Source organism: Acinetobacter sp. DMC2, from assembly GCF_056314305.1.
On record NZ_JBQUYP010000005.1, the window covers coordinates 1 to 115,343 of the forward strand.

The following is a 115,343-nucleotide window of genomic DNA, read 5'->3' on the forward strand; positions in this document are numbered from 1 at the left end:
TGGTGCGCTCAGAGAGATTCGAACTCCCGACCCCTTAGTTCGTAGCCAAGTGCTCTATCCAGCTGAGCTATGAGCGCATTAAGTAAATGGCGGTGAGAGAGGGATTCGAACCCTCGATACCAGTAATAGGTATGCTTCCTTAGCAGGGAAGTGATTTCAGCCACTCATCCACCTCACCGGAACGAGCCGCCATAATACAAACTAAAACCACATTGTTCAAGTCATCATACTGAAATTTTCTTGTTTTTTAGTTCAATGAATTATTTTTTAAGCAATTTCCTCATTATTTTCGTCTTTTTCGATCAAACGCTTGTTAAGATAGATATTATTTCTTCATCAAAATACTGTAGTGCATAACACATTATTGCAAACCTGAACGTGCAGTTCGGGTCTGCATAGCTTATGCTAAACTTATCTGCCAAGCGTGAAACAAAACGACATGACAAAAAACTGGGCTGACCCTGAAGCGAAAGCTGAAGCTGAACGTTATGACAATCCTATTCCAAGCCGTACTCTGATTTTAGATACGTTGGAACAGTTGCAAACACCACAATCTCATGCAGAGCTTGTCGATCATTTTAATATTCATGACCAAAAAAGTATCGAAGCATTAAGTCATCGTTTAAGTGCTATGGTTCGTGATGGTCAAATCATGAAAGACGGTTTTAAATTTCAGTTGGTGGCAGATCAACCAACATATGAAGCAACTGTTTATATTAATAGTAAAGGTTTAGGTACAGCACATATTGATGGTCAAACTGATCTTTTACTTCCTGAACGTGAATTACGTTTAGTATTTAATGGTGACCGAGTTAGAGTGCGCCAGACTTCAGTAGACCGTAAAGGTAAACCTTGGGGTTTTATCACAGAAGTTTTACAGCATCGTGTTAAACAATTAATTGGTAAATTGTCAGTTCATGAGGGTGAATATTTTATTCAACCCAACAATCCCAATCAGCATCAGCCTATTCCTTTAGAAAAAGAACTCGTAAAACATGCTGGGGCGAATGTTGGCGATATGCTACGTGTTGCAATTGATAGCTATCCGACCCGTGAAGAGTTTTCAACAGCACATATTATTCAGTCTATGGCCGATAAAGCTGATACAGAAATTATCATTCCACAAACCATTCTTGAGTTTGGTTTGCCATATGAATTTCCAGATCAGGTATTAAAAGAAGCGGAAAGTTTTAAAGAGCCATCTGCTCAAGACCGTGAAGGCCGTATTGATTTAAGAGATTTGGCATTAGTTACAATTGATGGTGAAGATGCCCGAGATTTTGACGATGCCGTTTATGCAGAAAAACGTCCGGGTGGCGGTTACCGTGTTGTAGTCGCAATTGCCGATGTCAGCCATTATGTACGCTTAGACTCAGCCCTCAACGAAGAAGCTGAGGAACGAGGCACTTCGGTATATTTCCCACACTTTGTATTACCAATGCTACCAGAGGCTTTGTCAAACGGCTTGTGTTCTCTGAATCCTCACGTAGACCGCTTATGTATGGTCTGTGACCTTAAGCTCTCTCGTTCAGGCCGTGTAACTGGTTACGATTTTTATCCGTCGGTTATGCACTCAAAAGCACGTTTGACCTATACACAGGTAGCGCAATACTTTGAAGGCGCAACAGATGCGATTCCAAAAGATCGTGATGTTCATAAATCTTTAAATACACTTTTCCAGCTTTATCAAATTTTGAAAAACTTGCGTGCTGACCGCCATGCAATGGAATTTGAAACCATTGAAACGTACATGACTTTTGATGAGTTGGGTGGAATTAAAGAAATTTTGCCACGTACACGTAATGAAGCACATAAGCTCATTGAAGAATGTATGTTGCTTGCTAACGTTGCTGCAGCTGAATATGCATTAGAGCATGATGTTCCGATGTTATATCGTGTGCATGAAGCTCCAGAGTTTTCACGTATTCAGAAAGTAAAAGACTTTGTGAAATTACTTGGTCTACCCTTCCCGGACCAGCCAACTCAAGCAGACTACCAAAGAGTAATTGAAGCAACCAAAGACCGCATAGATGCCCCAAGCATTCATGCCGTTTTATTACGCTCAATGATGCAAGCTTATTATGGTGCAAAAAATGCGGGGCACTATGGTTTGGCTTATGAAGCCTATACCCATTTCACTTCGCCAATCCGTCGTTACCCAGATTTATTATTGCACCGTGCTATTAAAGCACACTTGAAACAAAAGCCTTACCCACTCTCTGGTGCAGCGCTTGATGATGCTGGTGAACATTTTTCTCAAACTGAACGCCGTGCAGATGAAGCTTCTCGTAGCGTAACAACTTGGTTGAAGTGTCACTACATGCAACAGCATTTGGGTGATGAGTTTATTGGTATCGTAAGTGCAGTAACCGAATTTGGTTTATTCATTACGCTTAAAGATCTATATGTCGATGGCATGATTCATATTAGCCAACTCGGCGATGACTTCTTTATTTATGACCAAGCGAGCCAAAATCTGGTAGGTCAAAATCGTGGTCAAATCTTTGGTTTAGGCGATGAAGTTAAAATTCAGGTTGCTGGCGTAAATCTTGAAGAACGTAAAATTGACTTCCAGCTTCTTCAACAAGTCACGCATGCAGGAAGAGTCGTTCGTAGCCGAGCTCCACGCACAACTAAAACATCTTCACAGGCAACTGAAGAAGTTTTCAGTAAACCAAGTAGTGATGGCGAAAGACCTGTTCATAAAAAGAAAGAAAAAGCCAAGGCGAGTTCTTATACTAAAAAGTCTGGTAAAAAACCTTCTGTAAAAGCCGAAAGTAAACCAGAAAAAGTAAAGAAAAAGTCTAAGCCTAAAAAGAAAAAGGCCAATGCAAAATCAAAGGCTGAATAATTAAACACTAGATGTTGTCAGCCTAGAAATAAGTCCCGATTTGGGACTTATTTCTTTTTAGAAAGCTTATTTTGCACATTAAACTTGATTTCTGGCTTGAGAGGACCTACATCTAATAACATGTTTAAAAAATAATGTGGCTAACAGCAATGACTTTACAGCAAGCGACCTTACCAACCCCGCGTTTTGATGAAATTAAATTAGAAAATTTAAAACAAGACATCCAACAAGCGATTCAAGCAGGCCAAGAATTTTTAAATACACTTACCGCTGTACCTACTGATACCGCTCAACAACTTGCCGTACTTGAACAAGTCGATACACTTGAAAACAACCTTAGTGAATCATGGGGTGTTTTATCACATTTAAATGCGGTGATGAACAATGCTGAAACCAGAGAAGTCTATCAATCGTTATTACCAGCCTTGAGTGAATATTACACTCAACTTGGCCAACACACGGCGCTCTATCAAACTTATCAGCATATCCATGATGGTCATGGTTATACCTCTCTTAGTCCCGCCCAACAAAGTGCTATTCGCCTCGCTTTACGTGATTTTAAACTTTCTGGCGTAGCTTTAGAGGGTGAAGAGAAAAAACGCTATGCAGATATTTCTGCTCGCCTTTCACAGCTTTCTTCTGATTTTTCTAACCATGTACTTGATGCAACACAAGCGTACTTTAAACCGCTTACAGAAACTGAGCTAAAAGGTCTTCCAGAAAGTAATGTTGAGTTATTAAAACAATACGGTAAACAACGTGAACTCGATCAAGCTGTAGCAACTCTAGATTTCCCAGCTTATTTTGCAATCATGACGTATGCAGATGACCGCGCATTGCGTGAAGAGCTTTACAGAGCTTATGTCACTCGTGCATCTGATCAGTCTGAACAAACTGAGTTTGATAACAGCAAAATTATGGAGGAAATTTTAAGTCTTCGTCAAGAAATGGCGCAGCTACTTGGTTTCAATAACTACGCTGAATATTCTCTTGCAAGTAAAATGGCACCAGATGTAAAAACGGTACATGACTTTTTAGTTGATCTCGCTGAGCATGCTCGTGCCCCTGCTCTTCAAGAAGTTGCTGAACTTAAAGAGATTGCCAAACAAGATGGTGTTGACGAACTTAGACCTTGGGATAGTACTTACTATTCTGAAAAGCTCAAACAGCAACAATTCAACTTATCGCAAGAAGCATTAAAACCGTACTTCCCTGCACCTAAAGTCATTCAGGGTTTATTCCAGATCGTGCAGCGCTTATATGGTATTAGCATCATCGAAAGACAAGCACCAGTCTGGCATCCAGATGCACGTTATTTTGAATTAGAAGACCAAGGCCAAGTGATTGGTGGCTTCTTCTTTGACATCTATGCACGTACGGGTAAACGTGGCGGTGCGTGGATGAATGGTTTCCGCTCACGCATGCAAACTGTTCATGGTTTACAAAAACCAATTTGCTACATGGTGTGTAACTTCACGCCTCCAGTAGGTGATCAGCCAGCCTTACTGACTCATGATGAAGTCATTACCCTGTTCCACGAATTTGGACATGGTTTACATCACATGCTAACCGAAGTAGATAATATTTCAGTTGCAGGAACTCATGGTGTTGCTTGGGATGCAGTAGAGCTACCAAGCCAGTTCATGGAATTCTGGTCATGGGATAAAGAAAGCCTAGATGTATTAAGTGAACACATCGATAGTAAACAAACTTTGCCACAAGAATTACTCGATGCTTTATTAAATGCACGATTCTTCCAGTCTGGTATGCAAACTTTACGTCAGCTTGAATTTGCATTGTTTGATTTGACTATTCACACTAAAACACCTGCTTTGAATAGTGAGCAAATTCAGCAGACCTTAGATGACATTCGTAAGCAGTATGCAGTTGTTCCTGCTGTAGATTACAACCGCTTCCAGCATAGCTTCAGTCATATTTTTGCTGGTGGTTATGCGGCAGGTTATTATTCTTACAAATGGGCAGAAGTTTTAGCAAGTGATGCATTTGACCGTTTTGAACACGAAGGTATTTTCAACACTCAAACTGGCAAAGAATTCCGTCAGGCAATCTTAGCAGTGGGTGGTAAAGATACTGCACTTGAAGCATTTGTGAGTTTCCGTGGCCGTGAACCTAAAATTGATGCACTGTTACGTCATCAAGGTTGGACGAATGACAGTAAAACCGCTTAAACTATGGGCCTAAATTGATCGTGTGGTTAGGGTGATAAAGATGAAAAAACGTTTCATTGCTGGGGCTAAATGTCCAAAATGTGAAGCAACAGATCGGATTGTCATGCTAACCACCGCTGAAGACGAATGGATTGAATGTATCGAATGCGGTTATAGTGAAAATCGTCCGACTCATATTGATGAGCCTGAAGCGCCCGCTGTACCTGATGAAGTTGGAGTAATACAGTTCAAGCCTCGTCGTCCTGACTAAAGGTCTTAGAGATGCCACTACAAAGAAAACAAAACTCAAAACTATTGTGGATTTTAATTGGGGGCTTAAGCATTCTTGTAGTGCTTTTTTTAGCTGCACAATGGTTTTTCAAAAAAACCGAGTCATCCGCACCAATGGTTGATCCTCAACCTGTTTCGACGCCCGCTCCTGCTAAAACCGCTGATCCATCATCAAGTTCAGAACCTGTAGCAGAAGCTGCAAGTTCACAACAGCTTGTGAATGAAGATGTACTCAAACAGCCTGTACCGGCTCAAGAGTCTTTAGCAAAAGAAGAAGTGTCTAAACTCGATGATATCCATCGCCAGCTAAAAGATCAGGAAGCAACTTTAAAAGCTCAGCATGCTGATGCTGATCAATTAACAAAACTCAAAGAAGAACAAGTTAAGTTGCTTGAAGCTCAGCTCAAACAGCAATAGTTTTTCATTGGGAAATAAAAAAAAGCTAAAGATAGATAACTTTAGCTTTTTTTTATTTTAATTCATAACTCCAGCCATTCTTTTTTCCTAAATTTATTGAATCCTCTTAATACAAAAAAGCCCTCCATTTAGGAAGGCTTTTTTGTATAACCGATACTTTAATTTAAGTTAATGGTACCAACCGAATAACTTAAATACATATGGCACATAAGTAACCAATACTAGTGATGAGAACAAGACAATAATTGGTAGCAACCAGCGCTCATAACGGAAGTAGAAACTTGTATATTTCTCTTTCGCTTCAGCATCAGCAGCGTTCACTTCATCATCTCCGACGGACAACCGCGTGAGTAGATGGTTCAAGGCAACTGGTGGAGTTACATAACCAAATTCGAATGCAACCAACACAATCATCCAGAAGTGAATTGGATGAATACCATTTTCGTATGCTACAGGCGCAATGGTTGCAGCAACTAAAATTACAGCACCAAATGGATCTGTACACATACCAATAATAGCAAGTAACAGTGCAATACATGCCAGTGATATATAGATACTGCCTAAATGAGTCGGCAATAATTCAACCACTTCAGAACGTTCAATTAAACCACCAACACTTGCAGACAATGCCATCAGGATAATTAGTGCGCCAATATGGCCTACAGTTTCTGAAGTTGCAAAGCGAAGCGCTCCACCAAAACCAAGACGGAACTGAGAACTATGCGGATCATGTGCTCGAAGGAATGGTGATTTCTGTTCGTGTTCACGAACAATCGCCTCATGAATATTGATCGCAGGATCTTCTTTTGGCGCTACCAATTTGTCATACAAAATCATTGCGATCAGGACTAATGGCAAAATTACTGGAGCAGTAAATTCATTCATTCCTGTGTCTAACGCATATTTATAAATAGCAAGAACAACAGCAGTGATCAGAATGTATGGAATTACAGGTACAAAGGCGCGCATCATGCCTGGAATCGCAACTTTTGGCGAATTTACACGGAACTTCTCTTCAGCCAAGAGTAATGAAACACCTAAGAAAATAAATGCTGTTAACCAAAATACATAAACACCATGGCCAAACAACTCATCAGACGTTACATGACGGCTGTCCAGCATCGCAATTAAAACAACCAATAGACATGGGCGTACTACTACCCCTAAAGAACCTGACATTGCAGATACAGCCAATGCATATTGACGGCGAGCACCCGCATTCCAGACTTCTTTATAAATAATTGCACCTGCTGCAATAACGAAAATACCTGACGCGCCTGTATAAGCCGTCGGTACCGCAGCTGCAATTAGAATCAACCATGTTAAAGTTTCTGGTGCCAAATTCCATGGGCGAAGCACATTAAGGAACAAGTCCATAACGCGTGTTTGAGTTAAAAGCATACCTGCCCAAATAAACAAGGCAAGGTTTAAGAAAATACCTGAGAATTCAACCAATAAACCAAGGTAAATCCCTTGCCCCATTGGATAATCCATAAAGAATGTGAATACTATGCCCGTAATCAAAGCCATGTAAGCATATAAAGGCACACTTAGTAGAGCTAAGCCAATATTACCGCCTTCACGTTTTGGTGGAGGTGAAACAAATAATTGATAAAGACTAATCAAAGTCAGAACAACAAATAAAATCATCCATATCCAGTAAATAGTTACTGTTTCATAGGTAGGTGTCACCCCAGAATTGATAACTGAACGATACTGGCTAATTACAGAGAAACTGAGTAGAGCATTAGCAACCACCATAAAGATGGAATAGACTTTATAATCTATTTTTGTTGCCGGATTACGTAAGCCGATATGGTGAAATTTTAACGATGCGGTAATCGCAGAAATTAGAACCATAAAAATCAGTAAAATTGCTCGATTTTCTGTACCAAATTTAAAAATACCAAAGAAGCCTGTCTCGATGGCGCGATAAGTACGTACTCCTGGGTTAGCTTCGATATATTTAATTGTCTTGTCATACGCCTGATATTTCTCATCACATTGTTGCTGCGCTGCGAGAAGCGATGCACGGACATCACTTTCTGAAGCTGCACCAAAGAAACTCGAAAAATCATCAGATGCATTCGCTTTCATTTGTTCTTTGACTTGAGCATCGATATTTGGATGTCGATCACAAGTCGGTTTTTCAGGTTCAGCACGCAAAAATGAATATTGCATGCCTATCGCAGGATCACCATAAAGACGTTCCCCGATACGTAATAATTGCCCGTGGATCATCTCCCCGGTACCAATGATTAGTGTCATTAATAGTAGAATGAGGATGACGAATGTTGAGATCCATTCGTTCCAGATATAACCCAACAGACCTAATCCAGATCTTTTTTCTTGATGTTCTTGCATAAATATTCCAATTTTGTTCTCCCAAAAACCTGAAAAACAGGAGTTTGAGTCATGCAATTTTCTTGGTCAGGGGTTAATTCCTTCCCCCTTCTACCAATCCCTTTATTCAACGATCAAATTTGCATCAAACTTTATTAATAAAGAATGACTAAAATCACTTTTTTAACAGTTTGTATTGTCAATATTTCTTTTTTAATCTTTGAGCAAGCCAATAGCAGCCCCCAAAGATTGATCCACCAATTGCTCCATATAAGTGAGCTTCAGTTAAAACTGGGCTCCCTATTAACTGGGCAGTTCCTGTTTGCCCAAAAGTATTTTCCCATATCAGTTTTGCAATAATTAATCCTAAGACCAGAAAAGCAAAATTCCGTTCTTTACGATATTGCAAATAAACTAAGGCAACTGCTGTATAGAGCCCATGTAAAACACCTGACAAACCAGCATATGCCTCGATATAAGGTAAATAAAAATAGAAGACCAAGCTAATGAAAGGTGGCAACAGTAAAAGTAGACTTAAAAGATGCCACGCTTTGGTGTGCGGAAAAATAAACGGTAAACAGGCGAATGCCATCATGTTTAAAAGAAAATGAATCCATCCAACGTGTACCCAATGTGCAGTCCATAAACGCCAGAATTCACCAAGTAAACTTTCCCGCCAATAAATAAAAGTATCAGGAAATACTTGTAGACATGCAGATATGGAAATGCACACTGCGACCAAAAGCACTTTATTATTCAGTACATGATCTTTCATGGCACACTCCTTGAAATTAAACTTCTTACAATTATTGTAGAACTTAACAATAGACTCGCAAGAAGTTAGTCTTTCAAATATGTTTACTGTGCTGCTGGTGGAGCAGATGAATCCGCAGGAGCTTCAGATGCGGCTCCGCCATCAAATAACTCATCTAGCTCTGCTGCACCTTCGTTCTTATCATCCCAGAAATGTGACATGCCATCATCTCCAGTACGCACACCAGTATGCTCAGTCCAGTAGCGGTCAGAAATACCGCGTACAATCAGACCTGCCATACTATCGATTAACTTAAAGTTCGGATTAACAGGCTTATCATCAGCTTGAGAAGCGGCATATGATCTTAATGCATCACGGATTTTTGCATCATCACCACTTGCTTGAGCAGCTACTGCATATAAAGCATGAGATAAGCGAACACCTTTTTGCTCGCCAATCTGCATTGACTGTTTTAGAGTTTGGTATGGATCAGGTTTCCCTTCATCTGCCCCAGGTAATAAAGTCCAGATAACAGCACGCGTTGCGTTAGGCGCTCCCCAGAATTTTTCATTATCTAGACAAACCATGCCACGCTCTACAATAGCGGCGATATCCTTTGGAACATTGACTGCGCCACCAGAGTTAATATCATTGGTCACAGCCTGAAGGCCACTAATCATTCCAAGTAAATAAACTGTTTGATCAGTATCACTACGCATTGTTGGACAAGAATCACCTAAATGGTATTTATATTTAGATTCCCAACGATCAGCAAACAACTTATAGCCTGTATATTGACGCTCAGCAGCAATTGCTGCCCAACGCTTTTGTGCAATACGTGCATCTTGAGCTTCAGTTACTTGCCCTGCTTTTGATGCACGCAAATAACGTAATTCCTGTTCTAATGCTTGATTCTCAGCACATACACCTGAAGCCGCATACATTAATACCGCAACACGCGTTGGATCTGCACCCATACCTTTAGTAGACATGATTGCTGGTGTTAAAGCACTACCAGTATTACAAACCATTTCAGCATCTTGCATTGCCAGAATAGGCGGAACGACGTGCTTTTCCGTAAAACCTAAAGCAACATTTGCTCCGGTTTTCACGACGTATGAACAACCTGATAAAACTGAAGCTGCAAGAAAACTCATCGCCAAACCTTGGCTTATTTTTTGGACTTTAGACATCTTCCTGTCCTCTATGTAATTTGTTTTTTCCTTTTCAGATGTACATTAGCAGATGCATATCTTGAATAAAAGAGTAATTACTCTAATTGTAGCGCTTATACTTTGACACACTTCACAGCAGATAAAATTGACAGTTTTTCTGGGAAACAGAAATTTTAGGCAAAAAAAAGTAGCATTGCGACGGTTCAGCACATGCTACTTATTAACTGAGATAAGCTTTTAACGGCTTATATTATTTTTGTTCTATATAATCCTTAAGTAAAGTTCCTGCTCTTCCTACTACCACAGCCATAACTACTGCAATTAACAGAAACATCCACATTGAAATCTCCATGAGAGACCTCCTTACTACAATCGCACCCAGTTATAAACTGGACACTTGATGAAATTAATCGACTAACCAATTTAATAATTGACTGATCGACGACCTTGCATCCTCTGTCTCTTAACTTTGTTAAAATTAACTCTGTTAAGATGTTCCCTGAGTAAAGTTCCTGCTCTTCCTATCACCACTGCCAGAATGATGGCAATGACCAAGAACGACCATGTTGGCATCTCCATTTTGAGACCTCCGACACACTTTACGTTGGTGTTTGTACTTTAACCGATCAAATAGATACCCATAGGTGAAATTGTCAGACAATTGTATTTCCTTAGCTTTTTTCTATATTTTAATTAGACAATCCTGATCTCAAGCAAAAAAATAAAGATTAAATTATTGTTTTTTATAATTTTTAAATAAATATACAAATGTAAAATTGTCTAACAATTAATGAAGTTTCTGTAGGACTTTTAACCTTTTCCAATACTGTAAAGGAAGTTGATCAAACCAGATTATGGCTACTTTCGTAGGTTTTCCATCAAAATAAACAACCATAAATAGCTGATAATCAATTATTTTATTAATTTCTACACGGTGAATCACTTTTTTAGGAAGATAAACAATTGACCAAGATTTTTGATCTAAATATGCAATTTGAGAAATTCGTGATTGTTTTAAAAACAATAGGAAACTAATAGATAAAAGGATCAGACTAAATAGCCACCACATAGGTGGTAACAATTGATAAAATAGGATTGCTAAACACAAGCCAATAAAAAGCTGAAATATTATCGAGAAACGACTATATTTCAGCTCAAAATTCAATTCTTTTATCAAAACAGTTTAGCCATGTACGTACTGTTTTAATTTATAAATAAATTCACGTAACTCTGTGCGTGGAGGTTCAGAAACTTCCATGAACCAATCTAGTAAATCTGGATCTTCTTGTTCCACTAATTCTGCAAATAAAGCCTTCTCTGCCGGATCCGCAGTTAGATAATAGTTTTTTACATAAGGGTCAAAATAGACGTCAATTTCTTTCAAGCCGCGGCGTGCTCGATAAACTACTTTACGTTCTTCCAAGGTCATTTCGTCAGACATTTATTTCCCCATCTGCGTTGATAGTGCGCTTAGTTTACCTGATCACATTCCAAAGATCGCTAAAAATATTAAATTGACCAAATTTATCATCTTGTCCTCATAATTGAGCATTCATCACATTGTTCGCCATGAAATGCTTCCGTATGTTTAAGGAAATAACATCACACCTGAACCAAGGAAGAAATACAAATGCAATCTGGTGCCATCCGCCCTATTCCAAATATGTTACCGAGAAAACTATTTAACGAAGAGCATGAAGCTTTCCGCGAGACAGTACGTAAATTCTATGAAAAGGAAGTTGTTCCCAATATTGAAAAATATGAAAAACAGCAACATGTTGATCGAGATCTTTGGAATAAGGCTGGAGAATTAGGTCTTCTTTGCACCACAATGCCAGAGCAATATGGTGGGTCTGGAGTAGACCGCTTGTACAGTATGATCTTAATTGAAGAGCAAGCTTATGCTATGGATTCTAGTACGGGTTTTTCTTTACATTCAGATATTGTTGCGAATTACGTAAATAACTTTGGTAATGAAGAACAAAAACAAAAGTGGTTACCAAAAATGGCAACTGGAGAAGTAGTCACAGCTATTGCCATGACTGAGCCTGGTACTGGTTCTGATTTACAAGCAGTGAGAACCACAGCTGTAGTTGATGGTGATGATTATGTCATTAATGGTTCTAAAATTTTCATTACTAATGGCTACTTATGTGACATGGTCGTAGTCGTTTGTAAAACGGGTAATAACGACAAAGGTTCAGCGAACTTATCACTCATTATAGTTGAGGCAGACAGAGCTGGTTTTAGCAAAGGTAAGCCTCTTAATAAAATTGGAATGAAAGGCCAAGATACGTGCGAATTATTTTTTGATAACGTTCGTGTTCCTAAAGAAAATCTCTTAGGTATGGAAGGCATGGGCTTTATCATGCTCATGAAAGAATTGGCTTGGGAACGAATGCTAGTCGCTATTATTTGTCAGGCAGGCGCTGAAGCCGCATTTGCACATACTGTCCAATATACAAAAGACCGTAAAGCATTTGGCAAACCTGTTAGTGCATTTCAAAATACGCGTTTTAAACTTGCTGAACTGAGAACAGAAATAGATTTCTGCCGTACCTATCTAGATCGTTGTATGGAATTACAACTTGAAGAAAAATTGAGTGTGGAAGCTGCTGCAGCAGCTAAATATAAAATTTCAGATATGTTCTCAAAAGTTGTAGATGAATGTCTTCAATTACATGGTGGTTATGGTTACATGCTTGAATATCCAATTGCCCGTGCCTACATAGATCATCGAGCAAATCGAATTTATGCAGGTACCAATGAAATTATGAAAGAATTAATCTCTAGAACGCTTTAATAAATTCAATATAAAAGGGGCATTACGCCCCTTTTATTTATCTAATATCTATTAAGATACTAGTTTTGGCTTACGCTCATTCGTTTCTGAACGTTTATGAAAATGTAGAACACCATCTTCAAATTTTGAATTTTTTAGTGACTTTCTATCTTCTAAATAGTTATTAGTAACTTGCCATGGAGCATGCTTACCTTGTTTTGGAAGCTCATGTGCTGCACGACTGATATAACCTGAAGACAATTTACCCATTACAGTATCTTCTTGCATTTCAGTTTTATCACCAGACGGAACCACTTCATCATAACTATTTTTGTCCATATAGTTTAACAAGCGACAAATATATTCTGCAGCGATATCAACCTTAAGCGTCCATGATGCATTTACATAACCAATAATCATGGCCATATTTGGTACATCACTCAACATAACACCGTTGTAAAGCATATGTTCAGATGAATTAAGAGCTTTGCCATCGATAGTAGCCTGAACCCCACCCATAATTTGAACTTGTAAACCAGTTGCAGAAATTACAATATCCGCATCAAGATGCTTACCTGATTTAAGTAAAATACCTTTTTCAGTAAATTTCTCAACTTGATCTGTTTCTACACTCGCTTTACCTTCACGCAAAATCTTAAATAAGTCACCATCAGGTACAACACATAGACGTTGATCCCAAGGATTGTATGAAGGTGTAAAATGCTTCATATCAACTTTACCCTTTAACTGCACTTCAATTGCTTTTAAGAGTAAACGACGTACAGTCTTTGGATGCTTCTGAGACAATGCATAAATAGCGCGTTGCATACCAATATTACGTGCACGGGTAAATTTATACGCCGCTTCTTCAGACATAAATTTACGCGTTTTTTCATAAATGAAGTCGATAGAAGGCACACTAGCAATATACGTTGGTGAACGCTGCAACATCGTTACATGACCAGCCCCACCTTTCGCCATTGCCGGTACTAAAGTAATCGCTGTTGCGCCACTACCAATAATAACGACCTTTTTACCTGTGTAATCTAAATTTTCAGGCCAATGCTGCGGATGAATGAGTTGCCCTTTAAATGCTTCTTGATTTGGGAAAGAAGGCGCATATCCTTGATCATAGTTATAGTAACCAGTACACCCAACAACAAAATTAGCAATCCAAGTCTGTTGTTTTTTCTTGCCATCTTCAATTACAACCTGCCATTTCTTTGATTCAGAATCATAATTAGCAGAAAGTACACGATGACCAAAGTGAATTTTTTCTTTTAATTTATATTCATCAATAACTTCACCTAGATATCCTTTAATAGAAGCACCATCAGCTAATACATTCGCTTTACACCACGGCTTAAAATTAAAACCAAATGTGGACATATCTGAGTCTGAGCGAATACCAGGATAACGGAAAAGATCCCATGTTCCACCAAAAGATTCACGACGCTCTAAAATTTCAAATTGGCGTTGTGGAGAATTTTTTGATAAATGGGCAGCAACTCCAATTCCTGAGATACCTGCGCCAATGATTAAAATATCAACTTGCTTTTCCATTTTATTTTTATACCCATTGTTGAGAATATAAGTTTATTAAAGCACAATTTTGACAATACACAATGTCAAGTTTGACCGTTTATCCGTTTTTTTATGTCACTTGAGGACATTTTTATAATTTTATTAATTAATAAAAATAAAAAAGACCGGTATAAAACCGGTCTTTTTTGAATAAAATCAATTATTCAGCTGAAGTATTCACTTCACGATCTACTAGCTCAACGTAAGCCATCGGTGCTGCATCACCAGCACGGAAGCCCGCTTTAAGAACACGTAGATAACCGCCGTTACGTTCTTTGTAACGAGGGCCGAGTACGGTAAATAATTTACCTACAGTTGCAGCATTACGAGTACGAGCAAATGCTAAACGACGATTTGCTACAGTATCGTTTTTTGCTAGAGTGATTAAAGGCTCAGCAACACGACGTAATTCTTTAGCTTTAGGAACAGTTGTTTTGATCAACTCGTGTTCAAATAAAGAATTAGCCAAGTTTTGGAACATCGCTTTACGATGGCTGCTTGTACGGCCTAATTTCACACCACTATTACGATGACGCATGGTGATAGTCCTACTTAATTAACGGCTACGATAGGCAAAACGGTCGTCCATACGAAGACTAGCTGGTGGCCAGTTTTCAAGACGCATACCGAGTTGTAAGCCTTTCGATGCCAAAACATCTTTGATCTCTGTTAACGATTTTTTACCAAGGTTAGGAGTTTTTAACAACTCAACTTCAGTACGTTGAACAAGATCACCAATGTAGTAAATATTTTCTGCTTTCAAACAGTTAGCAGAACGAACAGTAAGCTCTAGATCATCTACTGGGCGAAGCAAGATTGGGTCAACTTCTTCACGAGGCTCTTGAGCAACTGGAGTTTGGTCTTTCTGAAGATCAACAAAAATTGCAATTTGTTGTTGCAAGATTGTTGCCGCTTTGCGGATTGCTTCTTCAGGATCAACCGTTCCATTTGTCTCGAGGTCGATTACCAGTTTATCTAAATCGGTACGTTGTTCTACACGCGCATTTTCAACGGTGTAAGAAACACGCTTAATCGGGCTATAAGAAGCATCTAATTGCAAACGACCAACAGGACGTGTTTCACCTTCAGGGAAACGAGAATCAGAAGTTTCATAACCACGACCTTGAGCAACCTTCAAGCGCATTTTTAATGAGCCTGAAGCACTCAAAGTACCGATCAAATGTTCTGGGTTAACCACTTCAACATTATGAGGTAAACGAAGGTCAGCAGCAGTAATTTCGCCAGGACCTTGTTTCTCTAATGTTAAATATGCTTCATTTTGATCGAACAGCTTAATAGACAATCCTTTTAGGTTCAGCAAGAGCTCGACGATGTCCTGCTGCAAGCCTTCTAAAGTACTGTACTCGTGCTCGACACCTTCTATCTCCACTTCAACCACAGCAGCGCCAGGTAAAGAAGACAATAGAATGCGACGTAAAGCATTACCTAGAGTATGGCCAAAACCACGCTCTAAAGGTTCTAGAATCACTTTTGCCGAGGTCCCGCTAACCGCTTCGACCTTGATCGCTTGCGGAGTTAGAAACTCGTTTGCAGTACGCGTCATTATTGCTACCTCAAGGATTATTTAGAATACAATTCTACAATCAAGCTTTCATTGATTTCAGCAGGTAAATCAGCACGATCTGGTGCAGCTTTAAACGTACCTTCAAGCTTAGAATGATCAACATCCATCCAAGCTGGAATACCACGTTGTGCAGCTAACTCAATCGCGTTTTTAATACGCAATTGTTGTTTAGCACCTTCGTGAACCGCAATTACATCACCAGCTTTAACTTGAATAGATGCGATGTTTACACGACGACCATTCAAAGTAATGCTACGGTGACTTACTAACTGACGAGCTTCTGCACGTGTAGAACCAAAACCCATGCGATAAACAACGTTATCAAGACGGCTTTCAAGCAATTTCAACAAGTTCTCACCTGTTGCGCCTTTAACACGAGCTGCTTCTTTATAGTAGTTACTAAATTGACGTTCTAACACACCGTAAATACGACGGACTTTTTGTTTTTCACGTAATTGTAGTGAATACTCAGATTGCTTACCACCGCGTGCCTGACCATGTTGACCAGGTGCTTTGTTAGCTTTTTTAGTTTTGACGTCAAAAGGTTTAACGCCAGATTTAAGTTGCAGGTCTGTCCCTTCGCGGCGAGAGAGTTTGCATTTTGGACCAATATAACGAGCCATGAATGTTTCTCCTTACACGCGACGTTTTTTAGGTGGACGGCAACCGTTGTGAGGAATTGGCGTCACATCGGTAATGCTGTTAATTTTATAACCCACTGCGCCTAATGCACGAACCGCAGACTCACGACCTGGACCAGGACCTTTTACAAGGACATCCAGATTTTTCAAACCGTAATCCAAAGCTGCTTTACCAGCAACTTCAGCAGCTACCTGAGCAGCAAACGGAGTTGATTTACGTGAACCACGGAAGCCTTGTCCACCAGAGGTGGCCCAAGCCAATGCATTACCTTGACGATCAGTAATCGTAACAATGGTGTTATTAAAAGACGCGTGAATGTGTGCAACACCTTCAGAGACGGTACGAGTGACCTTCTTGCGTGTGCGAGTATCTTTAGCCATCTTTTAGCTTCCAGAAATCTTACTTTTTAATCGGTTTGCGCGGACCTTTACGGGTACGTGCGTTAGTTTTGGTGCGTTGACCACGGACAGGCAAGCTGCGACGATGGCGAAGGCCGCGATAGCAACCCAAATCCATTAAACGTTTAATGTTCATGGAAATTTCGCGACGTAAGTCACCTTCGGTAGGAACCTTAGCAACTTCTGCACGAATCGCATCAAGCTGAGCATCGTCCAACTCACGGATCTTAGTAGTTTCAGTAATACCAACTGTAGCTAAGATATTCTTAGCAGTATGGCGACCGACACCAAAGATGTAAGTGAGGGAGATAACAGCATGCTTGTTATCCGGAATGTTTACACCGGCAATACGAGCCATTCACTTTCTCCAAAAAGGCAGTAGAGATAATCAACCGCCCCACAAAATCTTGAGGGGCGGATATTAACCCAATTCGCCTACTGAAATCAACAGGTCTTGATTAGATTAACCTTGACGCTGCTTATGACGAGGTTCTGCGCTACAAATTACGCGAATAACCCCATTACGACGGATAACTTTACAGCTACCACAAATTTTCTTTACAGAAGCTTGTACTTTCATGATGAAACCTCTAAGTGCGCTTATCCCTTAGGATGAGCAGTCGTTTTTCTCATTAATGTTTGATTATCATATTGATGAGATGTTAAGTGCGCTTGTAGCTGAGCCATAAAGTCCATAACAACGACAACTACGATTAGTAATGATGTACCACCCAAAGAGAATGGGATACCAAAAGAACTTTGTAGAATCATTGGCATTAAACAAATGACCGTAATATAAATCGCACCAATAAACGTCAAACGATTAAGAATATGATCTAAGTAACGAGCAGTTTGCTCACCTGGGCGAATACCAGGCACATAAGCTCCGCTGCGTTTTAGATTTTCTGATACTTCCTTAGGGCTAAATACTAAAGCCGTATAAAAGTAACAGAAAAAGATAATTAACGCACCAAAGAGCACCAAATACAAAGGCTGTCCAGGCGACAATACTAAAGCTAAATCTTGTAAGCTACGCTTAATTAATCCAGCATTTGCATCTGCACTTCCTACCCATTGACCAAGACTCGCTGGGAACAATAGTAAAGAACTTGCAAAAATCGCAGGAATCACACCAGCCATATTAATTTTTAATGGCAAATGTGTCTGCTGTGCTGTAAATATACGACGACCTTGTTGCTTTTGTGCATAATTCACTGGAATACGACGTTGTGCTTTTTCAATAAACACAATGGCAGCCAGCACACCTACAGACAAAAGACCAAAGATCACAAGACCAATTAAGCTTGTCTGACCATTATCTACTGATGAAACTGATTGCATAATTAATTTAGGCAAACCAGAAACAATACCAGCAAAAATAATCATTGAGATACCGTTACCAATACCTCTTTCAGTGATTTGTTCACCTAGCCACATTAAGAACATAGTTCCAGCGACAAGTGAAGTAACTGCTGGTATATAAAACTCAAGACCAACTGACAGAGTAATACCCTGACCAATCAAACCTGCGCACATACCAACTGCCTGAACCACTGCAAGCAACAACGTACCCTGACGCGTATATTGATTAATTTTACGCTTACCTTGCTCACCTTCCTTTTTCAAGGCTTCTAGTGAAGGAATTACCGTAGACATTAACTGCACAATAATTGATGCAGAAATGTAAGGCATAATTCCTAAAGCAAGAATAGACATTCGCTCTAAAGCACCGCCAGAAAACATATTGAATAGCCCAAGAATAGTTCCTTGGTTCGCATGAAATAAATTTTCTAACGCAGCATTATTAATGCCTGGTACTGGAATATGCGCTCCTAGTCGAAAGACCAGCAATGCACCGATTAGAAAACTCATCCGGCGAATAATTTCACGATATTTCACGTGAAATGGCTGACCTTTCATCATGTTGACATGACCTGAAGAACTAGGAGACATAGACACTCGAGATTACTCCTCGACTTTGCCGCCAGCTGCTTCAATTGCAGCTTTAGCGCCTTTAGTCAATGCAACACCTTGAATAGTGAATGCACGAGTGATTTCACCAGAAAGTACGATACGAGCACGAACTTGGTCACGACGAACAACATTCGCAGCTTTCAAAGTTTCTAGGCTAACGATGTCGCCTTCAACTTTGCTTAACTCAGATAAACGTACTTCAGCAGTTTTTAAAGCGATTTGGCTAGTGAAACCGAATTTAGGTAAACGACGATAAATCGCTGTTTGACCGCCTTCAAAGCCTGGACGAACGCCACCACTTTTACGTGATTTTTGACCTTTGACACCACGGCCACCAGTCTTACCAACGCCAGAACCGATACCACGGCCTAAACGACGGTTTTCACGTTTTGCACCTTCCGCAGGCGCAAGCTCATTTAAACGCAGAGTCATGGCTTATTCCTCTACACTAACCATATAGTAGACTTTGTTGATCATACCGCGGTTAGAAGGCGTATCTTGCACTTCTACAGTATGACCAATACGACGCAGACCTAAACCTTGTAAGCAAAGCTTGTGATTTTTCAAGCGATGTGAAGAAGATTTAGTCTGGGTAACTTTAATCGTTTTCATGATTGATTACCCTTGAATTTCTGCTACTGATTTACCACGTTTCGCAGCGACTTTCTCAGGAGAAGTCATATCACGCAAACCTTTGAAAGTTGCGTTTACTACGTTTGCAGCATTAGTAGAACCATAACATTTAGCAAGTACGTTATGCACGCCCGCAGCTTCTAGAACGGCACGCATTGCGCCACCAGCGATTACGCCAGTACCTTCAGAAGCAGGTTGCATGTATACACGGCTTGCGCCATGACGAGCATTCACAGGGTGTTGTAAAGTAGTACCTGCAAGGTCTACAGTAATCATGTTGCGACGTGCAGCTTCAAGTGCTTTAGAAATAGCAGCTGGAACTTCACGTGCTTTACCACGACCAAAACCAACACGACCATTACCATCACCCACAACAGTTAATGCTGTGAAAGAGAAGATACGACCGCCCTTAACAACTTTGGCTACACGATCAACGGCAACCAGCTTTTCAACAAGACCTTCGTTTTGTTCAACTTTAGCCATGATTAGAACTCCAAGCCGTTTTCACGAGCAGCATCAGCCAAGGCTTTGATACGACCATGATATTTAAAACCAGAACGGTCAAATGCAACTTTAGTTACACCAGCTGCTTTCGCGCGCTCTGCGATTAAAGCACCTACTTTAGTAGCAGCATCTACATTACCTGTAGTACCGCTACGTAAAGATGCATCCAAAGTTGAAGCTTGTGCTAAAACTTTGCCACCATCTGCTGAAATAACTTGAGCATAGATGTGACGCGGAGTGCGGTTTACACACAAACGAGTCGCACCCAATGCACGGATGTGCAAGCGTGTGCTTTTCGCACGACGCAAACGGGTTTGTTTCTTTTCGTTCATAAGAACCTCGCGCCTTATTTCTTCTTAGCTTCTTTACGAAGAATGACTTCATCCGAATAGCGAACACCTTTACCTTTATATGGTTCAGGAGCACGATACGCACGGATTTCTGCCGCTACTTGACCTAACAACTGCTTGTTTGCTGATTTCAAAATGATTTCAGTTGCAGTTGGAGTTTCCGCTGTTACACTTTCAGGTAAAGCGTAGTCAATTGGGTGTGAGTAACCAAGGTTAAGGTTTACAACAGTACCCTTAACCGCAGCTTTATAACCAACACCAACTAGCTGCAACTTACGTTCGAAGCCTTCACTAACCCCTTTTACAAGGTTATTCAATACAGCGCGAGCAGTACCAGCTTGCATCCAAGCATCTTTCGATTCTTTAACTGGAGCAAGTTGAAGTTTACCTTCTTCCTGTTTTAGCTCGACCAGCGCATGCAGGTTGAAAGACAACGTACCTTTGCTGCCTTTCACTTCGACCTGCCGGCCGTTCTGAGTAACTGTTACACCATTCGGTACAGTTACTGGGGCTTTAGCCACACGAGACATGAGGAATCACCTATTAAGAAACAAAAGCAATAACTTCACCACCAACGCCCGCAGCACGTGCAGCGCGATCAGTCATGATGCCTTTGCTTGTAGAAACAATTGCAATACCTAAACCTTGCTTAACGCTTGGAAGTTTATCTTTACCACGGTATTGGCGAAGACCTGGACGGCTTACGCGCTTAACCATTTCGATAACTGGTTTGCCTTCGAAATATTTTAAAGTAATTGTCAAAGTAGATTTTGTCTCTTCTTGAGCAACTTCTACATTTGAAACATAACCTTCTTGTTGAAGTACGTTTGCAATTGCAACTTTCAACTTAGAAGAAGGCATAGAAACAGTTTGTTTCTTAGCCATTTGTGCGTTACGAACACGTGTTAGCATGTCGGCAACGGTATCTTGCATACTCATTTAGTCGCTCCTTACCAGCTTGCCTTAACAACGCCTGGTACATCACCCTGCATTACTGTGTCACGTAATTTGTTACGGCTTAAACCGAACTTACGGAAGTAACCATGAGGACGACCAGTTAAACCACAACGGTTACGAAGACGTACCGGAGATGCATTACGTGGCAACGCTTGTAACTTTAACATCGCTTCGAAACGTTCTTCTTCACTTGCATTTACGTTTGCAATCGTAGCTTTTAATTCAGCACGTTTTGCAGCGTATTTAGCAACTGTTTTTTCGCGTTTCAATTCGCGATTAACCATACCTTTCTTAGCCATATCGACCTCTTATTTGAACGGGAAGCCGAATGCACGCATAAGCGCACGGCCTTCGTCATCGGTGCGAGCAGTCGTAGTAATAGTAATATCCATACCACGAATACGATCAATCTTATCGAAATCGATTTCAGGGAAAACGATTTGCTCTTTCAAACCCATTGAGTAGTTACCACGACCATCAAATGATTTCGAAGAGAAACCACGGAAGTCACGGATACGAGGGATTGCGATTGAGATCAAACGGTCCAAGAATTCGTACATTTGGTCGCCACGTAAAGTAACTTTACAACCAATCGGCCAACCGTCACGGATTTTAAAACCAGCGATAGATTTGCGAGCAAGTGTAATTACTGGTTTTTGACCAGCAATTAATTGCATGTCGACTACAGCGCCATCTAATAATTTCTTATCAGTTGCAGCTGCGCCTACACCCATGTTTAGGGTAATTTTTGTGATGCGTGGAATTTCCATCACGTTCTTAATGCTAAGTTCTTCTTTTAACTTTGCTTTAAGTTCATCATTGTAACGTGCTTTAAGTCTGGCCATTGCCTTTTCAACCTATTACTTCGCTACCGCCACTGATTCACCATTTGATTTATAAACGCGAGTTTTCACGCCATCAATCACTTGGTAACCAACACGGTCAGCCTTCTGGGTTGTAGCATTTAAAATTGCCACGTTTGAAATATGAAGCGAAGCTTCTTGAGTAACGATACCGCCTTCAGCGCCAGTTACACGATTCGGCTTTTGATGCTTCTTCACTAAGTTAAGGCCTTCAACCTTAACGCGGTCTTCAGAAACAGACAATACAGTACCCTGTTTGCCTTTTTCTTTACCTGCGATCACGATAACTTGATCGCCTTTTTTAATCTTAGCCATGATTGCCTCTTATAGAACTTCAGGAGCCAATGAAATGATTTTCATGAACTGTTCAGTACGAAGTTCACGAGTCACTGGTCCGAAGATACGAGTAGCAATCGGAGCTTTGTTGTTGTTCAGGATAACTGCAGCATTATCATCAAAACGGATCACAGAACCATCTGGACGACGAATGCCGAATTTAGTACGAACTACAACCGCATTCATCACGTCACCTTTTTTAACACGTGCGCGTGGGATTGCTTCTTTTACAGTAACTTTAATAATGTCGCCAACAGAAGCATAACGACGATGTGAACCACCAAGTACTTTAATACATTGTACGCGGCGAGCACCACTGTTGTCTGCTACGTCGAGCATAGTTTCGGTTTGAATCATTGCCCTACTCCAAAACCGAGCATCACCGGTCACAATTTCGAAAGGCTCAAAGAGTACTCGAAATTGACCGATGATGCAACAAGAACGTCGAATTACTCAGCAGCTGCTTCAACTACTTCCACTAAAGTCCAAGCTTTAGTTTTAGAAATTGGGCGGCTTTCTTTGATTGTCACAACATCACCAATTTTAGCGACATTGTTCTCATCATGAGCGTGTAACTTAGTTGAACGGCGAATTGACTTGCCATACAACGGGTGTTGAACGCGGCGTTCAATAAGAACAACAATAGATTTATCCATTTTGTCACTTACGACTTTGCCGGTTAACGTGCGGACTGTTTTTTCACTCATTGTCCGTTCCCCTGTTTTTCGGTAAGGAGTGTCTTAATACGAGCAATTGTCTTACGAGCAACTTGCACTTCGTGCGATTTACCCAACTGACCAGTTGCTTTCGCCATACGAAGACGGAATTGGTTAAGCTGTTGCTCATCAAGCAAAGCTTTCAACTCTTCTACCGACTTTTCACGTAAATCTTTAGTTTTCATTACATTACCGTCCGAGTCACGATAGTGGTTTTAAACGGAAGTTTAGCAGCAGCTAAAGCAAATGCTTCACGCGCTAATTCTTCGTTCACACCTTCAATTTCGTACAGGATCTTACCTGGTTGGATCTGGCAAACCCAGTATTCCACGCTACCCTTACCTTTACCCATACGCACTTCAAGAGGCTTTTGAGTAATTGGTTTATCCGGGAATACGCGAATAAAGATTTTACCACCACGCTTAATACGGCGGCTAATAGTACGACGTGCAGCTTCAATCTGACGCGCAGTCATACGACCACGTTCAGTTGCTTTGATTGCAATCGAACCAAATGATACTGTACTACCACGATGCGCTAGACCAGTATTACGGCCTTTGTGCACCTTACGGAATTTGGTACGTTTAGGTTGCAACATGGATTATTCTCCCTTGTCAGCAGCACGGTCACCGCGACGACCACGACGCTCTTGACCTTCACCACGACCACGACCACGTTTAGCTGGACGATCTTCAGCAGGAGCAGGGTTCATGACTTGTTTCATGCCACCTAAAATCTCGCCACGGAAAATCCAAACTTTAACACCAATCGTACCGTAAGTTGTTTCTGCACGCATAGTTGCATAGTCAATGTCTGCACGTAATGTATGCAAAGGTACACGACCTTCACGATACCATTCCGTACGAGCAATCTCTGCACCACCTAAACGGCCAGACACTTCAACTTTGATACCTTTAGCACCAGCACGCATAGTGTTTTGAACCGCACGCTTCATAGCACGACGGAACATTACACGCTTTTCTAATTGAGAAGCGATTGCTTCAGCAACTAAACGCGCATCTAAGTCTGGGCGATCAATTTCATTGATACTTACTTGCGCAGGAACACCCATAATGCTGGTAAGTTCGCGCTGTAATTTCTCAATATCTTCGCCTTTTTTACCGATTACGATACCAGGACGAGCTGTGCTAATTGTTACTTTAGCAGCGCCTGATGGACGTTCGATAAGAATGTTGCTGATCATCGCATTCTTAAGTTTTTTAGTTAAAAACTCACGAACTTGAAGATCTTTAAGCAAGTATTCAGCGTATTGTTTCGGACTCGCATACCAGTTAGCGTTATGACGTTTCACAACACCTAGGCGGATACCGATTGGATGAACCTTCTGACCCATATCAAACCCCTACCTTAACGGTGATGTGACAAGTACGCTTCGTAATACGATCTGCACGGCCTTTAGCACGTGGCATAATACGTTTAAGGCTAACACCTTCATCAACGTAAATCGTAGAAACTTTAAGATCGTCAACATCTAAACTGTTATTGTGTTCAGCGTTTGCAATCGCAGATTCCAATGCTTTTTTTACTAAAACAGCAGCTTTTTTATTGCTGAAGTTTAAGATATTCAAAGCATGCGCAACAGATTTGCCGCGAATAAGATCTGCAACCAAACGTGCCTTTTGTGCCGAGATAGCGGCACCGCGTAATTTAGCAGTTACTTCCATCATGACACCTATTAACGTTTAGACTTCTTGTCAACACCGTGACCACGATAGGTACGAGTTGGCGCGAATTCACCGAGTTTATGACCAACCATATGCTCAGTAACAATTACTGGAACGTGATTACGACCATTATGAACAGAAATTGTTAAACCAACAAAATCTGGAAGGATCATCGAACGACGAGACCAAGTTTTAATCGGCTTGCGAGAGTTACTAGCAACAGCCGCTTCAACCTTAGCGAACAAGTGCGCATCGACGAATGGGCCTTTTTTCAGAGAACGAGGCATTAGTCAGATTCCTTTACTTGACGCGACGGTCGCGAATAATCATCTTAGTCGTACGCTTATTGGTACGTGTCTTGTACCCTTTAGCTTTTTGACCCCATGGGCTTACAGGTTGAATACCTTTGTTACGCCCTTCACCACCACCGTGCGGGTGATCAACTGGGTTCATCGCCATACCACGTACGGTAGGACGAACACCACGCCAGCGCGCAGCACCAGCTTTACCCAATGAACGAAGGTTGTTTTCTTGGTTAGAAACTTCACCAATTACAGCGCGGCATTCAACATGAATTTTACGCATTTCGCCTGAACGAAGACGAACAATCGCGTAAGAACCATCACGACCCAATAACTGAACAGAAGCACCAGCAGAACGCGCTAATTGCGCACCCTTACCAATTTTAAGTTCAACGTTATGAAGTGTAGAACCGATAGGCATGTTACGAAGTGGCAAGCAGTTACCTGGACGAATTGGAGCATCGTTACCAGATTGTACTTTATCGCCAGCACGTAAGCCTTTAGGAGCAATGATATAACGACGCTCACCATCAGCATATTTCAACAAAGCAATATGTGCTGTACGGTTAGGATCGTATTCAATGCGCTCTACAACAGCTGGGATGCTGTCTTTATTACGCTTAAAGTCAACGATACGATAGTGTTGCTTATGACCACCACCAACGTGACGAGTTGTAATGTGACCGTTATTATTACGACCACCAGTACGTTTTTTTGCTTCAACCAACGGTGAGTAAGGCGCGCCTTTGTGAAGGTGGTCATGAACCACTTTCTCTACAAAGCGACGTCCTGGAGACGTTGGCTTACATTTTTGAATCGGCATAATTTTCGTCCTTATTCCGCTGCGCTTTCAGCGGTATCGCCCAAGTCAGCCATTTCAACATCTTGGCCAGCTTTCAGGGTGACGTATGCTTTTTTAACATCAGAACGACGTCCTAATGTTTTACCAAAGCGCTTAGTTTTACCTTTAGTAATAGTAGTGTTAACTTTAACAACTTCTACACCAAAAAGTTTTTCAACTGCTTTTTTAACTTCAAGTTTAGTAGCATTAATATCTACTTTAAATACTTGAACGCCAACAGTATCACCTAAAACTTGTGCCTTTTCTGAGAAGACTGGTCCTTTAAGGACTTGATAGATACGTTCGTTGTTCATCCGAGTTCTACCTCAATTTTCTTAGCAGCAGCTACAGACATCACAACTTTATCAAACGCGATCAAGCTTACAGGATCGATTGCAGTAGCATCCACCACATCTACATGCGGAAGGTTGCGTGCTGCAAGATATAAGTTCTCATCTACAGCTTCAGTAACGATCAATGCACGAGCGGCATTTAAATCGCCAAGCTTTGCAAGCAATTCTTTAGTTTTTGGAGCTGCAATAGCAAACTCTTCAACTAATACAAGACGATCTTGGCGAACAAGTTCAGCTAAGATACATTGCATTGCACCGCGATACATTTTACGGTTTACTTTTTGAGACCAATCTTGTGGACGAGCAGCAAAAGTTTTACCACCGCCAACCCAGATTGGGCTACGAGTAGAACCCGCACGAGCACGACCAGTACCTTTTTGACGGAATGGTTTTTTACCACCGCCAGAAACGTCTGCACGTGACTTCTGAGCACGAGTACCTTGACGACCACCTGCTAAGTAAGCAGTAACAACTTGGTGTACAAGAGCTTCGTTAAATTCACGTCCGAAAGCAACTTCAGACAATTCAACAGCAGAGCCGGAAACAGTTTTCAAATTCACGGTATTTCCCCTCAGGCCTTGATGGTAGGACGTACAATCACGTCACCGCCAGTTGAACCAGGAATTGCACCTTTAACAACTAAAACAGAACGTTCAGCGTCAATAGATACGATTTCAAGACCTTGTACTGTTACGCGTTCATCACCTAAGTGACCAGCCATTTTTTTGCCTTTGAACACGCGACCAGGAGTTTGGTTTTGACCTGTAGAACCTAATACACGGTGAGAAACTGAGTTACCGTGAGTAGCGTCTTGGGTACGGAAGTTCCAACGCTTAACACCACCTTGGAAACCTTTACCTTTTGATTGACCAGTTACGTCAACTACTTGACCAACTGTGAACAAATCAACACCAATAGTACCGCCAACTTCACGACCTTCAAGCTCAGCTTCAGTAACACGGAACTCTTTAACTAAGCGACCAGCAGCAACACCAGCTTTCGCGAAGTGACCTTTCTGAGCGTTAGTTACGCGAGATTCGCGACGTTCACCAGTAGTTACTTGAACAGCTTGATAACCATCAGTTTCAAGTGTTTTGATTTGCGTAATGCGGTTTGGATCGACTTCGATGACTGTAACAGGTACAGAAACACCTGCATCTGTAAAGATGCGAGTCATACCACATTTGCGACCGACTAAACCAATAGCCATGTGCATAAACCTCTAAAAAAGCGGCCTAATTAACTTAAAAGTTAATCAACCGAAAGCCTTAACCCAAAGCGATCTGAACATCAACACCAGCCGCAAGATCTAATTTCATCAATGCATCAACAGTTTTATCTGTAGGTTGAACGATGTCGATCAAACGTTTGTAGGTGCGGATTTCGTACTGGTCACGCGCATCTTTGTTAACGTGCGGTGAAGTAAGAACGTTGAAGCGTTCGATGCGAGTAGGCATCGGAATTGGACCACAAACTTGTGCGCCAGTACGCTTAGCGGTTTCTACGATCTCTTGAGCAGATTGATCAATCAGACGATGATCAAAAGACTTCAAACGGATACGAATTCTCTGGTTAGACATACCAGTAAACTCCAAGCCAAACATATAAAGAATCACCTTTGACGCATCTCACCCATTGGTAAGTGTCAAAGGCAGTGAAAATCACTAAGGTCATGATCGATGCCACGACTGTAATGCACATTTACCACTTTCTTCGCAGTAAATGCCCCTCCTATTGAGGGTCGCTCATTATAACGATTGTTTAAGTCTTATGCAATTCTCTTTTTCTATTTTCTCCACAAAACCTGCTTTAATCGTGTATTGGGAACTAAACTAAGCACTTATTACAAATTCAATCGCTTTATTTAGAAGTTGATTACCTTGTTCAAATTTTTGTGCTTCGGAAGAATATAATTCACGCGTAGATTGAACATATTCTCCATCAAAAATAGAAAGCTCTTCTTCATCTTCAAGTAAAAGCGCTAGAGCTGCTGGCGTCATCTCTGGATGGAACTGAAAACCCAGTACATTTTTCCCAATCTGATACATCTGATTGCGACAGGCCTGATTTTCAGCCAAATGTATAGCACCTTTAGGTATTTCAAATGTCTCACTATGCCACTGCATCACCTTTATTTTCTCTGGTAATGGGAAGCTTTCTTGAGGTAGATTCGCAACTCTCTGAACTGTTGACCATCCAAGTTCCTGATAGCGATTACGGCTTACCGCAGCCCCTAACGCATTAGCAATTAACTGCCCCCCTAAACAAAGACCAATAGCTGGCTTTCCCGCTGCCAAATAACGGCGCAACCATCTTTTTTCTATCTTTAGCCACGGGAAATTTGCCTCATCATTTACACTCATGGTGCCACCCATGACTAATAGTAAATCAACCTCATCAATTCGAGGCAAAGCTTCTATTTCAAGTGACCGATCAACCGGAAGTGCAAAAAACTCAGTAGAGCTAATTGTCGCGTGGTGGGCTTTTAAAAATGAATAACAGCTTCCAAATCCCTCACCCGCGATATGTTGAAAATAGTGAACACGTAAATGCGACTTCATGCGCTTAAACCTATTGTTGTTAGAATGTTGTAGTGGTCTTTGCAAAAATAAAGCCAAGTTTTTATTTTATGAGCCTACTGTAACGAAACGCCTTATAAAACTTCGTAAATCTAGCGAAGAATCTAAATTTCTCTTAATCTAACTTTATTATTTGAAATGCAAAGCACTATGAAAAAGCATAACGACTTCCAGACTCGCCTCATTCATGCACAAAGAAAGGCTCCGCAATTTATTGAAACAGTACAACCACCCTTATTTCGTGCATCTACTATTATTTTTAAATCAACTTCGCACCTTTTTGATCGTCATTGGACGGATGACTACGACTATAGCTATGGGACACACGGCACCCCCACTACCTTCACCTTAGGCGACAATATTGCACAAATTGAAGGTGGATTGCATTGTTTACTTGCACCAAGTGGCTTATCAGCAATTAATGTTGTGAACTCAGCATTTTTAAGTACTGATGATGAAGTATGGGTACCAGACAACATTTATGGACCAAACCTTGAGCATTTAAATTATCTGCAAAATCAATATGGCGTTATTGTCAAAGTGTACAACCCTATTGACGCCTCAAGCTTTCAACCAACTGAAAAAAGCAAACTGTTGTGGTTAGAGGCAGCAGGCTCAGTTACTCTAGAATTTCCTGATCTTAAAAATCTAGTCAAAAAAGCTAAAAAGCACGGTGTATTAACTGCTCTAGATAACACTTGGGGAGCTGGGCTTGCGTTTAATGCTTTTAATTTTTCTGATGAACATCTATCAGTCGATTTAACCGTGCATGCACTCACCAAATATCCGAGTGGCGGCGGTGACATCTTAATGGGTAGCATTGTAACTCGTGATGAGAAACTTCATCACCGCCTATTCCGTACGCATGCCATTTTAGGTATTGCAGTTTCAGGAGATGATGCAGCTCAAGTCCAACGTAGTCTTGCTCATATGTCTCTACGTTATGAACAACAATCAGCCAATGCTCAAACTTTACTTAAATGGCTAAAAAACCAATCTCAATTTGCACAAGTTCTACATCCAAGTGATGAGGCCGCCCCAGGCCATCAATATTGGCAAGAAATCTGCATAGACAATCAAAGTGCCGGTCTAGTCAGTGTTATTTTCAAACCTGAATATGACATTACAGCCGTACGTCGTTTCTGCGATGCCTTAGCGTTATTTAAGCTTGGTTTTAGCTGGGGAGGACCCGTTAGTCTGATTATGCTTTATGATTTAAAAATGATGAGAAAACTTGAGAATACACATTTACAACAAGGATTATTAGTTCGCTTCTGTATAGGACTAGAAGATCCACAAGATTTAATACAAGATATCGAAAATGCACTGAAACAACTGTAAAAACGACAAGATCATAGTGACTCGAACCACAGGATAAAAATATATGGGTACACCGATTGTTATTGCTAAAAATATTAATGACACATCCAAAGAAATTGTTTTACTTTCCCAGTTTGCTAACCGCCATGGACTTATTGCGGGTGCCACGGGTACAGGTAAAACAGTTACGTTAAAAGTTCTAGCAGAGAGTTTTTCTCGAATTGGTGTACCGGTATTTCTTGCCGATGCTAAAGGTGATGTTTCGAGTCTCGCAAAAGCGGGAGAAGCTTCAGATAAATTTAATGAACGACTAAAGCTTTTGCAGATTGATAGCGTTCCTTTCGCAGCTAATCCAGTTGTTTTTTGGGATTTATTTGGCCAACAAGGCCACCCTATTCGCACTACCGTTTCTGAAATTGGGCCAATTTTATTGGCTCGTATGCTCAATTTAAATGATACTCAAGAGGGTGTGCTATCTGCTGTATTCCGTATTGCAGATGACCAAGGTCTACTATTAGTAGATTTTAAAGATTTAAAAGCCATGATCACTTTTGTGAGTGAACATGCAGCCGAGTTTAAAGCGGAATATGGCAATTTATCTCCAGCAAGCCTAGGTGCTATTCAGCGCAATTTACTCGCCCTTGCCGACCAAGGTGGAGAGCAATTTTTTGGTGAACCTGCTTTAAATATTTTAGATTTTATTCAAACCGATGCAAATGGGCATGGCTACATTAATATTCTTGCGGCTGACAAGCTTATGAATACACCTAAGCTATATGCCACTTTCCTTTTATGGATGCTTTCAGAACTATTTGAACAGCTCCCAGAAGTCGGTGATATGGATAAACCTAAACTCGTGTTTTTCTTTGATGAAGCTCACTTATTATTTGACAATGCCAGCCAAGCACTCCAAGACAAAATTGAACAAGTTGTACGTTTAATTCGTTCTAAAGGAGTAGGTATTTATTTCATTACCCAAAATCCACTCGATTTACCTGAAAGTGTTCTAGGTCAACTTGGTAATCGCGTTCAACATGCCCTACGCGCATTTACCCCTAAAGATCAGAAAGCAGTAAAAACCGCAGCAGACACTTTCAGAGCCAATCCAAATTTTAAAGTTGATGAAGCAATTACTGAACTTGGTGTTGGTGAGGCGCTCATTAGCTGCCTAGATGAGCAAGGTACTCCACAAATTGTAGAGCGTGGCTGGGTCATGCCACCTTACTCTGCATTTACACCAATCACTCCAGAAGAGCGTCAAGCTTTAATCTCACAAAGTATTATTGCTGGCGTTTATGAGCAGGTTGTAGATCGTGATAGCGCCTATGAAATGCTACAAAATAAAGTGGCTGAACGCGAACAACAGCAACAAAATGCCGAACTTGCCAAACAACAAGCGAAAGAGCAAGAAACCCTAGCAAAACAGCAAGCGAAAGAGCAAGAAAGATTGGCACGTGATCAATTAAAAGAGGAAGAACGAGCAGCACGTGAAAGAGCCAAACTCACTCAAGATATTGTTGGAACTTTTGCAAAAAGTGCTGCGCGCAGTTTAGGAGGAAGTACAGGTCAAAAACTTGTTCGAGGCCTACTTGGCTCTTTATTTGGTAAATAAAAAATATTTAATAACATAACGTTAATTTAAGGGGATTTTATATCCCCTAATTTTTTTATGGTTTTTCTCGAAAAGCTATTGCCATTACTTTTTTAAAGATGTATTTTAAATACATCTTATATAGCCAGATAAATAAGGTCTAGCCATGACTCCACAACAAATTGAACTTGTTAAATCTACTGTACCGGTTTTACGTGAACACGGTGTTACGCTGACTACATACTTTTATAAGCGTATGTTGAATAACAATCCCGAATTAAAAAATGTTTTTAACCTAGATGACCAAACTAGCTTACGTCAGCCGCGTGCGCTTGCAGCTGCCGTTCTTGCTTATGCAGAAAATATTGAGAACCCTACTGTTCTAGCCAAAGCTGTTGAACGTATCACTACTAAACATGTGAGCTTGGATATTCAGCCTGATCAATATGCAATTGTTGGTGACAACCTACTTCATTCAATTAGTGAAGTACTTAACGTGCCATTTGAATCAGAACTTATCGAAGCATGGAAACAGGCTTATCTACAATTGGCAGATATCTTGATTGGCGTTGAAAAACAAAAATATGAACAACTTGAGAGCTTAAAAGGTGGATGGGCTGGCTGGCGTTCATTTGAAATTACACAAATTGATCCTCTTGAATCTGGCAAACGCTTCACTTTAAAAGCAACAGATCATGAAGACGTATTAACCGGACCAGCAAATGCTTTTATTTCGGTTAAAGTACAAGTTCCAGAGCAACAGCTTGAACAGCCAAAAGCTTTTAAATTTACAGAAGCTCAAGAAAACAACTCATATCATTTTGAAGTTCAGCCTGAAGAAAACCATACTGAGTTTTCGGTAGCTAACATTTTACTTGAGCATTACAGAGTTGGTGATCAAGTACAGGTTTCAGCTCCTTTAACGCTGTAATGTAAAAACCTCTTGCCTGAAAGTTTTCTTATTTAAACTTTCAGGCTAAGATGATCATCCTTTTTATTCTCTTCCATTTTTGGTGATCATGCAGCTTAATAAATTTACCGATTATGCATTACGAATATTAATGTATGTTGCACGCCCAAGCGATGCACCCTACACGATTGCAGAAATCGCGAAAGATTTGCATGTGTCCCAAAACCACCTTGTTAAAGTTGTTCACTTCATGGGCAAACAAGAATGGATTATTACCATTCGCGGTAAAGGCGGTGGAATTCGCTTAAATCCAGATGCACTTAATTCAAATTTAGGTTCAATTGTTCGTATATTACAAGGTGACAATCAAATCGTTGAATGCAATACTCCGCCTTGTGTACTCCGTGCTCACTGTGGTTTAAAAGGTATTTTAGATCAAGCTTTAGAAAGCTTTTATCAAAGTCTAGACCAATACACACTCGGAGAAGTTTTGCAGCAATCAAAATCTGCTCCTGCTAACTCCCCTATTGCCTTTTTAGAAATCTAAGCTCTATTGATTTTCATAAGTTGATTTATTGAAAATTAGCAAGAATACCCAAGCTCCTTTATACTAGGCGCGAGCCCTCTCATTTAAAAAGTTATTTTTTATGCGTCGTAGTGAAAAATCGAAAGACACCAAAGCCAGACTCGCACCCAAGCAAAAGATCAGCTATGAAAAAGCACCAGATCCGGCGATCACAGCCTATGCTGTGCAATCCCTAAACTGGTTACGCCAAGCTGAGTTTCTAATGAGTGCACCTAAATTGGCACTTTGTGTTGAAGATAGTGGCTACGAAATTGCTTTTGCAGGACGCTCAAATGCTGGTAAGTCTAGTGCTATTAATGCATTAACCAATCAGAAACAACTTGCCCGCGCTTCTAAAAAGCCTGGTCGTACTCAGATGATTAACTTCTTTAGTCTAGGTAACCCAGATCAGCGTTTAGTCGATCTTCCAGGTTACGGTTATGCAGCTGTACCTGAAGATATGAAAAAGGTGTGGCAAAAGGAATTAGAAAACTATCTCATCCATCGTAAAAGCTTACAAGGCTTAGTATTACTTATGGATATTCGCCATCCTCTACAGCATTTTGACATGATGATGCTAGAGTGGGCTTATTCGCGTCATCTATTCGTTCATATTCTCTTAACGAAAGCAGACAAACTTAATCGTGGTCCTGCAAATAAAGTATTGCTTGAAGTTAAACAACAACTTAAAAAAATGAAGCTTGATTTTTCCATTCAGCTTTTCTCTTCACTTAACAAATTAGGTTTGGAAGAGCTTGCAAGTGTCATGGGTGGACGTCTGCATTTTACGCTTGATCAACAACCAGAATTTGATGTCGATTCAATCCCTGAAGCGACAGATGAAGATGCTGAAAGCTAAATTGTCATAACAGATACAATTTTTTCATTAAATTTATACTCAATTGTCCCCTATTGCTAAACACAAATGTAGGGGCTTTTTTTATACTCGTTATAACTTCATCGAGTTAAAAATCAGGACTAAATGATGAAATTGTTATCTTTTTTGAAGAACAAGGCTTTAGGTTCTTCTATTGATTATAAAATTCTTCCACGTAAAGTGAAATTTGACTGGAAAGATACCCCTGTCGACTGGATTCCTAATCAGCCTTTCGCAAGTTATTTTATTAATGAAATTAATAATATTTTGCCTGCTGGTGAGTTCTGGTTTTGCCGTTTGTATAACAAGGTTTTACCGCAAATCACAGATGAAAAACTCAAGCAGGATGTACAAGCATTTATCCGTCAGGAAGCTATGCATGCAAATGCACACACCTCCGCAAACAAAGAATATTTAAACGTACGTAATATTGATATCCAGAGAAATCTGGACATTATGAACTATTTATTTACGACAGCTTTGGCAGATAAGCCTTTTGATAAAGAAGTTCCAAATTTCTTACAAGGCCAATGGGATTTATTCCGTTTAGGCGTTGTTGCCACTGTTGAACATATGACCTGTGTATTAGGTAAATATGCTCTATACAACAAGCGTTGGGAAGAATTAGGCGCTGACCCTGAAATGGTCGATCTTGTGAAATGGCATGGTTCAGAAGAAATTGAACACCGTACAGTAGCCTTTGATTTATATCGTCATCTTGGGGGTGGCTATATTCCACGCTACTATTTAAGCCTTGCAGTGATTGTACTGGTACTTGGTTTATGGGTAGACGGCGCTGCACATATTATGAAACAAGATCCACGCTTTTCAGATGCCGCTAAATCTAGATTTTTCCCAGTGTGGGTTGCTTTAGAATGGCTTAAGATTAGTCGCAAAGACAACCAAGTGCTACCAAATCCATTCTGGCTAATTGCCCAGCAGATTGATTACCTTATGCCTTGGTATGATCCAGTCAAAGAAGGTAGCACTGAAGATGCGGTTAGCTATTTATCGCAATCTCCAGCAGCAAAAAGAGCAGAACTTCAAGCCGCTTAAAAACAAAAAAGCAGGATTTAAAATCCTGCTTTTTTATTAAGAGATTAAACACTGATATCTTTATCTTTCGTATAACGATCTACAACCACACTAATCATCATATCCCCTTGCACATTTACTACCGTTCTTACCGTATCTAATAGGCGATCAATTGGCAGTAAAATGGCAATTGCTTCAGCTGGTAGACCTACCGATTGTAAAACCATAATCATAGTCACCATGCCAGCACTCGGGATTCCAGGTGCACCTAGCGATGCAATCATTGCTGTTAAACACACGATAATTTGCTGTGTGAGATTTAAGTCCAAGCCCACCAAATTTGCTACAAAGAGTGCAGCTGCTGCTTCGTATAAAGCGGTACCATCCATGTTTAACTGAGTACCAAGTGGAATAACAAATCCCGCTGTTTGAGGACGTACCCCTAAGTTTTCTTGCGCACACTTCATGCTAAGTGGCATCGTGGCAGAGCTAGAACTCGTTGCAAATGCTGTAATTAACGCTGTACGTGTCCCTTTGAAAAAAGTCCAAGGGCTCATACGACCAAAAATCCAAAGCAGTAGTGGTAAAACAACAGCACCATGAAAAATAGTTGTGCCTGTTACAACGGCTGCAAACTCAGCCAAACGACTTAATACTGAAATGTCTTCAGTTGCCATTAACTTTGCTAATAAAGCAAAAATACCCAAAGGCGCTAATTTCATTACCCAGCCAACAAGCAGCATCATCATTTCAAAGAACTGGTGGCTCAATACACGAATACTTTTAAAACGCTCACCACCCTGCACCAAAGCAACGCCGATGAATAAAGCAAAGACCACAACAGCCAAAACGTTACCATCACTAAATGCTTTAAATGGATTGATTAAAGTATTTTGAATAAAATTAGTGAAAAAACTTGCTGGGTTTAAACTATCTGGTGCTTGATAATTTTGCATAGATGTCTGAAAAATAGAAATATCTATGCCACGTCCAACCTCAAATAAATGAGCGCAACTAATACCTAAAATTAGGGCTAAAGTCGTTGTAGTTAAACAGCATAAAAATGTGATTTTCCAGACTGGCCCTAACTGTCCGCCCGCTTGTAGGTTTGATACCCCCACAACAATCGAACTAAAGATTAAAGGCACCAAAAGCATTTTAAGAAGCCCGATAAAAACACTACTTAATATTCCAAGCCCATATAAACTATGTTTTACAAAAGCTGTGTCTGGATACATGGTGAGTAGGAAACCAAAGGCTAAACCTAAAATGGCGGCAATTAGAATTTGTGTATTTAAGTTCATATCAGCATTATTTTTTTCAGTTGGCAATCCTGTTGCAAATATGACATGAGCTCGCTTTTCATACGAGCAATTTTTTGTCATCGTTCCCATTAAAAATAAAAAAGCCATCTAATTAGATGGCTATTCAAGAGATCTATTGAGTTTCAATTTCCCGCAAACGAATTAAACCTTCTTGTACGGTACTGCATACAAGTTGGCCATTTTGCCACATACGACCAAAATTAAGACCTCTTGAAGCCGCACTCACTGTGGCTTCCATGTCATAAAGCATCCACTCATCAGCACGAAGTGGGCGGTGGAAATAAATTGCATGATCAATACTTGCACATTGCAAACTTGGAGAAATATAACTTAAACCATGCGGTCTTAAAGCCGTTGTCATTAAGGTAAAGTCTGAATAAAACGCAACAATTGCTTGATGCAAGGCAATATCATCTAATTGTTTTGGAATACGGTCATGGGTGCGGATATAGTGCGCATTATAGGGAGCTTCAGGTTGCGGCTGAAACGGGTTTACCGGATCAATTGGGCGAATTTCTACATGACGCTCACGCATAAAACTAGCACGAACATTTTCAGGTACAAAGTTTAAAATACCCTGTTTTAACTCATTTTCAGATTTAAGCGTTTCCGGTGCAGGATACTCAGGTTCTTGATGTTGATAGTTCAAACCTTCTTCTGGATAGGCAAAAGACACCATCGCTGAAAATATAACGCGTCCATGCTGAATCGCTCGAACTTGACGACTTACAAAGCTTTTCCCATCCCGTAAACGGTCTACTTCATAGATAATTGGGGCATTAATATCGCCACCATATAAAAAATATGCATGTAAAGAATGCGCTGGGCGATCAGTTGTATAAGATGCTGCACGTAAAGCCTGACCTAAAACCTGTCCACCAAAGACGCGTTTACCGACAAGATTACGGCTCATGCCACGGTAAATATTTTCTTCTAGCTTTTCTAAAGTGAGCAGCTCGACTAGTTCTTGGGTTAACGCATTCATGAGAGATACCTTCATATTTCAGGTAAAAAATCGTATTAAAGGACAGATGTGTAGAATCTATTGTGCCATAAAAAACTATTTGAACATGGAACAATCAGTCAACTTCTGATGAACATTGCTCATATAACAGCTAAAAATACGATTTTTAACGATAAAATATGCCAAAAGCATTATAATTTATAAGCTATCAGCATATTGTTTTTTTTAATAAATGCCTCAAAATAATTACCCTCCGCATTTGGTGCTGGGATTTGTCTTTAAGAAGTAGGAGTTCTTATGTCCAAGAGTGGGTTTGGTCAAATGTATCGTCGGCTTTCGAGTAAAATACTTGACCTCGTGGTAACACCACATGTTCTTGGGGAAGTTCCTACTGAACCAGTATCAGAAACAACAGAAGCAGAGACCGACCGCCAAAAAGTGGTGTGTTATGTCTTACAAAACCACTCTCGAAGCAATGCTTTGGTGGTTGATGGGGAAACGCGTCGTTTAAATTTAAAACCTGCGTTAGACCCATTAGTTGTTGGCACTCATCAGGAAAAAGCATCAGTTTTATTTTTACAACACAATGATGAAAATAATTTACTGAATCCTCCTCCTCATGCTTTTCCACCACGCTTACTAAAACTGATTGAAGTCTTAAAAGAAAATCCTGAACTTGATATAGAGCTTGTTCCAGTTACCGTTTTATGGGGACGCTCACCAGATAAAGAAGATTCTTGGTTTAAGCTATTATTTTCAGATACATGGGCTACACCGAGCACAGTTAAGCAATTGGTGAACATTGGCTTACATGGCCGCCAATCTTACTTAGAATTTCATGAACCACAATCGTTACGTGAACTGGTTGATTATGCTCAACAGCATTATCCAAACCTTTCACCAGCAACTTATATTGTAAGTACGTTAAATGATTATTTAGATCGTCAACGTGAAGTGGTCTTAGGCCCCGATTTATCGGATCGCCGTAATGTCATGCAGTCAGTTGTCAAATCTCGTGATGTTCAAGAAGCAATCCGCCGTGAAAGTATTCGCGGGAAAGTTAGTATGCTCGAAGCTGAGCGTCGTGCGATTGGTTATGTCAATGAAATCGTGTCGGATTATTCACACTCAGCAGTCCGCTTTGCCGATCTTGCTTTAACGCGCTTATGGACCCAGCTTTATGACGGCGTAGATGTGCATAACTTCAGCACTGTTCGTGAACTGGCAAAAGATTATGAAGTAGTTTACACACCTTGTCACCGCAGCCATATTGACTACTTATTATTGTCTTATGTGATTTATAGACGTGGCCTTATGGTTCCGTATATTGCTGCGGGTGATAACCTGAACTTGCCTTTCGTTGGTCAGCTTTTACGCGGGGGCGGCGCATTCTTTATTCGTCGTTCTTTCCGTGGTAATGGCCTTTATACAACAGTATTTAAAGAATATTTATATAGTATTTTGTCACGTAACACGCCACTTGAGTACTTTATTGAAGGTGGACGTTCGCGTACAGGACGCCTATTGCCACCTAAGACTGGCATGCTTGCTATGACGGTTCATAGTCATTTACGTGGCCGTACAAAGCCAATTGTATTTGTACCAACCTACATTGGTTATGAACGCCTAATGGAAGGCTCGACCTACGTAGGCGAAATGCAAGGTAAACCGAAAGAAGCTGAATCAATTTTTGGTATTGTGAAAACATTACGAAAAATTGAACGCATTTTCGGTAAAGTCCACGTGAACTTTGGTGAACCTGTTTTCCTTGATGATCTGCTTAAACAACATAATGCAGAAAATGTTTTTATAGAGAAAAATGACGATCCAATTCCTCAAGCAGTTTCAGATGCAGTAAATAGCTCTGCACATGCAATTTTAGAAAATATTAACCGAGCTGTGGTGATTAACCCTGTCTCTTTACTTTCTATTATTTTGCTTGCAACTCCAAAGCATACACTTGATGAAGAAATTTGTATTAAGCAGCTTGAAGCTTACCGCAATCTAGCATCGAACTTCCCATATGACCAACGTATGGAAGTAACGCCGCTTTCTGGTAAAGAAATTATTGCGTATGGTTTAAAGCTTAAACTCATTAAACGAGTTCAGCATGCACTAGGCGATATTATTGCGATTGAAGATAATCAAGCTGTTCTTCTGACCTATTTCCGTAATAACATTTTGCACGCCTTTGTCTTACCTTCATTGGTTGCATCACTTGTTGAACATAATGGAAAAATTAGCCGTTCAGATTTAACCAATGTTATCTACACGCTCTATCCATTCTTGAAAGCTGAGTTATTCCTTAAATGGAAGAGTAGCGAACTTAAAGAACAAATTGAGCAATATGCAAATGCATTGGTTCAATCAAACCTTATTCAGCAAGATGATGAAGGCAATTTAATTAGCTCTGCACCAAACACTGAAGAGCATAATCAGCTTGTTGTTTTAGCTACGCCTGTTAAGCAAAGTCTTGAGCGTTACTACATGACGCTTGCGCTCATTACTCAACGTGGTTCAGGTAATATTTCTGCTAAACAGGTTGAAGAATTAAGTCATTTGCTCGGACAACGTTTGTCAGTTCTATATGAATTTAATTCACCGGAGTTCTTCGACAAAGCTTTATTCCAAAGCTTCCTAAAAGTTCTTACACAGCAAAATTACATTCGCACAAACGACCAAGGCCAAATCGAGTTTGATGATAATTTCCGTCAAATGGCTGCAGGTGCACAGTTGGTTCTTGATGAAGTAACCTTACAAATGTTGCAGCACATCACGACCTTTACCGACGAAGAGCTAAAAGATGCACTTGAAGCGATGGCATCTCAACAAGCAAAACGACGTTTAAAGCGTAAAAAATCTTAAGATTTTTCCTCAAAATAAAAGGCAACTTCGGTTGCCTTTTATTTTATTAACGCATTGGGCATTCAAAGTAACGTGGATCATCTATACAACGTAGTCGCTTCATAAGTTGAACAAAATAAGCATCGTAGTAGCCTGAAAGGACATACTGATTACGTATTTTGGCAACCATAACGTCATAACTTTGCTTCTCATAAAAAGAGACATCTACCCAATAATAAGCAGGTAGATGATTTTCCCACTGGGTTGCACGGTTAGTCAGCAATTGGCTATTTTGAACAAACCACCCTCGAATTTTTCGACCAAAATTAGCCGGATAAGCTTGTGGCTTAATAATTAAATTAACGCCAAAATATGCCAAAGGAAAATTAATGACTTGAACATCGGGTCCAAATTCTTTTTGTAAATTATACGGCAATAACCCATACACTGGGGCTGGGACAATATCGATTTTGTCTTGCTTAAACTGCATAATCGCATTAGATAAATCAACATAAACTGGCTGAGCACCTACACTTCGTACCAAGGCTTGTTGTGGTGGATTATTTGGTAACACGCCGATACGCTGATTTCTTAATTGAGCAACTCTAGAGAGTTTCTTATTTTTTAGAACCATATAGGCCGTGCCAATAGGAATCATCCCTACAGCCTCATAATCCTTAGAAATTAATCTTTTTTCGACTGTTGGATGATTCAAAAGCTGTAATAAGCTTTTCGCGGTACGATTATTAGGAATAAGCCCGATACCTGCGGTACTTCCCATAAACTGGTTATAACGATAAGTATTAAAATTAGATGCCGCTAAACCTGAACATTTACCTTCATCAAAAGCTTGTATGGCCTGTTGTTCTTTTTGATAGGTCACCACTTTAAATTTGACTTGATATTGCTGAGCATATAACCGAATGTCATTTAAACGACGTGTAATATCCCCTTGGGAACCAATCGGATCATATGCACACCACACCTGATCCTCGGCCCAACTCGCAACAGCTGTTACGCTCAAAATAAGAGCTAAACAAATTTTTTTCACTTTCAACCTTTTTATCTTTATCGGCAATTTGACTGCCTCATCAGGTATTTCTGTTCTTATTTAAAGTTTAATCAAAATTTTATTTAGTGCTATGAACATTTAAACATAATAAATAGTCATTAAAGCAAATTGGATGCTCTAATTGAAAACCCGTTGCAGGCAAATGTTTCGCATAAATTCTTTTACCTGAGATTTGGTTTGATTCTAACGTTAACTCGGGTAACCCCAATTGTTTTTGGAACCACACGATAACTTCATGCAAAGGCAATGGTTGGTTATTAGTCACAATATAGCTCGCGTGATGATTTTCATAGTCCGCCATAAAAGCCAAAAACTTTGCTAAATCATCAATATGTATTCGATTGCTATAATGTATATTTGGATAACTTTGACTATTTTCAGCCATCTTTTTTAAACGGGCAACTGAAGTTCCGTAAATCCCAGTTGGGCGAACAATTACACATTGCACTGGATAATGTTTTTGCCAAAGGCGTTCCATATCACGCAATATATGGCCTTGTGCATCATTTGGCTGAATTTCACTAAAATCATCAATGATCTCCCCTGCATTTTCACCATATACCCGTGTAGACGACACTACGATTATTTTTTTTACTGGATGTATTTTTAATGCATCTCGAATCGGTTCAATACTATCAACATAAGTATGTTGGTAGCCCTCAACTGTACTCTCATTTGGAGAAAGTAAAATATATACGACATCTACAGGTTCAATTTTACTTAAATCAAGTTTAAAGATATCTTGAACAAGATGTGTTGCGTAACTATCCGTTTTTACACTACGGCTGATTGTGGTAATTTGATGTTCTTTCTCAAATAGTTGTTTAGCAACACGCTGAGATGTTTTACCATAACCGATAAATAATATATGCATAGAAAACTCGTTGAGGGGACATGACTTCAGTCCATCAGTTACAAGGCGTTGGATCGGCTTCAGCAGCCCTACTCGAAAAACTAAATATTTTTACCACAGATGATTTACTGTTTCATCTGCCACGTGATTATGAAGACCGCAGTACGATTATTGCAATGAATCAACTTGTGGTTGGGCGTAGCTATTTACTTGAAGGTGAAGTCAGGTCAATTGATTTTCCTCCGGGAAAAAGAAAATCTATGGCAGCCTTGGTTCAAGATGAATTCGGTAAAGTTACCTTACGCTTTTATCATATTTATAAAAACCTGACTGACAAAATAAAACCGGGTCATCGCTTACGTATTTTTGGTGAAGTTCGTGTCGGCGCTCGCGGCCTTGAGATGTATCATCCCGAAATTCAGCTCATTCATGAACATACACCTCTACCAAAAACTCAGCTTACAGCAATTTATCCAAGTACGGATGGGCTAACTCAACCCAAACTGCGTGAATATGTAAAACAAGCTTTAAAGCATCATAGTGATGCCTTACCAGAGCTGCTCCCCAAAAAATATACTAATGGCTATGCGCTTAAAGAGGCTTTGTATTACATTCATGAGCCTCCTGTTGATGCCAATATGCTCCAGTTGGCTCAAGGGTCGCATCCAGCCCAACAGCGACTTATTTTTGAAGAACTGGTTGCACACCAGATTAGTTTACTTAATCGCCGTGCGTATATTCGCCAAATTGCATCTCCAGCTTTCTCAAGCAGTAAAATATTAGCTAAAAAGCTTTTAGAAGCTTTACCTTTTCAAATGACCAATGCACAAAAACGTGTATCTAAAGAAATTCTAAATGACTTAAAACAACACCAACCTATGCTGCGCCTAGTACAAGGTGACGTTGGGGCTGGAAAGACCTTAGTTGCTGCTGTAGCGGCTTGCCATGCTTTAGAAGCTGATTGGCAAGTTGCATTAATGGCCCCAACTGAGATTCTTGCAGAACAGCACTATTTGAATTTTAAACGTTGGTTTGAACCATTGGGTATTACAGTTGCGTGGTTATCTGGCAAACAAAAAGGCAAAGCCCGTGCCCAAGCAGAACAACAGATTAAAGAAGGCCACGCAGAACTTATTGTCGGTACACATGCCTTATTTCAAGACAATGTTGGCTTCGCTAAATTAGGGTTAGTAATTATTGATGAACAACATCGTTTTGGTGTAGATCAACGCTTAGCTTTACGTAATAAAGGTGCAGAGCAATTCACCCCGCACCAACTCGTCATGACAGCCACTCCTATTCCAAGAACACTGGCAATGAGTGCCTATGGGGACTTAGACACATCAATTATTGATGAGTTGCCTCCAGGCCGTACTCCAATTCAAACCGTTACGATTCCACTTGATCGTCGCGAAGAAGTACTTCAACGAATTGCTTCGAATTGTAGAGATGGGAAACAGGCATATTGGGTATGCACATTGGTTGAGCAATCTGAGACTCTAGATGCTCAAGCCGCCGAAGCTACCTATCAAGAAATGAAAGAACGCTTTCCTGAACTTAACATTGGCTTAGTGCATGGCAAAATGAAAGCTGACGAAAAGCAGTCGGTCATGCAAGCGTTCAAAAATAATGAGTTACAGCTTCTTATCGCAACCACTGTCATTGAAGTTGGGGTAGATGTTCCCAACTCTTCTATTATGGTCATTGAAAATGCTGAACGTTTAGGCCTTTCTCAGCTACACCAATTACGGGGTCGCGTAGGTCGAGGTGCTCAAGCCAGCTTTTGTGTACTTTTATATAAAACGCCTCTTTCTCAAAATGGGCAAGAAAGACTTTCTATTTTAAGAGAAAGTAATGATGGCTTTGTGATCGCAGAAAAAGATCTTGAGTTACGCGGGCCGGGTGAATTACTAGGTACGAAACAAACTGGGGATATGGGATTTAGAGTTGCTCGTTTAGAGCGAGATGATCACTTACTCAGTCAAGCTCATTATGTAGCTCAGCAAGTCTTAAAAGATTATCCAGAACAAGCAGATGCATTATTAAAACGTTGGCTTCCAGAAGCGCCTCGCTACGCGTATGTTTAGTTTCTTAAACCCACAGCATCTTATTCAATTGCTCTCACCTTGCTTGTTATGTGAGTCAGGTGTACGAGAAAAACATTCGCTCTGTAAGGATTGTTGGAAGCATTTACCTTGGCTTAAACAAACAATTCAACGCAATGATCAATCAGTTCTTGTGGCTTGTGATTATGCTTATCCAGTTAGCCGGATCATTCAGCAGTTTAAATATGAACAAAAATTACATTATGAAATTTTGTTAGGTGAAATTTTACAACAACTCAAATTTCCCAAGGTACAGGCTATTGTTCCTATGCCTATTTCAAATCAACGTTTAATCGAACGTGGTTTTAATCAGTCGTTGTTACTTGCAAACATCTTAAGCAAACAATTAAAAATACCTGTTTGGCAGCCAGTACAACGTCTTGCTGAGCATTCGCAAAAAGGGCTTTCTCGACTGGAACGCTTTGAGAACATTGAGCAACAATTTGTTGCGATTTCTCAAGAAAAACGGCGTTATCGCCGTGTTCTTATTATTGATGACGTGATAACCACGGGAAGCTCTATTCACGCGCTCAGTCAAGCACTTAAACAATTAGGTTGCACATCCATCCATGCCGCTTGTTTAGCGGCAACTTTGACCAGTTAAAATGATTAAACTGTAGATAAATGCTGCTCACACCAAGGAATAACAATTTCACGGGTTAATGGTGCAAGGCGTGTTTCTGAATCATTTAAATCAACCCATTTCATTTCTGCAATTTCGGCTGCGATTTTAGGCGCCTGATCGAGCTGAACAAGATATAAATGACTGACCAGAATATGGTCTGGCTCATTGGCAGCCGCTGTTTCGAAACGACCAAGAAATTGTTCAATTACACAAGAACTTCCAACTTCTTCTAAAATTTCTCGCTGCATTGTGACATCTGGCGCTTCATTGGGTTCCAGTTTGCCACCCACTTGCATAAAAGCATGAGTATTACGCTTTCTCACGAGTAACAACTGATTTTGCTCGTTCAAGATCACTGCAGCAGCGACCGTAATTGTTTTCACTTAATTAACCTCGTTTATGGTTGAACATCTGCATTTGTCCATTTTGGAGCAGGAGGCTGATATTGCTCAAATTGTTGAAGAATATCTTCAATTTTGTCTGATGCGATCAATTTATCAACGAACCGTGCTTGGCTAAATCCATTATCTACCGTCCCTTGAATCATTTTAAGTAAATCTTCATAAAAGCCAGCTACATTTAAGAAAGCACATGGCTTTTGATGAATACCTAATTGCGCCCACGTCCATTGTTCAAAGATTTCTTCCAATGTACCCGCACCCCCAGGTAAAGCAATAAAACCATCGGAGAGATCCGCCATTTTGGTTTTTCGCTCATGCATATTTTCGACCACATATAATTTGGTTAAGCCCGGATGAGCTAACTCACGATCGACCAAAGCACGAGGAATCACACCAATGACTTGTCCACCTGCCTGCAAGGCACTATCAGCGACAACGCCCATTAAGCCTGAGCGACCGCCGCCATAAACCAAGGTCTTACCTTGTTTTGCAATAGCCTCACCAGTAATTTTGGCAATTTGTTGGAAAATTGGGTTTGAACCAAGAGATGAACCACAGAAAATACAAATTGAATTCATAGCGTAAAAAACCGTTTTATTGAACTGTCATGCTGACAAACTAAACTATCGATAGAGTTTTTTTTTGCAAAATAACGTATTGGCAAGTGTTTTTCGGCAAATCCTTGTCTAAAATACACCCATCCATTTCCATCAGACTGCGTGAGGAAAAAAGACACATGCTTGAAGCCTTTTATGCCACAGAACGCGGAAGTCTGGAAGATGCCACCATCAATGGTGGATTTGATCTACATCCCGAATTAGTCTGGCTTGATCTTATTGCACCCTCGCAAGAAGAGCAACAATGGGTGCTAGATGCCTATGACCAAAATTTACCTACACTAAAATCGCTTGAAGATATTTCATCCTCAGCACGATTCTACCGTGATGATGATGGTATTTTGCATATCAGTACTTATTTTTTAACGAAAAATAAAAACTATCAAGTGGATGGTGATGCAGAAGATTCATCACACATCTTAGCGATGGTACAAACGGTCGCATTTATTTTACATAAAGACCGCCTCTTTACGATGCGGGGAGAAAAATTAGTTGCGTTTCGTGCCTTTCGTGCGCGTGCTCGCCGAAATGACTACGACATGGACTATAAAGATCCAACATGGATTTTATTAGGTCTTCTTGAGGCAAAACTCGATGAGCTTGCGGATATCTTAGAAGATATCCACAAAGATTTAGAAAAATACTCGACAGAAGTTCTTAACAATCACCAGCGCGAACAAATTCTAGATCTTGATGACATGATTACGCGCCTAGCTCAACAAGAGGATATGCTAGGAAAAGCTCAGCTCTGTTTAATTGATTTACGACGTGTACTTACTTTTTTATCACGTCCTCGGGCATTAGGTAGTCATATTTACGATGCTGATATTCGAGAACTGAGTGAAGATGTCCGCTCACTCGTAGAACATGATGCTTTCTTATTCCAAAAAGTACGATTCTTGCTTGATACAACGTCTGGATTCATTAATACCGAACAGAATGATACGATCCGTCGATTCTCGATCTTACCAAGTATGTTAGCTCCTCCGATGCTCATTGCTAGTATCTATGGGATGAACACAGATGTACTGCCTTTTGCACATGGTACAACTAGTTTCATCATCGTTTTATTAATTATTATCGGTTTCTTTATTGGCCCTATTATTTATTTCCGCTGGAAAAAATGGATTTAGGCTTTGTAATAAAATGCTAGTCCAAAGCATAAAAAAGCACCTAAATATAGGTGCTTTTTTACATCTAGAACATCAGATCAAATGTAGATCTTCCTGCAAATGGCAGGCTTGAATGATCTTCAGCATTTTTTCGGGTACATTTTTAAAATGCAAACCAGCTTTTTGTGGAGTCACTCGTAACCATTGAACTAAAACAGCCAACGCCAAGGTACTACCATGTTCAAGCTCTGTTAAATCTACCACCAGAGGAAAGCTTTGCTGCTTCTTGATGATAGCTAAACCTGCTTGATACTGTTGTTCCGCATTTTCAAAATCAATTTTTCCCGAAACAACCAATTGTTGGTTGAGATACTGAACCACTCTTCACCTACTATTTTTGTTTGTTCTGATTAACAGCAGCGTCTGCATCCGGTTGGAAGGTTGCAATTGCTTTATTCAAATCGCCACCATTACGTTTCACTGTTGCAGCAAACTGATTACGGAACTGTAATCCCAAATCAATACCAGAAACATTGATATTACGGATTTTCCATTGAGTACCTTTATCAGCTAACTGGAAAGATACAGGAATTTTGTCACCGTTATGACTGAAGTCCAATGTCACTACTGGGTTTTTACCCGCAGTTGCCTTGTAAGGGCGCATGGTATAGCTTTGGTTCGTATATTTAGCAAATGCACTACCGTAATTTTCAATTAAAGTATTACGGAAGTTAGTCTCGAACTGAGCACGCTGCGCTGCTGTACTATACTGATTTGTTGCATAAGTACCCATTACAATGCGAGTAAATGCTTGTGAATCAACATACGGGTCTAAATTCTGACGTACAATACTCTTCACTAATGCTGGATTACTTTGCAATTTTGCATGATCAGCTTTCAAACGAGCAATCAAACCATCAGCAACACGCTTGATAAAATCAGGTGGTGCTTCTGAAGGTGCAGCAAATGCTGTACCTGCAATCATGGTAGACAAAAGACTTGCTGTCAGGGTTTGTTTAAACAACGTATTCACCAGGAACCACTCCTTCAAATAATCTTTTACTCAACAAATGAGGCTTGTGCACTATCTTTATCAGTGCTTGCAGGAGCACTCGCTTCTGTTGAGCCTGAACCGGCAGCAACTTTACCAGCCCCACCACCAGTAATAAATTTACTAATTAAATCTTCTAAATCCATAGTTCCTTGAGTGTTTGAAATCGTGTCACCTCGTTTCAAGTAGTTCACACCACCACCAGGTACAACTTTCAAATATTTTTCACCCAACAAACCATTGGTTGCTACCATTATATAAGCATCTTCATCAATACTTGTGATGGAGGTCATGTTACTGGTCAGTTGCTGTTCCATTGCTTTTTGTTGCTCTGGAGAAGCTTGAGTATAATCTGAGCTATAACGCAACTCTTCCAACGCATTCTTCTGAACTTCTTTTAATTGTTCAGGATTGAAACTTGTCAACTTTCCATCTAAACCAAATGTTACGGTAGCCAAACGCGTAACTGGATCAAGTGTAATTGAATCAACACGACCAATTGTAACACCACTCATTGTTACTTTAGCGCGTGGCTTTAGCCCATTGACGTTATCAAATTGAGCCTTCATGGTATAACTATCACTTAAGTTCGTACCAACAAGACCACTAACTTTCATTGCTAAAAAAAACAATGCAATACCGAAGATAATAACAAAGATACCAACGGCCAGTTCACTACTACGTGATTTCATTAAATCCCTCCGAACATGACCGCAGTCAACACGAAATCAAAACCTAAAACACATAATGAAGAATACACAACCGTCCGAGTCATTGCCGTTGCAATGCCTTCTGGTGTCGGATCACAGGCATAGCCTTGATAAACAGCAACCCATGTACAAATCAAAGCAAAAACAATACTTTTAATAATCGTGCCATTGAAAATGTCATGCCAGAAACGCACTGTATTTTGCATACCACTCCAGAAGGAGCCTTCATCAGCACCTAAAAAGTCAACACCGACCATCTTGCCACCAATAATACCAATGGCTGCAAATATCACAGTTAACATTGGCAAACTGACGATACCTGCCCAAAGACGTGGTGATACGATTTGCTTTAAAGGGTCAACACCAATCATTTCCATACTGGCAAGCTGTTCACTTTGCTTCATTGAACCAATTTCAGCAGTCAATGCAGAACCTGCTCGTCCTGCAAATAGCAATGCAGCAACCACAGAAGCAAGCTCACGGAGTAGGGTTAACGAAATCGCTGTACCCAACATCGACTCAGCACCGAAAGTCACCAAAATGCTATACATCTGCAAGCCAAGAACCGCACCAATAAACAAACCAGAAACGGTAATAATAAGTAAGGACATCACACCTACGCGGTGCATTTGGTAACCAAAACGACCAAAACCACCCTTGGTAGGAAGTGAAAAAATAATCTGCAAGAGCATATGTGCCGCAGCACCAATGCCTCGAATCCGCTCAATAACGAGTCTACCTAACCAGGCAATCGTATTCATGGACGAACCTCGTTATTTAAATAAGCTTGATGACTAAACTGGTATTCAACTGGTCCTTCTGCCGAACCTGTTAAGAATTGGTGTACAAATGGAGAAGCATGTTTTTGCAACTCTTCAGGTGTACCCTCTCCCTGAATTTTTCCTTCAGCTACCACATAGATGTAGTCAGCAATCGATAATGTTTCTGCAACATCATGCGAAACAATAATTGTTGTTAAATCTAACGCTTCACGTAGTGAACGAATTAAACGAGTCAAAACACCTTTCACAATTGGGTCTTGACCAGCAAAAGGTTCATCGTACATGATTAAATCGGGATCAAGTGCAATCGCACGAGCCAATGCTACACGACGATTCATACCACCTGAAAGTTCTGTCGGCATTAATTGTTCAGAACCACGCAAACCCACCGATTCAAGTTTTAATGCAACCAGTTCAGCAATGAGATTTTCGGGAAGCTTTGTGTGCGCTCGGATTGGAAACGCCACATTTTCATAAACGGACATATCCGTAAATAGAGCTCCACTCTGAAATAACATTCCCATACGTGCACGAGCGGAAAAAATTTCCTGACGAGACATTTTGGCAATATCTTTAGCGTCGAGTAAAACTTCCCCCCGATCTGGAACTAACTGTCCACCAATCAGACGTAATAAAGTTGTTTTACCTGTACCAGAAGGTCCCATAATGGCCGTAATCTGGCCTCGACGTATATTTAAACTAATATTGTCATAAATGACGCGTTCCCCTCGATTAAAACTCAAGTTCTTCACTTCAATGAGCGGCTGAGTCGAGAGAGGAGTTTTATTATTCATAATGGCAATCGTTCCTGCACTTTTATGCACGCATACTATAACACTGAAAATTAGCAAACTTGTTGTAATTTTGACAAAAGCAAAGCTAACTTACTTGAGAGAAGTCGAAGTAGTATGTTCGTAAAAAGAGGTCAATTCAGAAGCTTGGAATTGCTCAACAGAACTTCCATTTATAAAAGCATAGGCGAAGTAAACCCCATTACACAAAACGAGTGCAATAAAAAGATAAGGCAACCCATGCTTAGCCAGAAGGCTCTTCAACTGTGCCATTATTGTCTCTTTTCGCTTACTTTTACGCATTATTTAATAAAAAATTGAACCAATTCACATTTTGTTAGTTTATAACAAAACTGAAAAATAAAAAAGGCCAGTATTTTTACTGGCCTTTTTTTCAAACTAAATATTGATTAGCGGTCGAATTTACGACGCGGTGGTTTATCATCAAAACTACGACGCGGACGATCTTCACCACCAAAGCTACGTTTTGGGCGATCTTCACCGCCAAACGCTGGACGCTCACCACGTGGTTTATCATCGAAGCTACGACGTGGCTTATCATTAAAACCACCTTCACGACGTGGACGATCTGAGTTGAACTCGCGACGTGGACGATCTTCACCGCCGAACGCTGGACGCTCACCACGTGGTTTGTCATCAAAACTACGACGTGGACGATCTTCACCACCAAACGCTGGACGCTCGCCACGTGGTTTGTCATCAAAACTACGACGTGGACGATCTTCGCCACCGAAGCTACGTTTTGGACGGTCACCAAAACCACTTTCGCGGCGTGGTTTATAATCTACGCGATTACCACGGTTGTCATCATTCGAGTCAAAACGCGGTTTATCATTGAAACCACCTTCGCGACGCGGACGATCTGAACCAAACTCACGACGTGGACGATCTTCGAAACCACCTTCACGACGTGGACGGTCTGAATTGAACTCGCGACGCGGACGATCTTCACCACCAAATGCTGGACGCTCACCACGTGGTTTATCATCGAAGCTACGACGTGGACGGTCATCACGACCACCTTCACGGCGTTTGAAGTTGCTTTCGCCTTCAAAACGACGACCGCCACCGAAACCGCCGCCACCACGACGACCATCACGGCTACCGCCATTACCGCCACGACCACGACCACCGCCATCACGACCTGAACGAGCAGGAGGTGGAGATGGCTCTAAGCCTTCAATTTCAGAAACACTTAAACGCGCTTCTAAATATTCTTCAAGTGCACGAATCTTACCGCGTTCACGATAAGTCGCTAAAGTAATTGCTTGACCAGTACGACCAGCACGACCAGTACGACCAATACGGTGTACATAATCTTCATGCTTCATCGGAAGACCGAAGTTAATTACGTGAGAAATAGTCGGAACGTCAAGACCACGAGCAGCAACGTCAGTTGCAACTAAGATTTTTGCACGACCTTCACGAATACTACGTAAACGACGGTTACGAACTGTTTGTGGCATCGCACCATGAAGTGCAACTACAGAATGACCTGCTTCAGCAAGTTCTTCTGCCAACATATCTGTATCTTCTTGCGTACTAGCAAAAACAACAGCTTGATCTAAGTTTTCATCACTTAACCAATGTGTAAGTAATTTTTTCTTATGTTCAAAGCCATCAGTCCAATGCAATGTTTGCGTAATATCTGTATTGGTTGAATGACCTGTTTCAATTGCGATACGCATAGGATCTTTCATCATGCATGATGCAAGACGAATAATACGGTCAGCAAATGTTGCAGAGAACATTAATGTTTGTTTACGGTTAGCCGCTAATTCGCTAATTGCTTCTAAGTCTTCAGAGAAACCTAGGTCAAGCATACGGTCCGCTTCATCAACGATTAAAGCATCTACTTGATCTAATTTAATTTGACGACGATTTACCAAGTCAAGTAAACGACCAGGTGTTGCAACAACAACTTGCGCGCCTTTTAATTGTTGAATTTGTTTTGCAAATGGCATACCACCCATAATGGCAGCAATACGAACACCTTTCATGTGACGTACAAATGCAATTGCATCTTGACTTACTTGCTGAGCCAATTCACGAGTTGGTGAAATTACCAAGATATTCGGTTGAGTTACTGCTTTCATACGGTCTTTAAACGGTACAACAGTCTCTTGACCAGCTAAAGCATTTAATGTTGGGAGTAAGAATGCAGCAGTTTTACCAGAGCCAGTTTGGCTTGATACGAGAAGGTCTTTACCTTCTAAAGCAGCAGGAATTGCTTGTTCTTGCACAGGAGTCGGGGCAGTAAAACCTAAACCTTCAAGCGCTTGTTGTAAGGTTTCATGCAAAGAAAATTCGGCAAAAGTTTTGCTCATAGAGAGTTTCACCCTTGTGGGTGCTCCATTTTTAATAAATACAAAAAAATAGACATCGGCAAAAAGCGGCAAAGCAAAATTAGCTGAAACGTTTTTTCAGCAGCAATCCGAGTAACGACGATGTGGACTAAACGCACGCTTGATTACGGCCGAACCTGAAGAATCGCTGAGCGATTGGGGCGCAAGTAATGGTCCTCTCTATGGACAGCGTGCGCTTACAATGAATAGAACAGAATGTTCAGGTAATGAACGGAAATTTAAGTGCGTTGGCGGATTATAGCAGAAATAATTTAAAAGTCACCTGTTTTAATCAACTTTATGCATATTTCTTGAATTAACTCAATTTCACTCTTTATTTAAAACATAAAACCCTCTGATTACAGAGGGTTTTATTAATAATCAACCAAATTATTTTGCAGCTTTATCCCAAGCTGGAACAACTGTTTGCATTAAAGGTTTTAGCAATTTAAGCGAACATGCAAGTACTTGACCATTTTCAAGTGAATTATTACCACCACGTGCGTCAACAACTACACCGCCCGCTTCTTTAAGAATAAGTTCACCAGCAGCAATATCCCATGGCTTTAAGCCAAGCTCAAAGAAGCCATCGAAACGACCTGCAGCAACATACGCTAAATCTAGAGCAGCTGAACCACCACGACGAATTTGTGCACCTGCTTCAGTAACAGCTAATAATGATGCGAAATGCTGCTCTGCATAAGATACGATTTCGCCAGCACGTTTAGCACGGTAAGGATGGCCTACTGCTAAGAATGTATTTTCTAAACTATCTTTTACATTTACACGAATACGGCGTTGATTCATAACTGCACCGCGACCACGGCTAGCAGAGAATAACTCATCACGCACTGGATCGTAGATTACGCCGTGTTGAGTAACACCTTTATGCTGAACTGCAATAGAAATACAGAAATGAGGGAAACCATTAATAAAGTTTTGTGTGCCATCAAGCGGGTCAATTACCCAGCACCACTCTGCATCATGGCCTTTGCCTTCTTGTAAACCAAACTCTTCACCTAAGAAGCTATGATTTTTATAACTTTTACGTAACGTATCAATCGCTAACTGTTCTAAATAACGATCTACACGTGTTACTGGGCCATCAATGCCTTTCTCTTCAACTTGCAAATCGAGTTTATGACGATTTTGATGCGCTTTTAAAAGCTCTTGACCAACTGTTTGAGCCGCACGCGCAGCCATAACCACCATAGGTTCCATTGAACACCCACTAGACAAATTTGAAGATTTTGACAAAGAATAATGCATAAAAGCGCAAATATTTTAGCAAATATATGCGCTTTTAGGGGGAAAATGTTTCAAAAATTTTATTGCGGGTTAAACGACCTGGTTTAACTTGAGCCAAACTTTCTCAATTGAGCTCAAAATACCCTTAGCATCTAGACCACAGTCTTGCAACATTTGCCCGTGCGAAGCCTGTTGCAAGAACAAATCTGGTAAGCCTAAATTAATGATAGGTTTCACAATTTGTTCTTGAGCCATGAACTCATTTACCGCACTTCCAGCACCGCCCATAACGGCATGCTCTTCAACAGTGACAAATAAATGTGTGTGCTCAGCCAAATCACGAATAATTTTTTCATCAAGTGGTTTCACAAAACGCATATTTACAACACGCACCCCCACATCATGTTTTTGTGCGAATTGTTCAGCAGCTTCTATGGCAACCATAACGCGACTACCAAATGCTAAAATTGTAATCTGTTCATCACAAGCAGATTTAATTTCAGCAACGATTTCAGCTTTTCCTAACTCAATAGCAGTCAACTCTTGCTGAATTTCAACACCTACACCTGCACCACGTGGGTAACGTACTGCCGCTGGTCCATTATAGACATAGGCTGTATGAAGCATCTGACGGCATTCATTTTCATCTTTTGGTGCCATGATGACCATATTTGGCACTGTACGCATGTATGCATAATCATATGCACCTGCGTGTGTTGGGCCATCTTCACCTACTAAACCAGCACGGTCGATCCCGAAAGTTACATCAAGGTTCTGTAATGCAACATCGTGAATAAGCTGATCGTAACCACGCTGTAAAAACGTTGAATAGATTGCAACAACAGGTTTTAAGCCTTCACAAGCCATTCCTGCTGCAAGTGTTATTGCATGCTGTTCAGCAATCGCAACATCAAAAAATCTCTGCGGAAATTCCTTAGCAAACTGAACCATCCCTGAGCCTTCACACATGGCTGGTGTAATCGCAAGTAGACGCTCATCTTGTGCAGCTTCATCACATAACCACTGCCCAAATACATCAGAATATTTAGGTGGTGTTTTGCCTGCTGAGGTTGCATTAATTTTGCTAATTGCATGATAGGTAATCGGATCTGCTTCTGCTGGAGTAAAGCCTTTACCTTTTTTAGTGTAGACGTGTACTAAACGTGGCCCTTTACGCTTCTTGAGAGCATTAAATACTTGGGCCAGTTGATTTACGTCATGGCCATCGAATGGGCCAAAATAATCAAAACCAATTGCTTTAAATAAATTATCTGCCGCATCTGTTGCCGATTGATGCAAACGAGAGTTATAGGTCCATTTTGGATGTGGCTGAATGTAAGCCTCACCATGTTCATCTACATTTACTAAATGGCCTTTTTCCCAAATTGCAGCTAAATGTTTAGCAAAACCGCCTGTGCTACAAGAAATTGACATGTCATTGTCATTCAGCACAACAATTAAATCAGCATTATGTGCAACAGCGTCGTTCATGGCTTCAAATGCCATACCTGCTGTCATTGCACCATCACCGACAATACAAACCACTTCACATGGATCATTTTGATAACGACGTGCTAACGACATTCCTAAGCCAGCTGAAATTGCTGTTGATGAATGCCCGACGCCGAATGTATCAAAAACTGATTCTTCTCTGGCTGGAAATGCTGCTAAACCATTTTTAGAACGAATCGTGGTCATTTGCTCACGACGACCTGTCAGGACTTTATGCGGATACGCCTGATGTCCCACATCCCAAACTAATCGGTCATTTGGTGTATTAAAGCAATAATGCAGCGCAACCGTCAGCTCAACCACGCCGAGATTAGCACCGAAATGGCCACCACTCTGGCCTGCTGCATATAAAATATATTGACGCAACTCATCAGCCACTTGAACCAATTGGCTATGCTCGAGCTGACGTAATTGTTGAGGATGATCAATTGCATCTAACAATGGCGTAACAGGGCGTTGAGTTGGAATTTCGGTATACAACATATGTGGCAAAGCCTTTATAAGCCTGGCAAATCCTAAGCTGGGTCAAAATGGGTCGATCATACAATCGAATGAAGTCACCTTCAATCAGCCACATTTGCGAACGAGGTCATGCAAAGCAGTCTCTCATACATCATGGGTATGGTTGGCAGATTATCCTGAATAATCTGACTATTTATCAACTATTATCGTCATCTTTATACAAAAAAGAAAACCTTAGTGTGCAAAATGATTATGACAATTCGACCAATCTCCCAGCATTACGCTATACTTTAAACCGTTTTCGGTTAAAAGATGAGTTAATCTGTGCCTATAGAGTTCATTGCAACATCAAAACTCCCGACCGCTTTTGGTGAATTCAATATTTCTGTGTTTCAAGATCCAGTATCAGGTGAAGAACATGTGGCACTTTCTAAAGGGTTAGAAAATCCCCCTACAGGCCCTGTTTTGGTCCGCGTACATTCAGAATGTTTAACAGGTGATGCCTTTGCGTCATTGAAATGCGACTGTGGTCCTCAATTGCAGGCAACTCAAAAGCTCATCAACGAGGCAGGCCAAGGCGTTATTTTATATTTACGTCAAGAAGGTCGTGGTATTGGGCTTACAAATAAAATTCGCGCCTATGCTTTACAAGATCAAGGTCATGACACCGTAGATGCTAATTTACTTTTAAATTTACCTGCCGATGCACGTCGTTACGACATGTGTAGCATCATGCTCGATCATTTAGAAGTAAAAGAAGTTAAATTAATTACCAATAATCCTTTGAAAATTCAGGCACTCAAAGATCAAGGAATTAATGTTGTTGACCGTGTTCCATTAACAGTTGGACGTAACCCTTTTAATGAACAATATTTAAAAACTAAACGTGAACGTATGGATCACCTTTACCAAAAAGATGATTTTTTAAAAAAATAAATATTAAAAAAGCAATCACAAGGGATTTTTGAGACATTTCTTAAAAATCCCTTACTTTTTTTATGGTTTTGTGTTTTGATGTATCTATCTCCTATCTCAATCATCTTTGAGGGTCATTATGCAACATCCGACTTCCACAGATATTCAACGTGTCCGCGAATTTCTCCTCGATTTACAAGCCCGTATATGTGCTGGTTTAGAACAACAAGAAAAAGCTGGTGGCGGTACGAGTGAATTTATTATTGATGATTGGGAACGTCCTGAAGGTGGCGGTGGACGTTCACGCGTACTGCAAAATGGTACAGTGATTGAAAAAGGTGGTGTGATGTTCTCTCACATCAACATTAGTAAACTGCCCGCTTCCGCTACAGAAAGACACCCTCAAATTGCTGGTGCTAAAGCACAAGCACTGGGTGTGTCATTGGTGATTCACCCTAAAAATCCGAATATTCCGACTTCTCACGCCAATGTACGTTTATTCGTTGCAGAACCTGAAGGACAAGATCCGATTTGGTGGTTTGGCGGTGGTTTTGACTTAACTCCTTTTTATCCAGATGAGCAAGATGTTATCGATTGGCATCAAGCCGCACATGACCTATGTCAGCCTTTTGGTGACCATGTCTATGCTGAACATAAAAAATGGTGTGATGATTATTTCTATTTAAAACATCGTGATGAGCAACGTGGCGTCGGTGGTTTATTTTTCGATGATCTCAATGGCTGGGATTTCGAAACTTGCTTTAAATATATTCAAGCTGTGGGTAATGGCTATTTAAATGCCATTTTGCCAATTTTTGAAAAACATCGTGAACAGCCGTATACAGAAGCTCAACGTGAGTTCCAAATTTACCGTCGCGGTAGATATGTCGAATACAACTTAGTGTACGACCGCGGAACATTGTTTGGCTTACAAACAGGTGGACGTATCGAATCTATTTTAGTCAGCCTCCCTAACCTTGCAGGTTGGTCGTATCGCCCAGAATGGGATCAAGATTCGCCAGAGAAACGTTTAACTGACTATTACCTAAAACCACGTGACTGGTTAAATCTAAAAGAAAAAGTCGCTTAATTTTTTGCTTTTGGAGATTCTTTGGCTTCCACCCTAGAGAGTCTCCTTTTTTATTTTCACTTTTCTGAACCTCATTCAAATATTTTTTCTTATTCCAATTTGGCTTATAGTGAGGCCTGCTGAATATTCAGCACACGTTTTTAACTGCTTCATGCCATTTTAAAATTTTGGATATAAGAATGACCAAACAGTTTGCAGTAATTGGCAACCCAATCGAACAATCACGCTCTCCTGAATTGCATCATGCTTTCGCTCAAAAAACAGGTGTTGATCTCGACTATCAAAAACGTCTTGCCCCTCTTGATGGTTTTGAACCGAGTATGCGTAGTTTCTTTGCAAATGGTGGAAGTGGTATGAACGTTACCGTACCATTTAAAGAACAAGCTTTTGCCTTGTGTGACGTGTTAACCGAACGCGCTCAAATTGCGAAAGCGGTGAATACGTTATGGATGCAGAATGGCAAATTGCACGGCGATAATACTGATGGCCAAGGCTTAGTGGCCGCAATTCAAACCTTAGACTGGAACCTAGAAAATACAAATATTTTAATTTTAGGGGCTGGTGGTGCGACTCGTGGTGTTATTTACCCACTGGTACAGGCTGGTGCTAAAAAGATTGTGATTGCAAACCGTACTCTCGCTCGTGCAGAGCAACTTGTAGATGACTTAAAAGCAGCAGTTCCTCAAGCTCAATTACAAGCAATTTCTCTAAGTGAGTTAGAAGGGAATTTTGACATTGTAATTAATGCAACATCTGCAAGCCTTTCAGGTGATGCACTACAACTACCTGAAAATTTAGAGTTCAAATATGCCTATGAAATGGCTTATGGCAAGCCATCTAGCTTCCTTGAGCAAGCTAAACAACGCAATGTGCCTTATGCGGAAGGTTTTGGGATGTTAGTGGGTCAGGCTATTGAAGCCTTCTATATATGGAATGGTGTGAGACCTGAATTAAAAGATTTTCTATAAAACAAAAAAGAACCTACTTTAAGTAGGTTCTTTTTTTATCTCATCTATTATTTTTTAGCTGTAACCATCTGCTTATAAACATCTCGGAAAATCTCATAATCAATAAATTCATTATGTTCAGGTTTTAAATTCTGAATTGTTTTTTCCGTAAGTTGCTGTTTACGCGCAGCAGCATAAGCCTTACCTAAAATATCAGCTGTTTGTGACAACAATGGTTTTTCTTCAACAGAAGCACCATTTTGTTGTTCAAATTTTAATTGATATTGTTTCGAGAAAAGCTGCTCAGGCTGCTTATATTGTTTTTGTAATTTTTGCCATGCTTCACGCCCTGCTTCACCTTGTATTGTCGTAATCACAATATGGTCCACAGCACGACCTAAATCATTATCAAATTGCTCTTCTTGCTCAAGATGATGCTTTTTCTGCAATGCTTCTATACGCTCTAAAGCCTTACCTTGAGGATTATAAGTTTCTTCTTCAGAGAACCAGTAAGCATAAACTTCAGCAATTTCTTGCAACTGTTGAACTGAATAATAATGAATATATGACGGTTTTTCGGCAGTCAATTTTGCAATAAACACAGCCTTATATGTTTTGTCATAGGCACGTGTTGCATCATAAGTTTGGTTAGCCAACAACGCTAGACTAGAATCTAAATCTTGTACATCGCTATGTAAGCCAACTGGATGTTCAGAAACATCACTCTGCCCAAGTTTTTCACTAAAGCCTTTTACAAAGTTTTCAAATAGCGAACCTTTGCTTGCTTCAGCAACTGATTTAGCTTGTTTAAGCTGCTGCTGGTCAATTGAAGTGGCTTTACCATAATTTAAAATTTGCATGTCCATTTTAATATTAAAGCGATGATTAAACTCAGCTGGTGTATAGGCAACATCATAATCTGCGTTGACTAAACGGCCTTTTTCATCAAGTCCAACATCAATCGTAATTGGATTTCTTTGTTTTGGTAAAGCTTGCTCAATCTCTGCTTTATGTTTTAACCACAAAGCTTTAAATGCATCATCATTCACAAACTGGTTCTGATCATAAGCAGCAAAAGTTTGTTTTAGGGCAGCTTGACGAGCTTTCATCTGAGTTTTTTCAGTATTTACAGCGCTCTGATCAAGCACATTAATACCGTAAATTTGACAGTAATTAATATCACCTAAGGCAACTGGTTTCTTAAGAGACTGTAATTCAACACACTGCTCTTCTGTAAGTGTAGCCACTTCTTCATCTTGTGCAGTTGGTTCAGCATCTGCTACAGCAACGTCTTCGGCTTGAGCTGAATCAGAGGCTGCTTCTGCTGCTGCCACATCTTGAGCTGCACTTGCTTGGTCTTCATCACCTTCCTCAGAAGCCAATGTATTGCCAAAATGAGCATTAATAAGCGAATAAAGTTGCTGACTGACAGCCGCTGCATCTTCAGAAGAAACCTTCTGCCCCTTTGCACCAGTCGCCTTTTTCTTAGCTTCAGAAGCAGCAAGATCCGTTGCTATAGATTCAGCAATCTTTTGATCATCAAAACCTAAAACATTTTTTTGCAAATATTTTTCATTGACTTGACCATAGAGTTCCGATTGCAGCAATAACTCTTCGACCGTATCTTTTAAACGAATTTTTTCTACAACTCCGGCTTTACGGTCAGCATCGGTAATGGGTAAACGCTGTAAATTTTGAGGTTCAGCCAAACGATAAGATACCGCGCTAGAAGCTTTTGCATATTCAACAAACTTCTTCATGTCGACGTTTGTAAACAGATTTTTATACTTTGAAAAATCGACATATGCCAAGTTATTTTGATTTTCTTTATTTACGAGATAAGGCATTAATCCGAAATAATTAACGTAAAATTTGTAGTCTTTCAGATCAAGTACCATTGGCAATTTTGCCTGTACCAGTAAGGTCGGTTTCTCATATCTTGCAGTGAGATTTAACGACCCCATTTTTTGGCGGTAATGAACTGAACCATCGTAACTAAATTGGAGATCATTTAATAAATTAATTAATACGGCATTTACTTTTTCTGAACGTGATTCGTCAGAGACACCCGAAACAGATTGCTCATTTGCAATTGCAGCATAAAGCGCCTGCTTCTGTTTTTTATTCAAATTAGTTTTTTGTTCACGTAAATATTGATCTACTTTTTTTTGCACTTCAGCATCAAGCTGAGCCGTTTTCTCTACAGTACTGATTTTCTTAGGCTGATTTGAATCAACATTAACTTTAAAATGCCCGCGGTAGTCATAGCTTGGGTATTCATACATTGCATTCATACCCTGAATGACTTTTTGATCTAAGTTTGCAGATGCCACTGATGGACGTAGGTTATGCTGCGCACATGCGGTCAAACCCAAACTAAATAAACATAAACTGAGATATTTTAAATGCATAACCTTTTTTAAAACCTTATAGCTTTATCTTTTTAGCAAAACTTGCTAAAAATAAAAAATAGTTGTTTTTTCACATAAAAGTATAAGTCCTGAATGTAGCAGAAAATGTATTTTCGGGTGTATTTATTTTCGACAAAATTCGCTTTTCTGACATTTCTTTCGGATGTGATTATCATTGTATTTTTATCAGGTGAGTGAATAATCAAATCATCGATTCAGATAATCCCACAATGATTCAAAATTAGGATTAAAGCCATGCCAGCATATAAAGCCCCGCTACATGATATTCGTTTCTTAATGAATGAAGTATTAGATTACCCTGCTCACTATAAAACTTTATCAAATGGTGAAAATGCAGATCCAGATACAGTTGATATGATTCTTGAAGGTGCGGCAGATTATTGTGAAAACGTATTGTCGCCACTTAACCAACCTGGTGATGAAGAAGGTTGCCATTTTGACAATGGTGAAGTGAGAACACCTAAAGGCTTTAAAGAAGCTTATGACCAATTCGTAATGGGCGGTTGGCAAGGTCTTTCTTATCCTGAAGAATTTGGTGGTCAAGGCCTACCAATGTCATTAAATCTGATTAAATCAGAAATGATGGGTACTGCAAACTGGTCATTTACGATGTACCCTGGCTTAAGTTCGGGTTGTATGAATACTATCTTGCAATTCGGTACTGATGAGCAAAAACAAACCTATATGCCTAAACTTGTTGAAGGAACTTGGAGCGGCACAATGTGCTTAACCGAACCTCAATGTGGTACGGACTTAGGTCAAGTTAAAACTAAAGCTGAACCTCAAGCAGATGGTACTTATAAAATCTCTGGTACAAAAATCTTCATTTCTGCCGGTGAACATGACTTAACTGAAAATATTATTCACATCGTACTTGCACGTCTTCCAGATGCTCCTGCTGGTACTCGTGGTATTTCATTATTTATCGTACCTAAATTCATCCCTACTGCTGATGGCGGTGTTGGTGAGCGTAATACAGTCGCTTGTGGTTCAATCGAACACAAAATGGGGATCCGAGCTTCTGCTACTGCCGTACTGAACTTTGATAATGCAACTGGTTATTTAATCGGTGAAGTGAACAAAGGCCTACATGCAATGTTTACCTTCATGAACACAGCACGTATTGGTACTGCTGTTCAAGGTATTGCACATGCTGAGTTATCTTATCAAGGTGCGTTACCTTATGCGAAAGACCGTATGTCTATGCGTGCGCTTTCTGGTAAGAAAGATCCAGATAAAGTTGCTGACGCAATCATTCATCATGCTGACGTACGTCGCCTATTGTTGACTCAAAAAGCAATTGCTGAAGGTGGTCGTTCAATGATCTACCATGCTGCAAAACTTGCAGACAAAATGACAGATGCATTAACACGTGGCGACCAAGCTGCTTATGAAGACTATGATGACAAGCTTGGTTTCTATACCCCGATTTTAAAAGGTTTCTTGACTGAACTTGGTTTAGAAGCTGCAAATAACGGTATGCAAGTTTACGGCGGCCACGGCTACATCAAAGAATGGGGCATGGAACAAATCGCTCGTGATGCTCGTATTTCAACGCTATACGAAGGTACAACAGGCATTCAAGCACTTGACTTGATTGGTCGTAAAGTATTGCTTAGCTCAAAAGGTAAAGTGGTTCGTGACTACACTGCTGAAATCTTAAAATTCTGTGCTGCGCACGCACGTAATAAATACTTACGTCGTTTTGCTTGGGACTTAACTAAGCTTTGTGCTCAATGGAATACTTTAACTGTTCGTATCATGCTTGCTGCACGTAAAGACCGTGACATCGTATCTTCTGCTTCTGTAGACTTTTTAATGTTCTCAGGTTACGTGATGATGGCTTACTTCTGGGCGCAACAAGCAGTCATTGCTTCTGAAAAACTTGAAGCAGGTGATGGTGCAGAAACGCCTGAATTCTATAAAGCTAAAATCAAAGTTGCAGACTTCTACTTTGACCGTATGTTGCCTCGTACTCAAGGCCATGCAGAGTCGATGGTAACAAGCTCTCGCACATTAACATCATTACCAGTTGAACACTTTAGCTTCGACTACTAATGATTTTTAAATAGAGAAACGAAAAGAGCGCAATTCATATTGCGCTCTTTTTTACTCAAGTAATATTTATTCTTTAGTTAATACATAAGCCTGATTTGGAACAAAATAGTTTTGCTCTAAAAATTCACGATTTTTACCATAATCGCTATAAAACAGCTTTTCTAGATTCATGACCAGTCTTTTGTTTGAATCAAAATTAAAATAAAAATTAACTTTAGATAAAGGACATTGAATGGTTAACTCATGCTCTTTTTCGTCCACCTTCCAATTTAAAGAAGGACATAATTCATTTACAGCGGCACTTTTAGCCCCATCTTTACTTCCCACGCGGCCAAAATGAATAACATTCCAATAAGCTGATCCATTGGGCAATAAATTTAAAATGTACTCTGCTTCACCTGACTCACAATCAGCAAAAGCATCCTCACATGAAATTCGGGTGTGATATCGCCCTACATATTGCAATAAGGTTCCGCTTAATTTTTTAGCTTGATCTAAGTTTTCTTCGGGTAAAAAAGTACGGCCTGCCACATAATCTAATGTTTTTGTAGATGTACTATTTTTTATTAGATTTTCTTCATGCGTAGAATTAGAGCTGGCACTAGAGTGATCTTTTGAGTTGGCATGGTTTATATCGCAAGCACTCAGTGTCAGGCACATCATTGCCCCTACAACCAAATACTTAACTAAAAAACTAGACCGCTTCAAAGACATATACATTATTCACAGATAACAGCAACCGCCATGTTTATATTCATTTCAGGCATTAACCAATTGCTGTAATAAACCCTTAAGCCCTGAAAAGGTGCATTTTAGTTGATGTTGGTTTCCTTCATCCCAATCCTTTACATATTTTAACCAATTTACTTTTGAGAGGACTTTAAACCCGTTATTTCGCCTCCATATTTTTATTAAGCAAGAGCACAATAGCTTCTTGTAATTATTTATCTTTAAGGAGAATTAGATGGCCAGTTCTGGTTTATATCGCTCGAACCGACACAGCATGATCGCCGGTGTAATGGGTGGTATTGCTGAACGTTTTGGTTGGAACGTAACTTTACTACGTGTCATTTTTGTTTTGATCTCAGTTATGAGTGCAGCCTTTCCAGGAATTTTAGTTTATCTGGTTTTATGGTTAGTCATTCCGAAAAAACAGCCAGAGCATATTGAAGGCTATCGACAATCCGTTCGAACAGTAAATGAAGAACAAGTACGTTAATTAATAATTTTGGTCGCTACGGTTGCATCCCCTAATCAACCGTAGCTTTTTTTTATTCTAAAAATTATAGCTTTCGATTTAACTGTTGCTGTAAAGCCGCAATCATATCTGCACGGCTAATCATTCCTATAAGCTTGCGATCTTCAACTACAGGAATGTAGTTAAACGACTTTTCAACAAAGTACGGCACCAAATCTTGAATCGGTTGAGTTGGCAGTACCGTGACCACTCGACGACTCATAATTTGTTTTACATAATGCTGCCAAGAGTTTCTTGGATCTGCAGCCCCCTTAAACCACTCTACAACTTCATATAACGCTAAAGTTCCTACCAAATGGTTTTCTGCATTTACTACAGGTAGGCTCATCAAGTTCACTTGTTTAAATTTATCGAGTGCCTGATGAATGTCGTCATCTTCATGTAGTTTGATGACATCACGGCTCATAATATCCTGACAGATATATTGATTTACCATGCGCTCATTGGCATGTTCCTGAGCTTCTAAAATAATTTTTTCTAAGTCGTATTGGCTAATATCTAAAAGTTCAGTGTGATGCCCTAATGCATACTCAATATCTTTCGGCTGAATAGATACTTTTTGAGTCGGTGTAGGGTCTTTACTACGCTCATTAAGATGAGCAGTAACCGGATAATGCCGCCCAATTAATCGATTAAAGAAAACAGCAAACCCAAGTAAAAGTAATGAGTTGAGTAAAACCGGATAAAAGATGAAATAAAAGCCTAATTTATGAATTGCCGCCCCACCTAATACAGCCGTAATTGCGACTGCGCCACTCGGTGGGTGCAAAGAGTCGGTGGTCATCATTAAAAATATGGCAAAACCTACTGCAACACTAAAAGCCGTTGTTAAATCAGGAATCCACTGCGCACAGGCAACACCAATAATCCCAGCTAAGGTATTACCAACAATCACATTCCATGGTTGAGCTAAGGGACTGGTCGGTACAGCAAACAATAGAACAGATGAGGCGCCCATTGGTGCAATGTACCAAGCATTAATTCCGCCCAGAACATACCAACTAATTAAGGAAGAAATTGCTAAACCACACAACGCTCCAATACCGCAAAGTAATCGTTCCTTTAAAGGTAAAACCTTAAAATTTGGCTTTAAAGTCTGTAACCATTCTCGCTGTATAACACTCACAGTACACCTTTGGGGATATGCCGTTATTTATAACGGGCAAAAGTATACGCCCAAAGCGACATAAAGTGCATTTAAATTATATCTTTCAAGAATAAGAAAACTTGCTGAACTATTCTTTTTGATTTTAAAACTTTAATATTCCATCAATTTTTCATTTAAATAACGCCAATAGCGCTTCGGCAAATATTGCACATGAAGTTTTATATTTTGGCGTTCAGTAATATTAACGCTATTAAAATAATCTTTCCAAAGCTGATCATATAAAACTTCCTGCTCATCTAACTCAAGCTGAAAGCTTTGACTCATGCCATTTTTTAAATTACGGTCGACTTTTGAGGCTTCGAGTGAAACTTCATGTATTTCACGTAAATCATAATAAATTCCAAATTTACGTTTTTCGTCATAAATAAGCCAACGCTGATCTTGGTAACGCCGTTTAAAATGCGGCTGAATAAGCGGTAAAACATTAAAATCGGGACGAACTAAACTTAAAAAAAGCTCATCTTTGGTTTTCTTAAAACGAATAAAAGCTTCCATTCGATGCTTCTCTCGCCCGACCTTTTTCGTCCACTGCGCAATCGCCAAAACACTAAGATTTGAATAATCTTTTTCAATGGAAACATGGCTAGTAAACACATAAATACAGTAGTTAAATAAATGCTGATAGGCATCTAAAGATTCAGACAAATAAGCAAAATAAAATTGTTTTAACGAAGAAGATGAAAGTTTTTTTTGTAGTGCGGACCAAACACGCTCGGCATGTTGCTCATTATTTGAAACCTCAATTTTATCGGCAAATAAGCCATGCTGAGCCGCATCATTTAAACAGAGTTTGACCTGTAATTCTTTAAATTGAAATGCACGAAAAACACAGCTCAGTAGTCCAACCATTGAACCATCAAAATAGTAAGCCACTTCATCATTAAACATGACTAAAACCCAAGGCTTAATTGTGGCGAGAGTTGCTGCACATATTTCGAAGATCCCTGCGTTAAAATCTGCTGCCGAATAAAACTTGAAGAAAGTTCTTTTTGGAATTTTGGGCTGTCTTCACAGCGAATAAAGTATTTAGCACGCTGATAAGCTACACCGAGTTTTTTAAGTAAATCGATATGGATTTTTCCAAAACGGCGAGCCTGCACAATTTTCTTAGCTGATTTCACCCCAATACCCGGCACACGTAAAATCATTTGATAGTCGGCACGATTTAAATCTACTGGAAACTGTTCAGGATGCCTTAAAGCCCAGCTTAATTTCGGGTCTACATCAAGATCTAAGTTTGGGTGTTTTTCATTGACGATTTCATTGACCTGAAAACCATAAAAACGCATCAGCCAATCGCTTTGATAGAGTCGATTTTCACGAAGCAACGGCGGTGCAGAACCCACTGCTGGCAAGTAATTATTTTCGGTATTAATTGGGATATAGCCAGAGAAATAGACACGTTTGAGTTTAAATTCTTTGTAGTGTTTGTCTGCCATAAACAAGACATCTTGATCTGACTCTTGATGAGCACCCACTACCATTTGGGTGGTCTGCCCTGCTGGCACATATTTCGGCACATGCTTAATGATTTGGCCTTCATCTTTAAGCTGAATGAGCCTATCACGGACCAAACCTAGATCTTTTTGCACTTCCTGATGTGATTTTTCTGGTGCAAAAGTTTTTAGGCCAACCTCGGTCGGCATCTCTAAATTAATACTCATACGGTCAGCATACAAACCTGCTTCATGAATCAGTTCAGGCGATGCCCCCGGAATAGTTTTTAGATGAATATAGCCATTAAAATTTTCTTCAAGACGCAATTTCTTTACGACTTGAAGCATACGCTCCATCGTGTGATCTGCCGATTTAAAAATGCCTGAGCTTAAAAATAAGCCTTCAATATAATTACGGCGGTAAAAATTAATGGTTAAATCTACAACCTCTTGCACCGTAAATGCTGCACGCTGGACATCATTAGAACGACGTGAAACGCAATAGGCGCAGTCAAAAATACACACATTACTAAATAGAATTTTTAAGAGAGATACACAGCGGCCATCTTCAGTATAGCTATGGCAAATTCCTGAATGGCTGGCATCTCCCAAACCTTTATTTTTATTTTTACGGTCACTGCCACTTGATGAACAAGACACATCATATTTAGCAGCATCGGCAAGAATCTGTAGTTTTTCTCGAATGCGATCAGACATATCAAACGACTCATTTATGGCATCGTTTAAAAAATATCATTTTGTATTCTTAAATTTAATCCAGTGAAGTACGCTCAGCGTCATGAGGTGACGTTTAAAATAATCCGTCTTAATTAACGTATTCTTCTAGCTGCTTTACACGCGCTGCATACTCTTGCATTGGGCAATACGAATACATCGGTGAGCCAATGTATGAGCCTGCATTACTACATTCCTGATCTACATAAGCTTTCCAAAGTCGCTGAGATTTTAAAATATCCTGGTAACGCTCTGGCTGTTTGTATTCTTCGCTTTGTGTGCGAATTTGATCAATAAGAGCAACTATTTTTTCCTCATAAGTCTTTTTAGCTTGTTCAGAACAACTATGCACGACCATATTATTAATGCTTTCAAGCTTCATTTCTTTAATGGTCTGATCTACACATTGATTATATTCATCTTGCTCGTCAGTTTCGGTTTGCGCGTAAAGCCATGGACTACAAAAAAGGCTGGATAAAACAATGAGTTTGCAGCAAAATTTCAGCATAACTAATTCTCGATTCTATAATTTTTAATATGCTTCAATATAACAAAAAAACGCTTATTCACGCACTTGCGCTTGCACCCATCCCATTGCTGAGTTTATCTGCCTTAGCGGTAATGATATTAAATGCTGAATTTAGCCTTTATTCGATTGGAGTTATTTTACTAGCCCATTTCTTGTTTTATTTACTTTTTTATGGCCTTCTGGTTATTCCTTTCACGTATATCATTTCCTATTTTCTCGCCCGTAAAAATCGTTTAAATCTGATGAGTATTTTCATCAGCGCAACTACGATCTGGATTTTGATTAGCCCGATTGCACGTTTGATTTTTGTCGGATCATTTCCTTCTCCTTGGTGGGATATTTATAAGATCTACAGTTTTTATCTCATGATTTTATTTACCAGCTTTTGCTACTGGTTAAGCTTGAAGTGGCTAAGCCGAAAACAAATAGGCTAATCGCGCATTCCTTTGATTAAGCCTTTGCCACTCCCCCACAAAATCCTTATACTTAGGGGCAATTTTTCTCATAAATTCGTGGATGCTACATGAGTCGCGCCATCTCGCACATTGATACATTTCAGGGCTTAATTCTTGCCCTACAAAACTATTGGGCCGAACAAGGCTGCGTCGTACTACAACCTTACGACATGGAAATGGGCGCTGGAACATTCCACACCGCAACATTCTTACGTGCTTTAGGGCCTGAAACTTGGAATGCTGCATACGTTCAACCTTCACGTCGTCCAAAAGATGGCCGCTATGGTGAAAACCCGAACCGTTTGCAACACTACTACCAGTTCCAAGTGGTACTTAAGCCAAATCCAGATAATATTCAACAGCTCTATCTTGATTCTTTAAAAGCAATCGGGATCGATACGCTTACTCACGATATTCGCTTTGTAGAAGACAACTGGGAATCTCCGACGCTAGGTGCTTGGGGCTTAGGTTGGGAAGTTTGGCTTAACGGTATGGAAGTAACTCAGTTCACTTACTTCCAACAAGTCGGTGGTGTTGAATGTTACCCAGTAACAGGTGAAATCACTTACGGTTTAGAACGTCTTGCAATGTACCTTCAAGGTGTTGACTCAGTTTATGACCTTGTTTGGACGAAAGGCCAATTCGGTACTGTAACTTACGGCGACGTATTCCATCAAAATGAAGTTGAGCAATCGACTTATAACTTTGAATACGCTCCAGTTGAAAAACTATTTGAACTGTTTGATTTTTACGAATCAGAAGCAAACCGTTTAATTGAAGCAAAACTTTCTCTTCCTGCTTATGAGCAAGTGGTTAAAGCGTCTCATACCTTTAACTTGCTTGATGCACGTGGCGCAATTTCTGTAACTGAGCGTCAACGTTACATTTTACGTGTACGTACTTTAGCGCGTGCTATTGCACAAAGTTATGTACAAGCACGTGCAGAGCTTGGCTTCCCAATGGCAGAACCACACTTGCGTGATGAAGTATTGGCACAGCTAAAAGCACAAGCTGAAAGTGAAGCAGCAAAGGCGGAGAAAAACTAATGAGCAAACATACTGTTTTATTCGAACTTGGCTGTGAAGAGCTTCCACCAAAAAGCTTAAAAACTTTACGTGATGCATTACAGGCAGAAACTATAAAAGGCTTAAAAGATGCGGGCTTAAACTTCGCATCAATTGAAGCTTATGCAGCTCCACGTCGTTTAGCGCTTAAAATTATTGATATCGATGCTGCTCAAGCTGATACACAAAAACGTTTTGACGGCCCTGCTGTTCAAGCAGCTTACGATGCAGAAGGCAAACCGACTAAAGCACTTGAAGGCTTTATGCGTGGTCAAGGCATTACTGTTGATCAGCTTTCTACTTTCCAAGCAGGTAAAGTTGAAAAAGTTTGCTATTTAAAAGATGTGAAAGGTCAAAGCCTTGATGCTTTACTTCCACAGATTTTACAAACTGCGCTAGACAACTTACCAATTGCTAAGCGTATGCGTTCTGCGGCAAGCCGTACCGAATTTGTACGTCCTGTGAAATGGGTTCTTTTACTCAAAGACGATCAAATTATTGACGCAACGATTCAAGATCACAAAGCTGGCAATGTGACTTATGGTCACCGTTTCCATGCACCTGAAGCTGTGACTTTAGCGCATGCAAATGACTATTTAGCTGCTTTAGAAAAAGCTTACGTTGTTGCGAACTTTGAAAAACGTCAAGCAACTATTCAAGAACAAGTTAAAAAGTTAGCTGATGAAGTTAACGCGACTGCGATTGTTCCAGCGGATTTACTTGATGAAGTAACAAGCCTCGTTGAATGGCCAGTTGCTCTTCGTGCAAACTTTGAAGAGCGCTTCCTTGCTGTTCCTCAAGAAGCACTCATTACGACGATGCAAGACAACCAGAAATATTTCTGCTTGATCAATAGCGAAGGTAAATTACAGCCTTACTTCATTACTGTTTCAAATATTGAGTCTAAAGACCCGACTCAAATTATTGAAGGTAATGAAAAAGTTGTTCGCCCTCGTTTGTCTGATGCTGAATTCTTCTTCTTACAAGATCAAAAGCAACCGCTTGCATCTCGTAAAGAAAAACTAGCAAACATGGTATTTCAAGCACAGCTTGGTACGCTTTGGGACAAATCAACACGTATTGCTAAACTTGCTGTTGCATTATCTGCAATCACTGGTGCAAACCCAGCCGATGCTGAAAAAGCTGCATTACTTGCTAAATGCGACTTAACTTCAGAGCTTGTTGGTGAATTCCCAGAACTTCAAGGTATTGCGGGTACTTACTACGCGCATATTGAAGGCGAGAACACTGAAGTTTCAGAAGCTTTAGGTGAGCAATATTTACCAAAATTTGCTGGTGATGTTTTACCAAAAACCAAAACAGGTACAACGATTGCCCTTGCTGACCGTTTAGATACCCTTGTTGGTATTTTCGGTATTGGACAAGCGCCTACAGGTTCTAAAGACCCGTTTGCTCTTCGCCGTTCGGCAATTGGTATCTTACGTTTAATCATTGAAAATGAATTAGATGTAACTATTGAAGAGTTAGTAAATCTTGCACTTCAAGGTTATGGCGACATCGTTAAAGACCACAACAAGACTCTTGCTGATGCGGTTGCATTCTTGGAAGGCCGTTACCGAGCTAAGTACGAAGACCAAGGTGTTGCTGTTGACGTACTTCAAGCCGTTCAAGCTCTTGCACCAAAATCTCCACTTGATTTTGACAAGCGTGTAAATGCTGTTAACTACTTCCGTACACTACCTGAAGCTGCTGCACTTGCTGCTGCAAACAAACGTGTTGCTAATATTCTTGCAAAAGAAGCGACACCAGAAGGTTCTGTAGTTGAGGCAAACTTGGTTGAAGATGCTGAAAAAGCATTATTCGCTGAACTTCAAGCAGTTACCCCTGTGGTTGAGCCATTACTTGCAGCAAAAGACTACACTGCTGCCCTTTCTAAGCTTGCAGCACTTCGCGCGCCGATTGATGCATTCTTTGATGGTGTAATGGTAATGGCAGATGATGCTGACCTGAAGGCAAACCGTTTACGTTTATTGGCTCAGTTGCGTAACTTGTTTACTGCAGTGGCTGATGTGAGTGTGTTGCAAGGCTAAGATTATATAGAAATTAATTTTTGTATAATTAAGCTTTATTACAACCATGTTTTCGATCTAAATCGGAAGCATGGTTTTTTAATACTTTTATTTTCTAATTTTATTCAAAATAATAAATGATTAATTTGTGAACGCTCAATAAATAACAATTATTTACTTTTATTTTAGTTAATCCATAATTCAGCCGGCTTTAACAAATAATTACCTAACTTAATAAAGAATGATTGCAATGAAAAACTTAAATTTATTACTCATATCAACATTACTATTTACTGGATGTGCAACGACTAAATCGATTCAATATCCAGCAGCGGGAAAACAAACCTCTCTTTCTGTTTCTTCAGAACAACTTTCTTCAATGACTGAATCAGGTGCAGGTGATTACTTTGTAAAGGAAAGTCAAATATTAGTTGGTGATGCAAGTAGTGCTTCAGCCAGTCCAGTTTCTGGAATGTTTGGCCTTATCGGAGTAGGAGTCGCAATGGCAATTGATAAAAATGCAAATAGTTCAGCTATTGAAAAAAGCTCTATCAATCAACCTATTAAATTTGACCAATTAACAAATCAAAAAATTAACGATTCTCTCGCTCAAAATAAAGCAGATCCTACACTTAAATTATTAGATTTAAATCAGACATCCGAAATTAAAATTGTGCCTTATTCACGCCTTTCTTTCCGTGAAAAGCCAATTGTAAAAGTAAATTTTGGTCTAAAGACCCAATTTAAAAATGCGGCAGACAATAATGCAGATACAAAACGCTTATATCACTATGTAAGCAAGGAACGTATTTCTTTAGCTGAATGGGAAGCTCAAAATAATTTATTATTTATGAAAAAAGCAGATCAAGCATTTGGCGCTCTTAGCCAAGTATTCACTTTAGATTTACAACACCAATTAAATTTAAAAGCATTTGATGAGAATAAGCAAAAGAACTGTAAAACTAATGCAGATACATCCTTAGTTTCTTTTATACAAACTCCTGACAATTTATGTGTTGGTGTAGTTAAAACAAGTAAAGGAGATGTATTCGAAAATAGTATTTATATTGTTGAACAATAATAAATATTAACCAAAAAGACTAGAGAACTACTTAAATTTAAGTAGTTCTCTAATGTAATCAAACAAATGCTTTAATTTCTTCTAAACTTTTTGAGGGCTCAAACCACATAAAATCATAATCAGCCACGTCATGAATATAAAACGGATCATTTTTCATGATTTCTTCGGCTTCTTGAATGGAAGAACTTAAAACTAAAATCACTCCACCTATTCTATTTTCTCGACGTCCCGACGCCAGAAACTTCTTTTGCTCATAGTAATGATCTAAAAATTCAATATGCTCTTTGAGTACAGCATCAACTTCGGCTAATGGTTTTTTATAGGTCAAAGTAACAACAATCATCTCATTCTCTTAAAGTAAGTAGTGCATGACATAACATCAATCTATAGATAGTTTAATGATTTATAGATTATTCGATAGTACGCCTATTCCCCCAATTCATCCACGCCAAACTCCCCACAATAATTACTCCACCCAGCAGCACCATCATTGATGGTTTTTCATTTAAGAAAAGCACTGCCAAACTCATTGCGACAATCGGCGAGCAATACAAAAAATTCGATGCAATCGTTAATGGCATATTTTTAAGTACATATCCCCAAAGTACATAAGCCATCGCACTGGGGAAAATACCTAGCAAGACAACCGAAATATTAGCTTGCCAAGTAGCATGTAAAATTTCACTAGGTAAATGAGCACTATAAAAAAGTAAAGGAATGGTTCCGAACCAGATGATGTAGCACATCATGCTCAAGGCATCATAATTTAAAGCAAATTTCTTATATAAATTAAAATAAAGTCCCCATGCAATTGCAGCTAAAACAATTAATAAACTATAAGGGCTCGGTACACCAAAACCATGATCTCCACTAACCACCAACACGGCGCCGCAAAGACCGAGCAAAATACATAACCATTGTTTGAAACTAATTTTTTCCTTAAAAAGCAAAGCTGAAATAATAAAAGTAAATAACGGAATAGATTGACTCAAAATGCTGGAGGCGACCGCAGTTACATATTGCTGCCCTGTATTTATAAGCAAATGATGCAGAGTTACAGAAAAAAATCCTAATACAGCAAGTGCAGGGACATCTTTCCACTTTAAAGGTTGAACGCCTTTTTTCATGACCCAAAGCAGTAAAAAAAATGATGCGATCAAAAAGCGGAGCAAGGCAATATGCTGCGGTGTATATGAATGCAAAGCACTATGTACGCCAATAGGTGAATAGCCCCAACAAAAGACGGTCACAGCAATACATAAATAGAGCTTAAATGCGGGAGGCTGGGTTTCGGCAGCAAGAGAAATTGCCATGTTAAATCTGCACTAATGAAATGGAACACTTTCATCATATGCGCATGGATAGTTGAATAAAATTAACTTATATTGAGTCAAATATTCATTAAAAGTGAATGATAAAATATGGATATCGCTCAGTTAAAAATGTTTCAGACCGTGGTGGAATGCGGAACAATGGCTAAGGCATCAATGCAACTACATTGCGTACCATCCAATATCACAACGCGCATTAAACAACTCGAAGAAGAACTAGGCGCACCGCTGTTTTATCGGGAAGGAAAAAGTTTAAAACTCACGCCATCAGGAGAAATCTTCCTTAATTATTGCCATAAAATTTTAGCGCTATGCGATGAAGCGAAACGAAGTATTCACCCTAATGCACCGCCCTCTGGTCCATTAAAAATTGGGGCTATTGAATCTTCTGCTACAACTCGCCTACCCAATTTACTTGCGAAATATCATCAACGTTTTCCAGAGGTTTCCATTCAAATTATTACAGGCACATGGAAACAGCTATTAGTCGATATTTCTCAGCACAAACTTGATGGTGCAATTGTCGCGGGCAATATCGAATTTCCTATGCTGAATAAACTTAGTATTTATCAAGAAGAAATGGTCTTGATTGCATCTCATTCTTTGGGAGAAATCCACAACCAAGAAGACCTAATCGGTAAAGAAATTTTTATGTGGACTGAGGGCTGTCCTTACCGAGCAGCTCTTGAAGAATGGCTTAAGCTCAAAAATATTTCACTTCCAATTACTAGCATTACCAGTTATGCCACCATTATCGGTTGCGTCAGTGCAGGCTCTGGTGTGTCTTTGGTACCGAAGAGTATTTATGAGCAATATAAAAATTTAACCAATATTCGAGGCTATAAATTTGAACACCTTGCCTTTATGCAGAATCAATTTTTCTGGCATAAAAATGTGAGCAACCATAAAGCTCGAGATATGTTTTTAGACTTAATTAAGTCTGAATTTTGTTTATGAGTCATTGGGATAATTACTTTATTGCGAACAAGTGATGATTTATCGTAATCAAATCGTATGGGTTTTATCTCATTGCAGTACAAGCTTTATTTTTAACAGTAAGATCACCACTTCATCTTTTGATTCTGGTTGGGGAGATTGATCCAAAATGAAAACCATACACATTTTATGTATTGCGACCTCTATGTTGGCTTCATCAACCTTATTTGCAGAAACAACGCAACCACAACAAGTAGGTGAAACAACATCTAAAGCACAACCTTATGGTGATAACCCAAGTTTAGGTCGTGTATTGTTGTATAAAACTGGAAAAGGCATACAAAATTTAGGAGACTCTATTCAAGGAGCTTCTGAAAAAACCTCAAATAAAATTAGCGAAAAGTGGAAAAACACCAAAGAATTTACAGCTGAAAAAGCAGAAGTTGTTCAGCAGAAAGCAGATACAGCCAAAGCTTTTACAGAAAATAAAATAGATCAAGCGAAGCAAAATATTACCAGTAGTCGAAACGGTGAAAATATCCCAATTGAACAAGGTGAGCTAAGTAAATCGAGCACAACAACTAACTAATTTACTAGGACAGCGCGATAAATTCGCGCTTTTATAAATACAGATATTCATTTAAAACTATTGATCATCAACTATAAAGAGCTAGGAATCTGCCTTATGAATAGTCAAAAACTTCTCTTTTCAACACTATGCTGCTTAGCATTAACTGCATGTGCAACCTCTGCACCTCCTTCTTCATCTTATTCTCAGGCACAAGTTTTAGAGCAAGATACCAATATCGAAGCTTATCCATCCACTACAGGGAATGTAGCCAAACTCATTAAACAAGATAAGCAAGCTTGTATGATTGAATTTACGGGATATTTAGGGGGCGGACACGTTACTGAACACTGGGTATTTAATGATAAGGGGCTGATTTCAGCTACATCATTTACACAACAATACCCTGATGAGTCAGGCATATTAAATCAGGCAACAAACTCTACAACCAAAAGCTCAACGACTTTTAACATTCAAGATCCAGAAATTCAAAATAATTTCAAAAAACTCCAAAACAACTTTAATCCAGCAAATTTAGCAAAGTGTCATTAATACTTTTTCATAAAAAGCCCGTTGCAGAAGCTACCTTTTGCAACGGGTTATAGCCATTTTAAAATTTTTTGACCTAATTTTAAAAATTATAAACAAGATATTTAGTTAGCGATCAAACCATTGGTTGCTGCGAGTAAATCAATCCGTGGAAAAACTAGACCTGTTCTCGAATCACTAATTGGTTTACCTGTCGTTTTTAAACGGCTGATGGTTTGATCAATACTTTCTGTTGGACTCACGCTATTCGCTCGTAATAAAGCAATCGCACCTGCCACATGTGGTGTCGCTTGAGATGTACCTCCCATAGTGTAGCCACCTGCCGTAATCATTGCTCCTGGCGCCAATAAAGTCACAAGGCTACCACCATTACTGAAGCACGCCACTTTGTCTTCCGCTGTTGTCGGGTCAGAACATTTCACAGGATTCCCCCATGACACACCACCAATATTACTGTCATAAACAGCCCCCACTCTTACTGCACCAGCAACACAGGCAGGAGATGAAATTCCATCTGAAAATGCATCATTGCCTGAAGCGACTACAGGAACCACACCAGCAGCTCGTGCATTAGCAAATGCCGTTCCATAACTGCTGTCGCTACACTCCGAGGTATATTTAACACCCGGCACGCCAAGGCTTAAGTTAACTGCTTTAATATTGTAGGTCTGTGCATTATTTACAGCCCAGTTAATCCCTGCGAGGATATCACTATCATAAGCTGTGCTTACCCATTTACCTTGGGATCTGACCTTTCTAAAAACATCAATGCCTATAATTTTGGTCTTGGTGGCAACCTTGGACACAATACCTGAAACATTACTACCATGCCCATCATCATCTAAAGCCCCATCATCTGGTGCACTATCAAATGAGTAAACAACGCGACAAGTATTTGATGGTGTGTTTACTGCCGTACAACCAAAATCAGAATGAAGATAATTCACCCCTGTATCAATCACTGCCACACTCGAGCCTTCACCAGTGAAACCATTGGTGTTTGCTTGTGGTTGATTAATCAAAGGTAAACTTTCATTGGTCGTGGTTTGATTAATACGATTTGGATAAACCGCTTTAACATTCGGATCATTGAGTAAAGAGACCAAAGCTTCGCGGTTACTAATCCGATAAAAAGCTAAAGGCAAATTATTGTAGTCCCGAAGTACTTGAACACCACCAGCACGGTTAAACCTTGCCTGTAAATTTTTCTTATTTGTTGCAATATAACTTCGCCGTTCTAACCCGGAAGGTACGCTCACCGAAGCAATATTGTATTCAACAATTAAATCATTCGAATCATTATTCACCAAGGCATCTAAATCGATTTTACCCTGTAATACTTTTTGTTTTGCTGCCTGATTTAATCGCTGTTTAGCACCTTTAGAATCTAAAGGAAGAGCTGATGCAGTTGTACTTAAAATCGTACATAGACCTAATAGAAATAACGTTTTACTTTGCATTATTTTTCTCCGTAGTTTTTCAACTAACAATTTACTTATTTCGCTTTTATTTCATTTGCTGGATCTTTTTCTGGATCGATCGGTTGAATTGAAGGATCACTTTTTGTGTCATAAAAAGGAACAGTATCAGCTGATACCGATTGAGGATGAGTTGAATGTTGAGATAGATTTTTAGGTTGAGTAGGCTCCTTAAGTTTAGAAAGAAAAGAAGATGTGTCTGGTTGTGGCGAATTCGACTCATGCAAAGCAGAATTAAACACATCAGATGCACCACTTGTGGGCTTTAAATAGAGAACAACGGCGATCAAGCCGACGATTACAAGAAGGGAAGCAATAATTTTCATCTGTCATATCTCTGTTTTTTTGTTTATAGATATCTATTTTTATTTTTGATTATTTGAAATAAAGCAGCATTTCTTAATATATTTTTCATGTGAAAAATCTATTTAATGAAATACATAACCACTAAAAAGTTAAAATAACTTTATCCCGAATAAGCAAAAATACAGTTCTGCCCTGTACGTTTATATTTCTGGCAGAAGATGGTTCAAAAAAGTGCTAAAAAGCGCCTTATTCTCATAATAAGCAATAACTATGCCGTTTACTCCAATAAATAATGAGATTTACATCACATTTGAAGATATAGAGAACAAATTCGAAAAAACGAAATGAAAAAATTAAAAGATATTTTTTTAAAAACTAAATAATAGGAACTCATTTTGCTTAATAAGAATTTCTAATAAATAAATGTTCTTTTTCACTTTATTATTAATTTTTATTAATCTCCACAATTCCTCCCCAGTCTGTTTACTCAACGTAACACTGTTGTAACGTTTTGATGAACTCAGTTCCCAAGCCTATATTCCCTTGGCTATGATTCGTTTGCGTTTATGAAATACCTCACTAAAAGGGTATATTCTTTGAAGGATATCGCAATGAAAATGATGAAAACAGCTATCGTTACTGCAAGTGTTCTTGCTTCTGCTTCTATTTTTGCACAAAGTGCGGGCGTTAATGCAGATGCTTCTGCTCAAGTAAATGTACAACCGGGTGGTCTTGTTAGTGGCGTAGCCAATACAGTCAAAAATACTGCTCATAATGTAGGTAGCTCAGCGAAGCATGCTGGTCATGTAGCGGCTGACACTACAGTTAAAGCAACAAAAAAAACAACAGGAAAAGTGACTGAACTTTCTTCTAAAGCTGCAAATGGTACAAAACATTTTGCTACCGAAGCTGCGACAGGTACTAAAAATGTAGCAACTAAAGCTGCAAATGGTACTAAACATTTTGCTACCGAAGCAGTAACAGGTACTAAAAATGTAGCGACTAAAGCTGCAAACGGTACTAAAAACTTAGCAGTTGAAGCGAAAGCTGATACAAAAGCAGGTGTTGATGCTGTAAAAGCTAAATTTGCAGAAAAACAAGCAGACCAAAAAGAATTTACTGCTGAAAAACAAGCTAATGCTCAAGCGCATGTAGATGCTGTAAAAACTCGTGTAGCTCAAAACCAAGCTGAGCAAAAAGAGTTTGTAGCTGACACTAAAGCTGATGCTCAAGCAAAATTAAATGCAGCTCAACCAGCACATGCAATTAATGCTCAAACTGGTGTAAATGTTGGTGTTAACGTTGGCCCTGTTGGAGTTAACACAAACGCAAATATAAACGCTGGTGCTCAAACGTCTACACAAAAAGCTGAAAAGAAATCTTGGGTTAAAGGTCTTTTCGGTACGAACTAATATCTTATAAATAAAAAAGGGCAATTAATTGCCCTTTTTTTATTTCTCAAAATCAAGTATTCAACTCGTTTCAGTTAAAACTAAGCCTGCACGCAGACCAAGCTTCACCTTTGGATTTGGAAATAAAATCCAGACTTGATCTTGCTCAACAACATAATTGCCAGAAGGTTGAGCTGCAATGATTTCACCTTTGGTAAAAGTCGAAAAATTTGGTGCTTCAGCCGATAAATTCATCTGAAAATCTTCGTCTTTTTTCATTAAAGAGTCCGATACTTTAAAGACCCGAATTTTTGTTTTATTACGTGGTGGCAAGGCTTGCTCAGAAACCACATGACGAATCACTTCATCAATTGCAGCAAACTGGCTCAAGTCATTTTGTCCAAATGGTAAGGCTTTGCCTAACTCTAAAGTTGCGCTCGCAGCTTTAAAATTTTCACTGGTAAAATGCGTAAAGGTTTTACCGACCGCATTGTGGTAAACCAAAGCATCCAAGTCAGCTGCTTCAAGGCTCGCTATCAAATCTGCATCATAAGCATGTGTTTGATAGGGAAATAAAGCAAACGTTGGCAACAAAGAAGCACGAATTGCGGTGTGCAAATCATAGTGATAGCGTTTAGCGTCACTTGCACTTTCTTGAAAGAAGTTTGTGACAACTTGCTCTAAAACTTCAGCACGCTTTGATTCCTCAGTCACGGCTAGAGTTTTATATCCACCACAAAACATTCGATTTACATCATCATGCACATAGCGTTTGCCTTGACGCATTGCATAAGGGTTACCCAACACAAGCAGCAATCTCACAGCAAGGTTTAAACGCCCTGCAAATAAATCCGTGCAAAGATGAGATAATAATTCAATTGGTGCTGTTTCATTACCATGCACTCCAGCTGACAGTACGACAGCTTTGTCGTACTGTGCGTTTGGGGTACATTCAAGAAGTCCTTCACCCAACCAACGCCAAGAAAAATTATTTTGTTTTCCTTCGCGAGTTGTAGGCTGCTCACCTTGTAAGGTTAATGCTAGAAAATCTTGCATGTCACCTCCTCATTATTTTTGGAAAGGATAAACGGAACCTAAACCTAAAATTTTGGTCAGTTCGTCAAGTGCCATACGGCTTTCCATTAACAAATGCGGATCAGCCAAATCTTCTTGTGCTAAACGATCACGATAATGTTTATCAACCCATTGATTGAGTGTGCCAAACAACTGATCGTTCATCAGAACTTTTGGATTTACGGCATTTAATTCCGTTTCGTTTAAAGCTACACGTAAACGTAGACAAGCTGGACCACCACCGTTACGCATACTTTCACGTAAGTCATATACCTGAATAGCATCAATTGGTGTGCCCATTTGAATCATGTCATTTAAATAGCCCCACACTGCTGCATTTTGACGAGACTCTTCCGGTACAACAATAGTCATTCCACCATCTGGACGAGTCAAAATTTGGCTATTAAATAAATAGGTTGCTACGGCATCGTCAACGGTAACACGGTTTTCAGGGACTTCAATTGAAATAAAGTCTTCACCGATGCTTGCCATTTTTTGACGAATTTCAGCAAAGGCCTGATCTTGATTTAAAAAGGCATGTTGATGATGGAATAAAACCTGTTGGTTACTTACCGCAATAACATCGTTATGAAATACACCTTGATCAATTACATCCGGATTTTGTTGAACAAAAACGGTATGCGCATCATCTAAACGATGCAAACGTGCAATTGCTTCACTTGCTTCACGCGTCTGACGAGCTGGATAGCGTTTTGGTCCCGGTAAGCCATTATTTAAATGTTGTTGACCATAAACAAATACTTGAACACCGCGCTTAGCATAATCACCACCTAAACGGTTGTGATTTGCTGCACCTTCATCACCAAACAAGGCCACTTGTGGCAATGCTTCATGATGAACAAAATGACGTTCATTTTTAAAGATCGCTTGAAGGACCTGACTTGTTGTTTCAGCTTCAATTGAACGGTGAAACTTATTATTCAAGTTCGCTGCGGTAAAATGCACACGTTCATCTTGGCTATCTGCCGAAGGTGAAACAGTTGCCGCATTTGCAGTCCACATTGGCGAAGCTGAACTTAGCGATGATAATAATTCAGGTGAATGACGCATTGCTTGAGCAACAACGCTAATGTCATCTCCTGTAAAACCTAAACGGCGTAACATTGGAACATGTGGACGCTCATGCGGAACAAGCACACCTTGTTTCATTCCCATATCAGCCAAGGCTTTCATCTTTAGCAAACCCTGTTTAGCTGCTAATTTTGGATTCGAGGCGTTATTACGGTTTTTTGTCGATGCTTCATTACCAAACGACAAGCCCGCGTAGTGATGTGTTGGTCCCACCAAACCATCGAAATTTACTTCATATCCTTTCATTTTTCTTTCCCTAGTGTTTAAGGCAACACAATCCCTGGAGATAATTTTTCTGGTAAGGTTAAGCTGTCACTTTCAAGTGAAGCCATTGGCCAAGCACAATAATCAGCTGCATAAAAGGCACTTGCGCGGTGGTTACCAGATGCTCCGACACCACCAAATGGTGCAGCACTTGAAGCACCTGTTAATGGCTTATTCCAGTTCACAATACCGGCACGCGCTTCAATAAGTACTTGATCAAACAGTTCACGTTTTGGTGAAACCAGACCAACAGACAAACCAAAGCGAGTTGCATTCGCAATTTTTAATGCTTCATCAAAGTTGTCATAACGTTGAATCGTCGTAAGCGGACCAAAATATTCTTCATCCGGAATATCTGTTACGCCTGTTACATCAACAATACCTGGAGTAAGTAATGAACTATCTTCTTGTGGACGCGTCATTGTTAATAAACTTTTTGCACCAAGCTCGAGTAACTTTTGTTGAGCATTCATCATGTTTGTTGCAGCAACTGACGAGATAACACCGCCCATAAATGGTTGTTGCTCATCGTTCCAACGACCAACTTTTAGATTTTTTGCAACTTCAACGAAACGTTGAATAAATGCATCACCTTCTGCGCCATTTTTTACCAAGATACGGCGTGCACATGTACAACGCTGACCCGCCGAAACAAATGCAGATTGAATAGTGAGATTAACTACAGCATCGACATCGATAATTTCATCAATAATCAATGCATTATTGCCGCCCATTTCAAGCGCAAGGATTTTCTCAGGAGCACCCGCCATTTGCTTATGCAAGTGATAACCCGTGTTTGCACTTCCAGTAAACAATAAACCGTCAATTTCATGTGAAGCAGCTAGCGCTTCACCAGTGGTACGACCACCTTGCACCAAATTCATCACACCATTTGGCAAACCAGCTTGCTGCCAAAGTTTTACAGTTTCTTCAGCAGTCCAAGGTGTTAATTCGCTTGGTTTAAATACCACGGTATTGCCTGCCAATAATGCAGGAACAATATGCCCATTTGGTAAATGGCCCGGGAAGTTATATGGACCGAAAACTGCAAGCACACCATGTGGACGGTGACGTAAAGATGCTACGCCATCGGCCATTTCAGTTGAGCTTTCACCTGTACGCTGGTGATAAGCACGAATTGAAATAGCAACCTTGCCAATCATTGATTGAACTTCAGTTAACGTTTCCCAAAATGGCTTGCTGGTTTCTTGGCTAATGACTTCTGCTAAATGCTTTTTATTTTCTTCAAGCAAAGCCGCGAATTTCTCAACAATAGCTACACGCTCTACAAGTGGTAAACGTGCCCATGCTGGAAATGCAGTACGCGCTGCCTGACAAGCTTGCTCTACATCAGCAGCAGTTGCTTCGGCACCGGACCATACAGTTTGGTTATCAACTGGATTTGTTTTTTCAAATGTTGTGCCGCTGCCTTGTAACCAGACACCGTTTATAAATAAAGAGTTTGACATCAGGAAACTTCCATTGGATTTAGTGATAACACACGAACAACGTGACCTTCTTGTACACCGAGTTTTTCAGCTTGTTCATGTGTTAAATTTATAGTGTTATCAACAAGATCAAGCTTCATCAACATTGCCTTATAGTCATGATAATTATCATTGGCAACGAGATATTGGGTCTTACCGACCGCAGCATCACTTGTAATTTTGACGTTTAAAAACTGACTTTCTTTTACTGCCCGTAATTCATCAATATTGGCTTCAATGGTTGGGCCCGCATCAAAAATATCGACATATCCTTGATAGCGTAAGCCTTCTGACTCAAGCACATGGTAAGCAGGCAAAGTTTGTGGGTGCATTTTTCCAATCACCTCTTGCGCATCTTTTGGCAAGAGATCTACATAGACTGGAAAACGTGGCATAAGCTCTGCAATAAATACTTTTTGCCCAATTCCACTTAAATAGTCTGCTGTTGAGAAATCCATATTAAAGAAATGGTGACCAATCGCATCCCAAAATGGAGAACATCCATTTTCGTCTGAGAAACCACGCATTTCAGCAATTAATTTTTTCTCGAAATATTGCTTAAAGGCAGCAATAAACATAAAACGGATTTTCGATAAGAATTTACCGTTTTGGTTTTCACGACGCTCTGGATCTAAAAATAATGTACAGAGTTCGCTACTACCCGTTCTGTCATTACTCAAAAATAAGGTAGGTAGTGACTTATAAACGTTTAATGCTTTTGAAGCGTGTACTTGAGTACCAACATGAAAGTTGTACCAAGGCTCAATAAGTCCTACAGCAACTTCAATTGCACTTAAACCAATAACACGTTGAGCTTCTGTATCTTCAAGAACAAACAGATAGCCTTGTTCACTTTTATGGACATTGCCATTTAAAGTATTGCGAGTACGTGAAATTCGAGCCGAAAGTGTATCCATATTTTGTGGCAAGGAAGTCAGGCCTACACCCGACTTACCCGCTAATTTATAAATATCTTCAAGGTCTCGAAACTCGGCATGACGGACGATCATCATGGCTAGCTTTCCTTTTTTTTATTTAGCCAATTTAGCCAACGCTCTTTTTAAACGAGCAATCCCTTCATCAATATCTTGTTCAGGAATGATAAGCGACGGAGTAAAACGAACCACATTCGGGCCTGCAATTAAAGCAAGTAAACCTTCTTCACCCGCCCAAGTCGTAATATCTTTAGCTTTCCCTGCATACTCAGCTTTTAATTCACAGCCAATCAATAAACCTTGACCACGAATTTCTTCAAAAATCTGATGTTCAGCGTTTAGTGTATTTAGTGCATCGAGGAAATATTGATGACGATGCTTCACACCATCGAGTACTTCAAGCGTATTAATAAACTCAAATACTGCACCTGCAACCGCACTTGCTAACGGGTTACCACCATAAGTCGTACCATGTGTACCCACTGAAAAATGTGGAGCAAACTTATCTGTTGTTAACATTGCACCCACTGGGAAACCACCGCCTAATGCTTTTGCAGTCGTTAACACATCTGGAATAACACCAGAGTTCATGTAGGCATAAAGTGCGCCTGTACGACCAACACCCGTTTGCACTTCATCAAAAATAAGTAAGGCACCGAACTCATCACACAGTGCACGTAAACCTTTTAAAAATTCGATGTCAGCTGGAATAACGCCGCCTTCACCTTGGATTGGTTCAACAATCACGGCACAAGTTTGCTCATTGATCACTGCTTTTGCAGCTTCTAAGTCATTAAAGGCAACATGATTAATGCCATTTGGAAGTGGTGCAAAGTCTTGTGAATATTTAGGTTGACCACCCGCTGAAACGGTAAATAAGGTACGGCCATGGAAAGCATTATTAAATGCCACAATGCCACTTTTACCAGCAATGCCGCTATCTAAACCAACTTTACGAGCCAGTTTTAAAGCAGCTTCGTTCGCTTCAGCACCTGAGTTACAGAAGAAAACCTTGTCTGCAAATGTATTATCGGTAAGTTGTTTTGCAAGGCGTAGAACGGGTTCATTGGTGTAACCATTACCTACATGCCAAAGTTTTGTTGCTTGTTCTGTTAAAGCATTTACTGCCACTGGATGCGCATGACCTAATGCGTTTACTGCAATCCCGCCTGCAAAATCAATATATTCTTTATTTTCTTGATCCCAGATACGTGAACCTTCGCCACGTACCGGAATGAAATTTGCCGGTGCAAAAACTGGAACCATCCAGTCGTTAAAGTTGCTTCGAGTTACAGAAATTGGCTGTTCCATGCTTACCTCAGTATTTATTTAATATATTCGATAACACTTAATTTTGAATAATTCAGAAAAAGGGGCTGAACAAATAACCCTATAACATCCTTAATATTTGCTCAGACCACTTTTCCTAAAAGTAATTTCCGCAGATTAGCCTGGGAAAATACCACGCTCTTTACGAGCTTTTAAAATACGCTCACATGCCAAGATGTAAGCTGCTGTACGTAAAGTACAAGCGTTGCTGTTCGCTGTATTCCAAACGTCATCCATAGCTTGAACCATCAATTTGTCTAAACGCTCATTGATTTCTTCTTCAGTCCAGAAGTAGCTCGCCATGTCTTGAACCCATTCGAAGTAACTTACAGTTACACCGCCGGCGTTACATACAACGTCAGGTACTACAACAATGCCACGCTCAACTAATACGTCTTCAGCTTTAGGATAAGTCGGACCGTTTGCGCCTTCTAAAATTAACTTAGCTTTAAGTTTTTGAGCACGCTCAACAGTGATTTGACCTTCCAATGCAGCAGGAACGATAATGTCAACTTCTGCTGTCCAGAAATCTTCATCAGCAATTGATTGCGCGCCAGCGAAGCCGCCAATACCGCCTTGATTTGCATTTACGTGATCACGTAACGCTTCAAGATCAATACCATCAGCATTGAAAATAGTGCCCGTATGGTCTTGAACGTGTGTAACTTTCGCTTTTGATTCAACAAATAAGAAAGCAGCTTCACTACCTACGTTACCAAAACCTTGAATAGCGATTTTCGCACCTTCAATTGGTAAGTTGATTTTTGCAGCTACTTCACGACCTGTAACGAATACACCACGACCAGTCGCTTTTACACGACCTAAAGAACCACCTAAGTGAACTGGCTTACCAGTTACAACACCAGTTACTGTGTAACCTTGGCTTGTAGAATAAGTATCCATCATCCAACCCATGATATTGGCATTTGTACCAACGTCTGGAGCAGGGATATCTTTTTGAGGCCCGATAATGTGACCAATTTCAGTCGTATAACGACGAGTTAAACGCTCTAATTCACGATTAGATAATTTACGTGGATCAACACGGATACCACCTTTTGCACCGCCAAATGGCAAGTTCAAAACAGCAGTTTTAATTGTCATCCATGCAGACAACGCCATAACTTCGTTCAAATCAACATTCGGATGGTAACGAACACCACCCTTACCAGGACCACGAGACAAGTTGTGTTGTACACGATAGCCTTCAAAGTGCTGAATAGAGCCGTCATCCATTACAATTGGCACGTCTACAATAAGTGCACGTTTTGGACGTTTTAAAGTGTCGATAAACTCAGCTAAGTGGTCTAAGTACGGAGCAACACGGTCAATTTGTGCCAAGTAAGTTTGCCATGCATCGCTGTGTTCGTTTACGTATGAAAGATCTGACATCTTTTTTCCTATATACCTTCATAGACTCAGATTTGATAAATCTGTAATCTTTATTATTTAGCAACTAAAACCCTGAAATAACAGTGCCTTAGTTTATTTACTAAATCTTTTGCTCGTCTAAAGCATCAGATTTTTTAAATTCCATTTGTTGGTACTAAAAGTACGATCTACTTTTATATACCGATATCTTTTACAAGTTTTCTTTTGTCTAAATTGCTGTTTATAAAGAGAGTTTTATAAAAGCAAAAAACTAGCCACAACCCACTAAAACCAGCCGGCTGAAATATAAATACAAAAGAAGTGACATAACCGTTTGGGAGTTAAAAAGAACTATGATTTACAAAAACCATGAGTCCATAAAATTTTTTTGACTAATCGATAGATCCCTCCATTAGTCTTTTTAAAATAAACTTTGTTCAATAATCCTACAGATTAATTATTTCCACACATACTGCTTAAAATTAAGCCGCAACATAGATATAAAATCTTCCAATAAATATAGCATAGAGCAAGCTCATTTAGAACATTTTAAAATAAATAAGAAGAGAAAAAATAATCAAATCGAACTGACATTTATAATAAAAAAACAACAAATATTAAAAAATCCTTAACTTTAATAAAAAAATATTATAGAAAACACACAATCATAAATACAAAAAATGTAAATATTTTTATCAATATATAACAACAACTTAATAACTTTTAATTTTTAAAAAACTATCAAAAAATTATCTATTCTTCACATTAAATCCATATTACATTCATTCAACCCTTATATTCCAAAAAACTAAAAACAGCTCTTTATTAAATAACAAGACTAAACATAGACTTAATCAAATATTTATAATAAATAAATATTAATAAAAATCCGATCAGTGGTAAATTTATAAAACAATATTTGTTTTTATGATCAAAAATAAAAATTCATTTTTAAAAAAAATATATAAAATCCACCCTTTTCTAATTTCCTACAGGCAATAAAAAAGCCCCAAATGGGGCCTTTAGACTATGCTTCAGAAAGCATATCTTTGCTTAGCTCTACACCGCATCTTTCTTGTGATAAAAAATGAAATAGCTCGCATAACACACAAGAATGAAAACAATACAACAGATGAAGCCAACCTGCATCGAAGGATCAAATACCATACTAATACAAGTAATAGCACAGAACAGACCACCCACGATTGGGGTTAAAGGAAATAAAGGAGCAGCAAAACGCAAATCTTTTGCAGTTTTACCAGATTTATACCACTGTCTACGGAAGTTGAATTGAGATACGCAAATTGCAATCCACACTACAACCATGGTGAAAGCGGCAACACCCAATAAATTCTTAAAAATAGTTTCAGGTGCAAATTGCTCTGAAAGTAAACCTGGTATAGCACCCAGCATTGTGACCACAATAGCTACAATAGGTGTTCCTGAAGGTGTAAGTTTAGAAAAGATTTTCGGTAATTGGTTTTTTGCAGAAAGCGACCACATCATACGTGAAGCAGCAAATAAACCAGAATTTGCAGCAGAGAGTAAAGCCGTAATAATCACAAAGCGAATAATATCTTCAGCATATGGGATACCAATATAATTAAACACAGTCACAAAGGGGCTATTACTCACCTCATTACCACTCAAACCAGCAAGCTGGAATGGTAACAATGAACTAATTACAACAATTGTGCCAACAAAGAAAATCAGTAGTCGCCAAATAGCAGCATTGATTGCTTTAGGAACTGTCTGTGCTGGATTCTCTGCTTCCCCTGCTGCCACACCAATTAATTCTGTACCCGAAAAAGCAAAATTAACAATCAGCATGGTTGCAAAAATTGGAAATAATCCATGTGGGAACCAGCCTTGGGCAGTTAAATTACTAAACAACGGCGCAGTTTCGTGCCCGTGATATGGAATAAATCCAAAAATCGCCAGCAAACCCAAGCCAATAAAACAAATAATCGTGACAACTTTCACAAGTGCCAACCAAAACTCTGACTCGGCAAATAATCGCGTTGAACTGATATTAATGAAAAAAACTAAGGCACCAAAACATAATGTCCAAGCCCAAACAGAAGTAGAGGGAAACCACTCACGAACCAATAAAGCTGCTGCGGTAAACTCTGTTCCTAAAGTCGCGGTCCAAGTTAACCAATATAACCAAGTGATCATATAGCCTGTACCCGGACCAATATAGCGACGAGCATACTCACCGAATGATCCTGATTCTGGTACATGTACCGCAAGCTCACCAAGACATAACATCACGGTATAGGCAATTAAACCGCCTAAAAAATAAGAAATAATTGCGCCAATTGGGCCAGCTTGGGAAATTACATCACCCGACCCTAAAAAAAGACCTGTACCTATGGCACCGCCAAGGGAGATCATCACCAAATGTCGAGTACTCATTGCTCGTTTCAAAGGTGCAGAACTTCCATGTTGCGATGCATCATTATTCCGATAATTTAATGATTGCATATAAAAAACTGTAACGACAATTTAGTAAAAAATCATTTTAGGAGAAAAAAATAAATATGCAATTATCTTTGAATAGTGAACTTATTTTAAGCAGCCCCATCCTCTTTAAATAAAATAAATAACAAAAACATAATCTTATAGAAAAACATCATTATTTATGTATTTTAATTAACCTAACACCATTTCTATAATTTATATATTAAGAAAACCCATTTATTTCAAAATATAGTATTTATATTCACCACTGGCTATATCTACTTTTAATACAATAAATATTCGCAGAACAAATACACTATTTATTTAAATAATGAATTTCAAATTAATATACAAATAAGTTTATGAAAAAATATTTTTTAAGCAAAAAATAAAGCTCAAACCTAAAGGTCTGAGCTTTATTTAACCACTATAAAGTTTTAAAAGCTGATTAAGGCCAGTTGTTCAGTCGGCTGAATTGAACCTTCTATAAATTCACACATCCCGTATTCATCACAAGATAAATTTAATTGCTTATAGCTGATTGCAAAGTAGTCGGAATATTTTTTGACTACAAACGGGCTCATATCTGATGATAAAGGCTCGTTGTACTTGAACAATTTAATAACTTTGCGATCATTCATTCCCAACAAATAATTTTCATTATTTAATTCAATGTGAACTACACCAGTGTGTTCAGCCACAATTGGAATCAAATAAGATTTATTCGCCAGCAGAACATCTAGAGCATAACTTTCAAACTTTGAATTAATGAGGTTGAATACCAAAATTGTGCCAAAGCTGGTCTGCAATCCTTCTTTATAATTCGCAGCATCCTGAACTCGCGGTACTTTAATACCTAACTTTTGAAAGTCTAGCTCAGTTGCTTGCTGTGTCTTTATCAGACTACGCGTAATAGCCTGTTTAAGGGGGTTATCAAAATAACGCTCATCAAGCTGAAAATCATTTTGGCGTAACATTTTTAACAACATGTCATCATGATGGGTAAGAACATGTGCAAGTACATTACGGAAGTAAAACTTACTTTGCTTTTTGACCTTGCGAACTTGTTGATAAAAATAAATTTCGTCAAATTCATGCTCAATAAAATCATGTAATAAACTTGAACTTGCCAATACAGACAATGCTTCATGACCAGTAAATGGCAAATGAATTGTATGTAAGCTTGGTAATAGCTCTTTTATTTTTAGATAATGTTCACGGTCAGTCGAAAAGTAAGGGTCATAAACAATGACGTATTCACGCGCTGCATCGACATCTTGCGACTGGATTTGCATGTCTTTATTTGCCACAGCATCGAAAAACTCGGCATAGCGTCTATCTTCAACCTGCTCAGGATCAATTGAATATTGAGGTACAAATGCAATCACACGATTCATATTCAATAAATTAGAATATTTGATTGCTGCATAGCCGCCCATCGAACCGCCATAACCCACAATATTTTTAAAGCCTTGTAGAATAGGCGAAATCGCTTTTGCCAGCTCAATCATGCTCGCTTGCGGAAACCATGATTTTTGTTTTGGCATTACCCCAATAATATTATATTGGTATTTAATTAGGGACTTTTCAGCATTGATAGATAAGCCACTCGCTCGGGTAATCAAATCGCCAAAAGAGAGAACCAATGTATTAGAATCGCCTGGTAAAAAAATGGCTCTAATGTGTTCGTCTTCAAAAATAATTTGCTTATCCATGCTCACACCGAAAGAAAATTTACTCCCACATACAACGTCAAAAATGAAACAAAATAGGTGTTTTGCCAATTTATGATTGCGGAGTATCTTATTTTATAGATGCCAGTCAGATTAAAAAGCGCAAAATATGACACAATCCTTACATCCTGCCGCTCAAAAAGGCTTCAGCTCAGCTGCTGAACTATATCAGCAAGTTAGACCTAATTATCCCGCAGAAATAGTAAGTTGGCTGCAAAATTGCCTACAAATACAGGAAAACTCTACTGTTATCGATCTTGGATCGGGTACTGGCAAATTCTTACCCTACTTAAAACAAACACATGCAGATGTTATTGCAGTTGAGCCAATTGGCGAGATGTTACAGCAGCTTCAACAAGTTTATCCTGATATCAAAACATTACAGGCTTTTAGCCATTCGATTCCTGTAGCAGACCATGAAATTGATGCCATTATTTGTGCGCAATCTTTCCACTGGTTTGACAACCTTGATACCCTAACAGAAATGTATAGAGTATTAAAACCACAAGGACATTTAGGACTTGTTTGGAATCAACGCGACGAGCGTAGGGATTGGGTGAAAGCCTTAGCTGATTTTCTCCTTCCTCTTGAAGGAAACACGCCGCGTTACCATAGTGAAAAGTGGAAACGTGTGTTTGAACAACAAGATTTATTCGTATTTGATAGCCTACAAACATTTACACAGTCGCAATGCGGTTCTGTCGAACAAGTCGTGAGTAAACGTTTACTCTCTACGAGTTTTATTGCTGCAATGACCAAAAAAGATCAGTTACAACTCAAAGCACAGTTTGAAAAAATTGTTTATGATTTTACGGGATTAGGTCCTCAAGATCAGATTGATTTTCCATATGTCACATATGCATATCACTTTCAGAAAAGTACGTTACCCGTTAAATAATTAGTGAATAGGTTTGGTTGAAAGTTATGAAGAAGAAAACACCTCAAGTCATATTAATGTCTTTGCTTTGCTCTAGCCTATTACTTACTGCTTGTAAAAAAGCGGATGAGCCTGCTAAGACGGAACAACCGTCTGCCACTTCATCTACAGATCAGGTTTTAGAAAAACTAAATGAAAGACCTGTTAAGACGTTCCCTGCCACTGCTGATGATGCACACGATATTGCACTTTTAGAGGACTATGACCACCGCTTTACCGAAATGAGCGACGAAATGGAAAATGAGTTAGCAAAAATGCATGAAGCAGGAACACTCACAACAGATTTTGAGCAACAACGTACACTCGATAATGTGCGCTCTGCTCTAGCCATGTTAAAAGATTTAGATTTAAAAACTGAGCAAGGCCGCTACATTCAGGGACTACTTTATCAATATTGGGAAAACCAAGAAAAATACTATAGCGATAAGCACGCGACTAAAGATGAACAGATCAATGATCTTGCCGACTATTTACAAGCACAAAATCAATTAAAGTATTGGAAAGCATCGCAACAGAAATAAGTATTACATTACTTATAAAAAAGCCTTCATATTTCTGAAGGCTTTTTTCCAATTATATATTTTGCTTTTCAACCCAATGAATTGCCTGAACACGGAATAATTCACATGCACCATCACCCGTGTCGGTTGGCGTAAGTGAAGATTTCCAGACTAAGTTTTTGTCTTTAATCTCGACAAGATCCCCTTTTAGATAAACGAGATCACCACGTTTAACTTGTTTAATCTGCTGAGCAATTTCAGGGTTTGCAGGAATGATGTGCATGTTAGACACCATTTGCATTGCTTGCTCTGCTGGAACAGGTAATTTAGGAATTTTCCAGTTTAAATAACGGTCATATTGTTTCACTGAAATATGACGTGCAATTTCAGGCTGTGCAAACAACCCCCAACTTACGGCATAGTCGATAGGAGAAAATTTAGCTTGTTCATCATTTTGATAAACTTTTGAACCCAAGATCCTGAAATTTCCTTGAAAAGGTTGTAATACAGAAATAGATTGATCTTTTTCTATCGGGTTCAAACCATTGGCAATATTATATTCACTTGAGGTCGATGCAAATGCTGAACTCATGCCAATAGCAGTCAGCAAGCCCATCATCAAACATTGTTTTTTCATCGCGTTACACCTCAAATATTGCTAGATCAAAGTGAATAGATCTTCAATTTATAGTAGCTTTAAGCGATGAAAAAAATATCGGAATTTAGTAACAATACAGATCACTTTCGTCTATTTTTGTGCTGAATTAAACAGCTTGTTAATCTTCAAAATCTATTCTTAGAGTTTCAAAACGAACCTTACCTCGTTGGACCGCTTGTGCAATAGCTTGCTGACCTTTAGTGAGCCTTGCACCGCCACTTTTTACATCAAGTAAAATAATATTAATGTCTTCTGCCGTCCCATCACCATCACGAAAATCGGTATATCCATCAAAGATAATATAGTCCACCGGATCACCCATGAATTTTGCATCGCTTGGTAGATACTGAAATTCAGGCAAAACCGGAGCAAATTGTTCTGCCATTTTTCCTTTCAACACCGCACGGCTTGTATTTACACTTCTCTTTTGTGCTTGAGTAAGAGCTTGTTGATGCTCTAATTCAAGTTCAGCAATATATTGCTCATATTCAGCCTTAATTCGTCCATTGCGAGTGTTTGATAAAATAAGAGTAGTGATAATGATGCCAATTCCAGCACCAATAAGCATGGCAAGCCATACAGACATAAATTTTCCTTAAAAAAGCGCGAATCAAGATTACAGATCTAATCATATCTAAAATAACGAAACAGCTTAAACTTTTGTCAAATGTGGTCATCTCCTTCACATAAAAAGATGCTAAGGTATAAAACATAAACAAATGTGCTGCTGAAAATAATTGGATTTATGAAAACGATACTTATTGCAAATCAAAAGGGCGGATGCGGAAAAACCATGACGGCCATTACGTTGGCAACAGCATTGGCACAAAAAGGATATAAAGTAGCATTAGCAGATTCGGACAATCAAAAATCGGCTTTACAGTGGTTAAAACAGCGCCCCGATGGTGTCGCAAAAATTCAAAGCCTCGACTGGCGTCATGAAAAATCAATTGGTGACGCGCCTAAAAATCTGGATTATTTAATTATTGATGCACCTGGTGCACTTTCAGGTGAACATGCTGAGCAACTGATTAGTGAAGCTCATGCCATTATTACTCCACTTCAGCCTTCATTTTTTGATATAGACAGTACTCGTCGCTTTTTGAAGCATTTACAAGATATTAAGCGCATTCGAAAAGGCAAAGTTCAGATTTTACTTCTTGCAAATCGCGTAAAACCAAACAGTGCCAGCTCAAAAGATATTCAACAGTTTTTTGAAAAAATTGAACAGGAACCTGTTGCATGGATTGCTGAACGCACTGCATATGGCAGCTTAGCAATGCAAGGCTTAAGCATTTTTGATAAGCCTCAAAAAAACTTTATTACGATTCAAAACCAATGGCAACCTGTTCTAAACAAGTTAGTTGAAGATAAAGCTGAGTGGTTTTAAATAACTTTTAGTCTCTAAAAAGAGATGTATAAGGTTCTTTACATTGCGGCCTTAAAATTTGCCTCAGGTTATTTTTCAGTTAATATGACTTTATTCTATGTAGAAAATTAGAGAAATATTGTTCGTGCATCCATACGCTCCTAATTTACAGCGCGTTTTATTGTTTGGGCTGTTTTTTATTTTGATTTTTTTAGGATTTAATATCCTGAAATATTTTATTGTTCCTGTACTTTGGGCTGCCATCATTGCTTATATGACTTGGCCTATTTATTTAAGAATTCAACGTTTTTTTGGAGAAACCCGTAATACTTTAAATGCAACTCTAATGATTAGTCTGGTCATTTTGGTTGTTGGCGTCCCTTTTACATGCGCTATTTTTATTTTGCAGCATGAAGGCCGCAACTTATATTTTGACTTACAACGTCAGGTTTTTTCAGGTCATTTAAGTGTCCCTGATTTTATTCGTGATCTTCCTTTTGTTGGAAAAGAAATCTCTCGTACACTCAATGAATTAAATAACGATCCTAATAGCACGATTCAAAATGTTGCAGCTTGGGTACAAAGCCATTTAAGTTATGGCCGTGTACTGCTCGGTGAAATTAGTAAAAATATTGTCAAACTTGGCTTTGCCGTATTTAGCCTATTTTTCTTCTACCGTGATGGTCAAATGATTTTGTCTCAGGTGAGTAAAGCCTTAGAAATGGTTATAGGCCCTCGTATTCACCATTATCTCGATACGATTTCTGAGACGACTCGTGCTGTAGTCTATGGCGTGGGTTTAACTGCAATTGCTCAAGCTGTTTTAGCTGGATTAAGTTATTTCGTAGCAGGTGTCCCTAACCCAATGGTACTTACCATTGCTACTTTCTTATTGGCTTTAATTCCATTTGGTACACCAATTTCCTATTTAGGTGTCGGCCTATGGTTGTTCTCTCAGGGACAAACTATGGAAGCAGTTGGTGTAGTGGTTTGGGGTGTAGTGATTGTGAGTAGCTCAGATAATGTGATTCGACCACTTGTGATTTCTGGTGCTACAAAAATTCCATTCTTATTAATTATGTTTGGTGTATTAGGCGGTATTGCTAGTTTTGGATTGGTAGGTTTATTTATTGGGCCTGTAATTCTAGCTATTTTACTGGCAATTTGGCGTGAATGGTTACATGAAACCATTGAGCCTGAACCAATGCCTAAAACGACTATGATTTATGATTCTGAAAATGAATCTTCTAACGACAAAGATTGACGTATTTATTTAATTTAAAAATGTTTCTAGATACAAATTAACTATTTAAATTAACTTGTAGGTTAAACCTTCGTTTGTTTGAATCAAACAATCATATATATTTATAAGGACATCCGATCATGCAGATGTTTAATAAAATTGGCGCAGTCTGTGCGCTTACAGCTTTTTTTACGGTTGGCTGTAGTTCAGTCACAAAAACTGTATCAGATACCGCTCAAGCATTAACGACAATGCATACGAAAAAAGTAGTTGATGTAAATGAAGTAACCGCTAATGGTATTGGTAAAAAAATCGGTACGATTAGCTTTCAAGATAGCGATAAAGGTTTAATTATTACCCCTGCTCTTGCTGACTTACCAAGTGGTACACGCGGCTTTCATATTCATGAAAATGCTTCTTGTGAACCAGCTGTAAAAGATGGGAAACCGGGCGCTGCTTTAGCTGCTGGTAGTCACTATAACCCGAATCAAGCTCCTCATCACGGTACCCCAACAACTGGCCACTTAGGTGATTTACCTGCTTTAGTAGTCGATAATACTGGTGTTGCAACGACTGCTGTGATCGCACCTCGATTGAAACTTGCTGATCTTCAAGGTCGAGCTATCATGATTCATGCTGGTGGCGATAACTATTCAGACTCACCTCTACCTCTCGGCGGTGGCGGAGCACGAATTGCATGTGGTGTGATTAAATAATTTATGTTTTTTTTCAAATTGTGGGTATCTAAAAAGATATCCACAATTTTGTTAATTTATTGATCGTTACAACTTGATTTAAGCCTAATAAAATCTTAAAAAATGACTGACTTTTGTGGCTAAAAAGAATAATATTTTTGAAGTAATAAAAATTTAAAGTTACATACTGCTTTCTCACGTATTCTCTAATTTAGAACAAAAGCCGTGAACTATCTGACCCAAATATTTAATAGTTTTAAGACGAACTCCATTTTAATTTATTGCCTGCAAATTTTGATTGTACTCACAGGCACAACTTTGGGTTTACTGTGGTTAGGCCATAACGAGCTCATCGTTCCTGTGACTTTAGGCGCGATTGCAGCAGCATTAACCGACTTTGATGATCGTTTAAGTATTCGATTACGTAATTTGGTTTACGTCTGCCTCCTCTTTTTTATAGTCAGTAGTATTCTTGGCTTTTTAGCTCCCTACAAAATTTTCTTTATTTTATATCTTTCTCTTTCTAGTGCTTTTTTCATTTTATTAGGCGCTTTAGGGCAACGTTATGCCACAATTTCGTTTGGCACGATTCTGCTTTCCATTTATAGCATGTTCGGTTTAGGAGAATATGCGCACTGGTACCAACAACCTACCTACTTTGTTTATGGTGCTTTGTGGTACGGCTTTACATCTATTTTGTTTTTTATTATTAAACCAACCCTTCCCTTACAAGATAAGCTCTCACAAATTTTTAAAGAAATTTCTGTTCTACTACAAGCAAAAGCACGTTTGTTTGATCCAGACAATAAAGAAAACGTAGAACAACTTTTATATGAACTATCCTTACAAAATACGCAAGTTGCTCAAAGCCTCAATCAAATACGAAGTTCTCTGCTCACTCGACTCAAGGCTTCACGCGTCAGTAATAAAAGTATCTATTGGCTAAACCTATATTTTTTTGCTCGAGACATTCACGAGCAAGCCACCTCTAATTATTTACATTACGAACATATTCAACAGAACTTCAGCCGTAGTGATCTTATTTTCCGTTTCCAAAAAAACCTGCGCCTACAAGCACAAGCGTGCCAAGATCTAGCTCAATGTATTTTGCATAACCGGCCATCTCAGCCATCGCAAGAAAGCCAGACCGTATTGAACCATTTGGAAAGTTCTTTAAAGGACTGGATACAGCAGCATCCACAAAACTTTGAAGTTAAAAATTTAAGACTTATTTTTGATAATTTAAAAGGGATGCATGAACAGTTTGAACAACTACAATATGCACAGCCCTTCCCTGAAAATAACACCCAAACAAGACAAGAACACTTAAATTTACTTGATGATGATATTCAAGGTTTTTCAGATCTGATCTTAAAACTCAGGCAACAGCTTACACCACAATCAGCATTGTTTAGACATGCCATACGAATTGCAGTTGTTTTCGCCGCAGGTTATGCCATTTCATTATTACCCTTTGCTCAGCATGGCTATTGGATTTTACTGACTAGTTTATTTGTCTGCCAGATCACTTATTTTGCGACTAAAAGCCGCCTTAAACTAAGAACGATTGGCACCTTACTCGGTGTTTTATTAGGAATACCTATTCTATATTTTGTACCGAGTATTGAAGGTCAGCTCATCATTACGATTATTTGCGGAGTCTGCTTTTTCTACTTACGCCAAAAGAAATATGCATTGGCGACGCTTATGGCCACCCTGATGGTGCTGTTAATTTTTAACTTAAAAGGTGCAGGCTACAGCATTATTTTGCCTCGTCTGATAGATACGCTATTAGGCTGTTTTATTGCATGGCTTGCCGTAAACTTTATTTGGCCTGATTGGAACTTCCGCAATATTCCTAACAATATTAAGAAAAGTAGCAAAGCGACATTAGATTATTTCAATGTGATTGTTGAGCAATATCAGTATGGCAAAAATCAGGATATAGAATACCGTCGAATTCGTCGTGCTGCCCATAATGCTCAAATCGAGCTATCGAACATGATCTCGAGTTTAAGTGCTGAACCGAATCCAAATCCTCAGCTCATTCATTACGCTTTTCGCTATTTGGTTTACAGCCATAGCCAGCTGAGTTATGTGGCAGCGTTAGGTAGCCAACGACAGAAAATTGATGAAGAGCAGATTTTACAATTATTACTACGCTGCCAAGAAATTTTGAGCCAGAGTGTTCTTGAGCAAACCCTACCCAACCACACGCTCATTTCTCAAGTATTAATAGAAATTCAGGACTTAACAGCTCAAGAACAGCTATCTGAGAAATACACCTTAGTCTTGAAACAAATCAGTTTATTGTTAGAAACATTACCAGAATTGCTGATGCTTAAAGACAAGCTGTTAGAGCAAGAAATTACCTGATATAAAAAAATACCGGAATATAAATTCCGGTATTTTTTAGTTGTTGCCTTGTTGTTGTCGCTCTTGCATTTCCTGCTTTAAAGCACTTCGTGGTTGAGTAAACCAAAGAGCAATAAAAGCAAATGCAGATAATACAAAGGCCCATAAATGAAATTGTGTATAGAGGTAACGTACCAGTTCAATCATTGCAAAGAAGCTCATCATCAATAGCATCGAAACTGCCGCTGCAACAGTTCCTTTTGAAACTTCGGATGACATGAGTGCAAAGCGATATAAGACTGAAAAGCTAACTCCCTCACCAAAACAGATGAGCGTCATGCCTGTAAGTAGACAAGGAATTAAATAGGTTTGCCACACCACACCTAATATTAAAATGAGTGTCCCAATCAGCATAATCGGTAAGCCAATTAGAATAGTTTTACCTAAAGCGAGACGATCAATAATTTTAATTAAAACAATGTTACCTACAATGAGACCAACAAATACTGGGAATTGAGCCAAGCCATATTGCACACTTGTGAGCTTTAACTCATCTACCAAAATGATTGGAGATAAAGCGATCCAAAGCATTAAAGGCATGCCGACCAACGGTAGGGCCAGACTTAAGCCTAAAAAACGGCGGTTAGTAAACACCTTTTTAAAATCATCAAAAAGATAACTAAAAGGTTGTCGAGTTACACTGGCCTGCTGACTTGGCATCTGTTTTTTTAAACCGACCCAACTGAGTAATGCCAATACAGCAATGGCGACAAAACCCCAATGCCAGGACACATAATCAATTAAAAAGGCTCCAAGTACAGGCCCCAACAATGGTGCAAGCAACGAGATATTTGCCATGAGTGCCATAACTTTAATTGCATCACGCTCAGCAAAACTCTCTTGAATAGCGGCATAACCGACTGCGGAGATTACAGTTAAGCCAATTCCCTGCAAGAATCTTAATGCTAGAAACTGTTCTATTTGCCGCGTTAGTAAAATTAAGAAGCAGCATAGAGCAAAGAACAAAACCCCTGCTAGCAGTACTTTTTTACGTCCGAGACGATCTGATAATGGCCCAAGTAACCACGCAACCGTAGCACCACCTAATAAATAGAATGACATTGAAGATGGTGCCCAAGTTGCACTTACACCAAAATCTTGAGTAATTGCCAACATGGCTGGCTGAATCAAGTCATTACCAATATAAACCGCAAATTCAAATAGCACTAAAGCCAAAGGAAACATCAACGTTGTACGGTTCAACGTTGTCGTTTGAATATTTTTCATGATTTGTACACTTCAAAATAGCGGCCAAAATGTCTCAGTAACTACATATTGAAATAAATAATGTAGTCATGACGATGACAGTATGGTCAATCAATCTTTAGTTAAGTTTTTATATGCCGTGAGAGTGCATGTTTAGAATGTGAAACACCGTATTCACAAGGTGTCTAAAATGAGAAAAAATGTATGACGTGAGATTCGGTAATTTTTACCAATTGGCACAATTGCCGAGCGCAACAATAGCACTTTTTAAATTGATCAGCAATCATGCAATTTCAAGAAGCTTAAATTTCAGTTTTTTGCACTAAAAGACCCGCAAATTATTGTTGTGCACAAACTCAAAGTTATCCACATATTCGATAAAAAATTAAGCACTAAGGACAAGGATTAACTTGAAAGTCTGGGGCATCTTGCCCTTGTGTACATTGATAGCTTTGCTTTTTATTCACAATTTTCCAGACTTGCTGGTCTCGTTTTAATAAATATTCTGTACGGACTTTTGTTATCGCATCTTCGCTCGGATCTGTCTGTAAAATAGTGACTTGAGCATTAGAGGGATCATCGGCAGCATTCATTTGCTGTGAAATATCCAAATTGTTTGCATCATTTAAAAGATCAGGCTGATCAAGTAATACCGCTTGTATCGGGCTATCAGCAAGTTGAGCAGAAGAATTTTTTGCTGGGGCACAAGCCGTTAGTGTTACAAGGCTAAAAGCAATCAGCAAACTCATTTTTCTCATACGTGATCTCTTAGATTTACCCAAACTTAATGCTAAAGACTACAAATAATTTTTTCCGTTCTACTTTGTAAAGTGTGCATCTTTAATGTGGAAAATAAAATGATGCATCAAATCAATATTAGTGACTTTTAATCAATAATATTTTTCCTATTCATGCATTTTTCAACAAGAGTAAATTCCGTAAAGTACACATCAAATTTAGGAATTTAATTAGAGTGACTCTCATGAGTAAGATTTTAGTGATTAATGGTGCCAAACAATTTGCCCATTCAAATGGTGAATTAAATGACACATTAACCACACTCGCAACGACCCATCTCACGGAACTTGGCCATGAAGTTCAAATGACCCGTGCCGATAGCGATTATGATGCCGAAAATGAAGTTGAAAAATTCTTATGGGCAGATGTCGTTATTTACCAAATGCCAGGTTGGTGGATGGGTGCGCCTTGGACAGTTAAAAAATATATCGATGATGTATTTACTGTAGGTCATGGTTCACTTTACGCAAATGATGGTCGTAGTCGTTCTGATGCTTCAAAAAAATATGGTTCAGGTGGTTTAATTCATGACAAAAAATATATGCTGTCATTGACTTGGAATGCGCCAATGGAAGCATTTGATGATGCAGATCAGTTCTTCCACGGCGTAGGCGTAGATGGTGTTTATTTACCATTTCATAAAGCTAATCAGTTCTTAGGCATGAGCACATTACCGACTTTTATTGTAAACGACGTAATTAAAATGCCTAACGTTGATCGTTATGTTGAAGAATATAAAGCACACTTAAATAGTGTATTTGCAGCAGCTTAATAAGGAGAAATCCATGCTAACCATTATTGCAGAAATTCGCACCAAATCAGCTGGGCAGCATCGTCAAAACGTGTTGGATGCTTTTCAAAAAATTATTCCAACTGTTTTAGCCGAAGATGGTTGTCATGGTTATGAACCTTTAATTGATCATATATCGGATGCCAGCTTTCAAACTAAAGAGCCTGACACAATTGTGATGTTAGAAAAATGGGAAAGTGTTGCTCATCTTGAAGCACATTTGGCTACACCTCATATGCAAGCACATCACGCAGCAGTTAAAGATGATGTCATTGATGTCAAAATTAAAATTTTAGAAAGCGGCGTATAATTTAGCCCATAAAAAAAGACGATATATTTATTGTCTTTTTTTATATTTTAAGAACAAAGCTGTGTTTGGAACCCTCTAGAGCCTTTCCCTCTCGCACACTGATAACTTTTTTGCTTATTCTGCAATTGCCACTTTTCATCGACTAATTTAAATGCATATTCTGTTCGAATGGCAGAGACAGAGTCATCCATTAAACCGGTTTGTATAACAGTAATACGAGAAACAGTTGGAGATTCTACTCGATTAAAAACTTGCTGAACTGAGGTATTGTTATGCTCTTTTACAATCTCAGGTTGAGCTTTCAGTACTTGTTGCATTGGGGTTTCTGAGCCCACAAAAGGAATTAATTTACTGGTCGTCGCACACCCAGTGAAAAGTCCAGCACAGAGCGCCGAAATTAAAAATAAACGTTGCATTTTTATCACCAAAAACAAAAGGCATGGCTTTATGATGCTATGCCTTGCTCGGTTACTCTGTAGAAACTATGTAGTTCTAAGGATGGCTACTCTTTTACAGACCGAATAATTGTTCTTGCTCAATCAGCTTTAATGACAATCGTTTGATAAAATTAATTTCTACTACACATAACAAATAGGATCATTATGCAACTGACTTATGCGGGACAAGTTTTCTTAGTAGTCGTTGCAGTTTTGATGATTTGGTCATTTGTACTCACCAAGTTTTGGGTCAAGCGTTTAGCTAAAAATCGTAAAAGTAGTAAGTTTGAATTCGCTTATTTATTTGCCGTGGTTTTTAGTATTAGTGCTTTATTTTTCCCATTTACTTATTGGGTTTCTCAAGCAGTCTACGGCTTAGCAACTAAACCGACTTACGATGCAACTGTAGTGAGTTATACTTCTGAATGGGTAGATACGGAACGTACCGACTCAAATGGGCGTAAATATAAAACTAAAACACTCATGCATACTGCTCAGGTTCAATTTAAAGATAATCAAAACAGAACTCTAACTTTAGATAATTCAGTTCGCTCTGGTGATGTACCTATAGTTGGTGAACATATTACTGTTGTTTATGAATCTGGTGATCACACCGCACAAGAAAAGAGCTGGCGAACAATTCTATTGTTTGCAGCCGCCTTATTTATGCTGTTTATTTTAGGTTATGTGTTGCTCATGATTATTGCCTATAGTCTAAAGTGCGACATGGAAGCCTACAAAACATTTGCTAGCATGTTAATTTTTAAAGTCACACTTCCACTTGGAACAATGGCGATGTTTTCGATGTTGTCTTATTCTATTTTTGCCTATTTCTTTTTAGGTAATCCAAGGAATTTACCTCTGTGGGCTATTGCGCTTTGTAGCTTTTTTGCTCTTAGTCTTTTACCGTTGATTTATCATATTCTGACGGGTTGGAAAGCGTACAAGAAATAGAACTTTTAATAAAAAAGCGCATCTTACGATACGCTTTTAACAGAAATTCTTTTATTCGATCAAGTATTAAAGATCAAACAATTTACCTGGGTTCATCAAACCATTCGGATCAAATACTTTCTTCAAAGCTTTCATATATTCAATTTCTTCAGGCGAACGTGAATATTCCAAATACGGCTTTTTCGTCATACCTACGCCATGTTCGGCAGAGATTGAACCATCATATTTTTTCACGGTATCAAACACATATTTATTCACAACCTGACACTTCGCAAAAAACTCATCTTTGGTTAAGTTTTCAGGTTTCAAAATATTTAAGTGCAAGTTACCGTCACCGATATGACCGAACCAGCAAATTTCAAAATCAGGATAGTTCTCTTGAACAATTGCATCAATCTCACGAATAAACGCAGGCACGTGAGTAATTAATACTGAAATATCATTTTTGTATGGAATAAACGGCGCGATTGATTCAGAGATATCTTCACGTAAACGCCATAAACTTTCTACTTGGTCAAGGCTCTGGCTCATCACACCATCAAGTACCCAACCCTGCTCCATACAATGCTCGAAGATTTCCATTGCTTTATCGAGAATCGGCTCATATGGTGCTTCAAACTCAAGCAATACGTAGAACGGACATTCAGTTTCAAATGGGCGTTGTACATGCCCATGATCTAAAACTTTTTGCATTGCAAGTTCACCAAAGAACTCAAATGCAGTTAAATCGATATCTTTTTGGAACGCATGTAATACAGGCATTACTGCGTCAAAATCAGGAACACCTAAAACTAAAACTTGTAAGTTTTGTGGTTGGCGCTCTAGTTTAATTTCTGCTTCAGTCACTAAACCTAATGTACCCTCACCACCAATAAACAAATGCTGCAATGCATAACCAGTTGCATTTTTAACCATGCCTTTGTTTAAACGTAAAATATCACCCTTACCAGTAACAACAGTTAAACCAAGCACCCAATTACGTGTCATGCCGTATTTAATAACTTTAATACCACCGGCATTGGTACCGATATTACCGCCAATCTGGCTAGAACCCGCTGATGCGAAGTCAACCGGATAATACATCCCTTGCTCTTCAGCATAGTTTTGCAATTGTTCAGTTACAACACCAGCTTGCACTCGTACCATACGATCTGCTGGGAAGAACTCAAGAATCTGGTTCATTTTGTCCATGCTAATGACAATTTCACCATTAGTTGCTACGGCACCCGCAGAGAGGCCAGTACGACCGCCTGATGGTGTAATCGCAATATTAAACTGGTTCGCAAGCTTTACAACTGCCTGAACTTGTTCAGTGGTCGATGGAAAAACGATGACCGATGGGTTCGGATTAAAATGCTTGGTATGATCTTTACCCCAGTTTTCGAGACTATCAGCATCGGTTTTAATACGGTTTTCACCGACGATTGCTGTTAATTGGGTGAGTAACTCAGGTGTTAAAGCGACTGGAGCATTCATCGTTTGCAGACCTAGCAAGAAGTAAACTATGGTGGGACTATGACTTCATATTTTCAGGGTTCTCACCTGAGCAAAGCCATAATGTTCAAGGAACTCCTATATTCTACATGCAACAGCTCAAGCGATAAAGTTCAGAATAGAGATACTGTCACTACAAAACATGTTTAACGTAAATAAATGCTTTTCTATGGGACTTTCAGAGAAAAATCTCATACCAAGTATATTTAAAATGCGCGACAAGCCATAAATAGAAGTGATTAGACATAGATAAAATTGCCATAAGACGATGGCGCAAACGAAATATCTATAGTACCGACCATTATGTTATGATAGCGCCACCAAATTTGGCCTTTGTAGCGGAGCCGTAATGAGCCAACATCTTTCACTACCTAAAGATAAAATCCGTTTCCTTTTGTTAGAAGGCGTTCACCAAAACGCAGTCGATACTCTAAACGCTGCGGGTTACACCAATATTGACTATCGCAAAACTGCTCTTGAAGGCGAAGCACTAAAAGAAGCTGTTAAAGATGCTCACTTTATTGGTATTCGTTCGCGTACCCAATTGACTGAAGAAGTTTTCGAAGCTGCAAATAAATTGATCGCAGTGGGCTGTTTCTGTATCGGAACAAACCAAGTTGATCTTAAAGCAGCTATGGCACGTGGTATTCCTGTATTTAACGCACCGTATTCAAATACGCGTTCGGTTGCAGAGCTTGTACTTGCTGAAACAATTCTTCTTCTTCGCCGTGTTCCTGAAAAATCGGCGGCTTGTCATCGTGGTGGTTGGGACAAGTCTGCTGTCGGTTCTTTCGAAACTCGTGGCAAAACTTTAGGTATTGTAGGTTACGGTTCCATCGGTTCTCAGCTTTCTGTTCTTGCTGAAAGCTTAGGTATGCATGTGATTTATTACGATGCAGTAACTAAATTACCAATGGGTAATGCTCGCCAAGTTGGTTCGTTAGACGAACTTTTAGCGACTGCTGATGTAGTTACATTACATGTGCCTGATGTTCCATCTACACGCAACTTCTTCACTAAAGCACAGTTTGCAAAAATGAAAGAAGGCGCAATCTTCCTAAATGCTGCACGTGGTACATGTGTAGTGATTGAAGATTTAGCAGATGCAATCAAATCTGGTCATATTGCTGGTGCAGCGGTTGACGTATTCCCTAAAGAACCAAAAGCAAATGGTGAAGAGTTTGTTTCTCCACTTCGTGGCTTAGACAATGTGATTTTGACTCCTCACGTTGGTGGTTCAACCATGGAAGCGCAAGCAAACATCGGTTTAGAAGTTGCAGAGAAATTTGTTGCTTACTCTGACAAGGGTATGACGCTTTCTGCGGTAAACTTCCCAGAAATCGCGTTACCATTAACTGCTGGCCAACACCGTTTATTGCACATCCACAAAAACGTACCGGGCGTATTGTCTAAAATCAACAACTTGTTTGCTGAGCAAGGCATCAACATTTCTGGTCAATCACTCATGACTAAAGGTGACATCGGTTACCTCGTAATGGACGTTGACGCTTCTGCTTCTCACGAAGCTTTAGATATGTTGCATGAAGTTGAAGGTACAATTCGCGTGCGCGTATTGTTCTAATACGAACTGTAAATTTAAAAGCCACAGCATTGTCTGTGGCTTTTTTATGGACATTTACATTATCATGTGAAAAGTATACCAATCGATCAAATAATAAAATGTCCAGTTCGAACCAGAAATCTCAGCTACATGCGTTGGGTTTTCTTATTCTTGCCATGTTAAGCGTTCAAAGCAGCGCATCTTTAGCTAAATTTCTGTTCCAGAGCTTTCCTACCCTTACCGTTTCAGCAATGCGCTTATGCTTAGGTGCAATTATTCTTGCTTTTATTTTTAGAATTTGGCGAATTAACTTTAGTCGGGTCCGCTGGAAAGCTATTTTAGCGTATGGCTTTGCTCTTGCAGGAATGAACGCGCTTTTTTATCTGTCAATTGAACGGTTACCCATTGGTATTGCAGTTGCTTTTGAATTTATTGGTCCCTTAAGTGTGGCCTTATATCATGCACGCCAAAAATATGATTTTGTTTGGGTCAGTTTAGCGATTGTTGGCCTCATTTTACTATTCCCTTTCAATCAGGCTCATAGTCTGGATTGGATCGGAGTATTATTTGCAGTTAGTGCGGGCGCATGTTGGGCACTTTATATTATTGCTGGACAGAAACCGTCAGGTATATCAGGCAATCACACTGTGTGTTTAGGAATGAGTGTGGGCGCATGCATCTTATTACCCATTACTTTTTTCTCAGGCTCAATAGGGCAAGTTATAGAGCTCCCCTATCTTGTTTATTTTATTGGTTTGGCAATTTTAGCCAGCGCATTACCGTTTTCTTTAGAAATGCTAGCTCTACGTAATTTAACGCCCTTAAGTTTCGGAACATTGATGAGCCTAGAGCCCGCAGTTGCTGCACTTTCTGGTTTTATCTTTTTAGGTGAGTATTTGTTATGGAATCAATGGTTGGCACTTGCAACAATTATTGCAGCTTCGGTCGGTTGTACCATAACTACCCAAAAAGCACGTCAGGAACGTGAAAAAACTGTAAGTTAAATCGACTAAAACCACGAGTTTAAACATGGCATTCGCTATAATTAACCCTCGTTAGTTTTAAATAATATTAGATGAGTCCCTAGAGTATTTCCATGCAGAATCTTCCCATTATTGCTGTGCTATATATGATTCTGTCGATGGTCTCATATCAAATCAGCGCTTCATTTGCTAAGCAACTCATCGCGATATTAGACCCTCTCACCGTTACAGTTTTAAGGCTGAGCTTTGCAACGGTCATTGTCGCTATAATGTTCCGCTCATGGAAAATCTGGTCACGCTTACCCTATTTAAAATGGCGTGATTTATTGATGTACTGCGCGTCTTTGGGCCTCATGAATATTTTATTCTATACGTCGCTTGGAAAATTACCTCAAGGAATTGCTGTGGGCCTAGAGTTCATTGGTCCATTAGGTCTAGCTCTACTTTCTATTAAACAAAAGAGTGACTACATTTGGGTGGCATTCGCGATGTTAGGTATTGCACTGATGGTGCCTTGGCAAGACCCAACGCAACACCACTTTTCCTACGTCGGTGCTGCCTGCGCGCTAGGTGCTGGATTTTGCTGGGCCTTCTATATTTATTTTGGTCAGAAAGTTGTGACCCAAAATATAGGGATGCATGCTTTAACCATTGGAATTGGATTATCTGCCCTAACCTTACTACCGATTAGCATCTGGCATAATGCTCCTGCATTACTTGAGACGCAGTACTGGGGTAAAGCATTACTTATTGCAGTTTTAGCGACGGCTATTCCATATGCACTCGACTTAATGGCACTCAAACAACTTACTAAATTAACTTATGGCACCCTAACGAGTTTAGCACCAGCATTGGCAGCATTAACGGGTTTCTTATTACTTCACGAAGAAATCAGCATGCTGCAATGGGTGGCTTTAGGTTGTGTAATGTTGGCATCAATTGGCGTTACTTTAAGAAGTACTAAAAAAGTAGCCTAGTTAAATACTATTGCTGCTTTTTATACTTTTTATATTCCTTTAAATATTTATTACCGAGTGTTTCTTTTTCACTATCTTTGAGAATTTTTCCCGCCTGTTGAAAAAATTTATGCTCTTCTTCTTTTAAATGATGATGAACTTTTTCACTCAACTGTTTGGCAGTTGCTAACCAACTTGGGCTACTCATATCGGTTTTTTCGAGCTGCTCGACCAACTCATCCATTTCATGATGTTCGGATAAAGCATGTCTCGTAATATCTAAACCGACATCATCAAACATTAAAGGAATATATAAATAACGGTCTTCAGCAACTGAATGGGCATAAAGTTCATTTTTTAATGCATCAAATAATTCTTTTCGTTCTTCGGTTAAACCATGTGTCTGGATTAATTGCACAGAAAGGTTGCGTTGATTTTCATGGCTTTCTCTTAATGCTTCGAAAATATTCATTCTCTTCCTCATTTTTAGCTAAAAAATCTTTTTTATTTCAAGGTTTATCATACGTTGAAATTTATAATGTTTAAGTAGCTTAAAATGAGACTATTTTTTACACAGTTTTCTTTCTAGTAAGTTTCTGTAATGATTTTTATATTTTAAATTATGAAGGATACATAAAAAGTATGAACTGCTCTTTAAGATCAGTTCATACTTTTTTATCTTATTTAACCTGTAACAAACATTTGATAGCCCAAACGGCAAATTAGAATACTGACTAAAATTAAAAAGATAATACGGACAAAACCACTACCATATTTAAGCGCGGTACGCACCCCAACAATAGAGCCAAGCACGTTAGCTACCGCCATCATCAAACCAATATGCAAAATAGCGTGACCTGTTGGAATGAAGAAACTCAGTGCAGCCAAGTTCGTCATAAAATTACCAATTTTTGACAAAGCTGAGGCATGTAAAAAATCAACTTGTAGAAAACGGATAAAGAAAAAGATAAAGAAGCTACCAGTACCCGGACCAAAAATACCGTCATAAAAACCAATCGCCAAACTACCGATAGCAGCCAAAATTAACATTTTGTTGGTAATTTTTTGCTCTGTATGGACTTGACCAAAGTTCTTTTTAATTAAGGTATAGATGGCTATTACAATCAACATTACAAACACAAAAGGACGTAATACCGATTGGGGAATTAACGATAAACAAGCCGCACCGGCAAAAGAACTAATCAGTGCACAAATAGCAATAACGGCTAAAAGCTTCCATTGCAACTTTACTCTTTTTGCAAAAGTATAAGCAGCAGATGCAGTACCAAAGATTGAAGATAATTTATTTGTACCAATAACCGTTGCAGTCTGCATGTTCGGAAAAGTACTCATGATACCGGGAATCTGGATGAGTCCACCGCCGCCTACAGCAGCATCAATTGCTCCCGCAGTAAACGCAAAAAAGATCAAACTAAGGATAACATCCCATTCCATACCCATGCTCTATACTCTACATCTACTACAAATTTAAGATACGCTTAGGTACCAACCGTTTTTTATCAGTAATCTCAGCTAAGCCTAAACAGCGCTCACCCGAAAACACCAAAACTTCTGCTTCTGCAGAATGTTCAATATTGCTTTCTAAACCGTTGCAAAAATATTTTTCACGTCCTTCTGGAACTTGAATTTTTAGGAAATGGTCAACTGGAGCATAAACTGGAAGTAGCAAAGCTTCTCTTTGCTCTTCTGTTAAGCTTTCCAGATATTCAATGGTATAACTCGGAATAAGCTCAAAATGTCCTGTTTGAGTCCGGTTTAGCATCGTTAAATGCCCACCACAGCCAAGAGCCTCACCAATATCTTCACCGAGTACACGGATGTATGTCCCTTTAGAGCAGGTTACATCCAGAGTGATCGTATTTTCGGTAAATTCAATGAGCTCTAAAGCATAAATTGTGACTGGACGTGCTTCACGCTCAATTTCAATACCTTTTCGGGCAAGCTCATATAATGGTCTGCCTTCTTTTTTCAAAGCCGAGTACATCGGCGGAACTTGTTGAATATCACCTCTAAATTTCTCTAAAGTTTGTTCAATAAGCTCTGGGTTAAGAACAGGAACGGAGCGTTCTTGTAGAATCTCCCCTTCCACATCACCTGTCGTTGTGGTTTGCCCCAATCGAACAGTGGTTTGGTAGCGCTTTGTTGAGTCCAGCAAATAATGTGAGAACTTGGTAGCCTCTCCCAAACAAATCGGGAGCAAACCTGTCGCCAATGGGTCTAAAGCTCCTGTATGACCTGCTTTTTGGGCGCGATATAACCAACGCACTTTTTGCAAAGCCGCATTTGAGCTGAGCCCTAATGGTTTATTTAATAGAAATACACCACTGATATGGCGACGAGAAATTTTTTGATTTTTTGTCGTCATTTTTACTGGAACACAAAGCTAGAAAAAAGTGCCGACATGTTAGCAAATTCGACAAGATATTTTCACAATATTTAGGTGCCTTTTCACTTATTTTATGGCACATTAATGATCGAGTAAAAAAACAACAAATTAAAACTTAAGGAAGATATCTTTATGCACGGAATGCAGAAGAAGGTATTGTGGTGCGTGCTCGGATTTTTTATTTTGAGCCTTATTGCATGTGTCTATTGGTTAAGTCCTGACTCAAAAAACACATCAGCTCAAGTCAGTGAAAATACAGCTCAAAACTTAGCATCAGCCCCATCCACAGATCATTCATCGTTAAATGAAGATGCTTATCATAGTAAAAGTCAGCAAGACACTGAAGTTAACTGCCAGTTAAAAATTGATAGTTCCCAGCATTTAGTCGTTAACAGTCAAACACGCGACTGCTTTGAATATTTTATCACTCAATATGGCGAAAACGATTTAGAACAGATCAAAAATCACTTTGGGAAATTTATTCAAGGACAATATTTAGAACCAGCACGCTCACAGATTATGGATTTATGGGCCCGCTATTTAAAATATCGTGAACAACTTGCTCAAATCCAAACGCCTTCAGCAAAACAACAAGATAAAAATTATTTTCAAAAGATCTTTGATTCAATTCAAGATATAAGAAAACGTTTCTTTTCGACTTCTGAAATTGAAGGTCTTTTCTCGAGCGAAGATGTCTATCAGAACTATACGCTAGATCGAATGCAGATACTTGAAGACTCTTCTCTAAGCGAAATTGAAAAAGCACGAAAACTTAAAGAACGTTTTGAGGAACTTCCAGAAGACTGGCAGCAAAACCTGCAAGAACTTTCTAAACTTGATGATTTACATACCCTGACCAAACAAATTAAAGCTCGTAAGGGTTCAGCAGAAGAACTTCGACAGATGCGTACAGCACTTGTTGGAGTCGAGGCGACTCAACGATTAGAAACTTTAGATACAGAGCGGAATGCTTGGCAACAAAAGGTCACAAGTTATCTCGATGGTCGAGATGAAATTATTAAAAGTAACATGAGTGATAGCGCCAAAAATCAAGCTATTCAAGAGTTACGTCAACAACAATTCAATTCATCACAAGAACAACTAAGACTTCGAACTTTTGAAACGGTCCATGATCAGGGAGGTGAGCTGCCATTTAATTACTAAGCCTTTCCTTTTTTGGAAACTGGCTAAACATTCACTAGCAGTAAGAAGCTGCTTTTCATACAAAATAAAAATAGTGAGTAAAAAATGAAAAGGAAGTTAATGTTTTTCTGCGCTGCAATGCTCTCAGGACTGAGTATTTCGGCGGCCCATGCAACAAATGCTGAACAAGTTAAAAGCTCGTTCGTTTATTCATCTTACGCACAAACAAAATATCCAATGGTTTTTAATCATGGTATGGCGGGTTTTAATAGAATCGGAACAGATACGCTTGGTCTCGATTACTGGTACCAAATTCTGCCTGATCTTGCCCGCAATGGAGGAAATGTCTGGGCTACAAGGGTCTCGCCATTTAACTCAACAGAAGTGCGTGGAGAACAACTTGCCCAGCAAGTAGAAGAGATTATTGCTATTACCGGCAAGCCTAAAGTCAACTTAATCGGTCATAGCCATGGGGGTCCAACAATTCGCTATGTGGCCGGTATCATGCCAGAAAAAGTTGCCTCACTTACCACGATTGGTGCGCCTCATAAGGGATCACCAATGGCAGATGTCATCCTGAACGTTGAGGGTACTCCTCTTTCTGGACTGGCAACGTTAGTAAACTGGTTTTCAGCAGCAATTACTTGGGCAGGAGGTCTAGATCCGACTAGCTATCCGCATGACTCTTTAGCAGGTGCGCATAGTTTATCAACTCAAGGTTCAGCTCAGTTTAATGCTCAATTCCCTATGGGTGTACCAATCACTTCTTGTGGTGAGGGAGCATATCAAGAGAAAGGCATTTATATGTATTCTTTCTCTGGAAATAAAGCCTTAACCAATCCATTAGATCCATTTGATATTGCACTTACAGGCAGTAGCTTAGTGGTCGATCCATTTGGTGATAATGATGGACTAGTTTCCCGATGCAGTGCCAAATTTGGTAAAACAATTCGTGATGATTACAACTGGAATCATTTAGATGAAGTGAATCAAGTGCTGGGGATACGTTCTATTTTTGCTTCAGATCCGGTCTCGGTTTACCGTCAACATGCAAACCGTTTGAAACTTCAAGGACTGTAATTTTTTAAAACAAAAAATGCGCCAAAAGGCGCATTTTTTTTACTCGCTATAAGCTTACGCTTTACGAGCTGGTAATTTTTCACGAATACGTGCAGCTTTACCAGACAAGTCACGGAGGTAGTAAAGTTTAGCACGACGAACGTCACCACGACGTTTCACTTCGATTTTAGCAACAACTGGTGAGTGAGTTTGGAATACACGCTCAACACCAACACCGCTAGAAATTTTACGTACTGTGAACGCAGAGTTCAAACCACGGTTTTTCTTAGCAATTACAACACCTTCAAATGCCTGAAGACGTTCACGCTCACCTTCTTTTACTTTAACTTGGACAATAACAGTGTCACCAGGAGCAAAAGCAGGGATATCAGATTTTAACTGTGCATTTTCAACAGCTTGAACTAAAGGATGTTTACCACTCATTGTGGGAATCTCCAATATGTGCGGAGTCAGAAGAGGTCTGAAATTCCGCTGGGGATAGAGGCTAAAGCGCATATCAACCCGTTTATCTTTCCCTTTACGACAAAATGTCTATAAAGAGCCTTAGAATATACACAAAACTATTCATTAAATAGAATCATGCTTTAACTCGAAGCATTGCTTCTCGTATTTTTGCAGAACTTCCGTTCCTGAGAATAGTGGTTAAAAATTACCATTGCTCTCTTGCGCATCTTTTAGCCATTTTTTCTGCTGCTTATTCAACTCTACTTTCTCGGTCAACTCTGGTCGACGTTCTAAAGTTCGTTGATAACGCTGCAAAAAGCGCCATTTTTCGATATTGCCGTGATGTCCAGATTTTAAAACTTCTGGTACATCCAACCCTTCAAAATGGTCTGGCTTTGTATATTGTGGACAATCTAAAAGACCATCAACAAAAGAATCTTGTACTGCTGACTGTTCATCTGACATTACATTCGGCAAACGGCGAATAATACTGTCAAGTAACACCATAGCGGGCAGTTCACCACCTGATAAAACGTAATCACCAATTGACCATTCCTGATCAACATAATGCTGGATCAAACGCTCATCCACTCCCTCATAACGTCCACACAGTACAATTAAGCCGTCGTAATCAACAAACTGCTGTACTGCTTGTTCATTTAAAGTTTTGCCTTGTGGAGACATGTACACCACAGGAACATGAACATGTCCTGCTTGTGAGGCAAGCTGTTTGGCATGCGCAATTGCTTTCGCCAAAGGCTCAGCCATCATTACCATCCCAGGGCCACCACCAAATGGACGTTCATCCACTCTTCTGTAGTTTCCCTCAGCAAAATCACGAGGGTTAATACAAGTAACTTGTACGATATCTCGTTTTGCCGCACGTCCGCTGATGCCGTAGGCTGTAATCGCTTCAAACATTTCAGGAAAAAGCGTAATGACTGCAAAAAACATCACAGACTCCTCTATTTTCCTGCTGTATTAATCCTAAAAGGATTAATAATCTACGCCCCAATTGACGTAAATACGACCAGCTTCAAGATCAACACGTTGTACTACATCTTTATGCCAAGGAATCATGCGTTCTTCTGAATCAACGCTGTCTGGGGTAGCATGTACCACCATCACATCATTGGCTCCAGTTTCAAACAATTCATGAATTTTACCTAAGTTTACTTCCTGCTCTTCATCATCAAGGCCAAACACTGTTAAGCCTTTTAAATCTGACCAGTAGTAC

At 39.4% G+C, this 115,343-nt stretch carries 121 protein-coding genes, 2 tRNA genes and 2 pseudogenes (1 of these 125 running past the window's edge); 43 read left to right on the plus strand and 82 right to left on the minus strand.

Features of this window, described 5'->3' with window-relative positions; all coding sequences use genetic code 11:
• A tRNA-Arg gene (locus ACT53H_RS11260) sits at nucleotides 1-77 on the minus strand.
• Nucleotides 78-87: 10 nt separating this feature from the next.
• Nucleotides 88-178: transfer RNA gene (locus ACT53H_RS11265), tRNA-Ser, on the minus strand.
• Nucleotides 179-439: 261 nt separating this feature from the next.
• Between ACT53H_RS11265 and rnr the strand changes: the two genes are divergently transcribed.
• The 4 genes from rnr to ACT53H_RS11285 all read left to right on the plus strand — a co-directional run bounded on the left by rnr (nucleotide 440) and on the right by ACT53H_RS11285 (nucleotide 5,727).
• Nucleotides 440-2,851, plus strand: a complete 2,412-nt coding sequence (gene rnr, locus ACT53H_RS11270) for a ribonuclease R (protein WP_476009253.1) — start codon at nucleotides 440-442, stop codon at nucleotides 2,849-2,851.
• 134 nt (nucleotides 2,852-2,985) lie between these two features.
• Complete coding sequence (locus ACT53H_RS11275) at nucleotides 2,986-5,040, plus strand: M3 family metallopeptidase (protein WP_440203262.1); 2,055 nt, start codon at nucleotides 2,986-2,988, stop codon at nucleotides 5,038-5,040.
• Between the two features lie 40 nt (nucleotides 5,041-5,080).
• Nucleotides 5,081-5,290 (plus strand): YheV family putative zinc ribbon protein, encoded by a 210-nt coding sequence (locus tag ACT53H_RS11280; protein WP_004639498.1) that lies wholly within the window; start codon nucleotides 5,081-5,083, stop codon nucleotides 5,288-5,290.
• An 11-nt stretch (nucleotides 5,291-5,301) separates the two neighbouring features.
• The gene (locus tag ACT53H_RS11285; RefSeq protein WP_174740226.1) at nucleotides 5,302-5,727 is read left to right on the plus strand and encodes a hypothetical protein; all 426 of its coding nucleotides are present in this window, start codon (nucleotides 5,302-5,304) and stop codon (nucleotides 5,725-5,727) included.
• A gap of 168 nt (nucleotides 5,728-5,895) precedes the next feature.
• On the opposite strand, the gene ACT53H_RS11290 is transcribed toward ACT53H_RS11285, so the two are convergent.
• The 5 genes from ACT53H_RS11290 to ACT53H_RS11310 form a co-directional block, all read right to left on the minus strand.
• Nucleotides 5,896-8,091, minus strand: coding sequence for a TRAP transporter large permease subunit (locus ACT53H_RS11290; protein WP_174730992.1), 2,196 nt, complete (start codon nucleotides 8,089-8,091; stop codon nucleotides 5,896-5,898).
• A gap of 178 nt (nucleotides 8,092-8,269) precedes the next feature.
• A complete protein-coding gene (rrtA, locus tag ACT53H_RS11295; protein WP_476009254.1) occupies nucleotides 8,270-8,845 on the minus strand; it encodes a rhombosortase in 576 nt (191 codons plus the stop codon).
• An 83-nt stretch (nucleotides 8,846-8,928) separates the two neighbouring features.
• Nucleotides 8,929-10,017, minus strand: coding sequence for a hypothetical protein (locus ACT53H_RS11300; protein ID WP_004789599.1), 1,089 nt, complete (start codon nucleotides 10,015-10,017; stop codon nucleotides 8,929-8,931).
• A 769-nt stretch (nucleotides 10,018-10,786) separates the two neighbouring features.
• A complete protein-coding gene (locus tag ACT53H_RS11305; protein WP_476009255.1) occupies nucleotides 10,787-11,176 on the minus strand; it encodes a hypothetical protein in 390 nt (129 codons plus the stop codon).
• Nucleotides 11,177-11,182: 6 nt separating this feature from the next.
• Nucleotides 11,183-11,440 (minus strand): FAD assembly factor SdhE, encoded by a 258-nt coding sequence (locus ACT53H_RS11310; protein ID WP_107882033.1) that lies wholly within the window; start codon nucleotides 11,438-11,440, stop codon nucleotides 11,183-11,185.
• 189 nt (nucleotides 11,441-11,629) lie between these two features.
• Between ACT53H_RS11310 and ACT53H_RS11315 the strand changes: the two genes are divergently transcribed.
• On the plus strand, nucleotides 11,630-12,802 hold the full coding sequence (locus tag ACT53H_RS11315; RefSeq protein WP_151823161.1) for an acyl-CoA dehydrogenase family protein: 1,173 nt from the start codon (nucleotides 11,630-11,632) through the stop codon (nucleotides 12,800-12,802).
• Between the two features lie 51 nt (nucleotides 12,803-12,853).
• Here the strand turns inward: ACT53H_RS11315 and ACT53H_RS11320 are convergent, their stop codons facing one another.
• From ACT53H_RS11320 to ACT53H_RS11465, 30 genes and pseudogenes are all read right to left on the minus strand, one after another.
• Entirely contained in the window at nucleotides 12,854-14,344 is a 1,491-nt protein-coding gene (locus ACT53H_RS11320) for a flavin-containing monooxygenase (protein WP_476009256.1), read from the minus strand.
• A 181-nt stretch (nucleotides 14,345-14,525) separates the two neighbouring features.
• Nucleotides 14,526-14,903 carry a 50S ribosomal protein L17 gene (gene rplQ / locus ACT53H_RS11325; protein WP_002049717.1) on the minus strand — a complete coding sequence of 126 codons (378 nt, stop codon included), beginning with the start codon at nucleotides 14,901-14,903 and terminating at the stop codon, nucleotides 14,526-14,528.
• 18 nt (nucleotides 14,904-14,921) lie between these two features.
• On the minus strand, nucleotides 14,922-15,929 hold the full coding sequence (locus tag ACT53H_RS11330) for a DNA-directed RNA polymerase subunit alpha (RefSeq protein ID WP_003653641.1): 1,008 nt from the start codon (nucleotides 15,927-15,929) through the stop codon (nucleotides 14,922-14,924).
• 17 nt (nucleotides 15,930-15,946) lie between these two features.
• Nucleotides 15,947-16,573 (minus strand): 30S ribosomal protein S4, encoded by a 627-nt coding sequence (rpsD, locus tag ACT53H_RS11335; RefSeq protein WP_003653643.1) that lies wholly within the window; start codon nucleotides 16,571-16,573, stop codon nucleotides 15,947-15,949.
• Nucleotides 16,574-16,585: 12 nt separating this feature from the next.
• The gene (gene rpsK, locus ACT53H_RS11340; RefSeq protein WP_001040166.1) at nucleotides 16,586-16,972 is read right to left on the minus strand and encodes a 30S ribosomal protein S11; all 387 of its coding nucleotides are present in this window, start codon (nucleotides 16,970-16,972) and stop codon (nucleotides 16,586-16,588) included.
• Between the two features lie 19 nt (nucleotides 16,973-16,991).
• Nucleotides 16,992-17,348 carry a 30S ribosomal protein S13 gene (rpsM, locus tag ACT53H_RS11345; RefSeq protein ID WP_004789609.1) on the minus strand — a complete coding sequence of 119 codons (357 nt, stop codon included), beginning with the start codon at nucleotides 17,346-17,348 and terminating at the stop codon, nucleotides 16,992-16,994.
• 105 nt (nucleotides 17,349-17,453) lie between these two features.
• Nucleotides 17,454-17,570: a 50S ribosomal protein L36 gene (gene rpmJ / locus ACT53H_RS11350; protein ID WP_000867907.1), complete on the minus strand. Its 117-nt coding sequence runs from the start codon at nucleotides 17,568-17,570 to the stop codon at nucleotides 17,454-17,456.
• Between the two features lie 20 nt (nucleotides 17,571-17,590).
• Nucleotides 17,591-18,910, minus strand: a complete 1,320-nt coding sequence (gene secY, locus ACT53H_RS11355; protein WP_171056864.1) for a preprotein translocase subunit SecY — start codon at nucleotides 18,908-18,910, stop codon at nucleotides 17,591-17,593.
• A 45-nt stretch (nucleotides 18,911-18,955) separates the two neighbouring features.
• Complete coding sequence (gene rplO / locus ACT53H_RS11360; protein WP_476009257.1) at nucleotides 18,956-19,396, minus strand: 50S ribosomal protein L15; 441 nt, start codon at nucleotides 19,394-19,396, stop codon at nucleotides 18,956-18,958.
• Between the two features lie 3 nt (nucleotides 19,397-19,399).
• The gene (gene rpmD, locus ACT53H_RS11365) at nucleotides 19,400-19,576 is read right to left on the minus strand and encodes a 50S ribosomal protein L30 (RefSeq protein ID WP_000849088.1); all 177 of its coding nucleotides are present in this window, start codon (nucleotides 19,574-19,576) and stop codon (nucleotides 19,400-19,402) included.
• A gap of 6 nt (nucleotides 19,577-19,582) precedes the next feature.
• Nucleotides 19,583-20,080, minus strand: a complete 498-nt coding sequence (rpsE, locus tag ACT53H_RS11370) for a 30S ribosomal protein S5 (RefSeq protein WP_003653653.1) — start codon at nucleotides 20,078-20,080, stop codon at nucleotides 19,583-19,585.
• Between the two features lie 2 nt (nucleotides 20,081-20,082).
• Complete coding sequence (gene rplR / locus ACT53H_RS11375) at nucleotides 20,083-20,433, minus strand: 50S ribosomal protein L18 (protein WP_003653654.1); 351 nt, start codon at nucleotides 20,431-20,433, stop codon at nucleotides 20,083-20,085.
• 14 nt (nucleotides 20,434-20,447) lie between these two features.
• Complete coding sequence (gene rplF / locus ACT53H_RS11380; protein WP_005301272.1) at nucleotides 20,448-20,981, minus strand: 50S ribosomal protein L6; 534 nt, start codon at nucleotides 20,979-20,981, stop codon at nucleotides 20,448-20,450.
• A gap of 13 nt (nucleotides 20,982-20,994) precedes the next feature.
• Complete coding sequence (rpsH, locus tag ACT53H_RS11385) at nucleotides 20,995-21,390, minus strand: 30S ribosomal protein S8 (RefSeq protein ID WP_004789617.1); 396 nt, start codon at nucleotides 21,388-21,390, stop codon at nucleotides 20,995-20,997.
• Between the two features lie 11 nt (nucleotides 21,391-21,401).
• Nucleotides 21,402-21,707, minus strand: a complete 306-nt coding sequence (gene rpsN, locus ACT53H_RS11390) for a 30S ribosomal protein S14 (RefSeq protein ID WP_004789619.1) — start codon at nucleotides 21,705-21,707, stop codon at nucleotides 21,402-21,404.
• A gap of 9 nt (nucleotides 21,708-21,716) precedes the next feature.
• A complete protein-coding gene (gene rplE / locus ACT53H_RS11395) occupies nucleotides 21,717-22,253 on the minus strand; it encodes a 50S ribosomal protein L5 (RefSeq protein ID WP_004789621.1) in 537 nt (178 codons plus the stop codon).
• A gap of 15 nt (nucleotides 22,254-22,268) precedes the next feature.
• Entirely contained in the window at nucleotides 22,269-22,586 is a 318-nt protein-coding gene (gene rplX / locus ACT53H_RS11400; protein ID WP_002116820.1) for a 50S ribosomal protein L24, read from the minus strand.
• 9 nt (nucleotides 22,587-22,595) lie between these two features.
• The gene (gene rplN, locus ACT53H_RS11405; protein ID WP_001982634.1) at nucleotides 22,596-22,964 is read right to left on the minus strand and encodes a 50S ribosomal protein L14; all 369 of its coding nucleotides are present in this window, start codon (nucleotides 22,962-22,964) and stop codon (nucleotides 22,596-22,598) included.
• Nucleotides 22,965-23,056: 92 nt separating this feature from the next.
• Entirely contained in the window at nucleotides 23,057-23,314 is a 258-nt protein-coding gene (rpsQ, locus tag ACT53H_RS11410) for a 30S ribosomal protein S17 (RefSeq protein WP_001291845.1), read from the minus strand.
• The gene (gene rpmC, locus ACT53H_RS11415; protein WP_000849928.1) at nucleotides 23,311-23,508 is read right to left on the minus strand and encodes a 50S ribosomal protein L29; all 198 of its coding nucleotides are present in this window, start codon (nucleotides 23,506-23,508) and stop codon (nucleotides 23,311-23,313) included. Before rpmC ends, rpsQ begins: the two co-directional genes overlap by 4 nt.
• Entirely contained in the window at nucleotides 23,508-23,921 is a 414-nt protein-coding gene (gene rplP / locus ACT53H_RS11420; RefSeq protein ID WP_002049688.1) for a 50S ribosomal protein L16, read from the minus strand. The genes rpmC and rplP overlap by 1 nt, the downstream gene beginning before the upstream one ends.
• Nucleotides 23,861-24,677, minus strand: a pseudogene (rpsC, locus tag ACT53H_RS11425) (30S ribosomal protein S3). Before rpsC ends, rplP begins: the two are co-directional and overlap by 61 nt.
• Before the next feature lies 1 nt (nucleotide 24,678).
• Nucleotides 24,679-25,008 carry a 50S ribosomal protein L22 gene (gene rplV, locus ACT53H_RS11430; protein WP_004639524.1) on the minus strand — a complete coding sequence of 110 codons (330 nt, stop codon included), beginning with the start codon at nucleotides 25,006-25,008 and terminating at the stop codon, nucleotides 24,679-24,681.
• Nucleotides 25,009-25,019: 11 nt separating this feature from the next.
• A complete protein-coding gene (rpsS, locus tag ACT53H_RS11435) occupies nucleotides 25,020-25,295 on the minus strand; it encodes a 30S ribosomal protein S19 (RefSeq protein WP_001138119.1) in 276 nt (91 codons plus the stop codon).
• 13 nt (nucleotides 25,296-25,308) lie between these two features.
• On the minus strand, nucleotides 25,309-26,133 hold the full coding sequence (gene rplB, locus ACT53H_RS11440) for a 50S ribosomal protein L2 (protein ID WP_004789629.1): 825 nt from the start codon (nucleotides 26,131-26,133) through the stop codon (nucleotides 25,309-25,311).
• Nucleotides 26,134-26,144: 11 nt separating this feature from the next.
• On the minus strand, nucleotides 26,145-26,465 hold the full coding sequence (gene rplW / locus ACT53H_RS11445; protein ID WP_003653662.1) for a 50S ribosomal protein L23: 321 nt from the start codon (nucleotides 26,463-26,465) through the stop codon (nucleotides 26,145-26,147).
• Entirely contained in the window at nucleotides 26,462-27,064 is a 603-nt protein-coding gene (gene rplD / locus ACT53H_RS11450) for a 50S ribosomal protein L4 (protein ID WP_003653663.1), read from the minus strand. Before rplD ends, rplW begins: the two co-directional genes overlap by 4 nt.
• A gap of 11 nt (nucleotides 27,065-27,075) precedes the next feature.
• The gene (gene rplC, locus ACT53H_RS11455) at nucleotides 27,076-27,714 is read right to left on the minus strand and encodes a 50S ribosomal protein L3 (protein WP_004639526.1); all 639 of its coding nucleotides are present in this window, start codon (nucleotides 27,712-27,714) and stop codon (nucleotides 27,076-27,078) included.
• Nucleotides 27,715-27,772: 58 nt separating this feature from the next.
• Nucleotides 27,773-28,084 (minus strand): 30S ribosomal protein S10, encoded by a 312-nt coding sequence (gene rpsJ / locus ACT53H_RS11460; protein ID WP_000070912.1) that lies wholly within the window; start codon nucleotides 28,082-28,084, stop codon nucleotides 27,773-27,775.
• Nucleotides 28,085-28,336: 252 nt separating this feature from the next.
• Nucleotides 28,337-29,065: a type 1 glutamine amidotransferase gene (locus tag ACT53H_RS11465; RefSeq protein ID WP_004789634.1), complete on the minus strand. Its 729-nt coding sequence runs from the start codon at nucleotides 29,063-29,065 to the stop codon at nucleotides 28,337-28,339.
• Nucleotides 29,066-29,233: 168 nt separating this feature from the next.
• Here ACT53H_RS11465 and ACT53H_RS11470 point away from each other — a divergent pair, with 168 nt between their 5' ends.
• The 7 genes and pseudogenes from ACT53H_RS11470 (at nucleotide 29,234) to ACT53H_RS11500 (ending at nucleotide 35,402) form a co-directional block, all read left to right on the plus strand.
• A complete protein-coding gene (locus ACT53H_RS11470) occupies nucleotides 29,234-30,424 on the plus strand; it encodes a PLP-dependent transferase (RefSeq protein ID WP_004789635.1) in 1,191 nt (396 codons plus the stop codon).
• 43 nt (nucleotides 30,425-30,467) lie between these two features.
• Nucleotides 30,468-32,015 (plus strand): helicase HerA-like domain-containing protein, encoded by a 1,548-nt coding sequence (locus tag ACT53H_RS11475; RefSeq protein WP_004789637.1) that lies wholly within the window; start codon nucleotides 30,468-30,470, stop codon nucleotides 32,013-32,015.
• A 30-nt stretch (nucleotides 32,016-32,045) separates the two neighbouring features.
• A pseudogene (locus tag ACT53H_RS11480) lies at nucleotides 32,046-32,158 on the plus strand (hypothetical protein); the annotation flags it as partial.
• Between the two features lie 2 nt (nucleotides 32,159-32,160).
• The gene (locus ACT53H_RS11485; protein ID WP_004789638.1) at nucleotides 32,161-32,925 is read left to right on the plus strand and encodes a globin domain-containing protein; all 765 of its coding nucleotides are present in this window, start codon (nucleotides 32,161-32,163) and stop codon (nucleotides 32,923-32,925) included.
• Nucleotides 32,926-33,013: 88 nt separating this feature from the next.
• Nucleotides 33,014-33,451 (plus strand): RrF2 family transcriptional regulator, encoded by a 438-nt coding sequence (locus tag ACT53H_RS11490; protein WP_004789640.1) that lies wholly within the window; start codon nucleotides 33,014-33,016, stop codon nucleotides 33,449-33,451.
• A gap of 100 nt (nucleotides 33,452-33,551) precedes the next feature.
• Nucleotides 33,552-34,328 carry a ribosome biogenesis GTP-binding protein YihA/YsxC gene (yihA, locus tag ACT53H_RS11495; protein WP_004789642.1) on the plus strand — a complete coding sequence of 259 codons (777 nt, stop codon included), beginning with the start codon at nucleotides 33,552-33,554 and terminating at the stop codon, nucleotides 34,326-34,328.
• A 123-nt stretch (nucleotides 34,329-34,451) separates the two neighbouring features.
• Nucleotides 34,452-35,402, plus strand: a complete 951-nt coding sequence (locus tag ACT53H_RS11500) for a metal-dependent hydrolase (protein WP_174738811.1) — start codon at nucleotides 34,452-34,454, stop codon at nucleotides 35,400-35,402.
• Nucleotides 35,403-35,446: 44 nt separating this feature from the next.
• On the opposite strand, the gene ACT53H_RS11505 is transcribed toward ACT53H_RS11500, so the two are convergent.
• Together ACT53H_RS11505 and ACT53H_RS11510 are read right to left on the minus strand one after the other, a co-directional pair.
• On the minus strand, nucleotides 35,447-36,712 hold the full coding sequence (locus tag ACT53H_RS11505) for a dicarboxylate/amino acid:cation symporter (RefSeq protein WP_151963948.1): 1,266 nt from the start codon (nucleotides 36,710-36,712) through the stop codon (nucleotides 35,447-35,449).
• A 106-nt stretch (nucleotides 36,713-36,818) separates the two neighbouring features.
• Nucleotides 36,819-37,691, minus strand: a complete 873-nt coding sequence (locus ACT53H_RS11510) for an acyl-CoA thioesterase (protein WP_440203260.1) — start codon at nucleotides 37,689-37,691, stop codon at nucleotides 36,819-36,821.
• Between the two features lie 276 nt (nucleotides 37,692-37,967).
• Here ACT53H_RS11510 and plsB point away from each other — a divergent pair, with 276 nt between their 5' ends.
• Complete coding sequence (gene plsB, locus ACT53H_RS11515; protein WP_476009258.1) at nucleotides 37,968-40,535, plus strand: glycerol-3-phosphate 1-O-acyltransferase PlsB; 2,568 nt, start codon at nucleotides 37,968-37,970, stop codon at nucleotides 40,533-40,535.
• A gap of 46 nt (nucleotides 40,536-40,581) precedes the next feature.
• Here the strand turns inward: plsB and ACT53H_RS11520 are convergent, their stop codons facing one another.
• Together ACT53H_RS11520 and ACT53H_RS11525 are read right to left on the minus strand one after the other, a co-directional pair.
• On the minus strand, nucleotides 40,582-41,565 hold the full coding sequence (locus tag ACT53H_RS11520; RefSeq protein ID WP_004789649.1) for a putative solute-binding protein: 984 nt from the start codon (nucleotides 41,563-41,565) through the stop codon (nucleotides 40,582-40,584).
• Nucleotides 41,566-41,644: 79 nt separating this feature from the next.
• Nucleotides 41,645-42,460, minus strand: coding sequence for an NAD(P)H-binding protein (locus ACT53H_RS11525; RefSeq protein ID WP_151963912.1), 816 nt, complete (start codon nucleotides 42,458-42,460; stop codon nucleotides 41,645-41,647).
• 20 nt (nucleotides 42,461-42,480) lie between these two features.
• On the opposite strand from ACT53H_RS11525, the gene recG reads away from it, so the two are divergent.
• Nucleotides 42,481-44,526, plus strand: coding sequence for an ATP-dependent DNA helicase RecG (gene recG / locus ACT53H_RS11530; protein ID WP_004789653.1), 2,046 nt, complete (start codon nucleotides 42,481-42,483; stop codon nucleotides 44,524-44,526).
• Complete coding sequence (locus tag ACT53H_RS11535) at nucleotides 44,519-45,148, plus strand: ComF family protein (RefSeq protein ID WP_312824239.1); 630 nt, start codon at nucleotides 44,519-44,521, stop codon at nucleotides 45,146-45,148. Before recG ends, ACT53H_RS11535 begins: the two co-directional genes overlap by 8 nt.
• Before the next feature lie 5 nt (nucleotides 45,149-45,153).
• Here the strand turns inward: ACT53H_RS11535 and ACT53H_RS11540 are convergent, their stop codons facing one another.
• On the minus strand, nucleotides 45,154-45,552 hold the full coding sequence (locus ACT53H_RS11540) for an NUDIX domain-containing protein (protein WP_312824241.1): 399 nt from the start codon (nucleotides 45,550-45,552) through the stop codon (nucleotides 45,154-45,156).
• Nucleotides 45,553-45,566: 14 nt separating this feature from the next.
• Nucleotides 45,567-46,148: an LOG family protein gene (locus tag ACT53H_RS11545; protein ID WP_005301199.1), complete on the minus strand. Its 582-nt coding sequence runs from the start codon at nucleotides 46,146-46,148 to the stop codon at nucleotides 45,567-45,569.
• A gap of 158 nt (nucleotides 46,149-46,306) precedes the next feature.
• On the opposite strand from ACT53H_RS11545, the gene ACT53H_RS11550 reads away from it, so the two are divergent.
• Nucleotides 46,307-47,320 carry a CorA family divalent cation transporter gene (locus ACT53H_RS11550; protein WP_004789661.1) on the plus strand — a complete coding sequence of 338 codons (1,014 nt, stop codon included), beginning with the start codon at nucleotides 46,307-46,309 and terminating at the stop codon, nucleotides 47,318-47,320.
• A gap of 72 nt (nucleotides 47,321-47,392) precedes the next feature.
• On the opposite strand, the gene ACT53H_RS11555 is transcribed toward ACT53H_RS11550, so the two are convergent.
• From ACT53H_RS11555 to dxs, 9 genes are all read right to left on the minus strand, one after another.
• Nucleotides 47,393-47,680, minus strand: coding sequence for an STAS domain-containing protein (locus ACT53H_RS11555; protein ID WP_004789663.1), 288 nt, complete (start codon nucleotides 47,678-47,680; stop codon nucleotides 47,393-47,395).
• A gap of 10 nt (nucleotides 47,681-47,690) precedes the next feature.
• Nucleotides 47,691-48,332, minus strand: a complete 642-nt coding sequence (locus ACT53H_RS11560; protein ID WP_004789665.1) for an MlaC/ttg2D family ABC transporter substrate-binding protein — start codon at nucleotides 48,330-48,332, stop codon at nucleotides 47,691-47,693.
• Nucleotides 48,333-48,358: 26 nt separating this feature from the next.
• A complete protein-coding gene (gene mlaD, locus ACT53H_RS11565) occupies nucleotides 48,359-49,042 on the minus strand; it encodes an outer membrane lipid asymmetry maintenance protein MlaD (protein WP_005301188.1) in 684 nt (227 codons plus the stop codon).
• Nucleotides 49,042-49,821, minus strand: a complete 780-nt coding sequence (mlaE, locus tag ACT53H_RS11570) for a lipid asymmetry maintenance ABC transporter permease subunit MlaE (protein WP_004789669.1) — start codon at nucleotides 49,819-49,821, stop codon at nucleotides 49,042-49,044. The genes mlaD and mlaE overlap by 1 nt, the downstream gene beginning before the upstream one ends.
• On the minus strand, nucleotides 49,818-50,636 hold the full coding sequence (locus tag ACT53H_RS11575) for an ABC transporter ATP-binding protein (protein WP_217487347.1): 819 nt from the start codon (nucleotides 50,634-50,636) through the stop codon (nucleotides 49,818-49,820). The genes mlaE and ACT53H_RS11575 overlap by 4 nt, the downstream gene beginning before the upstream one ends.
• A 90-nt stretch (nucleotides 50,637-50,726) precedes the next feature.
• A complete protein-coding gene (locus ACT53H_RS11580) occupies nucleotides 50,727-50,936 on the minus strand; it encodes a hypothetical protein (protein WP_443270242.1) in 210 nt (69 codons plus the stop codon).
• A 107-nt stretch (nucleotides 50,937-51,043) separates the two neighbouring features.
• On the minus strand, nucleotides 51,044-52,981 hold the full coding sequence (locus ACT53H_RS11585; RefSeq protein ID WP_353155814.1) for a DEAD/DEAH box helicase: 1,938 nt from the start codon (nucleotides 52,979-52,981) through the stop codon (nucleotides 51,044-51,046).
• Nucleotides 52,982-53,389: 408 nt separating this feature from the next.
• The gene (locus ACT53H_RS11590; RefSeq protein ID WP_004789677.1) at nucleotides 53,390-54,220 is read right to left on the minus strand and encodes an inositol monophosphatase family protein; all 831 of its coding nucleotides are present in this window, start codon (nucleotides 54,218-54,220) and stop codon (nucleotides 53,390-53,392) included.
• Nucleotides 54,221-54,337: 117 nt separating this feature from the next.
• Nucleotides 54,338-56,242, minus strand: a complete 1,905-nt coding sequence (gene dxs / locus ACT53H_RS11595) for a 1-deoxy-D-xylulose-5-phosphate synthase (protein WP_440203252.1) — start codon at nucleotides 56,240-56,242, stop codon at nucleotides 54,338-54,340.
• A gap of 303 nt (nucleotides 56,243-56,545) precedes the next feature.
• On the opposite strand from dxs, the gene ribA reads away from it, so the two are divergent.
• From ribA to aroE, 3 genes are all read left to right on the plus strand, one after another.
• Nucleotides 56,546-57,157, plus strand: a complete 612-nt coding sequence (gene ribA / locus ACT53H_RS11600; protein WP_005301174.1) for a GTP cyclohydrolase II — start codon at nucleotides 56,546-56,548, stop codon at nucleotides 57,155-57,157.
• Nucleotides 57,158-57,275: 118 nt separating this feature from the next.
• Nucleotides 57,276-58,226, plus strand: coding sequence for an oxygen-dependent coproporphyrinogen oxidase (hemF, locus tag ACT53H_RS11605; RefSeq protein WP_312824258.1), 951 nt, complete (start codon nucleotides 57,276-57,278; stop codon nucleotides 58,224-58,226).
• 179 nt (nucleotides 58,227-58,405) lie between these two features.
• Nucleotides 58,406-59,194 carry a shikimate dehydrogenase gene (aroE, locus tag ACT53H_RS11610; protein ID WP_476009259.1) on the plus strand — a complete coding sequence of 263 codons (789 nt, stop codon included), beginning with the start codon at nucleotides 58,406-58,408 and terminating at the stop codon, nucleotides 59,192-59,194.
• 47 nt (nucleotides 59,195-59,241) lie between these two features.
• On the opposite strand, the gene ACT53H_RS11615 is transcribed toward aroE, so the two are convergent.
• Nucleotides 59,242-61,584 carry a hypothetical protein gene (locus tag ACT53H_RS11615; RefSeq protein WP_476009260.1) on the minus strand — a complete coding sequence of 781 codons (2,343 nt, stop codon included), beginning with the start codon at nucleotides 61,582-61,584 and terminating at the stop codon, nucleotides 59,242-59,244.
• A gap of 255 nt (nucleotides 61,585-61,839) precedes the next feature.
• Here ACT53H_RS11615 and ACT53H_RS11620 point away from each other — a divergent pair, with 255 nt between their 5' ends.
• Nucleotides 61,840-63,663, plus strand: coding sequence for an acyl-CoA dehydrogenase C-terminal domain-containing protein (locus ACT53H_RS11620; protein WP_005301163.1), 1,824 nt, complete (start codon nucleotides 61,840-61,842; stop codon nucleotides 63,661-63,663).
• 66 nt (nucleotides 63,664-63,729) lie between these two features.
• Here the strand turns inward: ACT53H_RS11620 and ACT53H_RS11625 are convergent, their stop codons facing one another.
• Nucleotides 63,730-64,377 (minus strand): hypothetical protein, encoded by a 648-nt coding sequence (locus ACT53H_RS11625; RefSeq protein ID WP_151821445.1) that lies wholly within the window; start codon nucleotides 64,375-64,377, stop codon nucleotides 63,730-63,732.
• 250 nt (nucleotides 64,378-64,627) lie between these two features.
• On the opposite strand from ACT53H_RS11625, the gene ACT53H_RS11630 reads away from it, so the two are divergent.
• Nucleotides 64,628-64,882, plus strand: coding sequence for a PspC domain-containing protein (locus ACT53H_RS11630; RefSeq protein WP_004789692.1), 255 nt, complete (start codon nucleotides 64,628-64,630; stop codon nucleotides 64,880-64,882).
• 64 nt (nucleotides 64,883-64,946) lie between these two features.
• Here ACT53H_RS11630 and ACT53H_RS11635 read toward each other — a convergent pair whose 3' ends face one another.
• The 4 genes from ACT53H_RS11635 to ACT53H_RS11650 all read right to left on the minus strand — a co-directional run bounded on the left by ACT53H_RS11635 (nucleotide 64,947) and on the right by ACT53H_RS11650 (nucleotide 68,768).
• On the minus strand, nucleotides 64,947-66,047 hold the full coding sequence (locus tag ACT53H_RS11635; protein WP_004789693.1) for an HPP family protein: 1,101 nt from the start codon (nucleotides 66,045-66,047) through the stop codon (nucleotides 64,947-64,949).
• Between the two features lie 132 nt (nucleotides 66,048-66,179).
• Complete coding sequence (locus tag ACT53H_RS11640; RefSeq protein ID WP_476009261.1) at nucleotides 66,180-66,977, minus strand: TIGR03915 family putative DNA repair protein; 798 nt, start codon at nucleotides 66,975-66,977, stop codon at nucleotides 66,180-66,182.
• Between the two features lie 2 nt (nucleotides 66,978-66,979).
• Nucleotides 66,980-68,242: a putative DNA modification/repair radical SAM protein gene (locus ACT53H_RS11645; RefSeq protein WP_474771128.1), complete on the minus strand. Its 1,263-nt coding sequence runs from the start codon at nucleotides 68,240-68,242 to the stop codon at nucleotides 66,980-66,982.
• A 109-nt stretch (nucleotides 68,243-68,351) separates the two neighbouring features.
• Entirely contained in the window at nucleotides 68,352-68,768 is a 417-nt protein-coding gene (locus tag ACT53H_RS11650) for a lysozyme inhibitor LprI family protein (RefSeq protein ID WP_068932483.1), read from the minus strand.
• A 29-nt stretch (nucleotides 68,769-68,797) separates the two neighbouring features.
• On the opposite strand from ACT53H_RS11650, the gene ACT53H_RS11655 reads away from it, so the two are divergent.
• The 4 genes from ACT53H_RS11655 (at nucleotide 68,798) to ACT53H_RS11670 (ending at nucleotide 73,419) form a co-directional block, all read left to right on the plus strand.
• On the plus strand, nucleotides 68,798-69,223 hold the full coding sequence (locus ACT53H_RS11655) for a hypothetical protein (RefSeq protein WP_476009262.1): 426 nt from the start codon (nucleotides 68,798-68,800) through the stop codon (nucleotides 69,221-69,223).
• Between the two features lie 89 nt (nucleotides 69,224-69,312).
• The gene (gene glyQ / locus ACT53H_RS11660; protein WP_002044989.1) at nucleotides 69,313-70,290 is read left to right on the plus strand and encodes a glycine--tRNA ligase subunit alpha; all 978 of its coding nucleotides are present in this window, start codon (nucleotides 69,313-69,315) and stop codon (nucleotides 70,288-70,290) included.
• Nucleotides 70,290-72,359 carry a glycine--tRNA ligase subunit beta gene (gene glyS, locus ACT53H_RS11665; protein WP_476009263.1) on the plus strand — a complete coding sequence of 690 codons (2,070 nt, stop codon included), beginning with the start codon at nucleotides 70,290-70,292 and terminating at the stop codon, nucleotides 72,357-72,359. Before glyQ ends, glyS begins: the two co-directional genes overlap by 1 nt.
• A gap of 229 nt (nucleotides 72,360-72,588) precedes the next feature.
• The gene (locus ACT53H_RS11670; RefSeq protein WP_013196755.1) at nucleotides 72,589-73,419 is read left to right on the plus strand and encodes a hypothetical protein; all 831 of its coding nucleotides are present in this window, start codon (nucleotides 72,589-72,591) and stop codon (nucleotides 73,417-73,419) included.
• 58 nt (nucleotides 73,420-73,477) lie between these two features.
• Here ACT53H_RS11670 and ACT53H_RS11675 read toward each other — a convergent pair whose 3' ends face one another.
• Both ACT53H_RS11675 and ACT53H_RS11680 read right to left on the minus strand, forming a co-directional pair.
• Nucleotides 73,478-73,762, minus strand: coding sequence for a YciI family protein (locus ACT53H_RS11675; protein ID WP_476009264.1), 285 nt, complete (start codon nucleotides 73,760-73,762; stop codon nucleotides 73,478-73,480).
• Nucleotides 73,763-73,829: 67 nt separating this feature from the next.
• Complete coding sequence (locus tag ACT53H_RS11680; protein ID WP_476009265.1) at nucleotides 73,830-74,732, minus strand: DMT family transporter; 903 nt, start codon at nucleotides 74,730-74,732, stop codon at nucleotides 73,830-73,832.
• Nucleotides 74,733-74,840: 108 nt separating this feature from the next.
• On the opposite strand from ACT53H_RS11680, the gene ACT53H_RS11685 reads away from it, so the two are divergent.
• The 3 genes from ACT53H_RS11685 (at nucleotide 74,841) to ACT53H_RS11695 (ending at nucleotide 76,806) form a co-directional block, all read left to right on the plus strand.
• Nucleotides 74,841-75,707, plus strand: coding sequence for a LysR family transcriptional regulator (locus tag ACT53H_RS11685; RefSeq protein WP_416707339.1), 867 nt, complete (start codon nucleotides 74,841-74,843; stop codon nucleotides 75,705-75,707).
• Nucleotides 75,708-75,855: 148 nt separating this feature from the next.
• Nucleotides 75,856-76,275, plus strand: a complete 420-nt coding sequence (locus tag ACT53H_RS11690; protein ID WP_013196750.1) for a hypothetical protein — start codon at nucleotides 75,856-75,858, stop codon at nucleotides 76,273-76,275.
• A 96-nt stretch (nucleotides 76,276-76,371) separates the two neighbouring features.
• A complete protein-coding gene (locus tag ACT53H_RS11695) occupies nucleotides 76,372-76,806 on the plus strand; it encodes a hypothetical protein (protein ID WP_151963892.1) in 435 nt (144 codons plus the stop codon).
• 101 nt (nucleotides 76,807-76,907) lie between these two features.
• Here the strand turns inward: ACT53H_RS11695 and ACT53H_RS11700 are convergent, their stop codons facing one another.
• Nucleotides 76,908-78,263, minus strand: a complete 1,356-nt coding sequence (locus ACT53H_RS11700; RefSeq protein ID WP_151963891.1) for a S8 family peptidase — start codon at nucleotides 78,261-78,263, stop codon at nucleotides 76,908-76,910.
• Nucleotides 78,264-78,298: 35 nt separating this feature from the next.
• Nucleotides 78,299-78,607, minus strand: a complete 309-nt coding sequence (locus ACT53H_RS11705) for a hypothetical protein (RefSeq protein WP_049837410.1) — start codon at nucleotides 78,605-78,607, stop codon at nucleotides 78,299-78,301.
• 591 nt (nucleotides 78,608-79,198) lie between these two features.
• Between ACT53H_RS11705 and ACT53H_RS11710 the strand changes: the two genes are divergently transcribed.
• Nucleotides 79,199-79,999 carry a hypothetical protein gene (locus ACT53H_RS11710; RefSeq protein WP_476009266.1) on the plus strand — a complete coding sequence of 267 codons (801 nt, stop codon included), beginning with the start codon at nucleotides 79,199-79,201 and terminating at the stop codon, nucleotides 79,997-79,999.
• Nucleotides 80,000-80,059: 60 nt separating this feature from the next.
• Here the strand turns inward: ACT53H_RS11710 and astE are convergent, their stop codons facing one another.
• From astE to ACT53H_RS11750, 8 genes are all read right to left on the minus strand, one after another.
• Nucleotides 80,060-81,034 carry a succinylglutamate desuccinylase gene (gene astE / locus ACT53H_RS11715; RefSeq protein ID WP_151963889.1) on the minus strand — a complete coding sequence of 325 codons (975 nt, stop codon included), beginning with the start codon at nucleotides 81,032-81,034 and terminating at the stop codon, nucleotides 80,060-80,062.
• 12 nt (nucleotides 81,035-81,046) lie between these two features.
• Complete coding sequence (gene astB / locus ACT53H_RS11720) at nucleotides 81,047-82,390, minus strand: N-succinylarginine dihydrolase (protein ID WP_151963888.1); 1,344 nt, start codon at nucleotides 82,388-82,390, stop codon at nucleotides 81,047-81,049.
• Between the two features lie 17 nt (nucleotides 82,391-82,407).
• The gene (astD, locus tag ACT53H_RS11725; RefSeq protein ID WP_474771139.1) at nucleotides 82,408-83,877 is read right to left on the minus strand and encodes a succinylglutamate-semialdehyde dehydrogenase; all 1,470 of its coding nucleotides are present in this window, start codon (nucleotides 83,875-83,877) and stop codon (nucleotides 82,408-82,410) included.
• Nucleotides 83,877-84,908 carry an arginine N-succinyltransferase gene (gene astA, locus ACT53H_RS11730; protein ID WP_004789727.1) on the minus strand — a complete coding sequence of 344 codons (1,032 nt, stop codon included), beginning with the start codon at nucleotides 84,906-84,908 and terminating at the stop codon, nucleotides 83,877-83,879. Before astA ends, astD begins: the two co-directional genes overlap by 1 nt.
• Nucleotides 84,909-84,926: 18 nt before the next feature.
• Complete coding sequence (locus ACT53H_RS11735) at nucleotides 84,927-86,141, minus strand: bifunctional succinylornithine transaminase/acetylornithine transaminase (protein WP_476009267.1); 1,215 nt, start codon at nucleotides 86,139-86,141, stop codon at nucleotides 84,927-84,929.
• 135 nt (nucleotides 86,142-86,276) lie between these two features.
• On the minus strand, nucleotides 86,277-87,551 hold the full coding sequence (locus ACT53H_RS11740; RefSeq protein ID WP_004789729.1) for a Glu/Leu/Phe/Val family dehydrogenase: 1,275 nt from the start codon (nucleotides 87,549-87,551) through the stop codon (nucleotides 86,277-86,279).
• A 1,038-nt stretch (nucleotides 87,552-88,589) separates the two neighbouring features.
• Nucleotides 88,590-90,017 carry an amino acid permease gene (locus tag ACT53H_RS11745; RefSeq protein ID WP_004789730.1) on the minus strand — a complete coding sequence of 476 codons (1,428 nt, stop codon included), beginning with the start codon at nucleotides 90,015-90,017 and terminating at the stop codon, nucleotides 88,590-88,592.
• A gap of 413 nt (nucleotides 90,018-90,430) precedes the next feature.
• Entirely contained in the window at nucleotides 90,431-91,708 is a 1,278-nt protein-coding gene (locus tag ACT53H_RS11750; protein WP_476009268.1) for a hypothetical protein, read from the minus strand.
• 127 nt (nucleotides 91,709-91,835) lie between these two features.
• Between ACT53H_RS11750 and ACT53H_RS11755 the strand changes: the two genes are divergently transcribed.
• On the plus strand, nucleotides 91,836-92,624 hold the full coding sequence (locus ACT53H_RS11755; RefSeq protein WP_443270283.1) for a class I SAM-dependent methyltransferase: 789 nt from the start codon (nucleotides 91,836-91,838) through the stop codon (nucleotides 92,622-92,624).
• Nucleotides 92,625-92,650: 26 nt separating this feature from the next.
• Nucleotides 92,651-93,184, plus strand: a complete 534-nt coding sequence (locus tag ACT53H_RS11760; protein WP_476009269.1) for a hypothetical protein — start codon at nucleotides 92,651-92,653, stop codon at nucleotides 93,182-93,184.
• A gap of 52 nt (nucleotides 93,185-93,236) precedes the next feature.
• Here the strand turns inward: ACT53H_RS11760 and ACT53H_RS11765 are convergent, their stop codons facing one another.
• Both ACT53H_RS11765 and ACT53H_RS11770 read right to left on the minus strand, forming a co-directional pair.
• Nucleotides 93,237-93,800 (minus strand): hypothetical protein, encoded by a 564-nt coding sequence (locus ACT53H_RS11765; RefSeq protein WP_013196738.1) that lies wholly within the window; start codon nucleotides 93,798-93,800, stop codon nucleotides 93,237-93,239.
• 139 nt (nucleotides 93,801-93,939) lie between these two features.
• Nucleotides 93,940-94,407: a Holliday junction resolvase-like protein gene (locus tag ACT53H_RS11770; protein ID WP_004789735.1), complete on the minus strand. Its 468-nt coding sequence runs from the start codon at nucleotides 94,405-94,407 to the stop codon at nucleotides 93,940-93,942.
• 159 nt (nucleotides 94,408-94,566) lie between these two features.
• Here ACT53H_RS11770 and ACT53H_RS11775 point away from each other — a divergent pair, with 159 nt between their 5' ends.
• The 4 genes from ACT53H_RS11775 (at nucleotide 94,567) to yccS (ending at nucleotide 99,504) form a co-directional block, all read left to right on the plus strand.
• Entirely contained in the window at nucleotides 94,567-95,211 is a 645-nt protein-coding gene (locus ACT53H_RS11775; protein WP_013196737.1) for a ParA family protein, read from the plus strand.
• 124 nt (nucleotides 95,212-95,335) lie between these two features.
• Nucleotides 95,336-96,454, plus strand: a complete 1,119-nt coding sequence (locus ACT53H_RS11780) for an AI-2E family transporter (protein ID WP_476009270.1) — start codon at nucleotides 95,336-95,338, stop codon at nucleotides 96,452-96,454.
• Between the two features lie 125 nt (nucleotides 96,455-96,579).
• Complete coding sequence (gene sodC, locus ACT53H_RS11785) at nucleotides 96,580-97,149, plus strand: superoxide dismutase family protein (RefSeq protein ID WP_081399460.1); 570 nt, start codon at nucleotides 96,580-96,582, stop codon at nucleotides 97,147-97,149.
• 204 nt (nucleotides 97,150-97,353) lie between these two features.
• Nucleotides 97,354-99,504 carry a YccS family putative transporter gene (gene yccS / locus ACT53H_RS11790; RefSeq protein ID WP_476009271.1) on the plus strand — a complete coding sequence of 717 codons (2,151 nt, stop codon included), beginning with the start codon at nucleotides 97,354-97,356 and terminating at the stop codon, nucleotides 99,502-99,504.
• A 36-nt stretch (nucleotides 99,505-99,540) separates the two neighbouring features.
• On the opposite strand, the gene craA is transcribed toward yccS, so the two are convergent.
• Both craA and ACT53H_RS11800 read right to left on the minus strand, forming a co-directional pair.
• Nucleotides 99,541-100,770, minus strand: a complete 1,230-nt coding sequence (gene craA, locus ACT53H_RS11795) for a chloramphenicol efflux MFS transporter CraA (protein ID WP_174739772.1) — start codon at nucleotides 100,768-100,770, stop codon at nucleotides 99,541-99,543.
• A gap of 371 nt (nucleotides 100,771-101,141) precedes the next feature.
• Nucleotides 101,142-101,507, minus strand: coding sequence for a hypothetical protein (locus ACT53H_RS11800; RefSeq protein WP_111855048.1), 366 nt, complete (start codon nucleotides 101,505-101,507; stop codon nucleotides 101,142-101,144).
• A 224-nt stretch (nucleotides 101,508-101,731) separates the two neighbouring features.
• Between ACT53H_RS11800 and ACT53H_RS11805 the strand changes: the two genes are divergently transcribed.
• The gene (locus tag ACT53H_RS11805; protein ID WP_238612190.1) at nucleotides 101,732-102,319 is read left to right on the plus strand and encodes an NAD(P)H-dependent oxidoreductase; all 588 of its coding nucleotides are present in this window, start codon (nucleotides 101,732-101,734) and stop codon (nucleotides 102,317-102,319) included.
• 13 nt (nucleotides 102,320-102,332) lie between these two features.
• Nucleotides 102,333-102,647, plus strand: coding sequence for a putative quinol monooxygenase (locus tag ACT53H_RS11810; RefSeq protein WP_443270293.1), 315 nt, complete (start codon nucleotides 102,333-102,335; stop codon nucleotides 102,645-102,647).
• A 47-nt stretch (nucleotides 102,648-102,694) separates the two neighbouring features.
• Here the strand turns inward: ACT53H_RS11810 and ACT53H_RS11815 are convergent, their stop codons facing one another.
• Nucleotides 102,695-103,063, minus strand: a complete 369-nt coding sequence (locus ACT53H_RS11815) for a hypothetical protein (RefSeq protein WP_199989436.1) — start codon at nucleotides 103,061-103,063, stop codon at nucleotides 102,695-102,697.
• 186 nt (nucleotides 103,064-103,249) lie between these two features.
• Here ACT53H_RS11815 and ACT53H_RS11820 point away from each other — a divergent pair, with 186 nt between their 5' ends.
• A complete protein-coding gene (locus ACT53H_RS11820; protein WP_238612193.1) occupies nucleotides 103,250-104,038 on the plus strand; it encodes a xanthine permease in 789 nt (262 codons plus the stop codon).
• 66 nt (nucleotides 104,039-104,104) lie between these two features.
• Here ACT53H_RS11820 and ACT53H_RS11825 read toward each other — a convergent pair whose 3' ends face one another.
• A complete protein-coding gene (locus tag ACT53H_RS11825) occupies nucleotides 104,105-105,514 on the minus strand; it encodes an FAD-binding oxidoreductase (protein WP_004789757.1) in 1,410 nt (469 codons plus the stop codon).
• Between the two features lie 367 nt (nucleotides 105,515-105,881).
• Here ACT53H_RS11825 and serA point away from each other — a divergent pair, with 367 nt between their 5' ends.
• From serA to ACT53H_RS11840, 3 genes are all read left to right on the plus strand, one after another.
• Nucleotides 105,882-107,114, plus strand: a complete 1,233-nt coding sequence (gene serA, locus ACT53H_RS11830; protein WP_004789759.1) for a phosphoglycerate dehydrogenase — start codon at nucleotides 105,882-105,884, stop codon at nucleotides 107,112-107,114.
• 98 nt (nucleotides 107,115-107,212) lie between these two features.
• Nucleotides 107,213-108,097 (plus strand): EamA family transporter, encoded by an 885-nt coding sequence (locus ACT53H_RS11835; protein WP_476009272.1) that lies wholly within the window; start codon nucleotides 107,213-107,215, stop codon nucleotides 108,095-108,097.
• Nucleotides 108,098-108,189: 92 nt separating this feature from the next.
• The gene (locus ACT53H_RS11840; protein ID WP_151963874.1) at nucleotides 108,190-109,053 is read left to right on the plus strand and encodes an EamA family transporter; all 864 of its coding nucleotides are present in this window, start codon (nucleotides 108,190-108,192) and stop codon (nucleotides 109,051-109,053) included.
• A gap of 7 nt (nucleotides 109,054-109,060) precedes the next feature.
• Here the strand turns inward: ACT53H_RS11840 and ACT53H_RS11845 are convergent, their stop codons facing one another.
• From ACT53H_RS11845 to truB, 3 genes are all read right to left on the minus strand, one after another.
• Nucleotides 109,061-109,504: a hemerythrin domain-containing protein gene (locus ACT53H_RS11845; RefSeq protein WP_476009273.1), complete on the minus strand. Its 444-nt coding sequence runs from the start codon at nucleotides 109,502-109,504 to the stop codon at nucleotides 109,061-109,063.
• A 212-nt stretch (nucleotides 109,505-109,716) separates the two neighbouring features.
• Complete coding sequence (locus ACT53H_RS11850; protein WP_004789764.1) at nucleotides 109,717-110,493, minus strand: sulfite exporter TauE/SafE family protein; 777 nt, start codon at nucleotides 110,491-110,493, stop codon at nucleotides 109,717-109,719.
• Nucleotides 110,494-110,512: 19 nt separating this feature from the next.
• Nucleotides 110,513-111,418 (minus strand): tRNA pseudouridine(55) synthase TruB, encoded by a 906-nt coding sequence (gene truB / locus ACT53H_RS11855; protein WP_476009274.1) that lies wholly within the window; start codon nucleotides 111,416-111,418, stop codon nucleotides 110,513-110,515.
• A 153-nt stretch (nucleotides 111,419-111,571) separates the two neighbouring features.
• On the opposite strand from truB, the gene ACT53H_RS11860 reads away from it, so the two are divergent.
• Entirely contained in the window at nucleotides 111,572-112,603 is a 1,032-nt protein-coding gene (locus ACT53H_RS11860; protein ID WP_476009275.1) for a lipase secretion chaperone, read from the plus strand.
• A 117-nt stretch (nucleotides 112,604-112,720) separates the two neighbouring features.
• Nucleotides 112,721-113,662, plus strand: a complete 942-nt coding sequence (locus ACT53H_RS11865; RefSeq protein WP_174729129.1) for a lipase family alpha/beta hydrolase — start codon at nucleotides 112,721-112,723, stop codon at nucleotides 113,660-113,662.
• A gap of 54 nt (nucleotides 113,663-113,716) precedes the next feature.
• Here ACT53H_RS11865 and rplS read toward each other — a convergent pair whose 3' ends face one another.
• The 3 genes from rplS to rimM all read right to left on the minus strand — a co-directional run.
• Complete coding sequence (rplS, locus tag ACT53H_RS11870; RefSeq protein WP_004789772.1) at nucleotides 113,717-114,085, minus strand: 50S ribosomal protein L19; 369 nt, start codon at nucleotides 114,083-114,085, stop codon at nucleotides 113,717-113,719.
• A 219-nt stretch (nucleotides 114,086-114,304) separates the two neighbouring features.
• On the minus strand, nucleotides 114,305-115,060 hold the full coding sequence (trmD, locus tag ACT53H_RS11875; protein WP_312823118.1) for a tRNA (guanosine(37)-N1)-methyltransferase TrmD: 756 nt from the start codon (nucleotides 115,058-115,060) through the stop codon (nucleotides 114,305-114,307).
• Between the two features lie 42 nt (nucleotides 115,061-115,102).
• Nucleotides 115,103-115,343, minus strand: the final stretch of a protein-coding gene (gene rimM / locus ACT53H_RS11880; protein WP_004789777.1) for a ribosome maturation factor RimM. Its footprint extends 308 nt past the window's final position; only the last 241 of its 549 coding nucleotides appear in the window; the start codon falls outside the window, past its right edge; the stop codon is at nucleotides 115,103-115,105.

Coding starts and splice junctions, on each gene's coding strand:
- rnr (WP_476009253.1), top strand. CDS start 440: ATGACAAAAAACTGGGCTGACCCTGAAGCGAAAGCTGAAGCTGAACGT.
- ACT53H_RS11275 (WP_440203262.1), top strand. CDS start 2,986: ATGTGGCTAACAGCAATGACTTTACAGCAAGCGACCTTACCAACCCCG.
- ACT53H_RS11280 (WP_004639498.1), top strand. CDS start 5,081: ATGAAAAAACGTTTCATTGCTGGGGCTAAATGTCCAAAATGTGAAGCA.
- ACT53H_RS11285 (WP_174740226.1), top strand. CDS start 5,302: ATGCCACTACAAAGAAAACAAAACTCAAAACTATTGTGGATTTTAATT.
- ACT53H_RS11290 (WP_174730992.1), bottom strand. CDS start 8,091: ATGCAAGAACATCAAGAAAAAAGATCTGGATTAGGTCTGTTGGGTTAT.
- rrtA (WP_476009254.1), bottom strand. CDS start 8,845: ATGAAAGATCATGTACTGAATAATAAAGTGCTTTTGGTCGCAGTGTGC.
- ACT53H_RS11300 (WP_004789599.1), bottom strand. CDS start 10,017: ATGTCTAAAGTCCAAAAAATAAGCCAAGGTTTGGCGATGAGTTTTCTT.
- ACT53H_RS11310 (WP_107882033.1), bottom strand. CDS start 11,440: ATGTCTGACGAAATGACCTTGGAAGAACGTAAAGTAGTTTATCGAGCA.
- ACT53H_RS11315 (WP_151823161.1), top strand. CDS start 11,630: ATGCAATCTGGTGCCATCCGCCCTATTCCAAATATGTTACCGAGAAAA.
- ACT53H_RS11320 (WP_476009256.1), bottom strand. CDS start 14,344: ATGGAAAAGCAAGTTGATATTTTAATCATTGGCGCAGGTATCTCAGGA.
- rplQ (WP_002049717.1), bottom strand. CDS start 14,903: ATGCGTCATCGTAATAGTGGTGTGAAATTAGGCCGTACAAGCAGCCAT.
- ACT53H_RS11330 (WP_003653641.1), bottom strand. CDS start 15,929: ATGACGCGTACTGCAAACGAGTTTCTAACTCCGCAAGCGATCAAGGTC.
- rpsD (WP_003653643.1), bottom strand. CDS start 16,573: ATGGCTCGTTATATTGGTCCAAAATGCAAACTCTCTCGCCGCGAAGGG.
- rpsK (WP_001040166.1), bottom strand. CDS start 16,972: ATGGCTAAAGATACTCGCACACGCAAGAAGGTCACTCGTACCGTCTCT.
- rpsM (WP_004789609.1), bottom strand. CDS start 17,348: ATGGCTCGTATTGCCGGTGTAAACATTCCGGATAACAAGCATGCTGTT.
- rpmJ (WP_000867907.1), bottom strand. CDS start 17,570: ATGAAAGTACAAGCTTCTGTAAAGAAAATTTGTGGTAGCTGTAAAGTT.
- secY (WP_171056864.1), bottom strand. CDS start 18,910: ATGAAAGGTCAGCCATTTCACGTGAAATATCGTGAAATTATTCGCCGG.
- rplO (WP_476009257.1), bottom strand. CDS start 19,396: ATGACTCTGCGTTTAAATGAGCTTGCGCCTGCGGAAGGTGCAAAACGT.
- rpmD (WP_000849088.1), bottom strand. CDS start 19,576: ATGAAAACGATTAAAGTTACCCAGACTAAATCTTCTTCACATCGCTTG.
- rpsE (WP_003653653.1), bottom strand. CDS start 20,080: ATGGCTAAAGTTGAACAAAACGAAGGTCTTGTTGAAAAGCTGGTTGCC.
- rplR (WP_003653654.1), bottom strand. CDS start 20,433: ATGAACGAAAAGAAACAAACCCGTTTGCGTCGTGCGAAAAGCACACGC.
- rplF (WP_005301272.1), bottom strand. CDS start 20,981: ATGTCTCGTGTGGCTAAAGCCCCAGTAACTGTACCGAATGGTGTAACA.
- rpsH (WP_004789617.1), bottom strand. CDS start 21,390: ATGAGTATGCAAGATACCGTTGCCGACATGCTAACACGTGTTCGTAAC.
- rpsN (WP_004789619.1), bottom strand. CDS start 21,707: ATGGCTAAGAAAGGTATGGTTAATCGCGAATTGAAACGCGAAAAAACA.
- rplE (WP_004789621.1), bottom strand. CDS start 22,253: ATGGCCAGACTTAAAGCACGTTACAATGATGAACTTAAAGCAAAGTTA.
- rplX (WP_002116820.1), bottom strand. CDS start 22,586: ATGGCTAAGATTAAAAAAGGCGATCAAGTTATCGTGATCGCAGGTAAA.
- rplN (WP_001982634.1), bottom strand. CDS start 22,964: ATGATTCAAACCGAAACTATGCTCGACGTAGCAGACAACAGTGGTGCT.
- rpsQ (WP_001291845.1), bottom strand. CDS start 23,314: ATGAGTGAAAAAACAGTCCGCACGTTAACCGGCAAAGTCGTAAGTGAC.
- rpmC (WP_000849928.1), bottom strand. CDS start 23,508: ATGAAAACTAAAGATTTACGTGAAAAGTCGGTAGAAGAGTTGAAAGCT.
- rplP (WP_002049688.1), bottom strand. CDS start 23,921: ATGTTGCAACCTAAACGTACCAAATTCCGTAAGGTGCACAAAGGCCGT.
- rplV (WP_004639524.1), bottom strand. CDS start 25,008: ATGGAAGTAACTGCTAAATTACGCGGTGCCGCTATCTCGGCACAAAAG.
- rpsS (WP_001138119.1), bottom strand. CDS start 25,295: ATGCCTCGTTCTCTGAAAAAAGGCCCATTCGTCGATGCGCACTTGTTC.
- rplB (WP_004789629.1), bottom strand. CDS start 26,133: ATGCCGATTCAAAAATGTAAGCCAACGTCTCCAGGACGTCGCTTTGTA.
- rplW (WP_003653662.1), bottom strand. CDS start 26,465: ATGAACAACGAACGTATCTATCAAGTCCTTAAAGGACCAGTCTTCTCA.
- rplC (WP_004639526.1), bottom strand. CDS start 27,714: ATGGCTATTGGTTTAGTCGGTCGCAAATGTGGTATGACTCGCATCTTT.
- rpsJ (WP_000070912.1), bottom strand. CDS start 28,084: ATGTCTAACCAGAGAATTCGTATCCGTTTGAAGTCTTTTGATCATCGT.
- ACT53H_RS11465 (WP_004789634.1), bottom strand. CDS start 29,065: ATGAAGTCGCATTTACGTGTTCACTATTTTCAACATATCGCGGGTGAG.
- ACT53H_RS11470 (WP_004789635.1), top strand. CDS start 29,234: ATGAAAAAGCATAACGACTTCCAGACTCGCCTCATTCATGCACAAAGA.
- ACT53H_RS11475 (WP_004789637.1), top strand. CDS start 30,468: ATGGGTACACCGATTGTTATTGCTAAAAATATTAATGACACATCCAAA.
- ACT53H_RS11485 (WP_004789638.1), top strand. CDS start 32,161: ATGACTCCACAACAAATTGAACTTGTTAAATCTACTGTACCGGTTTTA.
- ACT53H_RS11490 (WP_004789640.1), top strand. CDS start 33,014: ATGCAGCTTAATAAATTTACCGATTATGCATTACGAATATTAATGTAT.
- yihA (WP_004789642.1), top strand. CDS start 33,552: ATGCGTCGTAGTGAAAAATCGAAAGACACCAAAGCCAGACTCGCACCC.
- ACT53H_RS11500 (WP_174738811.1), top strand. CDS start 34,452: ATGATGAAATTGTTATCTTTTTTGAAGAACAAGGCTTTAGGTTCTTCT.
- ACT53H_RS11510 (WP_440203260.1), bottom strand. CDS start 37,691: ATGAATGCGTTAACCCAAGAACTAGTCGAGCTGCTCACTTTAGAAAAG.
- plsB (WP_476009258.1), top strand. CDS start 37,968: ATGTCCAAGAGTGGGTTTGGTCAAATGTATCGTCGGCTTTCGAGTAAA.
- ACT53H_RS11525 (WP_151963912.1), bottom strand. CDS start 42,460: ATGCATATATTATTTATCGGTTATGGTAAAACATCTCAGCGTGTTGCT.
- recG (WP_004789653.1), top strand. CDS start 42,481: ATGACTTCAGTCCATCAGTTACAAGGCGTTGGATCGGCTTCAGCAGCC.
- ACT53H_RS11535 (WP_312824239.1), top strand. CDS start 44,519: ATGTTTAGTTTCTTAAACCCACAGCATCTTATTCAATTGCTCTCACCT.
- ACT53H_RS11545 (WP_005301199.1), bottom strand. CDS start 46,148: ATGAATTCAATTTGTATTTTCTGTGGTTCATCTCTTGGTTCAAACCCA.
- ACT53H_RS11550 (WP_004789661.1), top strand. CDS start 46,307: ATGCTTGAAGCCTTTTATGCCACAGAACGCGGAAGTCTGGAAGATGCC.
- mlaD (WP_005301188.1), bottom strand. CDS start 49,042: ATGAAATCACGTAGTAGTGAACTGGCCGTTGGTATCTTTGTTATTATC.
- mlaE (WP_004789669.1), bottom strand. CDS start 49,821: ATGAATACGATTGCCTGGTTAGGTAGACTCGTTATTGAGCGGATTCGA.
- ACT53H_RS11575 (WP_217487347.1), bottom strand. CDS start 50,636: ATGAATAATAAAACTCCTCTCTCGACTCAGCCGCTCATTGAAGTGAAG.
- ACT53H_RS11580 (WP_443270242.1), bottom strand. CDS start 50,936: ATGCGTAAAAGTAAGCGAAAAGAGACAATAATGGCACAGTTGAAGAGC.
- ACT53H_RS11585 (WP_353155814.1), bottom strand. CDS start 52,981: ATGAGCAAAACTTTTGCCGAATTTTCTTTGCATGAAACCTTACAACAA.
- ACT53H_RS11590 (WP_004789677.1), bottom strand. CDS start 54,220: ATGGAACCTATGGTGGTTATGGCTGCGCGTGCGGCTCAAACAGTTGGT.
- dxs (WP_440203252.1), bottom strand. CDS start 56,242: ATGTTGTATACCGAAATTCCAACTCAACGCCCTGTTACGCCATTGTTA.
- hemF (WP_312824258.1), top strand. CDS start 57,276: ATGCAACATCCGACTTCCACAGATATTCAACGTGTCCGCGAATTTCTC.
- aroE (WP_476009259.1), top strand. CDS start 58,406: ATGACCAAACAGTTTGCAGTAATTGGCAACCCAATCGAACAATCACGC.
- ACT53H_RS11615 (WP_476009260.1), bottom strand. CDS start 61,584: ATGCATTTAAAATATCTCAGTTTATGTTTATTTAGTTTGGGTTTGACC.
- ACT53H_RS11620 (WP_005301163.1), top strand. CDS start 61,840: ATGCCAGCATATAAAGCCCCGCTACATGATATTCGTTTCTTAATGAAT.
- ACT53H_RS11625 (WP_151821445.1), bottom strand. CDS start 64,377: ATGTCTTTGAAGCGGTCTAGTTTTTTAGTTAAGTATTTGGTTGTAGGG.
- ACT53H_RS11630 (WP_004789692.1), top strand. CDS start 64,628: ATGGCCAGTTCTGGTTTATATCGCTCGAACCGACACAGCATGATCGCC.
- ACT53H_RS11640 (WP_476009261.1), bottom strand. CDS start 66,977: ATGTTTAATGATGAAGTGGCTTACTATTTTGATGGTTCAATGGTTGGA.
- ACT53H_RS11645 (WP_474771128.1), bottom strand. CDS start 68,242: ATGTCTGATCGCATTCGAGAAAAACTACAGATTCTTGCCGATGCTGCT.
- ACT53H_RS11650 (WP_068932483.1), bottom strand. CDS start 68,768: ATGCTGAAATTTTGCTGCAAACTCATTGTTTTATCCAGCCTTTTTTGT.
- ACT53H_RS11655 (WP_476009262.1), top strand. CDS start 68,798: ATGCTTCAATATAACAAAAAAACGCTTATTCACGCACTTGCGCTTGCA.
- glyQ (WP_002044989.1), top strand. CDS start 69,313: ATGAGTCGCGCCATCTCGCACATTGATACATTTCAGGGCTTAATTCTT.
- glyS (WP_476009263.1), top strand. CDS start 70,290: ATGAGCAAACATACTGTTTTATTCGAACTTGGCTGTGAAGAGCTTCCA.
- ACT53H_RS11670 (WP_013196755.1), top strand. CDS start 72,589: ATGAAAAACTTAAATTTATTACTCATATCAACATTACTATTTACTGGA.
- ACT53H_RS11675 (WP_476009264.1), bottom strand. CDS start 73,762: ATGATTGTTGTTACTTTGACCTATAAAAAACCATTAGCCGAAGTTGAT.
- ACT53H_RS11680 (WP_476009265.1), bottom strand. CDS start 74,732: ATGGCAATTTCTCTTGCTGCCGAAACCCAGCCTCCCGCATTTAAGCTC.
- ACT53H_RS11685 (WP_416707339.1), top strand. CDS start 74,841: ATGGATATCGCTCAGTTAAAAATGTTTCAGACCGTGGTGGAATGCGGA.
- ACT53H_RS11690 (WP_013196750.1), top strand. CDS start 75,856: ATGAAAACCATACACATTTTATGTATTGCGACCTCTATGTTGGCTTCA.
- ACT53H_RS11695 (WP_151963892.1), top strand. CDS start 76,372: ATGAATAGTCAAAAACTTCTCTTTTCAACACTATGCTGCTTAGCATTA.
- ACT53H_RS11700 (WP_151963891.1), bottom strand. CDS start 78,263: ATGCAAAGTAAAACGTTATTTCTATTAGGTCTATGTACGATTTTAAGT.
- ACT53H_RS11705 (WP_049837410.1), bottom strand. CDS start 78,607: ATGAAAATTATTGCTTCCCTTCTTGTAATCGTCGGCTTGATCGCCGTT.
- ACT53H_RS11710 (WP_476009266.1), top strand. CDS start 79,199: ATGAAAATGATGAAAACAGCTATCGTTACTGCAAGTGTTCTTGCTTCT.
- astE (WP_151963889.1), bottom strand. CDS start 81,034: ATGCAAGATTTTCTAGCATTAACCTTACAAGGTGAGCAGCCTACAACT.
- astB (WP_151963888.1), bottom strand. CDS start 82,390: ATGAAAGGATATGAAGTAAATTTCGATGGTTTGGTGGGACCAACACAT.
- astD (WP_474771139.1), bottom strand. CDS start 83,877: ATGTCAAACTCTTTATTTATAAACGGTGTCTGGTTACAAGGCAGCGGC.
- astA (WP_004789727.1), bottom strand. CDS start 84,908: ATGATGATCGTCCGTCATGCCGAGTTTCGAGACCTTGAAGATATTTAT.
- ACT53H_RS11735 (WP_476009267.1), bottom strand. CDS start 86,141: ATGGAACAGCCAATTTCTGTAACTCGAAGCAACTTTAACGACTGGATG.
- ACT53H_RS11740 (WP_004789729.1), bottom strand. CDS start 87,551: ATGTCAGATCTTTCATACGTAAACGAACACAGCGATGCATGGCAAACT.
- ACT53H_RS11745 (WP_004789730.1), bottom strand. CDS start 90,017: ATGCAATCATTAAATTATCGGAATAATGATGCATCGCAACATGGAAGT.
- ACT53H_RS11750 (WP_476009268.1), bottom strand. CDS start 91,708: ATGGATAAGCAAATTATTTTTGAAGACGAACACATTAGAGCCATTTTT.
- ACT53H_RS11755 (WP_443270283.1), top strand. CDS start 91,836: ATGACACAATCCTTACATCCTGCCGCTCAAAAAGGCTTCAGCTCAGCT.
- ACT53H_RS11760 (WP_476009269.1), top strand. CDS start 92,651: ATGAAGAAGAAAACACCTCAAGTCATATTAATGTCTTTGCTTTGCTCT.
- ACT53H_RS11765 (WP_013196738.1), bottom strand. CDS start 93,800: ATGAAAAAACAATGTTTGATGATGGGCTTGCTGACTGCTATTGGCATG.
- ACT53H_RS11770 (WP_004789735.1), bottom strand. CDS start 94,407: ATGTCTGTATGGCTTGCCATGCTTATTGGTGCTGGAATTGGCATCATT.
- ACT53H_RS11775 (WP_013196737.1), top strand. CDS start 94,567: ATGAAAACGATACTTATTGCAAATCAAAAGGGCGGATGCGGAAAAACC.
- sodC (WP_081399460.1), top strand. CDS start 96,580: ATGTTTAATAAAATTGGCGCAGTCTGTGCGCTTACAGCTTTTTTTACG.
- craA (WP_174739772.1), bottom strand. CDS start 100,770: ATGAAAAATATTCAAACGACAACGTTGAACCGTACAACGTTGATGTTT.
- ACT53H_RS11800 (WP_111855048.1), bottom strand. CDS start 101,507: ATGAGAAAAATGAGTTTGCTGATTGCTTTTAGCCTTGTAACACTAACG.
- ACT53H_RS11805 (WP_238612190.1), top strand. CDS start 101,732: ATGAGTAAGATTTTAGTGATTAATGGTGCCAAACAATTTGCCCATTCA.
- ACT53H_RS11810 (WP_443270293.1), top strand. CDS start 102,333: ATGCTAACCATTATTGCAGAAATTCGCACCAAATCAGCTGGGCAGCAT.
- ACT53H_RS11815 (WP_199989436.1), bottom strand. CDS start 103,063: ATGCAACGTTTATTTTTAATTTCGGCGCTCTGTGCTGGACTTTTCACT.
- ACT53H_RS11820 (WP_238612193.1), top strand. CDS start 103,250: ATGCAACTGACTTATGCGGGACAAGTTTTCTTAGTAGTCGTTGCAGTT.
- ACT53H_RS11825 (WP_004789757.1), bottom strand. CDS start 105,514: ATGAATGCTCCAGTCGCTTTAACACCTGAGTTACTCACCCAATTAACA.
- serA (WP_004789759.1), top strand. CDS start 105,882: ATGAGCCAACATCTTTCACTACCTAAAGATAAAATCCGTTTCCTTTTG.
- ACT53H_RS11835 (WP_476009272.1), top strand. CDS start 107,213: ATGTCCAGTTCGAACCAGAAATCTCAGCTACATGCGTTGGGTTTTCTT.
- ACT53H_RS11840 (WP_151963874.1), top strand. CDS start 108,190: ATGCAGAATCTTCCCATTATTGCTGTGCTATATATGATTCTGTCGATG.
- ACT53H_RS11845 (WP_476009273.1), bottom strand. CDS start 109,504: ATGAATATTTTCGAAGCATTAAGAGAAAGCCATGAAAATCAACGCAAC.
- ACT53H_RS11850 (WP_004789764.1), bottom strand. CDS start 110,493: ATGGGTATGGAATGGGATGTTATCCTTAGTTTGATCTTTTTTGCGTTT.
- truB (WP_476009274.1), bottom strand. CDS start 111,418: ATGACGACAAAAAATCAAAAAATTTCTCGTCGCCATATCAGTGGTGTA.
- ACT53H_RS11860 (WP_476009275.1), top strand. CDS start 111,572: ATGCACGGAATGCAGAAGAAGGTATTGTGGTGCGTGCTCGGATTTTTT.
- ACT53H_RS11865 (WP_174729129.1), top strand. CDS start 112,721: ATGCTCTCAGGACTGAGTATTTCGGCGGCCCATGCAACAAATGCTGAA.
- rplS (WP_004789772.1), bottom strand. CDS start 114,085: ATGAGTGGTAAACATCCTTTAGTTCAAGCTGTTGAAAATGCACAGTTA.
- trmD (WP_312823118.1), bottom strand. CDS start 115,060: ATGTTTTTTGCAGTCATTACGCTTTTTCCTGAAATGTTTGAAGCGATT.